Genomic DNA, 96,960 nt, shown 5'->3' on the forward strand with positions numbered 1-96,960 from the left:
CACCGAGGGTGGCCGGGGGATCGAACTCGTCCGTCAGCTCGCCCTCGACTTCGGCGTCATCGTCCGTCGTGGGGCGGGCAAGCGGGTCTGGGCGCGCGTCCTGCTCGACCCGGTCGGCAACCTTCCCTCACCTGGGAGTTGATCTCCATCAAGCTCGCCCCCGCGGCTGCGATCGCCCTCGTCAGCCTCGCCCTCGCCTGCTTCGCCTCGGAGCTCGTCCCCCCGTGCGAGCCGGGCGACACCGCCGACGTCGTCTGGTGGACCACCCTGGCCGCCGCCCTGATGACCGGTATCAACCGCCACAACGACCGCACCGACGACGACGATTGATCTGAGGCCAACCCCCATGCCCGACCTGCACCCCGCCGCCATCGCCTTCCGCGACCCGGCGGCCCTCCTGGACCGCTGCGAGATCGGCGGTGTCCGGCGCGTCTACGGCGAGCCCGGATACGAGTCGGGGGCTGTGCTCCCGGCCGGCGACTGGTCCCCGCTGTCCGACGACCTCCCCGCGCGGTACGCGCCGAACATCTTCACCCGGGACAGCGGCCTGGTGGAGTTCTTCCGGCTTCCCTCCACCGTCACCGACTTGCAGTCGCTCACCGCCCTGGTCGGCGAGTTGGGAGACCCCTTCCCCGTCCCGCTCGCCGCGACCGACGACCCGCCGGGTGAACCCGTCACCCACCGCCTGCCGGAGAGCGGCCTGCGCCCCGGCCTTCACATCGACAACCGTCAGAACCTGTCGTACGCCGACTGTGACGGCGCGCGCCGCCGGCTCTGCGTCAACCTGGGCCCCGGCGGCCGTCATCTCCTGCTCGTGACCACCACTATCAAGTCCGCCTGCCGGGCCGTGCGCGACCGCTACGAGACCCATCACCCACACACCGAGGACTTCTGGCGCTTCCTCGGTGATCGAAAGCGGGTGAGCGTCCTGCGGATTCGCATCGACCCGGGTGAGGGCTGGCTCGCGCCGACCGCGCTGCTCCCGTACGACGAGTCCACGGAGGACGAGGAGCTGCCGTCCGCCACGGCCTCCTGGCTCGGCCACTGGGAGCGCGGCTGCTTCGGGCCGTTGATCTGACCATTAGTTACTCTCCGCGCAGGTCGGCCCGACGGGGCGGCCTCGGAGGAAGCTGGTGCGCGATCTGGAGTGCGCCAGAGCCAAAGGGCGCGGATGCGCCTCCGCGCGCCTCCTTTCGCGCCTTTGACGCAGAGGCGGGCGCAGCCACCTCGGCCCGCGCCCGCCTCCGGCACCCCGCGCCGTCCTGTGGCCTTCGGACATGGTTTCGGCCGGATGAGGAACGGGCGCCGCCTCCGTCTACCGACCCGCCGGGCTGGGCAGGCTCGGGCGGACAGCGTCAGCGAAAGGGGCCCATGATGGCCGCAGTTCACGAATCCGTCCTGGACGCGATCGGCGGGACGCCGCTGTTCCGGCTCACCCGGCTCGGCGCCGGCATCGCCGCGCCGATCTACGCCAAGGCCGAGTTCCTCAACATCGGCGGCAGCGTCAAGGACCGTGCCGCGCTCTCGATGGTGCTGGCCGCCGAGCGGGACGGCCTGCTGAAGCCCGGCGGGACGATCATCGAGGCGACCTCCGGGAACACCGGCATCGGTCTGGCGATCGTCGGCCGGCAGCGCGGGTACCGGGTGATCGCCGGGGTGTCCGACAAGTCCTCGGCCGAGAAGGCGGACATCCTGCGGGCGTACGGCGCGGAGGTCGTCCTCGCGCCGACCGCCGTGCCGGCCGAGGACCCGAGGCACCTGTTCAACGTCGTGCAGCGGCTGACCGAGGAGATCCCCGGGGCCTGGCTCGCCAACCAGTACGACAACCTGGCCAACCCCGATGCCCACGTCCGGTCGACCGGCCCCGAGATCTGGGAGCAGACCGGCGGCAGGGTGACCCACTTCGTCGCGGGGGTCGGCACCGGCGGCACCATCACCGGCACCGGCCGGTACCTCAAGGAGGCCTCCGCCGGTGCCGTGACCGTGGTCGGCGCGGATCCGGAGTCCTCCTCCTACGGGGGCGGCGACGGCAGCCCGTGGTTCGTCGAGAGCATTGGGCACTACCTCCACCCCGACACCGTCGAGGACCGCTGGCCGCAGGCGCTGAGCTCGGAGGTGATCGACTTCTACGAGAGGATCCCGGACCGCGAGTCGCTGCTGACCGCCCGTCGACTCTCGCGGGAGGAGGGCCTCCTGGCCGGCCCGTCCTCCGGTGCGGCCGTCGCGGCGGCGCTGCGGGTGGCGCGGGGGCTCGGGCCGGACGACCTGGTCGTGGTCGTGCTGCCGGATTCCGGGCGCTCCTACCTGTCCAAGGTGCACAGCGACACGTGGATGCGGGAGTGGGGCTTTCTGGAGGAAGGCGATGCCACGCTCCGGGCGCTGCTCGACACCGCAGGCCCGCTGGTCGCGGTCGACGCCGACGCGACCGTCGGCGAGGCAGTGGAGGTGCTGCGCACCGCACCCGGCGGGCTCGCCCCGGCGGTGCTGAAGCGGGCGGCGCGTCCGTACGGGGTGAGCGCGACGGAGGTGGTCGGCTCGGTGTCCCGGGAGGTGCTGGCGGCGGCGCTGGCGGACGGCTCCGCCAAGCCGGGCGACCCGCTGGGCGCGCTGCTCGGAACGGCGCTGCCCACGGTGGGTGTCGGGCAGCCGCCGGCCGAGGCTCGGGCGGCGCTGGCGGACGGACGCCCAGGGGTGCTGGTGTTGGTGGACGGTCGGGTGGCCGGGCTGCTGGCTCGGGAGGTGCTTCTCTAGGTTTCCGGCGTCGGAGCCAGGATGGCGGAAATGATCCGGACCAGGGTGCGGTCGAAGGCCTGGTCCGGGTCGGCGGGCGGGCCTGAGGTGGCGAACGCCTGCGCCAGGTGCGGGAATTCGCCGCTGGCCGCCGCCTGGAAGAGGTAGCTGACCATCTCGGCCTGCCACTTGGCGCCCGCGGCCGCGGTCTGCTCGTACTGCGCGAACTGGGCGATGAAGCCGTTGAACAGGGCCATCGCCTCCATCCGGGCGCCCCCGCCGAGGCCGGTGGGGGCGGTGACGGCGAGGAAGTGGTCGGTGTAGCGCAGGGCGTTGGGGCCGAGGCTGGGGCGGACCAGCAGCAGCGCGGGCAGCCAGGGGTGGCGGCGGAAGATGGCCAGTTGCTGGTGGGCGAGGGCGGTGAGGTCGGCCCGCACGTCGCCGCTCGGCTCGGGCGGCAGTCGGTACTCGCCGCCGGCCGCGTCGAGCATCAGGTCGAGCAGGTGCTCCTTCTTCGGCACGTAGTTGTAGAGCGACATGGTGCCCGCGCCGAGCGCCGCCGCGACCCGCCGCATGGAGACCGCGTCCAGGCCCTCGGCGTCGGCGATCCCGATGGCCGCGGCGGCGATCGAGTCGCGGCTGTGGGCCGGGCGCGGGCCACGGCCGGTGCGCTCCGGGCGCAGCCAGATCAGTTCGGGGGCCTCGAGGGGCGTGGGCCTACCGGGCTGTTCCGGCTGTTCCGGCTGGTCGGGGTCGGTGGGGGACTTGCTGGACGGCACTGGAAGATCACCTCGATTCCCCATCTTAGATACGTACGGCGTACGTAGTACGATGGCGCCCCAGCGCGCTTCTGCGTACGCTGTACCTAGAGAAGGGGCAGAGCCATGTCCGACACCGCCCGGCCCGCCATCGAGATGGCGGGCGTGCAGAAACGCTTCGGCGCCACCGAGGCCCTGCGCGGCCTCGACCTCACCGTCCCGGCCGGCACCGTCTGCGGCCTGCTCGGCCCCAACGGCGCCGGCAAGACCACCGCCGTCCGCGTCCTCGCCACGCTCGTCGCCCCCGACCGCGGCACCGCCCGCGTCGCCGGGCACGACGTCGTCCGCGCCGCCGAGGAGGTCCGGCGCGCCATCGGCCTCGCCGGGCAGCACGCCGCCGTCGACGAGGGCATCACCGGCCGCGACAACCTCCGGCTGCTCGGCCGGCTGCACCACCTCGGCGCCCGCCGGGCCCGGGAGCGCGCCGACGAACTGCTCGCCCGCTTCGACCTCACCGAGGCCGCCGACCGGCTCGTGCGCACCTACTCCGGCGGCATGCGCCGGCGCCTCGACCTCATCGCCAGCCTGGTCACCAGCCCGCCGGTGCTCTTCCTGGACGAGCCCACCACCGGGCTCGACCCGCGCAGCCGGCAGGCGATCTGGGACACCGTCGAGGAGCTGGCGGACGGCGGCACCACCGTGCTGCTCACCACCCAGTACCTGGAGGAGGCCGACCGGCTCGCCGACGACATCGTGGTGGTCGACCACGGTGCCGCCATCGCCACCGGCCCGCCGCACCGGCTCAAGGCCGCGATCGGCAGCCAGGTCTCCGTCACCCTGGCCGACCCCGGGCAACTCGCCGCCACCGCCGTGGTGTTGTCCTCGCTGACCGGCGGCGACGCGCAGGTGGACGTCGCCGAGCGGACCGTCACGGTGCTGACGACGCCGGGCGTGTCCGTCCTGCTGCCCTCGCTGGTCCGGGAGTTGGACGGTGCCGGGGTCGTCGCGCAGGACGTGGCGGTGCGGGCGCCTTCGCTGGACGACGTGTTCCTCGCGCTCACTCAGGAGAGCGCGGACGCGGGGAGGGCCGCCTGATGGCCGTCGCCGTGTACGCCGCCCCGCGACCGTCCGCCGTCGGCCGGCTGCTCTCCGACACCTGGACGTCGGTGATCCGCGTCCTGCTCAACTACCGGCGTTCGCCTGGTCTGCTGGCCGCATCGCTGGGCGTTCCGGTGGTCATGGTGGTGGTCTTCGGGTACGTCTTCGGCAGCGCCATGCAGGTGCCGGGCGGCGGTGACTACCGGGAGTTCCTGATGCCCGGCCTGTTCGCCATGGTGGCCACCAACGGCATCATGCCCACCATGGTCGGCGCCGCCCGCGACGTCGGGCGCGGGGTCACCGACCGGCTGCGCTCCATGCCGGTCTCCCGTACCGGACTGCTGCTCGGGCAGACCCTTGCGGACCTGCTGGTCAGCGTGGTCGTCCTGACGCTTCTGGCCGTGGTCGGGCTCGCCGCCGGGTGGCGCGCCCGGAACGGACTCGCCGACGCGGCAGGGGCGTTCGCACTGCTGCTGCTCTTCCGCTTCGTGATGACCTGGGTCGGCACCCTGCTCGGCCTGGCCGTCGGCAAGGAGGAGGCGGCCGGACAGCTCTCCGTCGCGGTCTTCCCGCTGGCGATGATCACCAACGCCTACGTGCCGACCGGCGGCATGCCCGGCTGGCTGCGGTTGCTCGCGGACTGGAACCCGATCAGCTCCGTCGTCCAGGCCTGCCGGGAGCTGTTCGGCAATCCCTCGGCGGCCGGTTCCGCCTGGCCGACGCAGCACGCCACGCTCGCCGCGCTGCTCTGGAGCGCCGTGCTGCTCACGCTCTGCGTGCCGCTCGCCGTAAGGAAGTTCGCCACGCACGGGCGGTGACCAGGGGATCCGGCACGCCCGTGAAATGTGCTGGACAGCGGGGCCGGTGTGGTCTTGGGTGGGGCGCCATGGAGTACACCCACCTCGGCCGCACCGGCCTGACCGTCTCCCGCCTCTGCCTCGGCACCATGAACTTCGGCCCCCACACCGAGGAAGCCGAGGCCCACCGCCTCATGGACACCGCCCACGAGCGCGGCATCAACTTCTTCGACACCGCCAACAGTTACGGCCGTGACAGCGAGGGCCGGCTGCGGGGCCGTACCGAGGAGATCATCGGCCGCTGGTTCGCCAAGGGCGGCGGCCGCCGCGAGCGCACCGTCCTCGCCACCAAGGCCTATGCCGACATGAGCGACTGGCCCAACGAGGGCAAGCTGTCCGCGCTCGCCATCCGCAAGGCCGTCGAGGCCAGCCTGCGCCGCCTCCAGACCGACCACATCGACCTCTACCAGATGCACCACATCGACCGGGCCACGCCCTGGGAGGAGATCTGGCAGGCGATGGAGGTCCTGGTCGCCCAGGGAAAGATCATCTACGTCGGCTCCAGCAACTTCGCCGGTTGGCACATCGCCCAGGCCCAGGAGACCGCCCGCGCCCGCCACTTCCTCGGCCTGGTCAGCGAGCAGTCCCTCTACAACCTGCTCGACCGTACCGTCGAGCTTGAGGTCATCCCCGCCCTCCAGCACTACGGCCTCGGGCTGATGCCCTGGTCCCCGCTGCGCAGCGGCCTGCTCGGCGGCGTCCTGCGCAAGGAGCGCGAGGGCACCCGCGACCGCAGCGCCATGGCCTACGCGAGCGAACTCCTCGGCCGGCACCGCGACCGCATCCAGGCCTACGAGGACTTCGCCGCCGAGCTCGGCACCGACCCCGCCGAGCTCGCCCTCGCCTGGCTCCTGTCCCGCCCCGCCGTCACCGCCCCCATCATCGGCCCCCGCACCCCGGCCCACCTCGACGCCGCCATCGGCGCGCTCGACGTCAAGCTCGACCAGAAGACCCTCGACCACCTCGACGACCTCTTCCCGGGTCGCCGGCCCGCCCCGGAGGACTACGCCTGGTAGGCCGCCCGCGTCCGGCCCCGGCCCTTGGCGCGGGCCGGGGCCTCGGTGGCTGGTGGGGCGGACGTCGGGCTCGGTTCGGGGGTGTGACGGGGACGGGGGATCGCCCCGCTGTGGTAGCAAGACAGGCATGAGGGAGCGGGAGCAGGCGCGGGAGCGGAGCGGGGGCCGGGGGGCGTACCACCACGGGGCGTTGCCGGAGGCGTTGGTGGCGGCGGCGTTCGAGGTGCTGGACGAGCAGGGCCAGGAGAAGGTGAGCGTGCGGGAGGTGGCGCGGCGGGCCGGGGTGTCGGCGGGGGCGCCGTTCCGGCACTTCGCCGACCGGCAGGCGCTGTTGACCGCGCTGGCGGATCGGATGCTGGCGGACCTCGTGCGGTGGCAGGAGGCGCAGGTCGCGGCGGCCGGGCCGGACGGCGGGTCGGCGATGCGGGCGGTCGGGCTGGGGTTCCGGTTCTGGGCCGTGCACCACTGGGGCCCGGTGATGTTCGCGATGTTCCGGATGCTGTACGAGCTGCGCCGCGGCCCCGAGCGCGGCCTGCGCGGACGCATCCTGCTGACCGCGTCGCCGCGCACCTACTACGTCGTCCAGTACTGGGAGTCGAAGGAGAAGCTGTACGGCTACGCGAGCGCGCCGGACGGCTTCCACCACACCGTGTGGGGCATCGCCAACCGTAAGCTGCGCGCGGGCAAGGCGCGCGGGCACGTCGGGCTCTGGCACGAGACGTACATCGTGCCCGAGGGCGGCTACGAGTCGATCTACTTCGACATGCCGGCGTTCGGCCTGGCCGGCGCCACCGGCCGGCTGCCGGTGGAGGAGCGCGGACGGCACGCCGCGCAGCGCCTGGCCTACCGGTCGAGCGGGACCGGCGGCGCGGGGGAGTCGAGCGGCGCCGGGAAGCGGGACGGCGGGGCCGTGGGGGACGGCGCGGCGGGCGCGTAGGCGGTGGTGGCCGGCGAGTGGGGGTGGTCCGGCTCGTCCATCTCCGTCGTCGGCGTGATCACGCTAGGAGGGCCGGTCGGTCGAGTGCCTGAGTACGGGTACTCAAGGAGTGTCGTGAGTCGTCCGGGCGCCCCGGTGTGGGAGCGTCGGGGGATGGTCGATCAGGGCGGCGCCGCGCGGCCGGCGCGGGTGGTGCACGAGGTGCCGTACCGGGCGCAGTGGGAGTCCGCGGAGCTGGTGCGGGCCATCGTGGACGGCGAACTCGACGCGGCGCGGGACCCGCGCTGGGGGCAGTCGGGGGCGGCCAGCCCGGAGGAGTACGCCTGGTGGTCCTGGCGGCTGTGCGGGGTGGCCTGCCTGCGGATGGCGCTGGAGCACTGGTGGGGGGTGACCCCGACGGCGATGGCGCTCGCGGCCGAATGCGTGGCGGCCGGCGCGTACCTGCGGGACGGCGAGAGCCTGCGCGGGCTGGTCCACGCGCCGTTCGCCGACTACGTCCGGCACCGGTGGGGACTGGCCGCGCAGGCACGGGAGTTGACGGCCGGGGAGGTGTCGGCCGAGGTGACCGGCGGCCGGCTGGTGATGGTCTCGGTGCACCCGTCGATCCGGGAGCCGTGCGGGCCGGAACCGGTGCGGCGCGGCGGTCACCTGGTGCTGGCGGTGGGTGCCACGGACACGGCGCTGCTGATCCACAACCCGTCCGGGTTCCCGGGGGAGTCGCAGGCCTTCGCGCGCGTGCCGTGGCGGTCGTTCGGGCAGTTCTACGCCGGACGGGGGATCGTGCTCGGCCCGCCCGGGGCCTCCTCGCCCTGACGTCGCGGACCGGTCACCGGGTGTCCGGAAGCCCCATCGGGTTGATCGGCAACTGGCTGCGACAGAGCGCCGAGATCGGCTTCAACGCCGCGGCCAGCCGGTCTAGTTCGGCGCGCGGGTAGTCCTCCCAGACCCGGGCGGCGGCCAGGTCGGTGGCCGCCTCCAGGGCCTGGTGGCGGATCCGGCCGAGTTCGGTGACCGTCCCCTCGGCGGTCAGCCAGCCGCGCTCGACCAGGCGTTCGGCGGCCGCCTCCCACTCCGTGTCCGTCCACCCGCGCAGCGGCTGGATCATCTCGCGCCGCATGTCCATCGCGCAGCGGACCACCAGCGCCTCGCAGCCGTCCAGCCCGGCCGCCACCAGGGCGGCCACGTGGCCGTCGCCGCGGTGCTCGCGCATCACGGTGGCGGCCTGCCAGAGCCGTTCGTACAGTCCGCTCGGGCGGGGCAGCGCGGCGTTGGCGGCGGCCAGGACCCGGCCCGCGCAGTCCAGCCGGGCGGCGGCCTGTTCCAGGGTCTCGGCGACCAGCTCGACCTGGTCCTTGTCCACGTGCTCCAGCAGTCGGCCCAGGATCGTCGCCGAGGCCTTCAGCCGGGCGGTCAACGCCTCCTGAGGGCTCGCGTGGTCCCACACCTCCGGCAGGGCGCGCTCGACCATCGCCGGGGCGAAGTTGAAGAACGCGGCGGTCACCGGCGCGGCGTCCACCGCGCCGAGCGGGGCCGAGCGAGTGCCGAAGTAGCCGTGCAGGCGGCCCTGCAGACCCGCCTCCTCGAAGGCGGCGCGGCCCTCGGGCAGGAAGTAGGTGACGGCGTGCACCGGCTCGAAGAGCCACCACAGCGCGCGGGCGGGGTGGACGAGATCGGTCATCGGGAGACCTTCCTCGGACGGAGCTCCGGGCGGGCGCGGGGAGCTCGGCTGGTCGGAGCGGCCCGGCAGGAGCCGCGGCGGGTGCGTGGACCGCACAAGGGCTGATGACCACGGCGACGGCCCCGGTAACCCCGGAAGGGGTGTGATGACGGTCACGTGGAGGCGGTGCCGTGCGGTCGGCGCAGATGCGGCGCGGGATGATGGGATGAGGTGCCCGCTCCGGGGGGCGCCCAGCCCTCGCACAGCCCTCGCACGAAGGTAGTCGGTCATGGCCCAGATCAACCCCAGCATCCTGTCCGCGGACTTCGCCCGGCTCGCCGACGAGGCCGAGGCCGTCCGGGGTTCCGACTGGCTGCACGTGGACGTCATGGACAACCACTTCGTGCCCAACCTGACCCTCGGCGTCCCGGTGGTCGAGTCGCTCGCCCGCGCCACCGACACCCCGCTCGACCTGCACCTGATGATCGAGGACCCGGACCGCTGGGCCCCGCAGTACGTCGAGGCCGGAGCCGGCTCGATCACCTTCCACATCGAGGCCGCCGCCGCGCCCGTCCGGCTCGCCCGCGAGATCCGCGCCAAGGGCGCCCGCGCCTCGATGGCGCTCAAGCCCGGCACCCCGATCGAGCCGTACGAGGACCTGCTGCCCGAGCTCGACATGGTGCTGATCATGACCGTCGAGCCCGGCTTCGGCGGCCAGGCCTTCCTGGACATCATGCTGCCGAAGATCCGCCGTACCCGCGAGCTGATCGCCAAGCACGACCTGGAGATCTGGCTCCAGGTGGACGGCGGCGTCGCGGCGAGCACGATCGAGCGCTGCGCGGAGGCGGGCGCGGACGTGTTCGTGGCCGGCTCGGCGGTGTACGGCGCGGAGGACCCGGCCGAGGCCGTCCGCAACCTGCGCGAGCTGGCCGCCAAGGCGAGCGCGGACGCCTGGTGGGCCTGCGGGCACTGAGCCAGTTGGGCGACAAGCTGGACGTGGACTGAGCACAACCCGTTCAGTGCCCGGGCAGGCTTGTCGTGCTCGGCTCCGCTGCCGTGTCCTGGCGGCGTTCGGTGGTCCAGTAGAGGAGGGCGATCAGGGGCAGGGCGGTGCCGAGGGCGGTGACGCCGGTCCAGCCCCAGGAGTGGTAGGCGACGGAGCCGAGTTGGGATCCGGCGGCTCCGCCGATGAAGAACATGGCGATGAAGGCGCTGTTGAGGCGGGCGCGGGCGGCGGGGTCGAGCTGGTAGACGGTGTGCTGGCCGAGGATGAGGGTGGCCTGGACGGCCATGTCGATGAGGACGGCGGCGAGGGCGAGCAGGATGGCGCTGTGTCCGCCGAGGCCGGCGAGTGCGAAGGAGGCGGCGGCGACGGTGAAGGCGATGCCGGTCATGGGGCGTGTCAGTCCGTGGTCGGCCCAGTGTCCGGCGAACGGGGCGATGGCGGCTCCGGCGGCGCCGACGAGGGCGAACAGGCCGACGCCGACGGGGGAGTAGTGGAAGCCGGGGCCGGTCAGGACGAAGGAGACGGTGGTCCAGAAGGCGCTGAAGGCGGCGAACATCGCGGCCTGGTAGAGGCCGCGGCGCAGCAGTGCGGGGTGGGTGCGCACCAGTCGGGCGGTGGAGCGCAGGACGTGGTGGTAGGGGATGGTGGTGGTCGGGGCGTGTGCGGGCAGGGCGGCGCGCAGGGCGATGCCGAGTACGGCCATCAGTGCGGCGGAGCCGAGGAAGACGGTGCGCCAGCCGGCGAGGTCGGAGACGAGGCTGCTGAGGGTGCGGGAGAGCAGGATGCCGGTGAGCAGGCCGCTCATGACCCGGCCGACGATGCGCCCGCGGGCGTGGTCGGGGGCGAGGCTGGCGGCGAACGGCACCAGGATCTGGGCGACGACGGAGGTGGCGCCGCTGATCAGGGAGGCGATCAGCAGCATCGGGAAGCTGGTGGCGAACCCGGCCGCGAGGAGGGCGAGGGTGGTGGCCGTCAGCAGGGCGGTGATGAGGTTGCGCTTCTCCAGCCGGTCGCCGAGCGGGACGAGGAAGAGCATGCCGATGACGTAGCCGACCTGGGTGAGGGTGATCAGCGCCCCGGTGGTGGCCGTGCTGGTGTGGAAGACCTCGCTGAGGGAGGAGAGCAGGGGCTGGGCGTAGTAGAGGTTGGCGACGGTCATGCCGCAGGCGACGGCCAGGAGCGCTATCAGCCAACCGGGCACGCCGTGGGGGGCCGTTGTGGCTGCGGACCGGCGCGAGGTTCGGGGACTGGGTGATGTGGACATGGGCACCTTCTCGAAGGGGGTGAGCCGGGCTTCCGGCGAGGTCAAGGTCTGTCCCCGCCGCTGCTCGATGAACCTCGGAGCCCGTAGCGGCGCCGGGGGCGGACGGGACGGTTGTCGGGCATCAGCGGGTGAGGCCGTGCAGTTCGGCGGTCCAGTTGATCAGGGTGTCCTCGGAGCCCTGGGGCACCAGCGTGAAGGCCTTGTGGCGGAGCCAGCGGCGGACCTGGTGGGAGGGGAGGTCGATGAGGGTGACGTCGTCGCGGTTGCGGAGCATGATGCGCAGGGACGGGCGGCCGTGGCAGGTGCAGGGTGGCCAGATGCGGACGTCGCCGAGGCCTGCGGGTCTCTGCAGGCCCTCCCACAGGAGGTCGCGGGAGAAGCGCCAGGTGCCCGCTTCCGCTGCGGGGCCGAGGAATTCGAGGGCGACGGCGAGCGGGTCGTCGCTGCGGTAGCCGAAGCGCACCGGGATGTCGACGGACTCGTGCTCGCCGAGGACGAGCCGGGCGTCGAGGGTGAGGTCGGTGCTGGTGGCCTTCGGGCGTGGCTGGGGGCTGGAGACGGTGTGGTGGGCGGGCATGGGTTCTCCTGGGGTGATGTCGGGTGGGCGTCGGCGCCGGGCTTCGCCGGGCTGCGCGAGGTGAAGGGAGGCCGTCCGGGCCGGTGAGGACACGTCGCGCTGGACGATCGGGGCGCCGGTGCGGGTTGCGGCGCCACGGTCTCGCCTCTACCCCGGCGGGCTGCTGGGCGGCCAGGGGCGGATCCGCGGTTCACGCTAGGAAGCGGATCGACCGGGGATGTTCCGGCGGTGCACCGTGATACGACACTCTGCGCACCGCTCGCCGGATGAGCGGGCGGCCCTTGGGCTCGTTTCCGTCTTGCCTGTCCTGTTCGGCGGTGGGGGATCGGCACGTCCAGGGTGCCGTCCCGGTCGTCGTCGCATCACCGCCACGGGAGTTGAACTCCGGTGGTCTGAAAGCTTTTTCGTCATCTTCGGGCTTCCCCTGGGAGTCGTTGTGCGGCTTCCTCCGAAGAGCGGGTGTTGTCCGAGGCGACCGCCGGCTCCAGTCGGGTGGACCCGCTGAATCCTCGATTTGTTGAATGTTGTTCATCCGCTCCGCCCCTTGTATGAATGGCGTGCCAGGGAGGAGTTGATCATGACGATGTGGATCCAGCGCGCACGCTCTGGAGGCGAGGCGCTGCAGGAGTTGGTGGACGGTCTGGCCGAGGAGCTGGGGCGCTCGGTCGTTCTCGACGACCCGTTGGTGCGGATGATCTGCACCAGCCGGCACTTCGGCGACGAGGACCGGGTGCGCATCCGCACGTTGTTGCAGGGCACCGCGGACGACGAGACGATCCGCTACGTGCTGTCGCAGGGCGTCGCCCGGTGGACCCGTCCGGGGGTCCTGCCGGGCCGCGACGACCTGGGGCTGCAGCCGCGCTACTGTGTCCCGATCCGTGAGCGGGGCCACGTGCTGGGCATCCTGATGGTCGTGGCGGTGGGGGAGCCCCTCACGGAGGCCGAGACCGCGGCCATCGACCGGGTCGCCGGCACGTTGGCGGTCGAGATGTACGCCGATCGGCTGGCCTCGGACGTGGACGAGGAGCGCACCCGTCAGCTGTTGGGCCGGCTGGTCGGCCCGGACTCGGCGCTGCGCTGCGCGGCACACCGGCGCCTGGTGGACGACGGCCTCCTTCCGGCGGGCCCCCACGTCGTGGTGACCAGCGCGGCCGTCACCGGACAGCGGGGGCCCTCCGGGCAGGTCGCGGTGGCGCTGCGCGGTGCGCTGGAGCCGTTCCGGCATGCCCGTGCGGCTCGCGGCCTGCTGACGGTCGAGCAGGACCAGGCGGTCCTGGTACAGGTCTTCGAGGGAGGTCGGTTGACCTGCTGTATCGCCGAATCAGGCGGTTACTACAGAGCGATGAAGTTCCGTCAGGCAATCCCTACGTCGGTCGGTGGTCAACGGGTTCACCGCACCGTGAGAATCCTCGGTAGGAGCTACCGCTCTGCCCCTGGCGGCCTGCCGACGTCACATCCTGAAATCCACGAGCTGATACGAACGGACGAGAACGAGCACCATGCACGAACTGATCACGAACGACGGTGTGCGCCTGGCCTACCGCGACAGCGGAGGCGACGGCGTCCCGTTGGTGATGCTCCACGGCTGGGGGCAGACGCAGGAGATGTTCCGCCACCAGGTCGAGGGGCTGGCGTCGGGCCGGCGCGTCGTGACGGTGGACTTCCGCGGCCACGGCCGTTCCGGCAAGCCGCGCCACGGCTACCGCATCGCGCGGCTGGCTCGCGACGTCCTCGGCCTGGTCGACCACCTGGGCCTGGACACCTTCGACGCGCTGGGCTGGTCGATGGGTGCCTCGGTGTGGTGGAGCTTCGTCGACCAGTACGGCACCGGCCGGATCCGCCGGTTCGTGGTGGTCGACCAGCCGGCCGCGGTGGCGGCGGTGCCCTGGATGACGGAGACGGAGCAGCGCGAGTCCGGCGCCCTCTTCGACGTCGCCGGGCTCCTGGAGCTGGGCGCCGCGCTGGCCGGCCCGGACGGCGCCGAGGTCCGCGAGGACTTCGTCCGCTCGATGTTCAGTGGCGACACCGACCCGGACGTGCTCGCCTTCGTGACCGGGCAGATCCGTTCCACCCCGGCGTACGCGGGTGTCCCGCTGCTCTTCGACCACTGCGCCCAGGACTGGCGCGACGTCCTCGACTGCATCGACGTGCCGACCCTGGTGATCGGCTGCGAGGGGAGCCACGTGGACCCTGCGTCCCAGCGGTTCATCGCCGAGCGGATCCCCGGTGCCCGTCTCCACGTGTTCCCGAAGGGCGTGGCGAGCTCGCACTTCCCGTTCCTGGAGAACCCCGGCGAGTTCAACGCCGTCGTGGAGGAGTTCCTCTCCTGAACGCCCCGCCGCCGGCGGTGCCGCCATCGGGCGCCGGGCGGTGGGCGATCCACCCCTTCACCTGTACTGAACGATTCGAAACCGGTCGGAGCCTCCCGTGATCCTGTCGGGTCCCTCACCCATGCCCGAACCCGAGTACCACCAGCTTGGCCAGGCCGTCCGTGACGGCGGCAGCGGCTGCATCGATGTCCTGTCCCCGCCGCCCGGGGCCGATCCCGAGGACTGCCTCTACGTCGCCCTGCACGTCGACGGCGCCGCTTGGGTTCGGCGTCACGGTGTCAGCACCGTGCTGGAGCCCGGGGACCTGTTGATCGGTGCCGACCGGCACCCGTCCGGCCTGTTGCGGGACGCCGAGTGCCGGATGGTCGAGTTCCGTGTCCCCTGCTTCTACCTGGGCGGCGTGCGTCAGGGCGACGTGCGGCGCACGGGCGGTTTGGTGGCGCGGGGGAGCGAGGGCGTCGGTTCGCTCGCCTCGCAGTTCCTGCGGACCCTGGCGGCCCAGGCCCGGGCGCACCGGGCCCGGCCGGGCAACCACCTGGCGCGCAGTGTCTCCGACATCGTCGCGATCCTGGTGAGCGAGCTGCTGGAGCGGGAGGGCCCGGAGCGTGCGGGCGGTTCGGCGGAGCTGCTGGCGCGGATCCGTGCCCACATCGAGGAGAACCTGGCTGATCCGGACCTCGCGCCCGAAGCGATCGCCCGGTCGCAGCACATCTCGGTGCGGTACCTGCACAAGCTCTTCCAGCAGGACGGGACGACGGTGGGCCAGTGGGTGCGGCAGCGACGCCTGGATGCCTGCCGTCGGGAGCTGGAGCGTCCGTCCCGCCGGCAGACCAGTGTCTCCGCCGTCGCGCACCGGTGGGGCTTCGTCAGCCACTCCCACTTCAGCCGGGCGTTCCGCGGCGCCTACGGGGTGTCGCCCCGCGAGTGGCAGGCCTACGCCGCACAGAGCGAGAGCCGCACCCCCTCCTGAACCCGCCTCCTCCGTCCTGTTGCGTCCGGCCGTCCGGCGCCATCCGAAAGGCCGCCATGTCCTGCACCAGGCCCACCGTCGTGCTCGTCCACGACGGCTGCTCCGATGCCAGCACCTGGTTCGGTGTCGTCGCCGAACTCCACTGGCGCGGCCTGACGGTCCTCGCCGTCGCGAACCCGCTGCGCGGACTGGCCCACGACGCCGCCTACCTGGCCTCCGTCGTCGCGGACATCGGCGGCCCCGTCGTCCTGGTCGGCCACTCCTACGGGGGTGCGGTGATCACGGAGGCCGGGGGCGCCCCGAACGTCGTCGCGCTGGTCTACGTGGCCGCCTACCTCCCCGACGTGGGGGAGAGCCACGACGCGCTCGCGAGCCGCTTCGCCCCCTCGCCGCTCATCCCGCGGCTGCGGCGCACGGAGTTCACCACCGGTGGCACCGACCGGGCGACGGAGCTCACCGTGCCCGCGGACTGCTTCCGGCCGCTCGTGGCCGCCGACCTCGACGCGGAGGTGGCGCAGGTGCTGGCAGCGCTCCAACGTCCGGCCGCCGAGCGGGTGTTGACCGACACCCTCACGGCGGCGGCCTGGCGCAGCAAGCCCTCGTGGGCCCTGGTGACCGGTGCCGACCAGGCGCTGCCGCCGTCGATCCAGCGCTTCACGGCCGAGCGGGCCGGCGCCACCGTCCTCGAACTGCCCGACGCCTCCCACAGCGTGGCGGTCTCCCGGCCGACCGCCGTCGCGGAACTCATCCACGATGCCACCAAGTCATGCCTCGTGCGGTCGATGAGTCTCCCGATCTGAGAAACCGCACTGATGAACAACGAGACGGTCATCGTGGGGAGGCCGAGGGTGTCCGGCCGGCACACCGGACCGAGACACCAGGGCAGGCGTCGCGTTGCCGAGCCCTTCCGATCAGGCCAGGAGCGAGGAGTTGTCCGATCCCACCCCCCTGCCCGAGCGGCGTCCGGTGCTCGACCGGGCGCTCCAGGAGTTCCTGGACTCCCGAGCCGGCCGGTCCGCGACGGAACCGCCGGACCTCTCCTTCCTCGCCGACGACGACGCTCCGGACGACGGGTCGAGCGACGGGCCGGCCTGCGGCGAGTTCGAGGAGCACGACGACCCCTGCGGCATCGAGTCGGAGTGGCTCGCCCTGTCCTGCGGACCGACCGAGCGGGTGCACGTCCAGGTGACCAGACCCGTCGGCACCGCCGTGCCCAGCCCCGTGGTGCTGTTCCTGCCCGGCCTCGGCTGGTCGCTCGGCGACGCCGCCTGCTACGCCCGGTTGATCCGGGAGTTCGCGTTGGGCACCGACGCCGCCGTCGTGTACGTGGACTACGCCCGGGCCCCCGGGGCGCGCTACCCGGTGGCCGTCGAGCAGTGCCACGCCGTGGCCCGCTGGATCCATGAGCACGGCCACGAGATCGGACTGGCGGGGGACCGGATCGCCGTCGTCGGCGACTCCGCGGGAGCCAACCTGGTGGCGGCACTGACCCTGCCGGCCCGGGAGCGTGGCGGTGTGCCGCTGGCGCACCAGGTGCTGCTGTACCCGGTCACCGACGCCGACTTCGACACCCCCTCCTACCACCGCTACGCGACCGGCTACTTCCTGCACCGCGAGCACATGCGCCGGTTCTGGGACGACTACCTGCCCGAGTCGAAGCGTCGGAACGAGGCGACGGCCGCGCCGCTGCGCGCCTCGCTGGACCAGCTCGCCGGGCTGCCCCCGGCCCTGGTGGTCACCGCCGAGGCCGACGTGCTGCGGGACGAGGGCGAGGCCTACGCCGCCAGGCTCCGGGCGGCCGGGGTTCCGGTGGTGGCGACGCGTTACCAGGGGGTGATGCACGGCTTCCTGCTCGTCGACGGGCTCCATCCCACGGGCACCACCCGGGCCGCGCTGATCCAGGTCGTGGACACCGTGCACATGGCGCTGCACCGCCGGCCCTGGTGAGGCCGGGCGACGCGGCGCGGGCGTCGATGGAGGTGGAGTTCTCCTGGCCGACGGTGATGAACGGCATGGGATTTCCCTGTCCTCCGGACCGCGCGTGGGCTGCGATGGGCCAACGCCAGGGTCGATCGCTGGTGGCTGATCGTCTGTGAGAGCACCCTGTGTCGTCCGAGAGCGCTACGGATGGGCGCACCTGCGGGGTCTGCGCGAACGGCAGGGGAGCCCTTCCGCTCGGGTGCGCGGACCGACCGCTGGCAGTGCGTCGTCGGAACAGGCCCCGGCTCGTGCGTTCCTAGGCTGGTGACCAGCGCCGGGACACCGGAGCCGAGGGCGATCCCCCAGTCCGAGCAGGCGCATTGCCGCGGTCGGGCCCAAGTCCGCGAACCCGTCGGACCTCCGGCGTGGCGCGGGCGCTCCAACGAACTCAGCAATCCGAAGGACTCAGTGATGACGACGAACGACATGCCCACCGTCGTGCTGGTGCACGGTGCTTTCGCCGATGCCTCCAGCTTCGCCCGGGTCATCCCGGAGCTGCTGGCCGACGGCCTGGAGGTCGTGGCGCCGGCCGTGCCGAACCGCAGCCTGATCGGGGACTCCGCCTACATCGCGTCGGTGGTCCGGCGGATTCCCGGGCCGGTGGTGCTGGTCGGCCACTCGTACGGTGGTGCGGTGATCACCGTGGCGGGCGCCGAGGAGAACGTCAAGGGACTGGTGTACCTGGCGGGTTACGCGCTGGAGGAGGGGGAGAGCCTGGGCGAGCTGCAGGGCGGCTTCCCCGACTCCGACCTCGCCTCCGCCCTGGTGTACAGCCCCTTCCCGCTGGAGGACGGGAGCGGTGAGGGTACCGACGTCTCGGTGGAGGTCGACCGTCTTCCGGCGGTCTTCGCGGCCGACGTCGACCCGGAGCTCGCCCGGGTCCTCGCCGTCACCCAGCGTCCGCTGGCCGCAGCGGCGTTCGGCGAGGCCGCGCCCAGCGCCGCATGGAAGACCAAGCCGTCCTGGGCGATCGTCGCCAGTGCCGACCGGACCCTCAACCCCGACGTCCAGCGGTTCGGCTACCAGCGCGCCGGGGCCACCGCCGTCGAGGTCGACTCCTCGCACCTGGTCATGCTCTCCCACCCGAAGTGCGTCGCCGACGTGATCCGCGAGGCCGTCCGGTCCGTGGCCAACTGACCACCCCCGCAAGGTGACCGCGGGCCGGGCCTGTTTCGTCGGCAGGCCCGGATCCGCTCAGTGCCGGGCCCGTTCGTCGGCGGGCCCGGCACTTTTCGTGTCGCTCACAGGCCCGTCGAGCCGGTGCACAGCTGGCTCCGCGAGCAGAGCTTCGCCCTCATGTCCCTGCGGCGACGAAGCCGAACTGATCGACTGGAACGCCGAACCGCGCAGGTTCGTGCTTCGCTCCCTTCGTCGTCGTCTCATCAACTCCCACCCTGTCCCCAGCACTTCGGACTTCATGGCGCCGAACGGGCTCGGGTCCCTGGAAGGTTTCCCTTCCGGGGACCCGAGCCCGTTGTGTCGTGTCCTGTTTCAGTTGTGGTGCAGGGCGAGGCGGGTGGCGAGGCCGCCGCCCACGCCGGCGACGACGGCCGCGGGCAGCCACCACAGTGGCCACTGCGCCAGCCCGAGGGCCCCGTCGATCGACCACTGTCCGGGGCCGGTGGCGGTGAGTGCCGCGCCGATGACGATCAGGACGAACGGGAACTCGTACCCGTCGTGCTGCACCCACAGCCCGTGCGGCCATTTGACCGTCAGGGCGACGGTCATCACTCCCATGACGCCTGCGCCGGCCAGTGGGGTGAGCAGGCCGGCGGCGAGCATCAGCCCGGCTCCGAGCTGGGTGGTGCCGGCGGCGATTGCGGTGAGTTTGCCGCCGCGGAATCCGTCGCCCCGGAACTCGGCGCTGCCGCCCTCCAGTCCGCCGCCACCGAGGTGGAAGCTGACTTTCTGGACGCCGTGGCCTGCGATCAGCAGGCCGGCGACCAGGCGCAGCAGGAGAAGGCCAGTGTTCATGTCGGGCTCCGTCGGGTCGGTCAGCCGGCGGCGTGCGGGTTGATCATGGACTGGGCGTAGACGAGGCCCATGCCGTAGGCGCCGCCGTGCTCCTTGACGAGCTCGGTGACGGGGACGTAGGTCTCGGTGCGGGCCCAGTCGCGCTGGAGCTCCAGGAGGACCTGGATCCAGGTGACGGGGACGGCGCCGGCGGCGGTCATGCGCTGGAGGGCGTGCTCGTGGGCGGACGGGGTGACGCCGCCGGAGGCGTCGGCGACGACGTAGACCTCGTAGCCCTGGTCGAGTGCGGACAGGGCGGGCAGGACGAGGCAGACCTCGGTCCACAGGCCGGAGAGGATGATCTTCTTGCGGCCGGTGGCCTTGACGGCGGCGACCAGGGCCTCGTCCTCCCAGGCGTTCATCGAGGTGCGGTCGATGATCTCCTGGTCGGGGAAGACGGCCTTCAGCTGGGGCAGGATCGGGCCGGAGAAGGACTCGGCGGCGACGGTGGACAGCACGGTCGGCACGTTGAAGATCTTGGCGGCCTTGGCCAGGCCCTCGGTGGCGTTGATGATGGCGGTGCGGTCGCCGCTGCCGGTGCCGAAGAACATCTGCGGCTGGTGGTCGACGAACAGCATCATCGCGTTGTCGGGGGTGAGCAGGTCCGGGCTCGGGGCGGCGTGGACGTTGGCGAAGTCGACCATGATGGTTCTCTTTCCTGGGAATGCAGGGAACGACACAGGGAAGTGACACTGCGTCAGACGCCCGCCGGATCGGCTCGGCGTCACGTTCGACGACACTAGTCCGCGATGGTCCGACCGTTCTGCCCGCTCTGCGCCCGGGACTGTCCCGACAACGCACGGCCGGCCGGTGGAACCGGGTCGACGGACCGCAGTGCGCTGCGGGGCAACCGGTCATGCGCTGCGAAGTCCTTCGCGCGTCGTCGGCTTCCTAGGTTTCGCTGGGCGGCCCTCCCGGGCCGCGACCAGTCAGCGGAAAGGCGGCAACCCCAAGTGCAGTTCGGGATATTCAGCGTCGGCGACGTGACGGTCGACCCGACCACAGGACGGGCACCGACCGAGGGCGAGCGCATCAAGGCGATCCTGGCCATCGCGCTCAAGGCCGAGGAGGTCGGACTCGATGTCTTCGCCATGGGCGAGCACCACAACCCGCCGTTCGTTCCGTCGTCGCCGACGACGGTGCTCGGTTGGATCGCCGCGCAGACCGAGCGGATCATCCTGTCCACCGCGACCACGCTGATCACCACCAACGACCCGGTGAAGATCGCCGAGGACTACGCGATGTTGCAGCACGTCGCCGACGGTCGCGTCGACCTGATGCTCGGGCGCGGGAACACCGGCCCGGTCTACCCGTGGTTCGGCCAGGACATCCGCCAGGGCATCCCGCTCGCGGTGGAGAACTACGCGCTGCTGCACCGGTTGTGGCGCGAGGACGTGGTCGACTGGGAAGGCCGCTTCCGTACCCCGCTGCAGGCCTTCACCTCCACCCCGCGCCCGCTGGACGGCGTTCCGCCGTTCGTCTGGCACGGCTCGATCCGCAGCCCCGAGATCGCCGAGCAGGCCGCGTACTACGGCGACGGCTTCTTCCACAACAACATCTTCTGGCCCCAGGAGCACACCCGGCGGATGGTCGAGCTCTACCGGAGCCGCTTCGCCCACCACGGCCACGGCACGCCCGAGCAGGCGATCGTCGGCCTCGGCGGACAGGTGTTCATGCGCAGGAACTCCCAGGACGCGGTGCGCGAGTTCCGTCCGTACTTCGACAACGCGCCGGTGTACGGGCACGGGCCCTCGCTGGAGGAGTTCACCGAGCAGACCCCGCTGACCGTGGGCAGCCCGCAGGAGGTCATCGAGCGCACCCTCGGCTTCCGCGAGGCCGTCGGCGACTACCAGCGCCAGCTGTTCCTGATGGACCACGCCGGCCTGCCCCTGAAGACGGTGCTGGAGCAGCTCGACATCCTCGGCGAGGAGGTCGTGCCCGTCCTCCGCAAGGAGTTCGCCGCCGGCCGGCCCGCGACCGTTCCCGACGCCCCCACCCACGCCACCCTCCGGGACCACGTTCCCGCGACCTCCTGACCAGGACGGAGTCCCCCATGGAACCGACCTCACCGATCACGCTCGCCGTGGTCTCGGGCGGGCTCAGCCAGCCCTCGTCCACCCGCCTGCTGGCGGACCGCCTCACCGACGCGGCCTCCGCGCGGCTGGCCCGCGACGGCCGCGACGTCCGGGTGCGCCTGCACGAACTGCGCCCGCTGGCGACCCCCATCTCGCACCACCTGCTCTCCGGCTTCCCGTCGCAGGCGCTGGGCGACGCGCTGGAGGAGGTGACCACGGCGGACGCGCTGATCGCCGTGTCCCCGATCTTCTCCGCCTCCTACAGCGGCCTGTTCAAGTCGTTCTTCGACCTGCTCGACCCCGGCGCCCTGGCGGGCAAGCCGGTGCTGATCGGCGCGACGGGCGGCACCGCACGCCACTCCCTGGCCCTGGAGCACGCGCTCCGCCCGCTCTTCTCGTACCAGCGCGCCCTCGTCGCTCCGACCGCCGTCTTCGCGGCCTCCGAGGACTGGGGCGGCACGGGCGACACGCACACCGACAGCCTGCCGGGGCGGATCGACCGAGCCGGGGGAGAACTCGCGGCGCTGGTCCTCGCGGCCCTGGCGAATCCGCGGCCCGCGGACAGGCCGGCAGTGACTCCCTCCGCGCTCGGCTTCCACTGACCGCGCGCACACCCTCGACCCCTCGCCGAACGCCACCGAACGAAGCGAACTCTGTTGTCCACCATGCCTGTTGCCGGAATCCGCCCCGGCGCCGCCGACCAGCCCGCCGTGCGTATCTCCTCCGCGCGGGCATCTGCCTCACCGGCTCTACCGGAAGTGAGGCCATCACGTCAGCGACGGCGGGAGCGGGGGACGCTCCGAGGCCCTTGGAGCGGCCTGTCCCGGGGCGAGGACGGCGAGACCGCCCTGCCGGGCCCGAGGGGTCCGGCAGCGGCGATGGTCTGACGGAACGGGCCGGCCGGTCCGAGTGGACTGGCCGGCCCGTTCCGCCGGGGCTCTGCTCCCGGGGGCGGTGCTAGTTGTTCCTGAGCAGGCGGGCGGTGAGGAGGTTCGGGTCCTGCTGGGTCAGGTACGCGGCGTCCGCGACCCAGACGCGGTCGCCCCGGACGGCCACGGAGGTGGGGTTCTGCAGTCCGTCCGCGTGGTCGAGCACGATGGTGTGGGTGCCGTTGTCGGCGACCAGGGCGATCTGGTTGCTGCTGTTGAGGGCGGCCAGGACCTGGTTGCCGCGGCCGGTGAAGGCGAAGTCGTCGATGCCGGACAGGCCGGTGGCGGCGACCTGGGTCGGGCCGGCGGTGCCGTCGGGCCGGATCGGGATGCGCAGCAGGGTGCCGTTGTCGAGGTTGCTGACCCAGACCGCCCGGTCGCGGATCTTGATGCCGTTGGCGCCGAGGAAGCCGCCCGGCTGGAGGTCGGCGCCGGTCGCCCACCGGACGGCGGTGCCGCCGCCGGCGGAGATGCGCCAGACGGTCCCGAGGACGGAGTCCGCGGCGTACAGGAAGCCGGTGCGCTCGTCGCGGGCGAGGCCGTTGGGCAGGGCGTCGGCGGGCAGGGCGGCGATGCGCTGGGGCGTGCCGCCGGGGGCCAGCCGCCAGATGCCGGTGAGGTCGGCGGTCCCGGTCGCGTAGGCGAAGTAGAGGACGCCGTTGTCGTCGCGCACGATGCCGCCGAGGAACGGGGACTTCAGCACCGGAGTGGCCGCATCCGCTGCCGGGGCGGGCAGGGTGGCGAGGATGCGGACGGCGCCGTGGCAGTCGATCTCGGCGACCTGGCGGGAGAAGGCGAAGGTCACGACGGTGTTGCCGTTCGGCAGCACGGTGAGGTTCTCCGGCTGCCGGCCCTGGGCGAGGTCGAGGTGTGCGACCACCTGGGGTGCGGCCAGCGGGAGAGTCGAAGCGTGGGCGGGAACGGTGAGGACGCCCGCCGCCACCGCGGTGAGAGCTACCGCGGAGGCCTGGAGCAGGGTGGAGATGCGCATGGTGTCGTTCCTTCAGGAGCGAGAGGTACGGGATCGCGGTCGGGTGTGGCGCGGCGCCGAGCTCGGGATCCCGACCGCGCACGCGGCGCACCTCGCGGACGAGGTCCGCGACCCCGCAGCAGGGGCGGAGGTCGGCCGGGGGCCACGATCCGGCGACACGTCACCCTAAGGACGCGCCACTCCTCGTACTTGCGTCTCAGCGCACGGACCCTGGTCCCGTGGGGAAACGGAGAGCAGGACCGTGCGGCGAGAGGCATGGCGGCAGGCGTTCCCGTCCTCATCCGATGCAACGTCAGACAGCCGGCTGTGGGACGCGTGCGCGGGCAGGGGACGCCGGGTGCGCCGTCGGGAAAGCCGGAACACGTGACGTTCCTAGGCTCGACATCGATTCCGAGACCGACTTCGATGGAGCACGCCGTGATTGACGCAGGCAGGGCCGGTGGACGGCCGGTCCTGGAGCCGGAGGCGCAGGCCTTGGTGGAGGCGACGGCGAACCCGCCGTACCTGTTCGAGCTGGGGCCCGTCGAGGGCCGCAAGGCGGTGGACGAGGTCCAGTCCGGGGAGATCGCCAAGCCGGACGTCGACGAGGAGTGGGTCACCGTCCCCGGCGGTCCCACCGGCGGCGTCAAGGCGCGCATCGTCAAGCCCGTCGGCGCCACCGGCCTCCTGCCCGTCATCGTCTACCTTCACGGCGCCGGCTGGGTGTTCGGCAACGCTCGCACCCACGACCGCCTGGTGCGCGAGCTCGCCGTCGGTACGCGTGCCGCCGTGGTCTTCCCCGAGTACGACCTCTCGCCCGAGGCCCGGTACCCGGTCGCGATCGAGCAGAACTGGACCGTTTCTCGCTGGGTCGTCACCGAAGGTGCGGGCAGGGGCTTGGACGCCACCCGCATTGCCGTCGCGGGTGACAGCGTGGGCGGCAACATGACCGCCGCGCTCACGCTGATGGCCAAGGCGCGCGGAGGCGTCCCGCTGGTGTACCAGGTGCTGTTCTACCCCGTGACGTGCGCCGGCTTCGACACCCCGTCGTACCACCGGTTCGCGGAGGGCTACTTCCTGCGCCGCGACGCCATGCAGTGGTTCTGGGACCAGTACACCACCGACCCCGACCAGCGCGCCGAGATCACCGCCTCTCCGCTGCGCGCGAGCGTCGAGCAGCTGAAGGACCTGCCTCCGGCGCTGGTCGTCACCGGCGAGGCCGACGTCCTGCGCGACGAGGGCGAGGCGTACGCCGACAAGCTCCGCCGTGCGGGGGTTCCGGTCACCGCGGTGCGGTTCCAGGGGATCATCCACGACTTCGTGATGCTCAATGCCCTGCGGTCCACGCAGGCCGCCCAGGAAGCCATCACCCTTGCCGTGCAGACCCTGCGCGAGGCCCTGCATCAGGCCTGAACCCCCGCTGCATCACTGCGGATTCCCGGTGGCCGGCCACCCGTCACGGTGGTGCGCCGCCATGGCGTGGGCGACGGTCGGCTCCCGGGTGAGCAGCTTGCGGGCGTCGGTCTCGAAGGCGTGGTCGGTGCCGGTGTAGCGCCCGTGGTGCTGGGCGCAGTGTTCCGACCAGGACGTCACGGTGAACGTCTCGACGAACTGCTCCGGCCTGGCGGCGTCCCGGTACAGGCCCCAGGTGACGGCGCCCGTCCGGCGCCGGGAGGACTCCACCTTCCGCATCGCCGCGACGAACGCCTGTGCCTGCTCCGCCCGCACCTGGTAGGTCACGGTCACCAGGACCGGCCCGTCCTGCGGCGCGGGCTCGACGGCCAGCCGGGGTTCGGGCCACGCCTCGGAGAGCGTCGGATCGGCCTGGCCGCCGAGCAGGGGCAGCCGTCGCAGCGACAGCACCCCGCCGAGGAGGAACAGCGCCGCCAGGAGCATCGCCACGGACACGCCGGCGTGCTGCGCCACCTGTCCCCACACCAGCGAACCGATGGCGTTGCCGCCCTGGAAGACGAGCAGGTAGAAGGCCGAGCCGCGGGCCCGCACCCAGGCCGGCAGGGCGACTTGCAGGCTGGCGTTCAAGGTGGACAGCGCCGTGATCCACGCCGCTCCTGTCAGGACCAGGGCCAGGAAGGCCGCCGGCACGCTCGTGCTGACGGCCAGGGTCACCAGCGCGCCCGCGAAGACGGCCCCGGCGAGCGCCAGCGCGCCGTCGCCGCCGACCCGTCGCGACAGCACCGGCAGCACCGCCGCTCCCGCGACCGCTCCCAGTCCCACGGCGCCCAGGAGGAGACCGTATCCGGCCGCACCGAGACCGAGGGACTCGTGGGCGGACACCGGCAGCAGCGCCCACAGGGCGGAGGCGCCGGGCACGAACAGGGCGCTGCGCAGCAGGATCCGGCGGATCCGGGGCGCGCTGCGCACGTACCGGCCGCCGGCGCGCAGGGCCGCGATCAGGTGCTCGCGCTCCTGACCCGGCCGCGGAGCTCGCGCCTCGCCGCCCGGCCGCCACGTCGCCAGCACGGCCAGGATCGCGAGGAAGGACGCGGCGTTGACGGCGAAGGTCCAGCCGACCCCGAGGGCGGCGACGAGGGCCCCGCCGAGGGCCGGGCCGACGGCGCGCGCCAGGTTCATGTTCACGGCCCCCAGCGCCGCGGCCTGGCGCAACTCCTCCCGTGGGACGAGCGACGGCTGCACCGCCTGCCAGGCCGGGCCGTTGAGCGCGTTCCCGCAGCCCAGGAGGAGGGTGAGGGCCAGCAGCGTCCAGGGCCCGAGCCGGTCCGCGAAGGCCAGCGCGGCCAGCACCGCGGCCACCAGTGCCATGGCGGCCTGCATCACCAGCAGCAGGCGGCGCCGGTCCACGAGATCCGCGAGGACCCCGGCCGGCAGGGCGAGGAAGAGCACCGGCAGGCCTGCCGCGAGCTGGACCAGGGACACCTGGGCCGCGCCGTGTCCGACCAGCAGCCACTGCGCACCGACGGTCTGCATCCAGCTGCCGACGTTCGAGGTGAACTGGGCCAGCCAGAGGTCGCGGAAGACGCGCCGGCGCAGCGGCGACCAGGCCGAACCGCTCGCGGTGCCGGCCTGCCCGCCGTCGGTCCCGGTCATCGACGCACCACCTGCTCGCCTCATCGCACCTCGTGGACCGGAAGCCCGACGACGCGACGGTACGGGGGGCGGTCGACGTCGTCGGGCGGTCCACAGGAGAGTCCCTCGCTCCCTGCCCCAGGAACGCTAGGACCGAACCGCGCGGCGGGCTTGACCGTCAGCGCCCACCGTTGTGCCGATCCTGCACGCCTGCGGAGGCGCGACGCCGAACGTGCCGGCTCAGGCGCGTCAGTCGGCGTGGCCGGATTCGCCTGTCACTTCCGAGAGGGCGTCCCGGAGCTGGGCCCGGGACTTGACCCCGAGCTTCGGGAAGATCTTGTGGAGGTGGTACCCGACCGTGCGTGGCGAGAGGTAGAGCCGTGAGGCGATGTCCCGGTTGGTGAGTCCCTGTGCCGCCAACTCGGTGATCTGCAGTTCCTGTGGCGTCAGATCGGCCTTCGCCGCCGGCTCGGAGCCCTGGGGGACGGAGGCACCTGCGGCGCGCAGTTCCGCCGTGGCGCGGTCGGCCCACGGGCGGGCGCCGAGGCGCCGGAACGTCTCCAGCGCGGCGCTCAGCAGCCGGCGTGCCTCGGCCGAGCGCCGCCGGCGTCGCAGCCACTCGCCGAAGTCGAGCTGGGCGAGGGCGTGTTCGAAGGGCCACCGGCCACCTGCGGGATCGGCCAGGGCGGAGCGGAAGTGCTGCTCGGCGGCCTCGTCGGTCTCGCTGACCAGGGCCGCGGCGCGACGCACGATGGTGTGCACGCGGGGCGACAGGTCGTCGCCGAGCGTGCGTTGTGTCGCCTCCAGCACGGTGCGGGCGTCGTCGATCCGCCCGGCCCGGACCGCTGCGGCGGCGAGATCGGCCAGGTAGTAGACAGAGGCGTGGTAGTGAACCGGGGTCGGCTGGTAGTCGTGGGTGAACGTGTTGCGGAGCTCCGCATAGGCGCCCTCGTGGTCGCCCTCCACCGTCTTGGCCATGCCCAGCGCGTAGTGGTAGCGGGCCGGCAGATTGCGGACCTTGCGCAGATCCACCCCGCGCAACGCGTCCTGGGCCCGGGCGCAGGCGGCCTCGTAGTCGCCCCGGAAGGCGCCGAGGGTGGCCTGCAGGATGAGGGAACTGAAGGTGACGTTGTCCGCCCCGGCCTCGGTGGCCATCCAGTACGCGTCCTCGGTCGTGGCCAGCGCCGCCGTCCAGGCGCCCGACTCGCAGTGCGCGAAGGCCAGGGCCTGCGCGACGGTGGCGTTCGCGCCGGCGGTGCCCGCACGTCGCAGGAGGTCCATCGTGCGGCCCAGCAGCCGAGCCGCCTCGTCCGTCTCGTCGAGTACCCAGGCCGCGCCGCCGAGCATGGTCAGTTCGGAGAGCGAGTCCGGCGACGCGACCGTCAGAGCCCGGTGGAACAGGTCGAGGGCCTGACGGCGGTTGCCGTGCGGCCGGACGGCCGCCTGGATCCATGCCCGGTCGGTGAGGTCCCCTTCCTCGTCGATCAGATCCCCGATGCGCAGCAGCTCGTCGCCGTAGAACGGGTCGCCCGTGTAGTAGGCGAAGGTCGCGGCGGTGCCGAGGGCGGTGACGGCGAGCGGCGGTGCGACGTCGGCCATGGACTCGCCGACGGACATCAGGGCTGTCAGCGCCTCCTGGTGTCGCAAGGTCAGGCCGAGGGCCCATCCCCCCAGGTACTTGGCCTCGGCCTGGGCGACCGGGTCCTGCGTCAGGCCGTCGATGCGAGTCGTGAGCTCTCCCACCCATTGCGGGTGCCCTGCGTGAAGCCCCGACTTCGCCGCGGCCAGCAGGCGCCGTGCGCGCAGCTCGGGGTCGGAGGTGAGCTCCGCCGCACGTTCCAGGGCGGCCACCGCGGCCGCGTAGCCGCCCCGACTGCGGGCCCGCTCTGCGCTCGCGGCCAGCGCATCGGCCACGGTGTCGTCCTGACCGGTGGTCGCGGCAGCCAGGTGCCAGGCCCGGCGGTCGGGTTCGGCCTCGAACGCCACCGCCAGGGCCAGGTGCGCTTCACGGCGTTCGGCGAAGGCCGCCGCCTGGTAGACGGCGGAACGCACCAGCGGGTGGCGCAGCAACACCTGCCCGCCGTCGATCCGGAGGAGTCCGGCGCGCTCGGCCGGTAGCAGGGCCGCGATCATGTCGCGCCCGGAGGCTGCCCTCAGGATGTCCGCGAGTTGCGTCGTTCCGGCGGCCGCGACCAGGAGCAGCGCGGTGCGGGTGTCCTGCGGCAGGTCCGGGAGCTCGGCGGCGAACAGGTCCTCCAGCCGGCGGGTGAGCGGCAGCGTCTGAGCCGCGCCCAGGTGGCCCGTTCCCTTGGCGACGGCCCGGGACAGCTCGATGAGCGCGAGGGGGTTGCCGGTCGCTTCCTGGAGCACCTGTGCCCGGGCCCGTCCGGTCGGCGGGGCCGGCTGGGCGTCCAGCAGCAGCCCGGCGTCCGCGCGGGCCAGGGGACCGGCGACGAGGTGGGGGAAGTCGCGGTCGAACCGACCGGGCACGGACGCCTCACGGGAGGCCAGCAACATGACGGCGGCCTCCCCGTCGAGCCTGCGGGCGACGAAGGCCAGGATGTCCAGGGATCCGTGGTCCAGCCACTGGATGTCGTCGACCACGAGCAGCAGAGGCTGCCGGGCGGCCGCCTCGGTGATGAGCGTGACCACGCCGACGCACAGGTGCAGCGGATCGGCGGGCGCCTCTTCTCCCTCTTCGCTGTCGAGCGCGAAGGCGGAGCGCAGGGCCGCGCGTTGCCGCTCCGGCAGCTCGTCGAGGCCTGCCAGCAGCGGGCGGAGCAGCTGGTGCAGCCCGGCGAGCGCGAGCCCGCTCTCCCCCTCACTGCCCCGGACGTGCAGGGTGTGCAGTCCCCGGGCGCTGCCTTGCTCGGCGGCCCACTCGATCAGGGTGCTCTTCCCCGCGCCGGGCTCCCCGGTCAGGACCAGCACGTGGGAGCCCTCGCCCTGTACGGCATCGAGAAGGCTGCCGATCCGGGCCAGCTCCGACTCGCGTCCGAAGATCGCCGAGGCGGCCGACCCGCTCGTGCCCGTGTTCACCATTGCTTCCTGTTCTGCCAGGTCAGGGCTTCGTCGCTCCGACGCGGTCAGGCCATCCTGCCAGCCTCCGAGCGTGGCGCTTGGCGGCCGACGCACCGACCCTGACGTCCGCCGGGGCCCGCCCGGCGTCCGCCGTCGAGCGATGACCGGTCATTTGACAGAAGCGTGACGGACCCCGCCCCGAGCAAGATCGACAACGTGGGAGAAGTGCCGCGGTGGCCGCGGCGGGCAGTGTGGAGTGCAACGATGACGATCACGGAGACGGCCTGGGACGCTCCGGAGGAATCCGAGGGGCGAACGGCCTCCGCCCACGGCGCCGGCGCGCTGTTCGGGCGCGGCGCCGACGTGGAGCGCCTGCGTCGCTGCGTACAGCAGGAGCCCGGTACGCCGGGGGCTCTCGTGCTCGTCGGCGAGGAGGGCATCGGAAAGTCGCGGCTCCTGCGTACGGCCTGTGAGCAGGCGGCCGGAGCCGGCGGCCTGGTGCTGACGGCTCAGGGCTGGGCGCCGGAGCGCGAGGTCCCGTACGGGCTGCTCCGCCACCTGCTCGCCCCGTTGACGGACCGGATACCGACGCTGGGCGAGCCTCACCAGCAGGCACTCCTCGCCGCGTTCGCCGCCGGGCCCGGTGCCACCGTGCCGTCCGGGGCGGACGTGTCGGCCGGCACGGCGGCGCTGCTGGACCGCCTGTGCCACCCCGGCAGCGACTCTCCTGCGGGCCGGGTCCTCATCGCGGTCGACGACGCCCACGCCTGCGACCGCCCCACCCTGGAGCTGCTGGGGGCGCTCGTCCGCCGCACGGAGGGCAGCCGGGTGTCGCTCCTGCTCGCCTCGCGGGACTGCGAGGTCCTGCTGGGCCTGCCTGCCGATGCCGAGGTGTGGCACGTCGCGCCGCTTTCGCTGCGTTCGTCGGCGGACCTGCTGGACTCGGTGCCCGGCGCCCCCGTCGGGCGCACCCGCCTGGAGGTGCTGGAGGAAGCCGAGGGCAATCCGTCCGCCCTGCTGGAGCTGTGCCGCCGACGGGCTTCCGGCGCCGATCCGGCCCTGGCCCGTGAGCGCACCCCCCGCCTGCAGAACCTCCGGACCAGGTTCGACGCCCTGATCGGTCCGCTGCCCGCCCGGACGCGCAGGGCCCTCGTGTACGCCGCCGTGGCGCTGCCCGGCGACGACGCGGCTGCCGTGATGGCCGCACTGGACACCTCCGACCTGCGAATCTGGGCCCCCGCCGAAGAGGCCGGAATGGTTGCTCTGATCGACGGCCACATCGTCTTCCGGCACCCGCTGGCCCGGGTCGCCGCGTCCACCGGGCAGCCTGCCGCGCTCCTGACCCGTGCCCACCGGGATCTCGCCGAGCGGGCGAGCGCCCGCCCGCTCGACCGGGCACGGCACCTGGTGGCTGCCGCAGTGGTCCCGGACGCCTCGCTCATCGAGGACCTGCGCGCGGCGGCCGGGCATTCGACGGACGACTTCACGCTCGCGCGGGCCCTGGAGGACGCCGCTCGGGTCAGCACCAGCGTGGACGAGCGGGCGCGTCTGCTCGCCGGGGCCCTGGACGCGGCTGTCGCCGTCGGGGACCTGGACTGGGTCCGCTGCCTCCACGCACGCTTCCTGAGCGTCAACAGCGACCCCCGACTCGCTCGCGAGGCCGCCCTGGCCGCGGCGACCGCCCTGTCGCACTCCTCCCGGCAGAAGGAGGCGTTCGACCTCCTGCTGGACAGCGCGGACCGGCACCCGTCGGTCGGTGCCGCGGTCGACGCAAGGTCGGCGACACTGGCAGCGGCGATCGCCGAGCAGTCCGGCCTGGTGGAGCACCGCGATCGGCTCTCGGAGCTGGTCGCCGGCCTCCGCGAATCCGGCCTCCGCGAATCCGGGCCCGGACCGGACGGCCGGACGGGCACCGGCCCGGCTGGTGCCGACTCGCCCGGACCGACCGGCGTGCTCGCGGGATTCGTGCAGGGCGTGGCGACCCAACCGAGAAGTGCACGGCGAGTCGCCGAAGGCCCCGATGCCCTTGTGGGAAGCGGCCCCCTGGACGGACGTGACCAGCTGACCAGGCGCCTCGCCATCGGTTCGGTCGCCTACCTCTCCGACGAGCCGGACGTCGCCCTGGAGCACTACCGCGCCGCCGACACCTACCTGCGCGGGCGGCGGGCCTTCGGCCTGAGGGCCTGGCACATGGCCCCCCTGCTGGACACACTCCTGGCGACCGGCCAGTGGTCGGAGGTGTCCGCCCGGGTGGAGGAGGCGACGGACAAGGCGGCGGTGCTGCGCCTGACGCGTCCCCAGGCCGACCTGGAAGCCTTCGACCTGTCCCTGCGCGCACTGCGCGGGACCGCACCCGCAAGCCTGCCCGCCTGGCCGGCGGTCCCGTTCGACGGGCACGAGAACGCCGCCACCCGGGCCCGGCTCGTGCGGGCCGGCGCCCTGGTCGCGATGTCCCACGGGGAGTGGGCCGACGCCTACCGCCGGCTCCGGACCCTGTTCGCCGAGGACGGCGCTCCGCTGCACCCGTTCCTCTCCTCGCGCTGCATCGCGGAGCTCGCGCTGGCCGCCCACCGGGCCGGCACGAACGAGGAGGCGGCGGCGGTCCTCGCGCAGGTGCGGTCGGCGCACGGGGAGCGGCCGACGGCCCGGATGACGCTCCTGCTGCACCACGCCACGGCTCTGGTGGAGCCCGGCGCCGATCCCGAGCACCACTTCCGCCTCGCACTGGTGAACGCGGAGGGCGAGCGCTGGCCGGTCGAGCGTGCGCAGGCCCGACTCAGCTACGCGATCTGGCTGCGCCGCGCCAGGCGTCCCTCGGAGGCCCGGCAGCAGCTCGTCGCGGCGCTCGACACCGCCGATGCCCTCGGCTCCCGGCCGCTGGCCTCCGCGATCCGCCAGGAACTGCGCGCCAGCGGTGTGGCGAACAACGCCGGCTCCGCCGCCGACTCCGCCACCCTGGGCCGGTTGACCGCTCAGCAGCAGCAGATCGTCCGCATGGCCGCGCAAGGCCTCTCGAACCGTGAGATCGGTGAACAGCTCTTCCTCTCGCCCCGTACCGTGGGCACGCACCTGTACAACGTCTATCCCAAACTCGGAGTCAGCAGCCGGCACCAACTCCGCGATCTGCTGCAGAGCACGTAGAACGGTGCCCCTGATGGTGCAGTGCTGGTACGTATGCGGTGACGCCGGAATGCAGCAGCCACGGACGAGCCGTGTCGACGGACCCGAGCGAGAGACGAGGCGTCGTGGAGCCTGACGCCTGGCCCGACGAGGGCCTGCTCCCGCCTCCCCCGATCACACTGGATCCGGTCGTGGCGCGGCTGGTCGCGGCTTCGGCCACGCCGCCCGGGCTCGACGACCTCGGTCCGGTCACCGGACGCCAGGCCCTGTCGGAAGCCCAGGGCGACCTGGTCGAGGACTGCGACGTCGAAGCCCACTTCCGGGTGGCGCCGGTGGGGCCCTGCGGGCTCGTCGGATTCTGGACCTTCCGCCCGGTCGGCGTCGAGGTGCCCCTGCCCGCCCTGCTCTACGTCCACGGAGGACGCTGGATGCTCGGCGACGCCCACACCCACGCGCGTCTGATCACCGAACTGGTCAAGGGCGCCGGTGCGGTGGCCGTCGTCCCCGAGTACAGCCGTACGCCCGAGGCGCGCTATCCCGTGGCGCTGGAGGAGTGCTATGCCCTGCTGGGCTGGATGACGGCTCACGCGGAGTCGCTGGGCGTCGTACCGGAGCGCATCGCCGTGGCGGGCGACTGCGCCGGTGCCACCCTCGCCACCGCCGTCACCATGCTCGCCAAGACCCGGGGCGGCCCTTCCATCCGGGCCCAGCTCCTCTACTATCCGCTCGTGGACCCCGTGTGCGACACGGAGTCGCAGCACCGCTTCGGTTCCGGCTACCTGCTCAGCCGGGAGGCCCTGCGGCGGTACTGGCAGGAGTACCTCGGCCCACCCGAGAACTGGGACCAGCCGACCGCCAGTCCGCTGCGAGCCGACTCCGACATGCTCGCCGGGCTGCCGCCGGCGCTGATCGTCACCGCCGAGGCGGACGTCACCCGGGACGAGGCCGAGGAGTACGCGGCCCGACTGCGTGCCGCCGGAGTCCGGGCGACGGCCGTACGGTTCCTCGGCACCGTGCACGACTTCGTGTCGCTGAACGCGCTGCGTGACAGCCCGCCCTCCCGTGCGGCACTGCGGCAGGGCGGCAGCTTCCTGCGGGCACACCTGGCCTGAGCAGGCCGGCGCCGCGTAGGTGGACCAGTCACTCGACTCATGCGCCCGCCCCCACCGCACCGGCATCCTGGCACCATGGCAGCTCGAATCCCCTCACACACGGAGGACGGCAGTCTCTCCCCGGCCTCGACAGCGCACGCTCACCTGGTGACGACCCGTTCGGTCCCGGCGGCCGAGAGCCTGGAGTACTGGCACGACGCGGTGTTCGCCACCCTCGTCGGCATGGACATCCAGACCGGCGGGCCCTCGTATGACGCCGCCCTGCGCAGCCGCGCGGTCGGCGACCTACAGATCACCACCGTCGACAGCGACCCCGGAGAAGTCCACCGCTCTCCGCGGTTCATCGCCCGGGGCGACGGGGGGTGCATCTTCGCCGTGGTGCAGAGCACCGGGGTGTCCCAGGTCGAACAGGACGGCCGCACCACCGAGATGGGGCCCGGCGACATCGCCTTCTTCGAAACGATCCGGCCGTTCCGGACCCGCTTCCCCGGCCGCTTCCAGCTGAAGATCTTCTCGGTGCCGCGGGCCCTGCTCGGCCAGGAGGAAAGCGACCTCCAGCGGCTCACGGCCCGCTCGCTGAAGCCCGGCGACGGCCTCGGCGGGCTGGTCTCCCCGTTCCTGGGACGGCTGGCCGACACCGTCGACGGCTGCGCCGCACCCCTGGCGGAGAAGCTGGCCCGCGGCGCCGTGGACCTGCTGGCCGCCACCGCCGCCGACCAGCTGAGCCGGCCCACCGACGAGCTGCCCGGTGCGAACGACGTCATGCTGCTCCGCGTGCAGCAGTTCGTCCGCTGGCACCTGTCCGACCCCGGGCTCACACCCGAGGTCATCGCCCGAGAACACGGCATCTCCGTGCGGTACCTGCACCGGCTCTTCGAGGGCGAAGGCCGGACGCTGTGCCAGTGGATCCGGGAACAGCGCCTGGAGGAGTGCCGCCGGGCGCTCATGACGACCCCGGCCGACTCGCTCAGTGTGGGACTCATCGCCCGGAGGTGGGGATTCACGAGCGGGGGACAGCTGAGCCGGGCCTTCCGCAGTGCCTACGGCCTGTCACCGACCGACTGGCTCGCGAAGGAACGCGCCCGCCGAGCGGCAGGGGAGAAGCCGTGACCGGCGCATCGCCGAACGCCCCGACGCGGGCGGCCGCGCTCGGCCCGACCGCCATGGCTGCGGCCGACTGGCAGCCGGCCCTGTCGCGGGCCTTCGCCCGGGTCGAGGTGTCCGTACGCGACGCCGCCTGGACCGGGTCCCTGACCACCACACGACTGGGCAGTCTCCAGATCTCCGACCAGACCTCCGGGCCGGTGGCGGTCCTGCGGGACCAGGCGTCCGTCGCGGCCGATCCGTGCCGGAACATCGTCGCCCGGCTGCAACTCGACGGCACCGCGAGGGTTTTCCAGGACGGTCGTTCCGTGGAGCTGCCACCCCACTCACTCACGTTCCTGGACCTGAGCAGGCCCTTCAAGTTCGTCCTCCCGCGACCCCAGCGTGCGCGCACCTTGATGGTCCCCCGGTCCGTCATCGGACTTGAGGAGGGCGCGCTGCGCCGACTCACGGCGACCCTCGTCAGCCCCGAAGACGGGGGCGCGGGCGCACTGCTGCTGCCGCTGCTGGCCGACGCCTGCCTCGATCTCCCGGGAGCGTCGTTCCCGGTCAGGGAGCGAGCCGCGCGCGTCGTCGCCGACCTGCTCGCGACCCTGGCCGCGGACCACGCGACACGAACCGTCCCGGAGGACGGGCGATCGGCCACGCAACCGCTCTTCGACCGCATCACCGCCTCCATCGAGGCCTCCCTCGGAGATCCCGACCTGTCACCCCGGGCGATCGCCGACCAGCACGGCGTCTCCCTGCGCTACCTGCACCAGCTGTTCCAGCGCCAGGGCGACACGGTCGGCGGCTGGATCCGCCGCCGGCGACTGGAAGCGGCGCGCCGGGAGTTGGCGCGCCCCGACGCGACGCGACGCGCGATCTCCGCCGTCGCCACGCAATGGGGATTCGTCAGCGCCTCGCACTTCAGCCGCACGTTCCGGGACGCCTACGGGATGTCCCCCAACCAGTGGCGGGCCGGACAGCTGCCGACGGCCGTGCAGTGCTCCCCGCCGGCAGCCGGGAGTCCGCCACGCAGACGGCCCTGAGATCTGCCCCGGTGGCGGGCCGTGAAGGCTCAGCGCCGGCACTCCGCCCAGACGGTCTTGCCCGGGGCCGCCGGGCGCGGGGAGGTGCCCCAGTGGTCGGCAAGGGCGGCGACGAGGAGCAGGCCGCGCCCGGACTCGGCGTCGGCCGCCGGGGTGGGGAGGTCGGTCGGGGGCATCCGTTCGGTGCGGGTGTCGGACACCTCGATGCGCAGCACGCCGGGGTGCTCGGCGAGCCGGACGGCGAAGTCCCGCCCGGGGACGCGGCCGTGGCGGACGGCGTTGGCGGCGAGTTCGGCGGTGATCAGCGTCAGGGCGTCGTTGAGCGTGGAGTCGTAGCCGTACCCCCAGTCGTCGAGGCGGTGGGAGACGAGCCGGCGGGCGAGCCGGGCGCCGCGCGGGGTGGAGCTGAACCGCATGGCGAACTCCCGGAGGGGAGCGGTTGCTTCGGCGGAGCTCGGGCTGTGCAGGGATGTCATGGGCAGGAGCGTGCCCGCGGTGGAAGGCTGTGACCAGCGGCGACGCGCGTACGGCCAACGCCTGTACGGTGGTGGGGCGGTGGTGTACGCGAGCCTGCGGACGAACGCGGGACGCAGCTCAGAGCGGCGGTGCGCCGCGGGCCAGGAACCGGTCGGAGACCGCAGCGAGCCGGCGTGCTGTTCGTCGGAGAGGACAGTCAGAACGTGCTGCCCGCGCTCTGCGGCTTCGTGAACTCCAGGTACGTCTCGTCGTCCACCCACCGCACCCGCTGGACGCAATGGATGCCGAACGCCCTCAGGACCGGGAGCGCCGAGTGAGGTTGGTCGCCGCGCAACGCACCAGAGGCGATTCCGAATTCGGGGCACGGGAGGTGGTCACCGCGTGCTACCGTCCGGCTACAGGTCAATAGGTGACCCCGGCGGTGCGGCAAACACCCCGGGGTCAGGCACAGGGAGTTGGACCTCCTCATGCACGTGCACTTTATCGCGCCCGAGCGTTATGTACGGGCGTCACACGAGATCGTCCGCCACCCGCGTCTGCGGGCCACGGCGAAGACGCTGCTGCTGTGGGCGCTGTCGCTGCCGCCCGGCAGCCGGGACACCGTCCTCACCATCGGCAAGCGCATGCCCGAGGGGCGCACGGCCGTTGCCGGTGCGCGGGCGCAGCTGATCGAGGAGGGCTTCCTCCACGTCCGGCGCTCCCAGCACCCGACGAAGGGCACGTGGACGACCCGAGTCCTCGTCAGCAGCGTGCCGCTGACGGAGGCGGACGAGATCGAGGCGGCCTGGCGCACTGCGGTCCGAAACCCGGCACTCGGTGAGGGGGAGGGTCGGGAGGTCGGCACTTCCCCCAAGGGGGAGAAGAACGAGGGGAACACCTCCTCCCGCGCGGCGGAGGCGATCGAGGGCGATGACGGCGACGGGGATGCCCGGGCTGCTGCGGCCGGCCTTCTCGGGCGGCTGACCGGCCGGGACCGGCGCTTGCGGTTGGGGGCGGTCGAAGTCCTGGACCTCGCACCGCTGGTGGCGGACTGGCTCGCCCGGGATGCGGATGTGGGGCGGCTGCGGGAGGCGCTGCTGGGTGGTCTGCCCTCGCACGTGCTGGCACCGGCGGGCTTCGTGCGAGCGCGCCTGGAACGGCGGATGCCGGTGGCGGTGGTCGCGGCCGGTGACGCTGCCGGTGGCGTGGGGGAATGCGCGCGCTGTGCGGATCCGGTGGCGGCCGGGGGCGCCATCTGCCGGCGCTGCACGGGAGTTGCACCTCCCGAGGTCGGGCCGGATGTGGCTGCCGTCGAACGGAATCGGCGAGGCGCTGAACGCGCGCGCGGCTTGCTGCGCGGCGCGGTGGTCGCATCTGCGGCGTAGCAGGGGTGAATTCGCTGGATTTCGGACACACCGGCTGGTTGTGGTCCGTACCGTTTCGGTAGCCGATCGTGTGCGGATGTCTGGTGGGGTCCGCGCGGTGGGCGATGCCGTTGAGGGTGGTGGGTCGGAGGTGGCCGAGGTGGCGGAACAGGATGACGGAGCAGGCCTGCTGCGCGCCTTCGGGCGGCAGCTGAAGCTCCTGCGTGAGCGGGAGGGGCTGACCCGGGCGGAGCTGGGTGCGCGGCTGGGGTACGGAGAGGACCAGATCGCCTCGGTGGAGCTCGGTCGGCGGATTCCCCGGCCGGAGCTGATCGACAAGGCGGATCAGGAGCTGAAAGCGGTCGGCGTCCTGATCGCGATGAAGGACGAGGTCGCGCGGGCCCGGTACCCCGCGTTCTTCCGGGATGCCGCCAAGCTGGAGGCGGAGGCGGTGGAGTTGCAGTCCTACGACACGCATGTGGTCAAGGGGCTGCTACAAACTGAGGAGTACATGAGGGCGCTGCTGGCGATGCGCAGACCCCTCCTGGACGAAGCGATCATCGAGCAACGAGTGGCCGCCCGGTTGGCGCGGCAGGAGCGTTTTGCTGCCCGCCCGACGCCTCTCTTCAGCTTCGTCATGGAAGAGTCTGTGCTCCGCCGTCCGCTCGGTGGAAAGGCCGTGATGCGAGGACAGTTGGAGCAGATCCTCCTCATCGGGGACAGGCGGAACGTTGAGATGCAGGTCATGCCTCTCGACCGCGAAGACAACGCCGGCGTCGATGGTGGGTTCACACTCTTCACGCGCAAGGGAGGTGAGCAGGTCGGTTACATGGAGGCCCAGGGACGGAGCACACTTGTCACCGATCGTGAGGAAGTCCGCGCCCTTGCATCGCGCTATGGGATCATCCGAGCGCAGGCCATGACGCCTCGTGAATCGCTGGCCTTCATCGGGAAGCTGCTGGGAGAGCTATGAGTGCCGAAGAGACCACCGCCGGACCGCGAGACCTGAGCTGGCGCAAGAGCAGCTACAGCGGCGCGGAAGGTGGCGACTGCGTCGAGGTGGCTCTGACGGACGTAGCCGTTCACGTCCGCGACTCGAAGGACCCGGCAGGGCCGGTCCTCCGCATCGAGCTGGCCGGGTGGGCGGCGTTCGTCCGGTTTGCTTCCGAGAGCCACGTCTAACTAGGTACGTCGCCGGGACGGCGTGCCGTCCCGGGCGTGTACCCGGGACGGCCGCCTCTCAAGACTCCGCGTCGCTACCGAGCTTGTCGCCGACGTGCCCGAGCCGGAATACCCGCTCTTCGGCGACGAGCCGGAAGTGCAGTCGCCCCTCGAGTGAGGGCGCCGCTGCCGGAGGACGCAGCGTCACGCGAAGCTGCCCGCCGGCCGCCCCCCCCGAGGCCTACCGTGCCCGCTGCTCGTCAGTGGTACGGCCTAGAATTGCGGGGACGCAGGGGGTAGGAGGGGGAGTGGTGTGAAAGACGAACGGTGGACCACTGTCACCGAGTCGCAGTTCGAGCATGAGCGGCGCGGCCTGGAGGCGATCCGGCGTGCCCTGCGGGATCAGGACGGGGAGCCCTGGCGCGCCTGGTCGAACTTCACCTTCACCGCGAACAGCGGCCATGTCCGTGAGGTCGACCTCTTCATGGTTGCCCCGGCCGGCATCTTCCTGATCGAGTTGAAGGACTGGCACGGCTCGGTCGCGGGCGGTGGTCGCGACTGGATCCAGACCACCCCGGGCGGTACGAGTCGACGTCACTCCAATCCGCTGCACCTGTCCAACCAGAAGGCCAAGGAGCTGGCCGGTCTTGTCCAGTCGACCATCGGTGCGCGCCCGCGCATCTGGGTCGGCGAAGCGGTCTGCTTCACCGATGACAGGCTCCGTCTGCATCTGCCGGCCGCCGACCTGAACGGCGTGTTCACGGTCAGGCAGTTGGCCGAGATGCTGGCCACGCCGCCCGGTGACGCCCGTTACGCGGTCACCGCCGAAGTCTCCCGGAAGGTCGCGCAAGGACTTCAGAGCCTGGGGATCGCGCCAATCCGGCGGCAGGAGGAGGTCGGGGGGTACCTGCTCGACTCCGCCTCCTTCGACTCCGGCCAGACCTGGGCCGACTACAGGGGTGAGCACACCCAGCTCCACGACATCGCCCGGGTGAGGGTGTTCCTCAGCGAGCGCGGGGCCTCGAACGCCGAGCGTGCCTCGGTGGAGAAGGCCGCCGCGCGTGAAGCCGCGGTGCTGAACCGGTTCCGGCACCCCGGCGCGGTGTCGGTGAAGAACTACCTGCCGTCCGGGCACCCGGCGGGCCCAGCGATCCTCTTCGACTACCACCCGCACACGATGCGCCTGGACGACTACCTCGTCAGCCACGGCGAGGAGCTCGATCTGCAGGCCCGTCTGGCCCTGGTCCGGCAGCTCGCGGAGACGATCCGCTCCGCGCATTCGCGCCGCATCTACCACCGCGCCCTGTCCGCCCACTGCGTGCACGTCATTCCGCGCAACCGTGGGGCGCGCGGGCATGAGCTCAGCGAGGCCGAGCAGTGGGCACGGCCCCGCCTGGAGATCGCGGACTGGCAGATCGCGGCCGGCAGGCCCGGGACTGGTTCTTCCGGTGGCGGTGCTTCCGGTCGCGGGCGTCGTCTGACGCAGATGATGTCGCCGAGCTCGCTGTCCGCGCTGCACATCGCCGACCAGGCGGACCCGTACCTCGCGCCGGAGCTGACGGCAGCGAAGGCCGATCCGGTGCGCCTGGACGTGTACGGCCTGGGTGTACTCACCTATCTGCTGGTCACGGGGAAGGCCCCGGGGGCGAGCCAGGCGGAGGTGCTGCGCCGGCTGGAAAGCGGTGAGACGCTGCGGCCCAGTGCGCTGGTCGACGGCCTGGACCCGGACATCGACGACCTGGTGGAGGCGGCGACAGCATTCGACCCGGTTCGTCGGCTTGCCGCGCTCGACGACTTCATGGAGATGCTGGAGTTCGTCGAGTCGTCGTTCGCGGCGGTGGCGTCCACTGGGACGGATGCGGAGGACGGTGCCGGCGGGGGTGACGGTGACGAGCCCGGCCCTGTTCCAGAGCCCGAGCCGGAGGGCGATCCCCTGGAGTGTGTCGCGGGTGATGTGCTTGCGGGTCGCTGGGAGGTCGAGCGGCGGCTTGGCACCGGGTCGACCGCGCGGGCCTTCCTCGTGCGTGACCTGGCCGCCGAGCCGCGCCGTAATGGCTCGCGTCCGCCGGTCGTCCTGAAGGTGGCGCTGAGCGAGGCCAAGCATTCGGTCCTGGATCGGGAGGCGGAGGTTCTCGGCCGGATCCACCAGGACTCGCGGATCATCGGGCTCGCCATGCCCGAGCCGCTGACGATCGGCGGCCGCCGGGTCCTCGTCCTTGAGTACGTGGGTGACGCACGCGAGCAGCGCGGCGAGGAAACGGGGCGCTCGGAGCGGCCGCAGCGCCGTGAGGACACCGTCGCACGGCAGCTGCGGGAGGTCGGCCGCCTCGGCATGGACCAGCTGGAGGCGTACGGGCAGTATCTCTTCGGTGCTGTCGAGCACTTGGAGGCCGAGGGCATCTGGCACCGTGACCTGAAACCGGACAACATCGCGATCCGCATCCGGCCGAACGGCACCCGTCAGCTCGTCCTGATCGACTTCTCGCTGGCCGGCTATCCAGCGAAGGAGATCGAGGCAGGCACGGAGGGCTACCTCGACCCGTTCCTCGGCACGCTCCAGCGCGGCGCGTACGACGCGCATGCCGAGCGGTACGCACTCGCCGTGACCCTGCACGAGATGGCCTCGCGCGAGCTGCCGCAGTGGGGCGACGGCTCGGTCACCGCGCGGCAGACGGTCGCGGAGGAGTGGCCGCACCCGGAGATCGCGGCGGATGCGTTCGAGACGCCGGTGCGCGACGGACTGGTGGCGTTCTTCCGTAAGGCGCTCGCGCGGGACGTCAAGGACCGCTTCCCGGATCTGGTTCCGATGGAGCGGGCCTGGAAGCAGATCTTCATCGAGGCGCAGAAGGCGACAGCGCCGTCCACGGGGCACGGATCCGGTGCGGAGCGGGATGCCGAGGCAGGGGCGGGGGATGAGACTCCGCCAGGTGACGAGAGCGAGGCCGCGCTTCAGATCCGTGAGGAGCAGGCCGCGCGGGCGACGCTGAGCACGCATCTGTCGGTGGCGGGCCTGAGCCCGGCCGCGCTCTCCCAGCTGTATGCGATGGGCCTGAGCACGGTCGGCGATGTCGTCACCTACAAGGCGCGCAAGTTCCTCACCGCACCCGGTATGGGTTCGCGTACGCGTGAGGAGATCCAGGGCCGTCAGAAGGAGTGGAACGCGCGGCTGCGCCAGCCGGTCGCGCCGACCAGCCGTGAGGCGCGCAGGGAGGCGGAGCAGGAACTCACCGACCTTGAGGTCAGTCTCGCGGAGGCGGTAGGAGGCGAGACGGCCGCGGAGGCGCACGCCCGGCTCAGCCTGGACGCGCTCGCGGCCCGGCTGGTGCCCAAGCCTGCGACAGGGCGTGGTGGTTCCAACGAGACGACCCGCGAGGGCATCCGACTGCTGCTCGGCCTGCCGGACGAGCAGGGCCAGTACCCCGAGGGTCCGGTGTGGGCGCGGCAGGCGGACGTGGCGAAGGCCCTTGAGGTCACCGCGGGCCGAATCCCGCAGATCGTGAGGAAGGCGCGGGAGCGCTGGCACGAAGACGCGGCGCTGTCGGCCCTGCGCGAGCAGGTGGTGGAGATCCTCGCCGACCGCGGCCGGGTGGCGTCCGTCGTCGAGATCGCCGACGCGCTCATCGCCCGCCGCGGCACCGAGGTCGCCGACCGGCGCGGCCGTCGGACGCTCGCGCTGGCGCTGCTGCGGGCGCTGGTGGAGCGGGAGCAGTTCTACGACGCCGAAAAGAATCAGCAGCCGCCGCTGCTGCACTACTTCCACGCGCCGGCGCCGCGCGGCACGGAGCCTGCGCTCGGCCTGCTCGTCATCGACGTACGGGAGGGCACGGACAGCCCGGACACACCGACCAAGCCTGCGCTGCAGGAGTACGCGGTCAAGCTCGGCGCGAAGGCGGACCGGCTCGCCGGCCTGGAGGCCTTGCCGACCGCCGCTACCGTACTGACCGAGCTGGGCTCTGTCGCACCGCCGCCGGGTGTGCTCGGCTGGAACGAGCAGCGGATCGCGGAGATCGCCGTCGCCGCGTCCACGCGGGCCGCGCTCACGCCGCGCCTGGAGATCTATCCGCGGGATCTGGACCTGGTACGGGCCCTGCGCATCACCCAGGCCGGCATGGTCGCCATCCAGCCGGAGCTGGAGGAGGAGCGGCAGCCGGGCCTGCGCGTGGAGGACGTGCACAAGCTGGTCCACACCCGCTTCCCCCGCCTCGGCGCCGACCCCCTCGTCACGGCCGAACTCCCCTCGGGGTCAGAGTTGGTGACGGCGCTGCGCAAGGCCGGTTTCGACCTGAAGCTGGAGACCCGCTACGACCTCGTGCTGCGACTGCTGCCCAACCGCCCTGCGGGCGCTGGGGCCGGCGGCAGCCAGGTGACGACGTACGGGAGTTCGCGTACGGGGACCGTCCGGTCAGGGGCCGCGTCGTCCGCGGGCCGGCAGGGCGCCGCCCGGTACGACGCCGACCAGGCAGTACGGGCCGCGGCCACCGCCGAGCAGCGGCTTACGCACGATGCGGGCAAGGACGGGCTGCGGGTACTCACCGTGCCGTCGCGCGGTGCACACACCGCGGCACGACTCCTGACGCAGGCACCGTACGGGGCGGAGGCGGTGTCGCTGACCGGGCTGTTCCTCGACGAGCTGCATGCGATGGTCGACGGGCGGCCCCAGCCGACCTGGCAGACAGTCCTGGAAGCGGATGCTGCTGCGCCCGGTTCGCGGGGTCGGCAGAACCTCGGCGTGGTCGCCGGGCGGGCGTGGCACCAGTTGGAGCCGAAGCTGGCGGCCCGGCTTGAGCGGGTGCCGGGGGCGGACGGGGGGCCGCTGTTGCTCACGGAGGCGGCGGTGCTGGCCCGTTACGATGCGCTGGACGTCCTGGACCGGCTTGCGGAGCTGGCGCGGGAGGGGCGGCGGCCGCTGTGGCTGCTCGTCGCCCAGTCCGACCCGTCGGACACGCCACGCCTCGCGGGGAAGGCCGTGCCGTACCAGGCCGCGCGGGGCGAGTGGATCCATGTGCCGGCGGCGTGGGTGAACGCGCATGCCGATGACTGATGACCGCTGACGCCCCACAACCCACACGACCACCGACCGCATTCATCATCCGAACGGGAGCCATCCTTGATCGAGCGCAAGAGCCTCCTCGCTGACCTTCAGCAGCAGGTCAAGGCGGCCGAAACCGACCTGGACGCCCAGGTCAAGGCCGTGCCCGAGGTGAGCGCACGGCTGCGCGGGGAGTACGAGCAGGCGCGCAAGGCGAGCCGGACCGCTGCCACATGGAGCGCGTGGCTCGGGGAGCGGGTCACGCAGGTCGCCGTCGCGTGGGTGCTCGGCACGGTCTTCGTGCGCTTCAGCGAGGACAACGAGCTGATCGCCGAGCCGTACATCACCGCGCCGACGGTCGCGGGGCGCGACGTCGCGCAGGCGCGGTACGAGGAGTACGTCGACAAGGACGACGACCCGACGTACCGCGGCTGGCTGGAGACGGCCTTCGCGGAACTGGGCGCGGGCCCGGCCGGGCAGCTTCTGTTCGACCAGCGGCACAACCCGCTGTTCCAGATCCCGCTGTCGCACGAGGGCGCGGGCGCGCTGCTGGAGTTCTGGCGGCGGGAGAACGGCGGAGACGGGACGCTCGTCCACGACTTCACCGACCCGCTGGAGGAGGGCGGCGACGGTACGAAGGGGTGGGACACGCGGTTCCTCGGCGACCTGTACCAGGACCTGAGCGAGGCGGCCCGGAAGACGTACGCACTGCTGCAGACCCCCGAGTTCGTCGAGGAGTTCATCCTCGACCGGACGATGAAGCCGGCAGTGCGGGAGTTCGGGTTCGAGGGCCTGAAGATGATCGACCCCACGTGCGGGTCCGGGCACTTCGTGCTCGGCGCGTTCCGGCGGCTGGTGCGGCTGTGGGCCGAAGAGCGGCCCGCAGTGGGCCCGTACGAGCGGGTGCGGGCGGCGCTGGAATCGGTGCACGGCGTGGACCTAAACCCGTTCGCGGTGGCCATCGCCCGGTTCCGGCTGCTGCTCGCGGCGATGGCGGCGGGCGAGATGCGGACCTTCGCGGAGGCGTCGGCGTACGACTGGCCGATGAGGCTCGCGGTGGGCGACTCGCTGCTGCCGACGGAGTTCCGGCAGGAGGGGCTGTTCGAGGTCCCCGGCGCTTCGGGGGAGAGCGCTGAGGACCCGTACTACGCGCTGAGCACGGAGGACGTCTTCGAGCACCCGGAGATCCTGCGGAAGGGCCGCTACCACGTGGTGGTCGGGAACCCGCCGTACATCACGGTCAAGGACAAGACGCTCAACGAGCGATACCGGAAGCTGTACGACGCTTGCGCGGGGACGTACGCGCTGTCGGTGCCGTTCGCCCAGCGGTTCTTCGAGCTCGCGGTACGGGGCGACGATCCGAAGAGCGGGCGCGGGTACGGCATGGTCGGCCAGATCACGGCGAACTCATTCATGAAGCGGGAGTTCGGGACGCGGCTGATCGAGGAGTTCTTCGCACACAAGGTGGAACTGACGGAGGTCATCGACACGTCGGGGGCGTACATCCCGGGACACGGGACGCCGACGGTGATCCTGGTCGGCAGGCCGAGGAACGGCTCGGGGCGGCAGGCGACGATCCGTACGGTGCGAAGTGTGCAGGGGGAACCTGCGGCACCTGAGAAGGCGGAGGAGGGGTTCGTCTGGCGGGCGATCGTGGAGCAGATCGACCAGCCGGGGAATGCGGGGCAGTGGGTCTCGGTCGATGACCTGGGGCGGGGGCGGTACTTCGCTAAGCAGCCGTGGATCTTGGCGGCTGGCGGACTGGAGATGGTGGAATCCATCAATCTCGCTGGCAATGTCGGCAAGCTGGAGGCCATCTGCGACAGCATCGGCTTCAACACCGTGACTCGCGAAGACGACGCCTACATGCTCGGCTTCGCATCTGCCAATCGACTTGGCGTCTCACCCGACCGGATTCGCACGTTTCATGGAGGAGGCTCCATCCGGGACTGGACGAAAACTGACGGGGTAGGCACCATCTTCCCCTACACCGACTCCACACATGCTGCTGAAATCGGCGAATCAACCGAGCGGCTCTTGTGGCCGAACCGCACCTTGCTCCGTCGACGAAAAGCCCTCTCGGGCACCCAGGAGGAACAAGGCCTCACCTGGTTCGAATACTCCAGCTTCAACCCTCGGCGCTACTGGTCAACGTTCTTGATCCCCTTCAGCTTCGTAGCCACGCACTGCCATTTCATGCTCAGGCGGGACAACGACGGGTTCATCCGCAGCGCCCCCGTGATCAAGCTGCGGGAGGGTGCAACCGAGGAGGAGCATCTGGCGCTGCTTGGGGTACTCAACAGTTCCACGGCTGGGTTCTGGCTCAAGATGGTGAGCCACGATAAGGGCAGCCAGTCAGGAACCGGCGGGTTCATGCACGACGAATGGGAGCGATTCTACGAGTTCACAGGCACCAAGCTCCAGGAGTTCCCCCTCCCCGCCGCCTACCCCGTGTCCCTCGCCACCGCCCTCGACGCCCTCGCCCAGCAGCTCACCGCCGCCTCTCCCTCCGCCCTCGCCGCCCGCGAGACGCCGACCCCTGCCACCCTTCGCGATGCCCGCACCCGCTACGACGCGATCCGCGCCCGCATGATCGCGTTGCAGGAGGAGTTGGACTGGCAGGTGTACGGGCTGTACCAGTTGCACACCGACGAGCTGTGGATCCCCGAGGCCGCCACCGACCCCGAGACCGCCGCGGTCCCATCCCTCGCCCTCGGTGAGCGCGCGTTTGAGATCGTGCTTGCTCGCCGCGTCGAGACGGGTGAAACCAGCGAGGTCTGGTTCGCGCGCCACGGGTCGACGCCCATCACTACCATCCCCGACCACTGGCCCGCCCCCTACCGCGCCCTCGTGCAGAAGCGCATCGACGCCATCGAGGCGAACCGCGCCCTGAACATGATCGAGCGGCCTGAGTACAAGCGCCGCTGGGCCACCGACGGGTGGGATGCCATGCAGGGCAGGGCGCTCAAGGCGTGGCTGCTCGACCGGGTCGAGGATCGGCGGTACTGGTTCGACCAGGAGGGGAATCCGACCATGGTCTCTCTCTCCCGCCTCACCGAAGACCTCAGCACGGATGCCGAGTTCGTGTCCGTCGCCGAGATCTACGCTCCGCGCCAGGACTTCGCGAAGACGGTGCGCGAGCTGCTCAGCGACGAGCACGTGCCGTTCGTCTCCGCCTTGCGCTACAAGCCGTCCGGCCTGAAGAAGCGCGCCGACTGGGAGCACGTCTGGGACCTCCAGCGCGAGGAGGACGCGGCCCCCGACGAGCCCGCCAGGCGCAAGGTCCGCGAGCGCACGCCCGTGCCGCCGAAGTACACCTCCGCCGACTTCCTCAAGCCCTCCTACTGGCGGGCCCGCGGCAAGCTCGACGTGCCCAAGGAGCGGTTCGTCTCGTACGGGTCGGCCAATGTCCAGCAGCCCGCCCTCTACGGCTGGGCGGGCTGGAACCAGCTTGAGCAGGCGCTCGCGCTCGCCTCGTACGTGCAGGACGCTGGTGCCGGCTTCGAGAGCGCGGACCTCGTTCCGTACCTCGCCGGCCTGCTCGAACTGCAGCCGTGGCTCGACCAGTGGTACGGCGAGTACGACCCGGACTACGGGGCCGCTCCCGCCGCCGAGATCCTCGGATTCAGGCATCTCAAGCAGGGTGAACTCGGCCTTACAGATGAGGACCTGAGGAGCTGGAAGCCGGTCGCGGCCAAACGCGGCGGGCGCACGGCGACCGTGAAGTCGGACAGCTGAGCCGGGACCGGAGAGGCGAGAGAGTCAGACCATGGCATTCATGAGCAAGGGCAAGCCCCGCGCCGAGGACCGGCCGCTGCTGCGCGAGCTGATCGACATCAAGGAAACGGTGTCGACGTCCGACTACGTGCTGCGGCTGAGTGAAGCCGTCACCCCCGAGGGCGCGATGGCGGCGCTGCGCGACTACGTCGTCACGGACCGGCTGAAGAAGAACTTCGAGGAGGCACTGGGCTACATCAAGGCGTCGTTGGACGCACACTCGTCCAAGGCCGTCTATCTGCACGGTTCGTTCGGTTCCGGTAAGTCGCACTTCATGGCGGTGCTGTACGCGCTGCTGTCCGGGCATCAGGCGGTTCGCTCCCATGAGGAGTTCGACACCGTACGCGCCAATCACGCGTGGCTGGACGAGGACGGCCGCAAGTTCCTGCTCGTGCCGTACCACATGCTGTCGGCGAAGTCCCTCGAACAGCGTGTGCTCGGCCGTTACGTCGATCATGTGCGCAAGCTGCACCCCACCGCCCCGCTGCCGCAGGTCTACCGCACCGACGGTCTCTTCGAGGACTTCGCGCAGCAACGTCGACTCAACGGCGATGCAAAGGTCATCGAGCAGCTGTCCCAGGCGGCCTCGCCCGACCTATCACCTGCCGCCGCGCCTGCCGACGCCGACGACGGCTGGGGCGATCTCGTCCCTGCTGGCGACACCTCGTTCCGTTGGACGTCCGGGCTGCTCGACACCGCGGTGTCCGCGCCCGAGGAGCACGAGAACACCAAGCAGCTCGATCTCAAGAACCCCACCACCCCGCAGGAGCTGCGCGCCCGGCTCGTGCAGGATCTCTCGCAGACTCTCTTCCCGGCTTTCGCACGCAACTCCTCGGAGGATGCGGACGCGTTCGTCTCTCTCGACAAGGGGCTCGGGATCATCGCCGAGCACGCCAAGTCACTCGGGTACGACGGCCTGATCCTCTTCATGGACGAGCTGATCCTGTGGCTGGCCGGCCTGATCTCCGATCAGAAGGCGATGTCCCGCGAAGCCGACAAGATCACGAACCTGGTGGAGGGCGCCGACGAGCGGCGGGCCATCCCGATCGTGTCGTTCATCGCGCGCCAGCGTGACCTGCGCGAACTCGTGGGCGAGGAGCTGTCGGGCGCTGCCGAGGTGGCCGTGCAGGAGGGGCTGAAGCTGAGCATCGGCCGCTTCGACAAGATCACGCTGGAGGACCGCAACCTCCCCCAGATCGCCCAGGCCCGGCTCCTCAAGCCGCTCACTCGCCAGGCTGAGGCGCAGATCGACACGGCCTTCGACGAGGCGAAGCGGCTCGGTCCCGATGTGTGGCAGACGCTGCTCGGGGACGACAAGTCCACGACCGGAGCCGACGAGGAATCGTTCCGGCGGACCTACCCCTTCTCTCCCGCCTTCATGGACACCCTCGTCCACATCTCGGGTGCGCTGCAACGCTCCCGCACCGGTCTGAAGCTGATGGGGCAGCTGCTCTCCGACCATCGCGACGACTGGCGGCTCGGGCAGCTCGTCCCGCTCGGCGACCTGTACCCGGCGCTCGTGGGCGGTGGCGACCAGGCGTTCACGGGTGAGGAGGAGGTGCACTTCAAGGCGGCCGACCGGCTGTACCAGGAGAAGCTGCGGCCGTTCCTGCTGCGCACGCACAACCTCGACGAGGACACCGTCGCCGCGTACCAACGCGACCCGAAGTCCGTCGCCGACCCCCAGCTGGTCTCCCGCTGCCGGGACTTCACCGGCGACCTGCGGCTGATGCACACCCTGCTGCTGTCCGCGCTCGCACCGACCGTGCCGGCTCTCGCCGATCTGACGCTGAAGCGCCTCAACGCGCTCAACTACGGGTCGATCATCACGATGATCCCGGGCACGGAGGTGTCGCGGCTGTTCACGAAGGTCGGTGAGTGGGCGGCCGCGATCCCGGAGATCAAGCGGACGGGCACGGAGGCCAGTCCCGCCGTCCGGCTCGAACTCACCGGCATCGACCTGGAAGCGGTCCTCGCCAATGCCCGGGTCCACAACAATCAGGGCGCACGCAAGGCCAAGATGCAGGCCCTGCTGAAGGACGCCCTGGCCATCACCCCGGGCCCGGACGGACTGGGCGGGTACGACCTGCTCAACCTGGTGTGGAAGGGCACCCAGCGGCACGTCGAGGTGGTGTTCGGCAATGTCGCCGACGTCGACTCGCTCAACGAGCTCGACCTCGGTCCCGCCGGCGACGACGCCTGGCGCCTCGTGGTCGATCTGCCGTACGACGAGGGCGAGTTCACACCGGTCGACGACGTGCAGCGGCTGCGCAAGGTGCGCGACAGGACCGGCGGCACGGTGCGCACCCTGGCGTGGCTGCCCAGCCACCTCACCCGCGCCGCGCGCGACGACTTCGAGCTGCTCGTCGTCATCGACAAGCTCCTCGCCGACGACGACCGCTTCGACAACGAGTACGCGCGCCGTCTCAAGCCCGACGACAAGATCCGCGCCAAGAGCATGTTCGCCTCACAGCGCGAGACCCTCGCCGAGGAACTCGGCAAGGCACTGAAGCAGGCGTACGGGCTGGAGCAGAAGAAGGAGGGCAAGGTCGCCCTCGACTTCGACCAGCACCTCGTGTCGCTCCGGAGCGACCTGCCCGAGGACAAGCTGAAGCTGCCGCTCGGCGCCACCCTGCACGGCGCCGCTTGCGAACTCGCGGGCAAACTCCTCGCCGAGCAGTTCCCGGCCCACCCCAACCTCGACCCGGAGAATCGCGGGTTCGCGGTGACCCCTGCCGACCTGCGTACCGTTTTCGGGTACGTGCGTCAGGCGGCGGAGAGCCCGGATGGGCGGGCCGAGGTCGCCGCCAAGGACCGCAAGGTGATGGCGCGGATCGCGGGCGGCCTGCAGCTGGGCACCCAGCAGGAGGCGTACTACAAGCAGTCCTCGTACTGGCCCGACCACTTCCAGCGGCTCGCCCGCCAGGACGGAGTGGCCGAGCCGACCCTCGTGCGGCTCGGCGACTGGATGGACAAGCCCGCACCACGCGGTCTGCCCGAGGCGCTGCAGAAGCTGGTGGCCTCGGCGTACGCGGAGATGACCGACCGGGTGTGGGTACTCGGTGGATCGCTGATCGACCCCGCCCCTGCCGCACCTGCCGACCTCAGGCTCACGTACGGGCTGCGCGAGCAGCCCATGCCCGACGAGACGGACTGGGCGGAGGCGCAGGCCCGCTTCCAGGCGGTGTTCGGCGCGAAGCCGCCGCAGTTGCGGCGTGGGCGGATCGTCAACCAGTTCGCCGGGCAGATCCGGCAGCAGGCGTCCAGCTGCGTCGAGGACGCGGACCGGCTGGTGGCCGCCCTCGAGCGGAACCGGGCGCAGCTCGGGCTGGACGACGCCTCGCCGCGCCTGGATCTCGCGCGGCGGGCCACCGCCCTGGTGCGGACACTGGCCGGGGACCGCACGGTGGCGGGGACCGCTGCCGCTTCGGGCGGGGCGAAGGGTGTCGTGGAGGCACTCGCGCGGTTCGACCTCGGCGGGTTCACGGCGCAGCGGTTCGGCACGTCGCTGAAGACGGCCGGGAAGGTGGTGGACGCGCTGCACCGGGCGGGCTGGGAGGAATTGAAGCTGGCCGACGGCTACGGCGTCGAGGGCCTGACGATCGTCTCCCGCCTGCAGGAGGCTGCTGCGGGCGACCCCGTCGAATTCCCGGACTTTCCTGCGCTGTTGAGCACGGCTGGGAGCAAGGTCATCGCTCTGGTGCAGCGCGAGCGCGCGGCCAGGCAGCAGGCCGAACAGCAGGCCGACAGGCCGGAGCCGGTGGTCGTCGCGAAGCCCGACGACATCGACCTCAACGGCGGTTCCGCACACCCGCCGGTCAGCAGCGGAGAAGCGGCGGGCGGGGAAGAGGCGGGCACCCCGCGCAAGCCTGGTGCGCGCCGCTCCGGCGGCGGCCGTACCACCGCCGCGCAGGCCGTCGCCTCGCTGCGTGCGGAGATCGCCGGGTTGGCCGAGCTGGACCCGAACGCCACCGTCGAGATCACCTGGAAGGTCGTCGACTGATGTCCGAGACCGCCACGTCCGACACGGCCGTCGCCCCCGCAGGACCACCGCGGCTTCCGGCGGCCACCGTCGCTCAGTACGTCGCCTCGCGCAGCGCCCTGAACGACGGGGAGCGCCGTGTCCTCCTGCTGCGGGCCGCCCCGGCGTGGGACGGGCCTGCCGTCTTGCGCGCCCCGAACGGGGTGCGCGCCCGGGTGGCGGCCGTACCTTCGGTGCTCGGTGTGCACGAGCAGATCCTGCTTCACCTGAGTGGTGGCGGCAAAGCAGGCCCTGCCGACCCGCCTGTCCTCGTCGTCCTGACGGACCGGGAGGACACCGAGCTCGACCCTGCGCTCCTGGCACGCACCTACGGGCGGCGGATCCGCGAAGTCGACAACTGGGAGGTCGTACGGGCCGCGTTCGGCGCTCAGGACATCGACGCACGGCTGCGCGCCGAGAAGTGGGCGGCCGAGGCCCTGCTCGGCTCGGCCGGGCGGCTCGACCGAGCCGGGTTGGGCAGGCAGGTGCTCTCACGCGATGAGGCGCTCGGGCTGCTCGCCCGGCGCATCCTCGGCCTCGACGAGGCCGCCGAGGCGGGCCTGGTGGAGCCGTCCGCGGCCGGGGAGCGGATCGACGCGGTACAGCTGCTGCGCTGGACGCTGCTGCCCGGCGGTCCGCAGCGCCTCGCCGGGGCCCGGGCCGCCGAGAGGCGGGGCATCGGACGGTTCCTCGGCGAGCCCGACCAGGCGGGCTCGACGGGGCGTTGCGTCGCCGCGCTGTGCGAGGCGGGCAACGGCGCGGACGCACTCGCCTTCGCCGTGGTGTGCGCCGCCCTGTGGGCGAACGGGAGCGGCGGCGAGGCGGTGTTCCGGGCGCGCGGGCGCGCCGAGCGGTTCTTCGGCGAGCGGCCGCCCGGCAAGGGCGAGGAACTGGACGAGCTCTTCGCCGTGTTCGGCCGGACTGGAGAGGGATATGTGCGCTCCCTGCTCGAGCGCGGCGAGCACCGACTCGCCGACCCGGTGCTCGCGCGAGCCGCGCAACTCACCGCGCAGTTCGGCGCCGAGTCGGTGGCCGGAGCGAGCCTGGTGCTTCAGGGCGGGCTCGACGCCCGGTTCACGGCGGCCGGCCAGGCGCTGGCCACGCAGGATCACGCACAACTGACTCAGGTCCTGGGAGAGTTGTCCGAGCATGCGCTCGCCGGGGAGACGCAGGCTCTGGCCCGTGTCGAGCGGGTGCGGATGGCGGCGCGGCTACGGCGGTGGCTCAGCTCCTCACCCTCCGCGGAGATCCCCACCGTGGCGGCGGGCATAGAGCGGCAGATGGCGGAGTTCGGCTGGGTCGACCGTGCACTGGAGCACCTGGAGGCCGGCGGCGACGAGGATGCCGTCCTCGCGGCCGCGTACGACACCGTCGCCCGTGAGGTACGTACCCGACGCCAGCGCCTGGACCACGAGTTCTCCGAGCGGCTCGCCGTGTGGACCGCAGCGGGCACACCGCCGAAGTCACTGCTGACGGTGGAGACGTTCCTGGAGAGCGTCGTTGCGCCGATAACGTCGACCTCCGTGGGGCGGCGTGTCCTGCTGCTCGTCGTCGACGGCATGAGCGCGGCGATCGCCGCGGAGCTCGGCGAGGAACTGCGGCGCAGCTGGGCCGAGTTCGACCCCCTGGCAGGGACCGCGGGTGAGTCCGGGCCGGTACGGCGGGCGATGGCGGCGGCACTGCCGACGCTGACTGCCGTCAGCCGCACCAGCCTGTTCGCGGGCACGCTGATGAAGGGCGACCAGGGGGACGAGAAGCGGATCTTCCCTCAGCACCGTTTCTGGAAGAACGCCCCTGCCGCCGTGTTCCACAAGGACGACCTGCGGTCCGAGGAGACCGGATCGCCGTTCTCGGGCGCCCTGAGCGCGGCCCTCGCAGACGAGCGCGGGCATGTCGCGGTCGTCCTCAACACCATTGACGACCGGCTCGCCAAGGAACAGAAGCTCGGCGACGGCGCCTGGACGGTCGGTGAGGTCGGCGGGCTCGCCCCGCTGCTTCGCGCCGCGCGTGCGTCGGGCATGACCGTACTGATCACCTCCGACCACGGGCACGTCGTCGACCGGCACGGCGAGCGCGTGGAGGCCGGCAGCGGTGTCATCGGTTCCGCGCGGCACCGTACGCCGGGCGGTCCTGTGGCCGAGTACGAGGTCGAGCTGTCCGGGCCGCGGGTGGTGTGGCCCGAGCCCGACGCGGCGATCGTCGCCCTCCGCGACCATGACAGCCGCTACACCGCCCGCAAGGCCGGCTACCACGGCGGCGCCACCCTTGCCGAGGTCACCATCCCGGTCCTCGCGCTGCTGCCGTTCGGCGCCGAACCACCCAAGGGATGGCGGGAGGTGAGCGATCCGACACCGGCATGGTGGCACCTCGATACCGAGGCCGAGGTCCGCGAACCCGCTATACCGCCAGCCCCGTCCGTTTCCGCGAACAATGCGAAGAAGCCGAGTCGCCGACGTACGCAGCAGCCGGCGGAAGCGACCCTCGGCCTGTTCGACATCGACCAGGTCGTCGTCCCCGAGTCGCAGCCGGAACCGCAGACCGCACCGCAGCCGGAGCAGCCCGCACCGTCCGTAGGACCTGCTTCCGACCTCGTGCGACGGCTGACTGCGAGCGAGCTCTACCAGGCGCAGATCGATCTGCTCGCCCGCAAGCCGCGCGGCGATGCGGTGCCGCGCGCGCTGACCGCGTTGGTCGAAGCGGGCACGCTGTCGATGACCGCGCTCGCCGAGCGCGCCGGGCAGCCCGCTGCGCGTGCGGCGGGTTTCGCGGCGACCCTCGCGCAGCTCCTCAACCACGACGGCGCACCGATCCTGGAGATCCTCCCCGACAACCGCACGCTGCGGCTCAACCGGACGCTCCTGCGCACCCAGTTCGAGCTGTAAGCCCCCTGCATCCCGACTGGAAGGGCAACGTAGGCACGTGAACAACCCTGGAGCGGCAAGCGGTGCTGTGGGCGCGGTGCGGCGGCGGGCCGTACTCGACGCGCTGCGCCGCGGCGCCGTCCCTGACAGCGGCCTGGACCTCCTCGCCACCGGTCTGGACCGGTTCGAGCAGGCCGTGGACGAGGAGCTGCAGACGGCGGCGTCCGGCGGATCGGTGTTCAAGGCGGTACGCGGTGAGTACGGCTCCGGCAAGACGTTCTTCACCCGGTGGCTCGCCGAACGCGCCAAGCGCCGTACGTTCGCCGTCGCCGAAGTGCAGATCTCCGAGACGGAGACGCCGCTGCACAAGTTGGAGACGGTGTACCGTCGGCTCACCGAGCGGCTGACCACGGCGAGTTTCCCGCCCAGTGCGCTGCGGCCGGTCATCGACGCATGGTTCTACGCGCTGGAGGAAGACGCGCTGGACGACGGGGCGAGTGAGGACGAACTGCCCGCCGCCGTCGAGCGGTTGCTCACCGCGCGGCTCGCCGAGGTGTCCCGGCACGCACCCGCCTTCGCGACCGCGCTGCGCGGGTACCGGCAGGCGCTCCAGGCCGGTGACGAGCCGACGGCCTCCGCCGTCCTGTCCTGGCTCGGCGGACAACCGCACGTCGCCGCCTCTGCCCGGAGGACCGCAGGGGTGCGGGGCGACCTGGACCACTTCGGTGCGTTCGGGTTCCTGCAGGGCCTGCTCACTGTGCTGCGCGACAGCGGGCACGCGGGCCTGGTCCTGGTACTCGACGAGGTCGAGACACTGCAGCGGGTACGGTCCGACGCCCGTGACAAGGCCCTCAACGCGCTGCGGCAGTTGATCGACGAGGTGCACTCCGGCCGTTTCCCCGGCCTGTACCTGATCATCACGGGCACTCCAGCCTTCTACGACGGCCAGCAGGGCGTGCAGCGCCTCGCACCGCTCGCGCAGCGCCTGGCCACCGATTTCACCACCGACCCGCGCTTCGACAACCCGCGTGCCGTGCAGGTGCGGCTGCCCGGCTTCACGACCGGCTCGCTCATCACGCTCGGTGCCACCATCCGCGACCTGTACGCGCAGGGGGCCGACTCCCCGGAGCGGATCGGCAAGCTCGCCGACGACACGTACATCGCCGACCTGGCGGGCGCGGTCGGCGGGGCGCTGGGCGGAAAGGCGGGGGTGGCGCCGCGGGTGTTCCTGAAGAAGCTCGTAGGCGATGTCCTGGACCGTGTCGACCAGTTCCCCGAGTTCGATCCGCGCGCCCACTACCGCCTCACCCTGCGTGGTGGTGACCTGACCGACGTGGAGCGCAACGCGGCTGCCCTCACCGGGTCGGCGGACGAGATCGAGCTGGAGCTGTAGCGGTGGGTTCGGAAGCAGTGGGTTCGGACCCGGTGGAGCGGCTCGATCCGGTGATCGTGCACCACATCGTCAATACCTTGGGCTGGCCCGACCTGCGCCCCCTCCAGAAGGCGGCTGTCGGGCCACTTCTCGACGGCGAGGACACCGTGCTGCTCGCCCCGACGGCGGGCGGCAAGACGGAAGCGGCCGTCTTCCCCGTGCTCTCCGCCATGGCCCAGCAGCACTGGACGGGAACGTCAGTGCTGTATCTGGCCCCGCTGAAAGCCCTGTTGAACAACCTCGTCCACCGCGTCGACGGCTATGCGCAGTGGCTCGGGCGCCGCGCCGCGCTCTGGCACGGCGACACCTCGGAGGCCGCGCGGCGCCGGATTCGAGTCGATGCCCCTGACGTGCTGCTGACCACACCTGAGTCGCTCGAGGCGATGCTGATCAGCGTCAAGACGGACCATGCGCTGATGCTCGGCCAGGTGCGGGCCGTCGTCATCGACGAGGTGCACGCCTTCGCCGCCGACGACCGCGGCTGGCATCTGCTCGCCGTACTGGAACGTCTGGAGCGCATGACCGGCAAGCCGATCCAGCGGATCGGCCTCTCCGCGACGGTCGGCAACCCCGACAGGCTGCTCACATGGCTGCAGGGGGCCCGGCCGAACGAGCGGTCGGGTCGGGTCGTCGCACCGGACCTGCCCCCCGCATCCAACGCATCCGATGTCTCCGGCAAGGTAGTTGCGCGTCCGCCAGGCGACGTGGAACTGGACTACGTCGGCTCGCTCGCCAATGCCGCCAAGGTGATCGAGGCCCTGCACCGGGGCGAGAAACGGCTCGTGTTCTGCGACTCGCGCAGGCAGGTCGAGGAACTGGGTGCCGCACTGCGGGAGCGCGAGGTCACGGTCTTCCTCTCGCACGCTTCCTTGTCGGTCCAGGAGCGCGCCCGGTCCGAGGCGGCGTTCGCCGAGGCCCGAGACTGCGTGATCGTGTCCACGTCCACGCTGGAACTCGGCATCGACGTCGGCGACCTGGACCGTGTCATCCAGATCGACTCACCATCCACCGTTGCCTCGTTCCTGCAGCGTATCGGCCGTACCGGGCGACGGGCGGGCTCGTCGCGCAACTGCCTCTTCCTGGCGACCCGCGAGGACACCCTGCTCCAGGCAGCCGGCCTGCTCACGCTGTGGTCGCGCGGCTGGGTCGAGCCCATCACCCCGCCGCCCTCGCCCCGCCACTTGGTCGCCCAGCAGCTCCTCGCGGTGATCCTGCAGCAGCACCAGCTCGGCGACCGGGTGTGGGCCGAGCAGTGGAACGGCCTCGCGCCGTTCGACGCCTCCGCTCAGCCCCTCGTCGACCACCTCACCGCACAGGGCTTCCTGGACCGGGACGGCGGGATGCTGTTCATCGGACCCGAGGCCGAGAAGGCCTTCGGGCGACGGCACTTCATGGAACTCACCGCTTCCTTCACGGCCCCTCCCGAGTTCACCGTGCTCGCCGGACGGGCAGAGATCGGCACCACCGACCCCTCCGTACTCACCGAGGAACGGCCAGGGCCACGGCGACTGTTGCTCGCCGGACGCAGCTGGCAAGTCACCTTCACCGACTGGGCGCGGCGGCGAGTCTTCGTCGAACCGGTCCAGGACGGCGGCGTGGCCAAGTGGCAGGGCAGCGAGTTCCGCGGCCTGTCCTTCGCCCTTTCGCGTGCGATGCGCGACGTGCTCCTCGGCGAAGACCCCGGCGTCCGCCTCACCCGCCGTGCGGAGACCGCCCTCGCGGTGCTGCGTACCGAACGGGCGCCACACGAAGTCCATCCCGCCGGAAGTCTCCTGGTGCGCGACGCCGACGCGGCACGCTGGTGGACCTGGGCCGGCTACCGGGCCAACGCGACCCTCACTGCTTCCCTCGGCAATCTCGCCGACCCCGTCCAACGCCCCACCGACACCCACGTACGCCTCCGCCAGGACCTCTCCCCAGCCGACTGGAAGGCAGCCCGCGCGGAACTGCCCGGCTCCCTCACCCTGCCCTCGGTCGACCCGCGCGCAGTTCGCGGCCTGAAGTTCTCCACCGCGCTCCCCGAGCGCCTTGCCACAGCCACCCTCGCGGAGCGACTGGCCGACCTTGACGGCGCCCTGGCCGCGGCCCGGGAACCGGTGCGCATCGAGTGGGGCGGTTGAAAGCCCGCGAGTGTTCGTGACGGGCCGCACGCGGTTCCCGAGGGGAGCACGAAATCCACCGTCGTCGACGCCGAACCGGGCAGGCCGTCTCCCTGCCGGTCAAGTCCCATCGGTGGCCTCATACCCTGTCAGGTTATTGGTCTTGACCAATTGGCTAGTGTTGACCTGTCCGGGCTGCGGGACTTCTCCGGGCCGCGCAGCCCGATCCACCCCGTGTGCCCCGCGTGGAATCAACGAGTGACCATCAGTCGTGATACTCGCGTTCTATCGTGTCCTGGCCTATCTGATGGCCAGCTACCAGCTCCCGCAGCTTGGCGCGGGGCTGTTGAGCGGCAGGGAGTACTCGAGGAGTACCTCCACCATGCCGAGCCCAGCGTCCAGGAGCGCGTTGGTCAGGACCGGGATGCTCCGTTCCCAGGAACGCACCTCAGATGGGCTGGGCTTGTGGCCGTGCTTGTGGACGAACTGATCGATGAGGCGGCACGAACAGTGATCCGGCCAGGTTCTCGGCGGCGACCGCGGACGCGGAGTCGCGGAACAGCAAGGAATGCTCCCAGGCAGCACGAAGTGACTCGTGCGGGTGGGGGCATGTCCCTGGAGGGAAGCCCGGCGGGCCGCGCTGATGACAGGGCAAAACCCTACCCCCAGTGCACGTCCGAGTGCGTGCCAGTTGAAGGCCCGACCGGTACCGCTGTGCGAAAGCGCCCAGCCTCGTTCGGCTGAACGCCGGCGAACACGAACGAGGAGAAGCTCTTCCTGCCGTTCATCAGCCGAACTGCAGGCCCCTACCGCCCGCAGACCAACGGCAAGGTCGAACCCTTCAACCGCACCCTGCTCGACGAATGGGCCTACGCCAGGCCCTACCGCACCGAACAGGAACGCCGCGACGCCTACCCCGCCTGGCTCCACACCTACGATCACCACCGCGGACACACCGCACTCAAGGGCCGGCCACCCGCCAGCCGCGGGGCCGGGCGCCTGCTTGCCGGACGAGCACGCGCTCGCGCAGGAGGCGAGCATGGCCAGGGGGAGGGCGCCATCTTCGACCGGGCCGGTGCTACGCCCTGGACGTGGACGGTGTCAGCCGGCCAGGTCGTCCAGTTCGGCGGTCCAGTCGATCAGGGCGCCTTCCGACCCCTGGGGCACCAGCGTGAAGGTCTCCCGGCGGAGCCAGCGGCGGACCTGTCGGGACGGGAGGTCGACGAGGACGACGCTGCCGCATCCCCGGAGCATGATGCGCAGGGAGGCGCGGCCGTGGCAGGTGCAGGGCGGCCAGATGCGGACGTTGCCGAGGCCCGCGGGCTTCTGCAGGCCCTCCCACAGGAGGTCGCGGGAGAACTGCCAGGTGCCCGCTTCCGCTGCGGGGCCGAGGAACTCGAGTGCGACGGCGAGCGGGTCGTCGCTGCGGTAGCCGAAGCGCACCGGGATGTCGACGGACTCGTGCTCGCCGAGGACGAGCCGGGCGTCGAGGACGATGTCGGTGCTGGTCACCTCCGGGTGGGGCTGAGGGTTGGAGAGGGAGTGGTGCGCGGGCATGGGTTCTCCTGGGCGGGCGGTGTAGGGGTGGGGCCGAGAGGGGCCGAGTGGGGCCGTCCGATCGGGTCGGGGCGCGCCGGACGGTCGGGGCACCGGTGCCGGTGCCGGTGGCGGCGCGACGCTCTCGCCTCGGGCCCTGGGAGCTGCCGAGGAGCAGGGGGAGGCGGAATCGCTCCTCAGGCTAGGGAGAGGTGCCGGCGGGGATGTTCCGGCCGTGCACCGCGAGGTGACGATCCGCGCACCGTTCGCTCGACGTGCCGGGCGGGGTGTGGGCTCCTCGCCGCCACATCCGCTCGCTCCGGCGGTCGGGGGCCGGCCTGTTGCCGCATTGTCTCGCATGAACTCAACTCCGTTGTGTCGAAGGCTCATTCGCGGATCTCGCTGTCGCGCGCGGAGCCTCTTCCGGGGGTGGGCGCTGCCCCGGGGCGGCCGCCGTCCAACCCGGGCGGAGCCGCCGAATCCTCGATTTGTTGAAGGTTTGTCCATCCCGTTTCGCTCCTTGTATGAATGGCGCCGGGAGGCTTTTGATCATGACGATGTGGATCCAGCGCGCACGCTCGGGAGGCGAGGCGCTGCAGGCGTTGGTGGACGGTCTGGCCGAGGAGCTGGGGCGCTCCGTCGTCCTCGACGACCCGTTGGTGCGGATGATCTGCACCAGTAGGCATTTCGGCGACGAGGACCGGGTGCGGGTGCGCACGTTGTTGCAGGGCATCGCGGACGACGAGACGATCCGCTACGTGCTGTCGCAGGGCGTCGCCCAGTGGACCCGTCCGGGGGTCCTGCCGGGCCGCGACGACCTGGGGATGCAGCCGCGCTACTGCGTCCCGATCCGTGAGCGGGGCCACGTGCTGGGCATCCTGATGGTCGTGGCGGCGGGGGAGCCCCTCACGGAGGCCGAGATCGCGGCCATCGACAAGGCCGCCGGTGCCGTGGCCGTGGAGATGTACGCCGAGCGGCTGGCCTCGGACGACGACGAGGAGCACACCCGTCGGCTGGTGAGCCGGCTGGTCGGCCCGGACTCGGTGCAGCGCTGCGAGGCGCACCGGCGTCTGGTGGACGACGGCCTCCTTCCGGCGGGCCCCCACGTCGTGGTGACCAGCGTGGCCGTCTCGGGGCAGCGGGCGCCTTCCGGGCAGGTCGCGGTGGCGCTGCGCGGCGCGCTGGAGCCGTTCCGGCAGACCCGTACGGCCCGTGGCCTGCCGGCGGTCGAGCAGGACCGGGCGGTCCTGGTGCAGGTCTTCGAGCGGGAACCGGCGGAGGAGGACCTGGAACAGCAGTGCCGCGCCGTCGTCCGCTCCCTGACGACCTTCCTGGGCCCGGGGCCGACCGTCGTGGTGGGCGTGGGCGGCCGTCGCACGGCGCTCGCCGACGCGTGGATCTCCTACGACCAGGCCCGGGTGGCGGCGCGCGCGGCCCGTCGGCTGCCCCGGCTGGAGGGCATCGGCGACTGGGAGCGGCTCGGGGAGTACACCGTGTTCCTCCAGTTGCCCGACAGCGCGCTCAACGAATCCCTCCTGCCGAAGCCGCTGCGGCTTCTGCTGGACGGCGGCGGCAACTCCCGGCTGGAGGAGACCCTGCGCTGCTTCCTGGAGAACGCCGGGTCGGTGCCCAGGACCGCGGAGGTCCTGGAGGTCCACCGCACCTCGCTGTACTACCGCCTGCGCCAGATCCAGGAGATCACGGGCCTGGACCTGGACAACGGTGCGCACCGCCTCGTCCTGCACACGGGGCTGAGACTGTGGGACCTGCTGCAGGTCTCCCCGGAGGTACCGGCCTGACCCGGAGCATCGCCGAAGCGCCGTTGCTACAGAGCGATGAAGCTTCGTCGGGCAATCCCTACGTCGGTCGGTGGTCAACCGGTTCGGTGTCCGGTGAGAATCTTCACTACGAGCTGCCGCTCATCCCCTCTCCTGATCCCTCCGCCGCCGTGACCGCCCAGCGGCGCGGCAGGCCACCCTCCCCAGCACCTGTACTGAACGATTCGAAACCGGTCGGAGCCTCCCGTGATCCTGTCGGGTCCCTCACTCATGCCCGAAACCCAGTACCACCAGCTTGACCAGACCGCCCCTGACGGCGGCAGCGGCTGCATCGACATCCTCTCCCCACCGCCCGGAACCGACCCCGAGGACTGCCTCTACGTCGCCCTGCACGTCCACGGCGCGGCCTCCGTCCGACGCCACGGTGCCAGCACCGTCCTGGCCCCCGGGGACCTGCTGATCGGCACCACCGTGCACCCGGCGGGCCTGCTGAAGGACGCCGAGTGCCGGATGGTCCACTTCCGCGTCCCCTGCTTCTACCTGGGCGTCCGGCACGGCGACGTCCGGCGCACGGGCGGGCTGATGGCGCGGGGGAACGAGGGCATCGGCTCGCTCGCCTCGCAGGTGCTGCGGACGCTCGCCACCCAGGCCCGGGCGCACCGGGCCCGGCCGGGCAACCACCTGGCGCGCAGTGTCTCCGACATCGTCGCCATCCTGGTGACCGACCTACTCGAACGGGAGAACCCGGAGCACCCGACCGGCTCGGCCGAGCTGCTGTCGCGGATCCGTGCCCACATCGAGGAGAACCTGGCCGATCCGGACCTCGCGCCCGAAGCGATCGCCCGGTCGCAGCACATCTCGGTGCGGTACCTGCACAAGCTCTTCCAGCAGGACGGGACGACCGTGGGCCAGTGGGTGCGGCAGCGACGCCTGGACGCCTGCCGCAGGGAACTGGAGCGCCCGTCCCGCCGGCAGACCAGTGTCTCCGCCGTCGCGCACCGGTGGGGCTTCGTCAGCCACTCCCACTTCAGCCGGGCGTTCCGCGACGCCTACGGGGTGTCGCCCCGCGAGTGGCAGGCCTACGCCGCACAGAGCGAGAGCCGCACCCCCTCCTGAACCCGCCTCCTCCGTCCTGTTGCGTCCGGCCGTCCGGCGCCATCCGAAAGGCAGCCATGCAGTCCACCCGGCCCACCGTCGTGCTCGTCCACGACGGCTGCTCCGACGCGACCACCTGGTTCGGCGTCATCGCCGAACTCCACAGACGCGGCCTGACGGTCCTCGCCGTCGCGAACCCGCTGCGCGGACTGGCCCACGACGCCGCCTACCTGGCGTCCGTCGTCGCGGACATCGGCGGCCCCGTCGTCCTGGTCGGCCACTCCTACGGGGGTGCGGTGATCACGGAGGCCGGGGGCGCCCCGAACGTCGTCGCGCTGGTCTTCGTGGCGGCCTACCTCCCCGACGTGGGGGAGAGCCACAACGCGCTCGCGAGCCGCTTCGGCCCGTCGCCGCTCATCCCGCGGCTGCGGCGTACGGAGTTCACCACGGACGGCACCGAGCGGGCGACGGAGCTCAGCGTTCCCCGGGAGTGCTTCCGGCCGTTCGTCGCGGCCGACCTCGGCGAGGAGGTGGCCCAGGTGCTCGCCGCACTCCAACGCCCCGTCGCGGAGCGGGTGCTCACCGACGCGCCGACGGCGGCGGCGTGGCGCACCACGCCCTCGTGGGCCCTGGTGGCGGGGGCCGACCAGGCACTGCCCCCGTCGATCCAGCGCTTCACGGCACGGCGCGCCGGCGCCACCGTCCTCGAACTGCCCGACGCCTCCCACGCGGTGGCCGTCTCCCGGCCGACCGCGGTCGCGGAACTCATCCACGACGCCGCCAGGTCGCCTTCCGTACGACCGGTCACGCCCCCGAGCGCGGGAGCGGCACCCGGCGGGCGGTGAGACGGACAGGCCATCGTGCGGGTGCGGGTGCGGGTGCGGGCCAGAGAGCCGAACGCGCCGGTGGGCGGCCGGGCGACGAGGGGCCTGGCCGCCCACCGGCGAGCGCGTCACGCCGGTCACCGGGCAGTGTGGATCTCCGCGATGTAGCCGCCCGGGAACTCGACCATCGCGCTGTCCCGGCCGTCCGCGCGGACCGGTCCCCACAGCACCGAGGCGCCGGCGGCCTTCGCCCGGTCCAGGGTGGCGCCGAGGTCCGTCACGCCGTAGCCGGTGAGCTCCCGGCCGAACGGGTGGGGCAGGTGGCCGTCCGTCACCGCGACGGTGGTGGTGCCGAACCCGGAGGTGAGGCGGATGAGCCGGTACGTCGTGCCGGGAAGGCCGAGGACGGCGCCGTCGGCCTTCCGGTCGTCGGAGACGATGCGGCCCTTGGTGAAGGCGACGTAGCTGTTGAGGAAGGCGCCGACGGCGTCCGGCGACAGGTAGAGCCGGTTCTCCGGCACGCTGGCCAGGGCCGGGTACGACGTCGGGCCGGTGTGCACGTAGAGCTGGGCGCTGACCCCGCCGGGGAACTGGACGACGGCGTCCCGGCCGATCGGGTCGGCGAACGGTGCCACGGTCACGGTCGCGCCGTCGGCGCGGGCGGCCTTGACCGCCTGGTCGAGGTCGGTGACCAGCCAGCCGGTGCGCTCGGTGCCGAACGGGTACGGGACGGGCGTGGTGTAGTCGAACACCGACAGCGTGCCCACCGGGGACACCACCAGCTCGGACAGCGTCCGACTGGGCGTCGGGGTCACCTGGGTGGAGACCGGTCCGATCGTGGTGCCGCCGAAGGTGGACGTCCAACTGGCCACGAAGGCCTGCTCGGTGCCGGGCGCGACGTAGACGTGGGTGGTGTCGTACTGCGGGCCGACGGCGAACTGCTGGTGGGCGCCCGGCTGCTTCGCCGGGGTGCTCTGGGTTGCCGAGGCGACGGGGACCGCCGTCAGCGCGGCGACCGCCGCCACCAACGGGACCACGCGGCGGGCGAATCGAAGCTTCACGGAGGGACCTCCTGGTCGTGGTGCGCGCCCGGCGCCCGCGTGGAGCGGGCGCCGGGCGCGGGTGTGGCCGGTACCGCCGTCACCGCCGGGCCTGGGGCGGTGACGGCGGTACCGACGATGGGCGGACGGCCGCGGTCGGGGGTGGCGGCCGTCCTGGTCACTTGGCGAGGAAGGCGAGCAGCGCGGTGTTGACTTCCTCGGCGTGGGTCCAGAGCAGGCCGTGCGGCGCGCCCTCGATCTCGACGTAGTCGGCGGTGGGCAGCGCCTTGTGGAAGGGGCGCGCGGTGTTGTCGATCGGCAGGGTGCGGTCGCCGGTGCCGTGCAGGATCAGGGCCGGGACGTCGATGCGGGTGATGTCGGCGCGGAAGTCCGTGTACCAGGTGGACGGCGCGGCCGAGGCGGCGAAGGCACCGCCGGAGGTGGCGACGTTCCAGCTGTTGCGGACGGCCTCCTCGCTGATCCGGGTGCCGAGGTTCTCGTCGAGGTTGTAGAAGTCGTTGAAGAAGCCGGTGTAGAAGGCGAACCGATCGGCCTTCACGGCGGCGACGATGCCGTCGAAGAACTCCTTCGGCGCGGCGCCGTCCGGGTTCTCCTCGGTCTTCAGCAGGAACGGCTCCAGGGAGGCCAGGAAGGCGACCTTGGCGACGCGCTCGGAGCCGTAGGTGCCCACGTAGCGGGCGACCTCGCCGGTGCCCATCGAGAAGCCGACCAGCACGGCGTCGCGGACGTCGAGGGTCTCCAGCACGGTGTTCAGGTCCGCGGCGAAGGTGTCGTAGTCGTAGCCGGTGGTCGGCTGCGAGGACCGGCCGAAGCCGCGGCGGTCGTAGGTGATGACCCGGTAGCCGGCGTCCAGCAGCGCGGCCTCCTGGCGCTCCCAGGAGGCGCCGTTCAGCGGGAAGCCGTGGATGAGGACGACCGGCTGGCCGGTGCCGCGGTCCTCGTAGTGGAGGTCGATGGAGGTGGTGTTCTCCTGGCCAACGGTGATGTACGGCACGGGTTTTCCTTTCCTTACGGCAGCGTGTGGCTGCGACGGGTCACACGCTAGGGTCGTCCGCCGTCGGCCGGTTGCCTCTGAGAGCACCCCGAGTCGTCCGAGAGTGCTGTGGCCGGGAGCACCCGTGGGGACGGACAGGTGACAGCGGCTCGACTCCCGCATCCGGTGCGCGGACCGACCGTCGACAGTGCGCGGTCGGGACAGGCCCTGGGCCCGTGCGTTCCTAGCCTGATGGCCGAAGAAGTCAGTGATCCGTTCCGCGGACGACTGACTACCCCACGCCCGAGAATCCCCAGGAACACCATGACCAGCCAGCAGCCGCGACTCCACCAGCACGGCCCCGAGATCCAGCAGTTCGGCACCGTCACCCAGCTGCCGATCGCGCTCTCCCATGACGCCCGGCAGTACTCGTGCCAGCGGCTCAACCGCGTCCTCGCGGACACCCAGTTCCTGTACGCGCTGTACAAGAAGTACCACTGGGGCATGCGTGGGCCGACCGCCTACCAGCTGCACCTGCTCCTCGACAAGCACGCCCAGGAGCAGTTGGAGCTGGTCGACGCGCTTGCCGAACGGGTGCAGAGCCTCGGCGGCGTCGCGGTGGGCGACCCCCGGCACGCCGCGCAGATCACGGACGTGCCGCGCCCGCCGGACGGCATCGAGAGTGTGCGGTCGATGCTCTCGCGCCTGCTCGACGCGCACGAGACCATCCTCGCCGACGTCCGTGACGCCGCCACCCGCACGGCCGAGCTCGGCGACGACGGCACCCAGGACCTCCTGGTCTCCCAGATCATCCGCACCGGCGAGACCCAGGTCTGGTTCCTCGCCGAGCACCTGGTCGTCACCCCCGAGAACGGGGCGTGACCGCGGGCCGGGCCTGTTCGTCGGCAGGCCCGGCCCGCTCAGTGCCGGGCCCGTTCGTCGGCGGGCCCGGCACTCTTCGCGCCGCTCACCGGATCCGGCGCTACCCGCACGATCGCCGGAGCCGCGCGGCCGACCCGTGGGCGGCTGCACCTGTCCACCCATCGCCCCTGGAGATCCCGTGCCCGGACGCCATCCGTTCCCCGACCAGGGCCCCGCGGCGGGCGCGGACTGCGCCACACTCGACCTGGGCGCACAACTCCAGCTCGGGGAGGGCAGGTTCATCGACCTGCCGGTGCGCTTCGTGTACCGCGGTGACGAGCCGTTCTCGGTGGTCATGGAGTTCCCCGGCTCCGACCCGGCGGTCGGGACGTGGGAGTTCTCCCGCGACCTGCTGTGGAAGGGTTTGCACAGGGCGGCCGGGATGGGTGACGTGCGGGTCCTGCCGCCCTGCCGCTGCCACGGCCGCCGGCAGCTGCGGATCACGCTCAGGGGGGACGACGACACCGCCTCGATCGATGTTCCGTTCGAGCCGGTGCACAGCTGGCTCCGTGATCGGAGCTTCGCCATCGTGCCGCGTGGCAGGGAATCCGAACTGATCGACTGGGACGCCGAACTGAGCCGACTGGTCGGCGGCCGTTGAAACGACCGGTCCGGTCGCCACCCGATGGAGGGGTGACGACCGGACCGGTGGGCTGTGCGATGGTCAGGCGAGCTTCTGGCAGAGCAGCGCGTACGGCCGCGCCGCCCACAGCTGCCACCAGGGCTGGCTGTAGGCCATGCCCGCGACGACCTCGTCGTCCGCGCACTGGCCCTTGGCGAAGCCGTACGAGAAGTCACCGCCCTTGGCCGCGGTGGGGCGGTTGTCACCCTTGTCGAACCAGAGCGTGCGGGTCGAAGCCCCCAGCGCAGTCGCGGACTTGGCGCACAGCGCGCCCATCGTCCGGCCGTTGCGGCTGTATCCGGTCATGACGGAGCCGGCGGGGCACTGGGCCTTGGAGTAGCCCGGCGCCCAGTCGGTGGTCACGTAGGTGCCGCCGTGGTCGACGACGAACGAGTGGCCGGCCTCCCACAGGTTCGCCTTCGTGACGTCCGTGCACAGGCCGTTGTCACCGCCGAAGCTGAGCCCGATCAGCCGGCTGCCGTCCGGGCAGGAGGCCTTGAGGGCCCACGGGTCCCAGTCCGGCCGGGTCTTCAGGTACGCGGACTGGTTGTCGTCGAACAGGCCGGCGCTGAGCGAACTCCAGTTCACCAGGGGCACCGGGGGCTGCCCGACGCTCACCGAGGCGAGCGGCCATTCGCGGTGGAAGGCGAGGAAGGGCAGGTCCGCCGACAGGATCGGGGTGCCGAGGATGGCGAGCCGCGCCATCAGGGCCCCGTTGATGTCGAGTCCGCCGTAGAGGGCCGCCGCACCGTTGACGGCCGGCGTGGTGCCGGCGCCGTCGAGGACGATGGAGCCGTTGACCGTGGCCCGCAGGTACGGCTCGATGGACGCCTTCACGCCGACCGTGTCGTACAGGGCGATCGAACCTTCGGCGAGCAGGCCGGCCTTCGCCGAGGCGGCGCCCTTGAGGTTGAGGCGCAGCGGGGAGACGGTGGAGTTCCCGGGGTCGGTGGTGGTGGTCCAGCCCGAGTCCTTGACGTAGTCGGAGTGGACGCCCCACTGGCCGTCGTACGCCTGCTCGGCGTCGAGGGTGACGGTGCCGTCGGCGCTGATGTCGGCGGAGAGGGTGAAGTTCAGGTTGATGACGACGGGCAGGGGGCCCACCATCAGCACGGGGCTGGCGCTGTACTTGGCCAGCGGTATCCGGATGGGCGTGGTGCTCGCGCTGAGGTTCGCGCTGACGCGCCAGTCCGCGTGCGCGCCCAGGGTGAAGCCGACCCGGGCCTGCTGGGGGGCGAGGAGGCCGAGGCCGCCCTGGTAGGAGAAGTCGATGGCCGGGTGGATGGAGGCAGAGCCGGAGAGCGTCGCCGAACTGCCGTCGGGCAGCGGGACGGTGGCGTTGGCGGTCAGCCCCAGGCTGCCGGACACGGAGCCCTGGCCGGAGGTCGCGCCGAAGTCGGTGGTGACCTGCACGCCGCCGATCTGGGGCTCGACCTGGAAGGTGCTCGGGCTGACGGCGCTTCGCAGGCTGGTGCTGGTTCCGCCGAGCAGCTCGGGGAGGGTGGCCGGGCGGGTGGTGACGGCCACCTTCCCGTCGGCCGTCGGCTGCACGCCGGTGACGGCGACCAGCGCGCCGTGCGGGGCCGCCGGGGTGGGCGGGCTGTCGATCAGCTGCCCGGGCTGGAGGGCGGCTGCGGCGGTCTCGGGGGCCGCGGCCAGGGCGGACGGCGACTGCGGACCGGTCGTGGCCGGTGCGAGTACGGCGGTGCCGGTGTTCGCGTCGTAGGAGGAGAGCGCGAGGGCCGGGGCGGTGGTGGCGGTGGCCGGCGCGCTGCCCTGCGCCGGCGTCGCCACCGTGGCCGCGGCCGTGCCGGACGTCGGGGGCGCCAGCGTCGCCGACGTGGTGGGGTCGGCGGGCGAAGCCGACGGGTCGGGCGACGCGGTCGGGGTGGCTGCCGCTGTCGCGGCCGGTGTGGTGGTCGCAGCGGCCGGTGATGCCGCTGCTCCGTTCAGGATGGCGCCGCAGAGGATGAGCACGGTGGTTGTCGCGGCGGCTGACAACGTCAGCTTGCGCACGGTCACGTGGAGGGTCCCTTCGTGTCAACGGTGCTGGAGCGGTGGTGACTTGTGGTGGGCACACTGCCCGGAGCAGTCGCACTGGCCCTGACCGACGGGTAACTTAGCAGTCACCGGCAGCCTTGTTGACACTTTTGTCAGGTTCGCGGATCGCGATCACGAGATTTCATGGCCCAGGAGCCGGGCTTTTCCCTTCGGTTAATGCGGAGCTCGGCAGTCCGGCGCGAGGTGGTTCGGCGAGCCGGATCCGGAAACGGCCCGATCGGCCGTCACATTCGGCAGAAACCGGGCGAATTGGCGCCGGGTTCGAGGCGTCGCACGGCCGTCGTTCGCGAAGTGCCCGGCCGGGCCGACCCGGCCGGTGTCATCGAGTGCGTACTTCCGGAACCCTTCGGTCCCTACTGTTCTTCGTCCGTGGCTGGATCACCAAGCGCCTCGAATGCGCCGAACGGGATCGGGCCCCTGGAAGGTTTCCCGTCCGGGGGCCCGATCCCGTTGTGTCGTGTCCTGCCTCAGCTGCGGTGCAGGGCGAGGCGGGTGACCAGCCCGCCGCCCACGCCGGCGACGACGGCCGCGGGCAGGCACCACAGGGGCCACTGCGCCAGCCCGAGGGCCCCGTCGATCGACCACTGTCCGGGGCCGGTGGCGGTGAGTGCCGCGCCGATGACGATCAGGACGAACGGGAACTCGTACCCGTCGTGCTGCACCCACAGCCCGTGCGGCCACTTGACCGTCAGGGCGACGGTCATCACCCCCATGACACCCGCGCTGGCCAGCGGGGTGAGCAGGCCGAGAGCCAGCATCAGCCCGGCCCCGAGCTGGGTGCCGCCGGCGGCGATCGCGGTGAGCTTGCCGCCGCGGAATCCGTCGCCCCGGAACTCGGCGCTGCCGCCCTCCAGTCCACCCCCTCCGAGGTGGAAGCTGACCTTCTGGACGCCGTGGCCCGCGATCAGCAGACCGGCGACCAGGCGCAGCAGGAGAAGGCCAGTGTTCATGTCGGACTCCGTCGGATCGAGGGGGTCCGTCAGCCGGCGGCGTGCGGGTTGATCATCGACTGGGCGTAGACGAGGCCCATGCCGTAGGCGCCGCCGTGCTCCTTGACCAGGTCCGTGACCGCGACGTAGGTCTCGGTGCGGGCCCAGTCGCGCTGGAGCTCCAGGAGGACCTGGATCCAGGTGACGGGGACGGCGCCGGCGGCGGTCATGCGCTGGAGGGCGTGCTCGTGGGCCAGCGGGCTGACGCCACCGGAGGCGTCGGCGACGACGTAGACCTCGTAGCCCTGGTCGAGTGCGGACAGGGCGGGCAGGACGAGGCAGACCTCGGTCCACAGGCCGGACAGGATGATCTTCTTGCGGCCGGTGGCCTTGACGGCCTCGACCAGGGCCTCGTCCTCCCAGGCGTTCATCGAGGTGCGGTCGATGATCTCCTGGTCGGGGAAGACGGCCTTCAGCTGCGGCAGGATCGGGCCGGAGAAGGACTCGGCGGCGACGGTGGACAGCACGGTCGGCACGTTGAAGATCTTGGCGGCCTTGGCCAGGCCCTCGGTGGCGTTGATGATGGCGGTGCGGTCGCCGCTGCCGGTGCCGAAGAACATCTGCGGCTGGTGGTCGACGAACAGCATCATCGCGTTGTCCGGGGTGAGCAGGTCCGGGCTCGGGGCGGCGTGGACGTTGGCGAAGTCGACCATGGTTCTTCTCTTTCCTTGGAAATGCAGGGAATTGACACTGCGTCGGACGCTGCCGGATCGGCTCGGCGTCACATTCAACAACGCTAGTCCGCGATGGTCCGACCGTTCTGCTCGCTCTGCGCCCGGGACTGTTCCGACAACGCACGACCACGGGCACCGGGCCGGCCGACCGCCGAAGTGCGCTGCTGGGCAACTGCCGATGCGCTGCGGAGAACCTCGCCCGCCGTCGGCTGCCTAGGTTCGCTGGGCGGCCCCGCGCCGAAGCGCCACCGAACGAAGGGAACTCCGTTGTCCACCATGCCCGTCGCCGGAATCCGTCCCGGCACCCCCGACCAGCCCGCCGACCTCGTCGTGCGCAACGCGAAGGTGTTCACCAACGACCCGCGCCGCCCGCAGGCGACCGCCGTGGCCATCCGGGACGGACGGATCCAGGCCGTCGGTGACGACGCGGACGTCGTCCCGCTGGTCGGCCCCGGCACCCGGGTGGTCGACGCGCTCGGCCGCCGGGCCATTCCCGGCCTCAACGACGCGCACCTGCACGTCATCCGCGGCGGCCTCAACTACGTGATGGAGCTGCGCTGGGACGGCGTCCCGACGCTGCGCGAGGCCCTGACCATGCTCCGGCGGCAGGCCGAGCGCACCCCGCCCGGCCAGTGGGTGCGGGTGGTCGGCGGCTGGTCGGCCGACCAGTTCGCCGAGCGGCGCCTGCCCACCCTGGCGGAGCTCAACGCCGCGGCCCCCGACACCCCCGTCTTCGTGCTGCACCTCTACCAGTCGGCGCTGCTCAACAAGGCCGCCCTGCGCGCCGCGGGCTTCACCAAGGACACCCCCGACCCGGTCGGCGGCCAGATCGTGCGCGGCCACGACGGCGAGCCGACCGGCCTGCTGATCGCCGCCCCCGGCGCCCTGCTGCTCTACTCCACCCTGGCCAAGGCGCCGATGCTGGACGAGGCCGACCGGATCGGCTCCACCCGGCACTTCCTGCGCGAGCTGAACCGTTTCGGCCTCACCTCCGCGATCGACGCCGCCGGTGGCTTCCAGGCCTTCCCCGAGAACTACGGCACCGTGATGGAGCTGGCCCGCCGCGGCGAGCTGAGCCTGCGCATCTCCTACCACCTCTTCCCGCAGACCGCCGGGCAGGAACTGGACGACCTCACCCGCTGGGTGAACACCGTGCGCCCCGGCGAGGGTGACGAGTGGCTGCGCCTCAACGGTGCGGGGGAGAACCTCACCTGGGCCGCCGCCGACTTCGAGAACTTCACCGAGCCGCGGCCGCAACTGGGCGGCTACGAGACGGAGTTCGAGAAGGCCGTCCGGCTGCTGATGGAGAACGGCTGGGGCTTCCGGCTGCACGCCACCTACGACGAGACGATCCGCCGTGACCTGGCCGTCTTCGAGAAGCTCGCCGCCGAGGGCCTCTTCCCGCAGGGCAACCGCTGGCTCTTCGACCACGCGGAGACCGTCAGCAAGGAGAGCCTCGACCGGATAGCCGCCCTGGGCGGCGCCGTCTCCGTGCAGAACCGCCTCTCCTTCCAGGGCGAGGCCTTCGTCAACCGCTACGGCGCCCCGGCCGCCGCCGAGGCCCCGCCGCTGCGCGCGATGCTGGACCGCGGCCTGACCGTCGCGGCGGGCACCGACGCCACCCGGGTCTCCTCCTACAACCCCTGGGTCGCCCTGCACTGGCTGGTCTCCGGCCGGGCCGTCTCCGGCCGCCGCCTGGCCGCCGAGCACAACCGGCTCGACCGCGCCCAGGCCCTGGAGCTCTACACCCTGGGCGGCGCCCGCCTCACCGGCGAGGAGGACGTCAAGGGCCGTCTGACGGTCGGCAGTTACGCGGACCTCGCGCTGCTCAGCGCCGACTACTTCACGGTGCCCGAGGCCGACATCCCGCACATCGAGGCCGTCCTCACCGTGGTCGGCGGGCGCATCGTGCACGCCGCCCAGGAGCACGAGGGCCTCGCGCCCGAGCTGCCCGAGGTGTCGCCGTCCTGGAGCCCGGTCGCCGAGTTCGGCGGCTACCAGGCCACCCCCGCCCCCAGCCTGGCCGCCGGCGTCCGCCAGGCCGAGGGCGTGCTGGAGGCCGTGGCGGCCTCCGGCGAGCAGCACGCCTGGCGGGCCGCCCGCGGCCTCGCCCTGCCGGGGCAGCCCCAGCTGCCGATGGACCCCTGCTTCTTCTGACGAATCGTCACATGCGTCCGGGGGCACCGCCGAATCCAGGCGGTGCCCCTCCTTCATTCCTCTCTTCAGGAGCCGTCGTGACCACGCCCGCAGCCGTACCCCGGAGCACTCCCGGACCGCAGATCCACGACCGCCACCCGCTCGCCCTGGCGCTCTTCGGCCTCACCCTGGTCAGCGGCCTGATCGACGCGGTCAGCTACCTCGGCCTCGGCCACGTCTTCACCGCGAACATGACCGGCAACGTCGTCGTCATCGCCTTCGCCCTCGCCGGAGCGCCCGGCTTCTCCGTCGTCGGCTCGCTGACCTCCCTCGCCGCCTTCCTGCTCGGCGCCCTCCTGGCCGGCCGCCTCGCCGTCCGCGACACCGGCTCCCGGCGGGCCGCACAACTGCGGACGGCCTTCGTCCTGGAGGTCGCGCTGTACGGGGCCGCCGCCGCGGTCGTCTTCGCCTGGGGTGCGGAGGGCTCCGCGCAGTACGCGGTGATCGCGCTGCTCGCCCTGGCGATGGGTCTGCGCAACGGCACCGTCCGCGGCCTCGGCGTGCCGGACCTCACCACCACCGTGCTCACCCTGACCCTGACCGGTCTGGCCGCCGACTCCCGTCTGGCCGGCGGCACCGCGCCGCGCCGGCGCCGGAAGATCCTCTCGGTGGTCACCATGCTGGCCGGCGCCTACCCCGGAGCCGTCCTGGTGCTGCACGGGCAGACCGCCTGGGCGCTGGTCCTCAGCGCGGCCCTGGCGGGTGCCACCGTCCTGCTCTACCGCGAGTGAGGCCGCGGGCCGCGCATCCGACGCCGAGACGGCGGGGGCGTCCCTTCGGACGTCCCCGCCGTCTCGGCTTCTCGGTGTCCCGGCTTCAGGTGATGTGCCGCAGCAGCGCGGCGACGGCCGGTGGCGGCTCGCCGGGAGGCCGTACCACCATCACCTTCCAGTGCGGGGCGTGGTGGTCGAAGCGGTACTGGGGCAGCTCGGGGAAGCGGTCCGCGATCGACCGGGGCATGATGCAGACGCCCAGGTCGTTGCGGACCAGTTCGGCCGCCGCGACGATGTCGTTCACCTCGAACGTCGTGCTCCGGTCGACGCCCGCGGCCCGGAAGGACCGGTCGACCGCGTGGCGGATGGCCCAGCCGGGCGGGAAGTCCACCAGGGGCAGTTCGGCGACGTCGGCGAGCCGGACCTCGCCGTCCGGGGTCGCCCCGACCAGCACCCGCCGGGGCGCCGCCAGCAGCACCATGTCCTCGCGGGACAGCAGCCGGGTCGTGAGCCCGCGCTGCTGCTGACGGTCGAGCGCCACCACGGCCAGGTCCACCGTGCCCTCGCGCAGCGCCTGCCGGATGTCGGCGACGGCCGCCTGCCGCAGCTGCACCACCACGCCCGGGTGCTCGGCGCGCAGCGCGGCCAGGGCGTGGTGGAGTCCGGCCCACACCCCCTGCATGGTGCCGACGGTGACCCGCCCGCACAGCTTGCCCTGGACAGCGTTGACCGCCTCCCGGGCCAGCTCGGCGGAGCGGAGCGTCGCCCGGGCGGCGGGGACGAACGCCTCGCCGGCCCGGGTCAGGGCGACCCGGTGGGTGGTGCGGTCGAACAGCGCGGTGCCCAGCTCGCGTTCCAGGGCGCGGACGGTGCTGGACACGGCGGACTGCACCACGTGCAGCCGCCGGGCCGCCGCCGTGAAGCCGCCGGTCTCGGCCACCGCGACCACGACCTCCATCTGCCGAAGATCCATCATCACTCCCGTTGAGCCGCGCTCCGTCCGGCGCCCAGCGTGCGGGCCCGGACGGAGCGCGGCTTCGATCGTTACGGCATCGTATGCGGACGGGTCACGCCTCGGCGGTGACGGTGGCCGCCTGCCGGCGTTCGGTGGTCCAGTAGAGGAGGGCGATCAGGGGCAGGGCGGTGCCGAGGGCGGTGACGCCGGTCCAGCCCCAGGAGTGGTAGGCGACGGAGCCGAGTTGGGATCCGGCGGCTCCTCCGATGAAGAACATGGCGATGAAGGCGCTGTTGAGGCGGGCGCGGGCGGCGGGGTCGAGCTGGTAGACGGTGTGCTGGCCGAGGATGAGGGTGGCCTGGACGGCCATGTCGATGAGGACGGCGGCGAGGGCGAGCAGGATGGCGCTGTGTCCGCCGAGGCCGGCGAGTGTGAAGGAGGCGGCGGCGACGGCGAGGGCGATGCCGGTCATGGGGCGTGTCAGCCCGTGGTCGGCCCAGTGTCCGGCGAACGGGGCGACGGCCGCTCCGGCGGCGCCGACGAGGGCGAACAGGCCGACGCCGACGGGGGAGTAGTGGAAGCCGGGGCCGGTCAGACCGTCCGCCAGCAGGGCGAGCCGGTCTCTCGGCCTGTCGTCGTACCTGTCAGTGGCAGGCCTTGTCGTGCGTGCAGGATCTTCGAGAACGATGGGTGGGAGCGGGCCGCGGGGGACGAGTACCAGGAGTTCAAACCGCGGCTGCACTCTGACAGGGGGTTGTCACCTGCTTGACTGGTGACGGCGAGGATTGTCATCATTGCATCACTGCTTCGACCGGTGATGCGAGTTCAGCGGCTTCTGCACACATCGCCGGTCGGGGCGGGGGACAGTCCACTCGACCCAGATGGGGAGCACCAGTCATGGCAGTCAGCTACACCGCCGTTGTCGACGTCGACGGTGAGGGCCGCAACGGCGGCCGGGTCCGTTCCTCCGACGGTCTGCTGGAGACCGGTCTCGCCATTCCGAAGGAGCTCGGAGGCGGCGGCACCGCGACCAACCCGGAGCAGCTCCTCGCGGCCGGCTGGGCCGCCTGCTTCCTCGGAGCCCTCCGCCGGGCGGCCGGGGACCGCGGGATCCGGCTCACCAGCACCACCATCACCGCCGAGATCACGCTGACCCACGGCGATGACGACGAGTTCTCGCTCTCCGCGGTCCTGCGCCCCGTGCTCGGCGGAGTGGACCAGGCCACCGCCGAGGAGCTGGCGCGCGCCGCGCACCGGATCTGCCCGTACTCCAAGGCCACGCGCGACAACATCCCGGTCGTCATCCACGCCGGCGTTGCGGCCTGACCCACCCCCCAGACGGCGGGTCCCGTGCCTGTTCCCCCGTCCCGCACGGGACCCGCCCGCACTGACACACCCACACCACCGGCCGGAGGACGGGTGCGGCACATGGCTTCGTCGACGCACACGTATCCATCGCTGGCCGGACGCCTTCGTCACACCCCTGACCGGTGTTCCACCGTCACCGAGGAGGGGCGGTTCCGGGGGGAGAGGCCGTGGCCGGTCGGTGGGTCAGCCGGCGTCGCCCGGGCCCGGCTGCAGCAGGGTGTACATGACGGAGCGCTGCTGCTTGTGGCGCCGGACGCGCCCCTTGGCGACGAGGGATTCCAGGGTGTTCCGTACGACCTGGGGCGTCGGATTGCGCTTCGGGTAATTCGCCATGAGCTCGACCCGAAGGTCCTTCGCCGGGCGCGGCTCGTCGTGCCGGCCCAGGAGTTCCACGAGCAGGTCACCGAGCAGAGGCCGGTGCGAGGCCGCCTTCGCACCGGTCTTCGTCGTGCCGGTCCTCGTCGTGCGGGCCGCCGGGGCGGGGGACTCGTCCCGTGGCTGCTCGGGAGGAAGTGCCTGGTCGGTGGGCCCCTCGTACCGCTCGGCGAGACTCAGGATGTCGGCCAGGAGGGCCTCCTCCTGCTTCAGCACCCTGAGCTCCTCCGCCAGCTCCCGCTGTCGCTGGTGGTTCTTCTCCAGGTCCGACGCGGCTTGTTCCACGTACCGGGACCGGAGCGTGGAGGCTGGATGGCGGGTCACAACCGTTCACTCCCTAGGCATGGTGGTGTTGCATGGTACCCATGCCGGGGCCCGCGCGCCGACGCGTGTGGTTGCGGAGGGGGCTATCGAGGGTCCGTGGCGGACGGTGTCTTCTTCCGCGCGCGGTAGGCGGCGGCCTTGATCTTGTTGCCGCAGGACTCCATGCCGCACCACTGGCGGCGCATGCCCCGGGAGCGGTCGATGTAGACCCGGGTGCACTCCGGGTTGCCGCACTCCTTCATCAGGGGGACGTCCGGGCCGCTGAGGAGTTCGACCGCCTGGCGCGCGACGGTCGCCAGCGCCTGCTCGGGGGTCGCCTCGTTGTGCCGCCCGGTCATGGTGAGCTGCGGTGTCACGGGCGGCTTGCGTGCGGCGCCGTTGAGCACGGCGAGCGCCTCGCGGTCGAACGCCTCGCCGAGCCGTCGGTTGGTGACGAGCCGGTAGATGGCCTCGCGGACGGTCGTCGCCTCGCGGACGTCCTGTTCGTCACCGGGCGTGATCGTGTCCACCAGCCCACAGTCCAGGTACCAGGCGTTCAACCGCTCCGGCGTCACGAACATCTCGAACCGGATCGTGCGCCGTGCACGGAGCGTGGCCGCGAAGTCCAGGGCCGGGTGCCCGCAGACGAAGACATGGTCAAGGTTCACATCACCATGCTGACAGGTGACTACGCAGGGGGGCAACAACGCCCGGCCCCGGCAGGGTCGAGCCGCAGCTCGCGGCCCTGCCAGCGCCGGCGCAGCCAGCGGTCGTGGCTCGCGAGGACGATCGCGCCGGGACCGGTGCCGAGGGCCTCCTCCAGTTCGTCGCACAGGCGGGGGGAGAGGTGGTTGGTGGGTTCGTCGAGCAGCAGCAGCTGGGGCGGTTCGGCCACCAGGAGCGCCAGCGCGAGCCGTCGGCGCTGTCCGACGGACAGCCGGCCGACCGGCCTGTCCAGGTCCGCCGTGTGCAGCAGACCGAGCGACCCCAGCGGCACCTCCTCGGCCCGAGCCGGGCCCAGTGCCAGCGCGTAGGTGTCGCGGACGGTGCGGTCGGGCCGGTCGAACGCGGTGTCCTGGGTGAGCAGCCCCACCGTCAGCCCGGGGCGCCGGCGCACCGCGCCCCCGGCGGCGAGGTGCCCGGCGAGCACGGCGAGCAGCGTCGACTTGCCCGTCCCGTTGCCGCCCGTGACCAGCAGCCGGTCGGCCGCCGGCACCTCCAGAGCGTCCAGCGCGAGCCGTCCGGGCACCCGGACGTCCCGGAGCGAGACCAGGGGCCGCCGGTCCTCCCCGGCGTCCGCGGCCAGAGCGACGGTGCCCGGGGCCAAGGCGCCGACATCCACGGCCCCGGCATCCACGGCCCCGGCATCCACGGCCCCGACATCCGAGGCCCCGACGCCCAAGGCCCCGGCCCCTGCCCCGGCCTCCGTGCCCAGGGCGTCGGCGTCCGTGGCCAGGGCGGCGACGGCGAACCGCAGCGGGCGCGGCGGCTCGGGGACCTGCGCGCGCTCCAGTTCCTCCAGCCGGCGGGCCGCGTTGCGCACCCGGCGGGAGACCTGGCTCTGTACCCGGCCCGCCCGGTGGCCGTAACCCATCTTCTCGTTGTCGCGCGGCCCCCGGTCCGGTGCGACCAGGTGCGCGGTCACGCCGGCCGAGTGGCGCAGCTGTGCCAGCTCCTGCTGCTCCTCGGCGTACCGCCGCTCCCAGCGCTCCCGCTCGGCGCGCCGCTCGCCCAGGTACGCGCTGTAGTTGCCGCCGTAGCGGACCGGTCCGTCCACCGCCGGGTCGAGGTCGACCAGATGGGTGCAGACGGCGTCCAGGAACGCCCGGTCGTGGGCGGCGACGACCACGGTGCCGGGCAGTTCGCGGATCTGCTCCTCCAAGAAGGCGGCGGCGCCGTCGTCGAGGTGGTTGGTCGGCTCGTCCAGCAGCAGCGCGGACGGCCGTCGGACGAGCAGCGCGGCCAGGGCCAGCCGGCCGCGCTGCCCGCCGGACAGCGAGCCGAGCGTGCGGTCGTGCCCGAGCGCGCCGAGGCCCAGCCCGTCGAGGACCAGGGCGGCGCGGCGGTCGGCGTCCCAGGACTCCCGGTACCGGGCCTGCTCCAGCCGCCTGCCGTAGGCGTCCAGGAGCTCCGCTTGGCCGGGGGCGGTCTCCGGGACACGGGCGATCTCCGCGCCGAGCCGGTCCAGTTCCGCGAGGTCCTCGCGGGCCTCGCGCAGCGCGTCGTCCAGGACGGCGGCGACGGTCGCGTCGGTCTCGAAGGGCATCTCCTGGTGCAGGAAGCCGAGGTCCGCGGGACGCGAGACGCTTCCCGCGTCGGGTTCGTCCACGCCGGCGAGCACCCGCAGCAGGGTGGACTTGCCGGCGCCGTTCTCCCCGATCAGGCCGATCCGGTGGCCGGGGGCGGCGCTCAGGCCGACCCCGTCGAGGACGCGCCGGCCGCCGAGGTTGCGGACGACGTCATGGGCGAGCAGGGCGTGCTGGAGCACGGGGATCCTTGGTCCTTCCGACGTGAGGGGTGGTGGGCCCGCCGGGCACGGAGCCTCGGGCGCGGGCCCGGTCACACGTCGGCGGCTCACACCGCGGGCGCCCCGGTCTCCTTCAGCGTGCCGTCGGCCAGCCGGAGCCAGCGGTTGACCCCGATCTCGGCGAGGAACCGCTCGTCGTGACTGACCACCAGGAAGGCTCCCTGGTAGGCGTTCAGGGCGCTCTCCAGCTGGCCGGCGCTGACCAGGTCGAGGTTGTTGGTCGGCTCGTCGAGCAGCAGCAGGTGCGGGGCCGGCTCCGCACACAGCACGCAGGCCAGAGTGGCGCGCAGCCGCTCGCCTCCGGAGAGCACCCCGACCGGCAGGTGGGCCCGGGCGCCGCGGAAGAGGAAGCGGGCGAGCAGGTTCATCCGTTCCGTCTCGGGCCGCTCGGGGGCGAACGCGGCGAAGTTCTCCGCCACGGTGCGGTCGAGGTCGAGCAGGTCCAGACGCTGCGAGAGGTAGGCGATCCGCCCGTCGTTGCGCTTGATCTCCCCGCTGTCCGGGGTGAGTTCGCCGGTGACCAGACGCAGCAGGGTGCTCTTCCCCGCGCCGTTGGGACCGGTCAGTGCGATGCGCTCGGGGCCGCGGACGCTCAGGTCGACGCCGCCGTCCGCGAACACCGGCCGGCCGGCGTGGTGGACCTGCAGGCCCTCGCCGAGGAAGAGGTTGCGTCCGGCGGGTACCTGGGTGTCGGGCAGGTCCAGGGAGAGACGCTGCTCCTCGCGCAGGGCGCGTCCGGCCTCGTCGAGCCGGGCCTTGGCCTCGCTGACCCGGGCCGCGTGCATCTGGCCGGCCCGGCCCGCGGACTCCTGGGCGCCGCGCTTCATGTTCCCGGCGAAGATGCGGGGCAGGCCGGCGTTCTTGAGGTTGCGGGCGGCGTTGCTCTGGCGGCGCTCGGCGCGTTCGCGGGCCTGCTGCATCTCCCGCTTCTCCCGCTTCAGTTCCTGCTCGGCGTTGCGGACGTTCTTCTCGGCGACCTCCTGCTCGGCCCGGACGGCCTCCTCGTACGCGGTGAAGTTTCCGCCGTAGAAGCGCAGTTCGCCGTTGCCGAGTTCGGCGATGTGCTGCATCCGGTCGAGCAGCGCGCGGTCGTGGCTGACCAGCAGCAGGCAGCCGTTGAAGTCCGCCAGCACGTCGTAGAGCTTGTGCCGGGCCTGCGCGTCGAGGTTGTTGGTCGGCTCGTCGAGCAGCAGCACGTCGGGGCGCTTGAGCAGCTGGGCGGCGAGGCCGAGGGAGACGATCTGGCCGCCGCTGAGGGTGCTCAGACTGCGGTCCAGGGTGAGGTCGGTCAGGCCGAGGCGGTCGAGCTGGGCGCGGGTGCGCTCCTCGATGTCCCAGTCGTCGCCGATGGTGGTGAAGTGCCGCTCGTCGACGTCCCCGGACTCCACGGCGTCGATGGCCCGGATGATCTCGGCGATGTCGAGCACCTGGGCGACGGTGAGGTCGGAGGTCAGGGGGAGGCTCTGGCGGAGGTAGCCGAGCCGTCCGGTGACCGACACCGAGCCGGTGGCGGGCCTGAGTTCGCCGGCGATCAGCTTGAGCAGGGTGCTCTTGCCGGCACCGTTGGGGGCGACCAGTCCGGTCCGGCCGGCGGGCACGGTGAAGGACAGGTCGTGGAAGACCGGGGTGTCGTCGGGCCAGGCGAAGGAGACGTTGGAGCAGACGACGGCAGCGTCGGACATGGAAGTGACCTCGAAGGAAATGAGGGCAGGGATGGACCTCTGCCCCGGGCAGACATGCGGAAAGTGGGTACGACGAAACGGACCACTCCGGCGGCGGCGCTGCTGAAGCACCGGCCGGTGGCCGTCAGATCCGGATCTCACCCGGAGATGTCGTCGTCACCCGCCACGTCTGCCACTCCTCGATCACACGACTACAGATTGCGGCCACTTTAGCAGGCCTTCCGTGAGCGGCAACTTTCTTTTCCCGCGCCCTCGTTCGCCTCGGCCCGAGCCGCCGGCCGTCTCGTTGACAGGCCGGGCGCGGCCGTGCCAGCGTCGTCATCAGTTGAACCGGTGACGAGGTCGAGAGCAACTCGACCGCGTTCACACGTGTGAAGCCGCCCGCGACCGGGCCGGCCGTGGGGCGGCCGCTCGCCGGGATCGTCGCCACCTCGAAGGAGCGCACTGGCCATGGCGGGAAAGTCGAAGCGGAGCGCCGAGGGCGCGCCCGTGGGGCGGCGCGCGGTGCTCGGCATGCTCGGCGCGGGTGCCGCGGGGCTCGCCGCGGCGCCGTACCTCCAGCGCGGCTGGGAGAGGGCGCTGGCCGCCGCCTCCGAGAAGGACGCGACCGGCCTGACCGGGCTGCTGCCCAACCCGGGCGGCTTCCGGCACTTCAGCGTCGTCGGCTCGGTGCCGCACAAGGACGAGACCGACTACGAGCTGCGGGTCGACGGACTGGTCGAACGTCAGAAGACGTACACGCTGGCGGAGCTGCGCGCACTGCCGCAGACCAGGGTGGTCCACGACGTGCTCTGCACGGACGGCTGGCGGGTGGACGGGACGCCCTTCGAGGGGGTGCGACTGGCGGACATCCTCGATGCCGCCGGAGTGCGTTCCCCGGGCGCGGCGGTCCGGTTCACCTGCTTCGACGGCGAGTACTCCGAGAGCCTCACCCTGGAGCAGGCCCGTCGCCCGGACGTCCTGGTGGCGCTGAACATGCAGGACGAGCCCATCACCCACGCGCACGGCGGACCGGTCCGCCTCTACGTGGCCCCCATGTACTTCTACAAGTCAGCCAAGTGGCTGTCCGGCATCTCGGTCACCGACAGGGTCGTCCCCGGCTACTGGGAGGAGCGCGGCTATGCCGTCGACGGCTGGCTCGACGACGCCGACCGGCATGGCGGCGCGGCCTGAACAGCCGGACTGGGTCCGGCGCTTCAGTGCCGCCGAGCGCCTGGTCCACCGGGCCACCGGCGTCCGGCCAGACCTCGGCGCGGGAGGGGCTGAAGTCGGTCAGCACCGAAACGATGTCCTCGGTGCCGAGCGTGGAGACGAGATGGAACCGTACGACTGCCACAGTGGATGTCCTCATCGGAAAGTAACTGCCCTGACCGGTGACGGTAGATTTCCACAAGCGTGCGTCACTCGTCAAGATGGTGACGCCTGGCAGGTGTGCGCATCGATCGGAGAGCGGTCGTGAGGCATGTGTGCCCGGTGCGGCCGCCGTACGGTGGGGTCGCGCGTCCGTCGCGCAGGGTGGCCCGGGAGGTGCCGCTACGCCGGGACCACCCGGTAACTCAGGGCCGCCAGCGGAAGGTTGGACTGCGCCAGCGAGCCGGTGGCCCACGCATGGCCACCAGTGCAGTCGGCGCCGGGGTACAGCACCACGGATGCGGCCCCGTTGGCGACCTGTACCGAGCGGGCGGGAGTCGACAGCGTGTGGCAGGTGCCGAGGTCGGTCAGGTCGACGGTGGTCACCGCCCCCTGCCCGCCGGTGGCCGAGTAGAGGCGCGCGCCCGGCTCCAACGGCGGCCAGCCGGTGGCGCCGGCCGCCCCGGTGCCGAGGGCGATCAGGGCGGCGGCCATGGCCGTGGTCACCGCTGCGCTGCGGAGCTTCACCTGGGGTGTGAACATGCAACCCACCTTTTCGTGTGTGGCGGAACTGCCGGAGGAATCGGCGCGTCACTCATCGTTCGAGTCCGGGCCGGGGCAGATCCTTGCATCTTCAACAATGCGCCCGGGAGTGCAGAACCGGCCAAACACGTGTGAGCTGCGAACGGTGCATGTGTTTCCGCCATCTTCCGTCACCATCTTGACGGGTGACGATCCGGGGTGCACCCTGAAGCCGTCGCCGGCGCCACGAAGGCGCCGTCCGTGATCGCCGATCTGGAGAGTGGCCATGACCGAGCAGCCCGCGGGCGACCACGCCGCCGATTCGCGACACGCACGCTACGGCACGCTTCCCGAGCGCATCCGCTTCGAGGACATGACCGAGGACGCGGCCACCGGCCCGGGCGGCGCGGCCAACGCCTCCTACAACCCCGAGAGCGCCTGGAACTTCTACTCGTGCCTGGCCGTCGACCTGGGCCTGTAGCCCCGACACCCGCCGCGCCGGCGACTCCTTGTGAGACTTCGCAGAGAGCTGTCGGCATCTCAGATCATGTGCCAGGAGGGCCGATGCGGACCTCAGTCCGACGAAGTGGCGGCGTTCAACCGGTCGGTGGAGGGCCTGCGTCGGATGTCGGGCGAGGCCGGGGTCTTGCCGGTGGTGGTCCGGGCAGGCGGCAACAGGGGTCAGGCCTGCTTGACCGAGATGCGTCCGTTGCTGGTGCTCAGGTCGAGCTGGTACCGGCCGGACGGGTCGTCGGGGAATGCGATGTCCTTTTGGCCGTTGCCGGTCTTCGCGGACACCTTGTACTTGGCGGGCGGCACGGCCAGGGTGATGGCGCCGTTGGAGGTCGACGCGCTGATGTCCTGCGGCTTGGTCGAGGTGATGTCGATCGCGCCGTTGTGGGCCTCGGCCCGGATGTGGTCGCCGTTCAGCCCGCGCCCGGTGATGGCGCCGTTGGTGGTGTTCACCTCCGTGGTGCCGTTCACCCCGTCGAGGTTGACCGCCCCGGAGTTGGTGGTGACCTGCACGTTGCCCACGTGGGAGAGGCTGACCGCGCCGGAGGAGGTCTGGCCGCTGATCGGCAGCCCCGCGGGGACGTCGACGGTGTAGGTGACCGCGCAGTGCTGACCGCAGCCGCCGAGCACCAGGACGCCGTTCTCGACCCGGCTCGTCGCGCCGGGCTTGGCGTCCTGGTAGCTGACCGACCGGTGCAGGGAGACCTTGTCGAGGCCCTCCTTGCCGCGCAGGGTCACGCCGCCGGCGGTGGTGTCGAGCCTCACCGCGGTGATCTTCTCGCCCACCGTGGTGTCGTCGTCGAACGTGTTGTCGGAAGCCAGCCCGCAGGCGCTGAGACCGCCCATGGCCGCCGCGAGGGCGACGAAGGACGCGAGACGGCCGGACTGCTTGCGCATGTCTTTCCCCAAATCTGAAAGGCGTTCCTGGATGGGCCCCGCCGCGGGGCGGACTCCACGAAGCTATCGCGGCGGAGAAGTCGCGGGCCATGGGGCTAACCCCCCTGTGGGGGTGAAGAGTTCTGCAGGTGGTGGACGTCAGGGGAGGTCGCGGAGGCGAAGTCGGCGTCCTCCGGCTTCGCCCCGGGGTTCCGTCGGGCCGGTCGATGCAGGTGGCGAGGCCGCCCTGGTCCGGTGTCGCCGGGTGAGGGTGGTGGGTGCGACGGGTGATGATCTGGATCCAGGAGGTCTTCTCGGTCGTTCTGACGGGCAACTGGCGTGGAACCGGCGGTCGTTGATCGTCTTGACAGTGCATGTTCACGCCTGTCAGTCTCACCTTTCAGGTGGGAGGAAGAGGGTAGGGGTGCTGACGAGCGCGGAACTGCTGGCCCTGCTGGCCGCCGTCGGGCACACCCAACGCCTGCGGATCATCGGCGAACTCGCGCAGGGTCGGGTCCACGTCAGCGAACTGGCCCGACGGCTCGGCATGTCCAGGTCACTGCTCTACATGCACCTGGAGCGGCTCGAACACGCCGGCCTGGTCGCCGGTGCGCTGGAGCTCTCCGATGGCGGCAAGGCCATGAAGTTCTTCGAACTCGCTCCGTTCGACATCCGCGTCACGGTCGACAGCGTCATCGCCGCCCTCCGGGAGGACCGGGCGCAGGCCGAGCGGGTGGAGCGCGACGCCTGACGCGAGCGCGATGCTCGAACGAGCGGAAGAGGCCATCCGGGCGACCGCCCCGTGCATGACAATGGGAGGGGGCGCCGGATCGACGGGGGAGCGATCCGGCGCCCGGCTCGGAGGCGGGGGCGCGGCCCTGCCGTGCCACCCGGTGCGGGTCGAACGGGGATGCGCCGTCGCGGCGGGTCCGGAACTGTCGACCTGTCAGAATGATGCTACAGGTGGCGTGTTGATATGTCCATGGGGAGTCGAGGGTGCCACCGCGGGGCCCTGCCCCCGGCTCCGCCCGCTGGTGCGCGGCATCATCGATGCGGGTCCGTGGTCGGCGCCGCAGCCGTGCGTGAGAAGTCGGCCCCACCGACTTCTCACGCGAGATCCGGCAGGACCATGCCCTACCATGGCCCCGTGTTCCTCTCTCGTGACTAGGACCCCGGTCAGCGACCGCACCCGAGTGGTGCGGCCCTTCGGCGTCCCGGTACACCGGCGCGCAGCGCGCGCCTGCTCTTCGAGGAACCCCTCCATGTCTTCGTCCTATGCGACGGTCCTGCGCACCCCAGGCGCGGTCCGGCTCTTCGGCGCGGCCCTGATCGGCCGCCTCTCCTACGGCATCGTCCCGCTCGCGCTCCTGCTGGCCGTCACCGGTACGACCGGCTCGTACGCCCGGGCCGGCTGGTTGACGGCCCTGTTCGCCGCCTCCAACGTGCTGCTCTCACCCGTCCGGGCCGGGCTGGTCGACCGCCACGGTCCACGCCGGGCGCTGCCGCCGATGGCGGCCGGGTACGCGCTGGTGCTGCTCGGCCTGGCCGCTGCCACTTGGCGGCCCGGCGTCCCGTTCCCGGCTCTGCTCGCCCTCGCCATGGCGGCCGGGGTGCTCGCGCCACCCCTCGGGCCGGTCACCCGGGCGCGGTGGAGCGCCCTGCTGCCCGATCCCGAGCTGCGCCGGCGGGCCTACAGCCTGGACACCGTCGCCGAGGAACTCCTGCACGTCACCGGCCCGTTGCTGGCCGGCCTGATCGCGGCGGCGACGGACCGCCCGGCTCTCGGACTGGTGCTGGGTGCCGCCCTCGTGCTCACCGGCACCCTCGCCCTGGCCGCCTCGGTGCGCAGTGAGCCAGCCCCCGCCCAAGTGAACTCCCTTGTGGCCGACGGCGGTTCGCGCCCCTGGCGGCTGCTGGCCCGAACCCGCCAGCCGCTCGCCGCTGCCGCGGGGGCAGGGGCCGGGCTCGGCGCGTTCGTCCTGCTGGCGGTGGTCTTCGCCGAGCGGCACGGGCAGGCGGCCGACGCCGCGTGGGTGGAGGGGATGCTCGCCGCGGGGAGCGCGGTCGGCGGTCTCGCCCTCGGCGCCCTTGACTGGCAGGCTCCGGCCCGGGTCCGGCTCGCCGTCCTGACCGCGGCCTTCGGTGGCGCGCTGGCCCTGACCGCCCTCGCCCCGACACTCCCGCTCCTGGCGGCCGTCGCCGCCCTGGCTGGCCTGGCCGTGGCCCCGACCCTCACCACCGCCTACCTGCTCACCGACGAACTCGCCGGGCCCGGGCGGCGCACCCGAGCCGGCGCCTGGGTCAACGCCGCGTTCAACGCGGGCAGTTCGGCCGGCACCGCGCTGGCCGGTCTCCTCGCCGACCACCTGCCACTACCGCTCTGCCTCGTGCTCGCCGCCACCCCGGCCCTGGCCGCCCTCACCGCCGCCCGACCCCGGACCACCACCCCACCCGCCGGCGGGCCGCCCGAGAGTCTGCCCACCCGCACGGCCGCCCGGACGAACGAGCCCGAGGGGGAGCGTTCCTAGGCGGTCGGCGAGCGACGCCGCGCGACTTCGCGGTGTGGACCGCCCGGTGGACGGTGATGGGTGACTCCGCCGAGGCGGTCGCACGGGCCACTCGCTCGGCCCGGCTGCCGCGCCTGACCCGGCGGAAGGTGCGGCCCCGGCGGAAGGTGCGGCAGCCGGTGGGGGCTACTCGGAGTCCGGAGCGGCGGCGGCCGGGGCGGCCTCCAGCGCGGTCATCCGCGGGAGCAGGAACAGCACCGCGACCAGCAGGGCCAGCAGCAGGCCGCCGCCGAGGAGGAGCGGGGTGCGGATGCTGACGACGGAGGCGATCCAGCCGCTGAGGGCGGCGCCGGCCATGATGCCGAGGCGGCTCAGCAGCATGTAGCAGCTGTTGACCCGGCCGAGCAGTTCCTTCGGTACGGCCTGCTGGCGCAGCGAGATCGCCTGGATGTTCCAGGTGACGATCCCGAAGCCGACCACGCCGTACAGCGCGGCGACCTCGGCCACCGAGGTGCTCAGGCCCATCAGGATCAGCGAGACGCCCATCAGCAGGAAGGCGAGGGCGATCCGGGTGCCGCGGCCGAGCAGGCGGCTGAGCCGGCCGGCCAGGGTGCTGGCGGCGGTGCCGCCGATGGCGCCGGCCGCGAGCACGATGCCGTAGGAGGCGGCGGGCGCGTGGATGACCTTGGTGACCATCAGGACCATCATGGTGGTGCCCATGAAGCAGGCCAGCGCGCCCAGGGTGGAGAGCACGGCGAGCATCCGCACGTCGCGGTGGTGGAACAGCCAGTCGACGCCCTCGCGGATCTCGGTGAGCACCGGGCGGCGGTCGGCCCGGGCACGCGGGGCGGTGGAGCGGCCGGTGGCGGCGACCAGGACGGCGGCGAGCGCGAAGGAGACGCCGTCCACCGTGAACGGGTAGGCAGCGGCCACGGCGAACAGCACCGAGCCGAGCAGCGGGCCGATCAGGTTGCCGCCGATCAGCATGTTGGCCTGCATCCGGCCGTTGGCGGCGTCGAGTTGGTCGGGGCGGACCAGCTCGGGGACGGCCGAGGTGGCGGCGTTGGAGAAGACCGTCTCGCCGCAGCCGAGCAGGAAGGCCAGCGCGGCGAGGGCGACCAGCGGCGGGTCGGCGAGGAAGACCCAGGCGGCGAAGCCCAGGACGACGGCGGCGCGCGCGCCGTCGATCGTCCACATCAGCCGCCGCCGGTCGGCCCGGTCGGCGAGTACTCCGCCGTACAGCGACATCACCAGGAAGGGCAGTGACGCGGCGACGGAGACCACGGAGACCGCGCTGGGCGAGTCGGAGACGGCCACCGCCAGCAGCGGCAGGGCGGAGTCCCGCATGCCGTCGCCGACCGAGGAGATCGCCGACGCGGACCACAGCAGGTTGAACTTCCGGCCCAGGTGGGGACGGCTTTTGAACGGCTTCGCGGCCAGGTCAGCTGAGGTCACCGACGCAGTATGTCATGTCCGCGGAGGGCTGTTCGGGTGGTTTCCGAACTGCCGAGGGTATCCCGAACTATCCGTGTCGGTAAGGGTGTCGGGCTCATCCGGAGTTGTCCGGAGTATCCGGTGGGTGGGTTTCGGCTGTTCCGGCCGGGCCTCCGGACGGCGATGCCCGGCCGGGCGCGCTCAGCCGAGCCCCCAGACGCCCTTGGCGAGGGTGGTCAGCCCGCCCGCCAGGGCCAGGCCCAGCACCACCATCCGGGCGCGGCCCTCCGGCACCCGCCCGGCGAGCAGCCGGCCGATCGCCGCGCCGCCCGCGAGCGCGACGGCGACCAGCCACCAGGCGGGCCCGGACAGCGCCGGCACGCCCTTGCCGGCCAGCGAGAAGGCGTTCACCACCACGCCGTAGAACTGGGCGTTGGGCAGGAACTCCCGGGCCGTCCAGCCGGTGTTGACGGCGTACAGGGAGACGGCCGGGCCGCCCACCCCGGCGGCCGCGTTCATGAACCCGCTGGTGGCGCCCGCGACCAGGGCGCCACCGACCCCGCGCAGCGCGGCCGCCCGTACCCCGCGCAGCACCAGCAGGGCGGCCAGGGTGACCAGCGCCCCGATGCCGATGAGCAGCCCCGGTGTCGGGATCCTCGCCGCCGCCCAGGCCCCGGCCGGCACCGTGCAGGCCGCGGCGAGGATCAGCGGCAGCATCGCCGGCAGCCGCACCTGCCGCCAGCTGCCCAGCAGGCCGACGGCGCTGATGACGCCGGCGGCGAGGTTCGACAGCGTGACGCCGTCGCGCGGGCCGAGCAACAGGACCAGGACGGGCGCGGCGACCAGGGCGAAGCCGATGCCGGCCAGCCGCTGGACGGAGGCGCCCAGCAGGACGGCGCAGCCCAGGACGAGGTCGGCGGTCCAGCCGTCGGGCATCGGGTGGTCCCCTCTCGGCGCCGGACGTCGGATCGTCCGACGGTCGCACCGATCATGCCGCACAGCCGAGTTGCCGGGCCCGCCCGCCCGCCCCGCCCAGCCAGGGCGGGCGGGGCGGGGCACCGGTGACGCCCGTCGGGCGGGCGTGGGCGCGGGCCCGGACGGGGGTCAGTGCTTCAGGACGGCGTCCGCGGACTCCGGCAGCGGGTAGGCGCCCGGGTCGACCGGGCCCGGGAGGTCGGTCGCCGGGCGGCCGGGCGCGGTCGGGTCCGGCAGCGAGGGCTGGGCGGGCGGGGCCGGTACCTGGCTGAACGGGATGCCGGGCGGCGCCTGGACCGGGCTGGTGCGGCCGAAGGGCGGGGCGGTCCGGCCCTGGACGGCGCAGCCCGTCAGCGTCTCCAGGCCGTCCGGGCTCTGGACGGCCGGCTGGTTGCCGGTGAAGCAGTTGCCCGGGTCGGCGGAGGCCAGCACCAGGTCGGTGCCGTTGCCGGTGGCCCGGTTGCCCTCGATCCGGTTGCCGCTCGCCGGGTGCCCGGGCGGGTCGGTGATGACGATGCCGGCCGCGCGGTTGCCCTGGACCAGGTTGCGCTGCACCTGGTTCCCCGTGCCGCCGCCGATCCCGATGCCGATGCCGTAGGCGCCGTCGGCCTGCTGGGGGGTGTCGGTGGCGTTGTTGTCGGTGACGACGTTGCCCACGATCACCGCGCCGTGCTGGGGGGCGAGGGCTTCGAGGTCGTTGGAGTTGGCGGTGACCCCGACCCGGTTGCCGGTGATCCGGTTGCCGACCACGGTGAGCCCGTCGGAGGCGTTGGTGATCTCGACGCCGACGGCGTTGCGCTCGACGGTGTTGCCCCGCACGAGGGTGTCGCAGGGCTTGCACTGGCCGACGTAGATGCCGGAGTCGGCGCCCCCGGAGGCGTACGAGTCCTCGATGACGCCGCCGCGGGCGTCGAAGGCGTAGATGCCGTACAGGCCGTTGTTGTACGCGGTGACGTTGCTGGCGCGGAAGCCCTGGAGGGCCGGGAAGCGGACGGTGTCCAGCGGGTTGTAGGCGGAGCCGCCGGCGCCGTGCTGCTGGAGCTTCTCGTCGGTGACGCCGGTGAACAGCACGCCGTTGGCGAGGTAGCCGTGGACGGTGAGGTTCTCCACCACCGAGCCGGGGCCGGAGGCCGTGATGCCGTTGATCAGCCGCAGGCCGCCGTCCAGGACCACGGTGTTGCGGTCGGTGCCGCGCAGCACGATCTTGGGCTTGGTGAGGCGCACGCTCTCCCGGTAGGTGCCCGGGTCGACCAGGACGGTGTCCCCCTCGCGGGCGACGTCCACGGCCTGCTGGATGGTCGGGAAGTGCTGCGGGACGCGGATGACCGTGCCGTCCGGGTGCTTGGCGTCGGAGGAGGACGAGCCGCCCGAGGAACAGCCGGAGAGGGCGAGGACGGCGGCGGCGAGCAGGGCGGGCAGCCGCTTGACGGCCAGGGCGCCGGGTGAGGGCGTTGTGGCGGAGCGAACGTGACGTGTGGTCAAAATTTGCATACGGCGTGTTCTATCGTCTCCAATGTCGCTCATGCATGCCGAAACCGGAAAGGCGCAGGACCAGCCACCGACTGTCAGAAGCGGTGTGGATCGAAGGGCCCTGATCGCGGGCGGGGCGGTGGTGGCCGCCGGGCTCGGCGCGGGGGCCGCGGCGCTGGCCCTGGGTGGCGGGAACGGCCGGGCGAGCGACCACGGCCGGGCGGCGCCGCCGCCGGAGCAGTCGGCCGTGCCCTTCCACGGCGAACGGCAGGCCGGGGTGACGGCCCCGCAGCAGCCGGCCACCCAGCTGCTGGCCCTCGACCTGGCGCCCGCCGCGACCTCGGACGGGCGGGCCGCCCTGCGCGGCCTGCTGGGCGAGCTGACCCGGGTGCTGGCCGAGGCGGCGGGCGGCAGCCCGACGGACGCGCGGCTGCAGGAAGGCCGACCGGCCGGACTCAGCAGCCTGGTGGGGGTCGGGCCGGGCCTCGCCGCCCGGCTGGGGCTGAACGTTCCGCCGGCCCTGCTGACCGAGCTGCCCGAGTTCCCCGGGGACCGGCTCGACCCGGCGCGCGGTGGCGGCGACCTGGTGATCCAGCTGTGCGCGGCGGACCGCTGGCCGCTGTCCGTGGTCGCCGAGCAGGTGGGCGCGGCGGCCCGGGCGGCGGGCGCGACGGTGCGGTGGACGCAGTCCGGCTTCCTGGCCCGGACGGCCGGGGGCGCCACGCCGCGCAACCTGTTCGGCTTCAAGGACGGCACGGCGAACCCGAACGGCCCGGAGGGCGGGCAGTGGGTCTGGGGCCCGCCGGGGCCGCACGAGCACGGGACGGTGCTGGTTTACCGCCGGATCCGGATGGACACCGCCGCCTTCGCCGCCCTCCCCGCGGACCGTCAGGAGCAGGTGATGGGCCGTCGGGCCGGCGACGGTGCGCCGCTCACCGGCGCGGCGGAGCACGACGAGCCGGACATCTACGCCAAGAACCCGGACGGCTCGTACGTCATCCCGGCCACCGCGCACGTCCGCCTCTCCAGCCCCCGCCTGGACGGCGGCGCCCGGATGCTGCGGCGGGGCTACAGCTACGACGACGGCCCGGGCGACCGCGGCCTGCTGTTCTGCGCCTTCATGCGCGACCCGGCCCAGTTCACCCGCGTCCAGAACCGGCTGGCTGCGCGCGACGCCCTCAACGCCTTCGTCGAGCACACGGCTTCGGCGGTGGCCTACGTGCTGCCGGGCGCGCCGGCGGGCGGGACGCTGGGGGAGGGGCTGTTCGGATGAGCCGCGAGGAGGAACAGCCGCTGTCCGGCGGGAACACGAGTGCCGGCGTGGTCCGCGTCGGGGAGACCGTACGGCGCCCGGCCGGGCCGTGGACGCCCGCGGTGCACGCGCTGCTGGAGCATCTGCACGCGGCGGGGTTCCGGGCGGCGCCGCGCCCGCTCGGCCTCGACGGGCAGGGGCGCGAGGTGCTGACGTACCAGCCGGGCCGGGTGGTCTGGCCCGACCGCTTCGACCTGCTGGACCCCGCCGAGCGGCTGGCCCGGGTCGCGCGCCTGATCCGGGAGTTCCACGACGCCGTCCGGGACTTCACGCCCCCGCCGGACGCCCGCTGGCAGGTGCTGATGCCGCCCGACGGCGCCGACATCATCGCCCACAACGACCTGGCCCCGTGGAACCTCGTGGTCGGTGCCGAGCAGCAGTGGTCCTTCATCGACTGGGACGCGGCCGCCCCGGGGACCCGGCTCTGGGACCTCGCCTACGCGCTGCACGGCTTCCTGCCGTTGTCGGCGCAGCCGGACCGGCGGCTCGCCGACACCGACGCGGCGGCCCGGCTGCGGGTCTTCGCCGACGCCTACGGGCTGGACGAGGGCGAACGGCGCGCTCTGGTACCCCTGTTGGGGCCGCGGACCCGGGCCATGCACGACTTCCTGCGGGACCGGGCGGGCCGTGGCGTCCAGCCCTGGGCGAGGCTCTGGGCGGAGGGCCACGGGGAGGTCTGGCGCAGCGACGCCGAGTACATCGAGCGGCGCCGGGAGCGGTGGCTGGTCGCCCTGCTCGACGGCTGACGTCGAGCAGGGCGGCGCGCTGACCGCGCTCTCGGGGGCGGCTACCAGTCCACCGGGAGGCGGGCGGGGCTCCGGGTGGTGCTGCCGAGCTGCCAGGCGAGCTCCGTGAGCGGGGTGGTCAGGCGCAGGCCCGGGAGGGCGGTGGCGAGGCGGTGCAGGGACTCGCGCATCTCCAGGCGGACCCGCCAGGCGCCGATGCAGTAGTGCGGGCCGGCGCTGAAGGCGAGGGTGGGGGCCAGGAGCGGGAGGCCGAGGTCGGCGTCGAGGCCCTCGGGGTAGACGGCCGGGTCGCGGTTGGCGCTGCCGAGGCTGACGGCGACGACCGCGTCGGCCGGGACGGTGACGTCGCCGACCTCGATCGGTGCGGTGGTGCGGCGGATGGTGGCTTCGTCGTCGCCGAGCGGGATGTAGTGCAGCAGCCGTTCGGCGGTGTGCTCGGCGATGTCCGGGTCGGCGAGGTGCGGCCAGTGCTCGGGGCGTTCGCCGAGCACGTAGACCACGGCGTTGGCGAGGGCTCCGGCGACGCTCTCGTTGCCGCTGGCGGTGAGCCCGGCGACCAGGAAGACGAGTGACTCCTCGGGGACGCCGCCGTCCTGGTCGGCGGCCCGGACCAGTCGGCTGACCAGGTCGTCGCCGGGCGCGCGGCGCCGTCGGGCGACCAACTCCTCGGTGAACGCGCCGAATTCGGCCAGGGTGTCGTCCTGGTCGGCCGTCCGTGTCCCGCCCTGCCCGCCGCCCTGGGCGAGCAGGGCGAGGGTCCAGCGGTGCAGCCGCGCCTCGTCCAGGTGGTCCGGCCCGTCCCCGTCGAGCCCCATCAGCCGGGCGGTGACGGCGAACGGCACCGGCCGGGCGAACGCCTGCACGAGGTCGGCCGGCGGGCCGGCGGCGACCAGCCGGTCCACGGACTGCTGGACGGCGGCCGCGACCCACGGCTGCCAGCCGGCGATGGCCCGCGGGGTGAAGGCCCGTTGGGCGGTACCGCGCAGTCGGCGGTGGGCGGGTCCGTTCTGGTTGAACAGGGAGGCCGGGTTGGCGGCCACGTCCGCGGTGCCGCCCGCGGTGCCGACGTCATGCAGGTCGGCCCGGGTGACCCGGGGGTCGCCGAGGACCTGCCGGACGTCGTGGTAGCGGGTGATCAGCCACGCGGGGGTGCCGTCCGGGAGGGTGGTGGGGTGGGGCGGCTGGGCGGGGGTCGTGGGGAGCCGGTGGAGTGGGGGGAGGATGGTCCGGGGGTCGGCTGCGGCGGAGTCCATGGGGCCCTTCACGGGGTCGGAGGTCCGGCTGGTCGAGGGGAGTCCGAGCATTCAATTGTCTTATTTTCACGAGGAATTGGATGCTTGTGATGCTTCTCCCGTTACGCCCCGATGGTATGCCCTCGGCGCCCCCAGCCGGGTGCAGGATCGGTCGGCAGCAGCGGCCGGAGCGCGCCCAGAACGGCGCCGATGCAGGCGTCCCGCAGCTCGGTGCGGGTGCAGGTCTCCTCGGTCAGCCAGTCGATGACCAGGACCCGGACGAACACCAGCCAGTTGCGCAGGATCTGCGACACCGCCTGCCGCGCCCGCTCGTCCGCGAGCGGGAGGACGCCGAGCAGCCGGCCGCGCAGGGCGTCGAGCTCCCCGGTGATGATGGTCTGGATCACCTGGTCCCCGGCCAGCACGCGGTTGGCCGCGAGCACGGCGTGCCGGTTGGCGATGAAGTAGTCCAGGTGGGCGTCCATGCCTTCGACCAGCTGCTCGACCAGGGTGTCGGCCGGATCGAACCGGCTCCTGGCGAGCAGGTCGTCGGCGGCCTCCCGGTAGACCGCCGCGAAGAGTTCGTGCTTGCTCGCGAAGTGCCGGTAGAGCAGGGCGCGGGAGACCCCGGCCTGCTCGGCGACCTCCTCCATCAGCACCTCCTCGTACGGCCGTTCGGCGAACAGCCGGGCGCCGACGGAGAGCAGCTGGGCACGTCGCTCGGCCGGGGGGAGCCGGCGGCGTCGTTCGTGGGCTGGCATGCCCGCCAGGTTACTTGACACGCGTCTACTTGTTGGCGCTAGCTTGGTAGACACGTGTCAACCAGATCGGTCTCCGTGATGGGCGGGTGGGTCATGGCCAGGGCGTTACGGGTGCTCGCGTGGACGATGGGGGTCGCCTGTGTGGCGATCGGATTCCTCCACCTCCTGCTGGGGAACGCCGCGATGCCGGGGATCGCGGACGCCGGCCCCACGGTCGGCAGCTTCGGCCGCTTCATGGGGGCGGTCTTCGCCGGGTACGGCGCGGCCTGGATCCAGGCCGCCCGGCAGTCGCCGGTGCCCGCCCGGGTGGTGCGGTGGCTGGCGGCGGTGTTCCTGCTGGGCGGCCTCGGGCGGGTGCTGTCGATCGCGGTGGACGGCCGGCCGCACCGGTTCCAGCTGGTGCTGATGGCCATCGAACTCGGGCTCGCACCGGTGTACTTGTGGCTCGCCGACGCGGACGAGCGGGCGCACGCACAGGGCTGACGGTGCGGGGTGGCTATGCTTCTACGTCGATCGAACATGCGTCCGCAAGGAGGGGCCCGAGCATGAGCGGCACCGTGGTGGCAGTCAGCAGCAACGCCGAGTACTCGTTCACCAAGCCGAACCGGGACGGCATCACGCTGCTCGCCGGGCTGGGCGTCGAAGGGGACGTGCACGCCGGGGTGACGGTCAGGCACCGCTCCCGGGTCGCCCAGGACCCGAGTCAGCCGAACCTGCGCCAGGTCCACCTGATCCACCGCGAACTGCTCACCGAACTCGGCGAGTCCGGCTTCGACGTGGCGCCGGGCGCGCTCGGCGAGAACATCACCACCGAGGGCGTGGACCTGCTCGGCCTGCCGGTCGGCGCCGTGCTGCGGATCGGCCCGGAGGCCGAGGTGGAGATCACCGGCCTGCGCAACCCGTGCGCCCAGATCGACACCTACCGGCCCGGCCTGCTCAAGCAGGTCGTCGGCCGCGCCGAGGACGGCACGATCGTGCGCCGCGCCGGAATCATGGGGATCGTCCGCGCCGGCGGCCCGGTCCGGCCCGGCGACGCCATCGCCGTCGAGCTGCCGGACGGCCCGCACCGCCCGCTCGACCGGGTCTGAGGCGCCTCAGCGGGTGTCCCCGTCGACGCGACGCAGGTCGTAGCGGTACGACTTCCCGGCCTTCCAGCTGCGCCACGGCCCGGTCGGCGGATGCTCCCGGCGTCGGCTCCCGCCCGGCAGCGGGCCGGAGTCGGGCACTCCCTCGGCTGGCATACCCCCTCCCGGTACGCTCCGGCAGATGCCGCCGGCCTGGCTCACCGGTCGGCCGAAGGGCCGAGGGATACCCCCGCCCCGTAACGGGGACGGCTCCCGGTGCGTGAGCTGCCGGGAGCCGGGGCGGAGCCTTCGCTGCTGGAGCGCGGTCAGGACCTGACGAGGCGGGCGATGGCCTGGTTGGCCTCGCGGATCTTGGTGCTCGCCTCCTGGCCGCCCTCGGCGATGGCGTCGCGGACGCAGCATTCGATGTGCTCGTCCAGGAGTTGGAGGGCGAAGGACTGGAGGGCACGGCTGGCGGCGGAGACCTGGGTCAGGACGTCGATGCAGTAGGTGTCCTGTTCGACCATGCGCTGGAGGCCACGGATCTGGCCCTCGATGCGGCGGAGCCGCTTGAGGAAGTCGTCCTTGTGGGAGCTGTAGCTGGCCATGGCCGTCTCCGGTTCCTGTGCGGTGAGGCGTGCTCACACTCTACCGGGGGTGCGGCAGGGGGGGGTGGGGGGGGGGGGGGGGGGGGGGGGGGGGGGGGGGGGGGGGGGGGGGGGGGGGGGGGGGGGGGGGGGGGGGGGGGGCCCCCCCCCCCCCCCCCCCCCCACGTCGGTGGTCAGCCGTCGGCGCGGCCGACCAGCTCGTAGCCGGCCTCGTCGATGGCGGCGGCCACGTCGGAGTCGGCGAGCGGCCGGGTGCTGCCGACGGTGACCTTGCCGGTGGCGAGGTCCACGGCGACGTCGGTGACGCCGTCGAGCTTCTTCAGCTCGGCGGTCACCGAGGTGACGCAGTGGCCGCAGGTCATGCCCTTCACCTGGAAGGCCGAGGTCAGGGCGGACTCGGCGGCGGGGGTCGCGCCGGTGTTGGTGCCGCACGAGCCGCAGCAGGAGGAGGCCTCGGTGGCGGCGGACTCGACGGTGACGGTGGTCTCGCTCATGGGTGTGCTCCTGTCGTGGGTGTCCGGCGCCGGCCGGACTGTCCGGGCGGCTGCTTCGCTTCTGAACATACCATACCCCCCTAGGGTAATGAAGAGGCTTCCAGGCCGCCTGGATGCCGTCGTCAACGCCGCACTGTGAAAGCCCTGTTGTGGGTGGCCGGGCGGGTGAAGGCGCTCCCGTGCATCCCGCGGTCGACCGGCACCCACCATGCGAGGTGAACCCCGTGGGCAGCCCCACCCCATGTGGTCGCTGCATTGAACGGCGAAGCCGAAGGGGGGCCTGGAAGCACACGTCCCGCGGCTGCTACTCGGTCGGTGACGACACACTGTGGGGCGTCAACCGCCGCCGCAAGGGAGCCGCGAGCACCCCGGCCGCACTCGAACCGCACTCCTGCCCGGTGTGGCGCGACGCCAACGCCCGCCATCCCGACGTCCCCGCCGCTCAGTGCAGGGAGTGCGCACGCATCCGCAGCGAGAAAGGCCTTCGACGGGGGCCGGCCTGCCCTCGCCGCCCGATCGGGCAACCCGGTGAACCCTGCCGGTCGCAGCTAGGGTGCGTATCGGGTTGTGATCAATCTGTGGGATTCGCCCTCGCGACAGTTCCTGATCCGGTAGACCGTACTGTGTGACGCGAGCGCAACTT

Annotated in this window: 80 protein-coding genes and 3 pseudogenes (1 of these 83 only partly in view); 50 read left to right on the forward strand and 33 right to left on the reverse strand. The window is 72.3% G+C overall.

Going from position 1 to position 96,960, the window contains the following annotated elements:
• The 4 genes from ACIRRH_RS15010 to ACIRRH_RS15025 all read left to right on the forward strand — a co-directional run.
• Window positions 1-142 carry the 3' end of an ATP-binding protein gene (locus ACIRRH_RS15010; protein WP_403066666.1) on the forward strand. The gene continues 302 nt to the left of window position 1, outside the view, so 142 of the gene's 444 nt are visible here — the last part of the coding sequence; its start codon lies off the left edge, out of view; it ends in the stop codon at window positions 140-142.
• On the forward strand, window positions 139-330 hold the full coding sequence (locus ACIRRH_RS15015) for a hypothetical protein (RefSeq protein ID WP_403066668.1): 192 nt from the start codon (window positions 139-141) through the stop codon (window positions 328-330). The genes ACIRRH_RS15010 and ACIRRH_RS15015 overlap by 4 nt, the downstream gene beginning before the upstream one ends.
• Before the next feature lie 16 nt (window positions 331-346).
• Window positions 347-1,078 carry a hypothetical protein gene (locus ACIRRH_RS15020; protein WP_403066670.1) on the forward strand — a complete coding sequence of 244 codons (732 nt, stop codon included), beginning with the start codon at window positions 347-349 and terminating at the stop codon, window positions 1,076-1,078.
• Between the two features lie 296 nt (window positions 1,079-1,374).
• The gene (locus ACIRRH_RS15025) at window positions 1,375-2,751 is read left to right on the forward strand and encodes a pyridoxal-phosphate dependent enzyme (RefSeq protein WP_403066672.1); all 1,377 of its coding nucleotides are present in this window, start codon (window positions 1,375-1,377) and stop codon (window positions 2,749-2,751) included.
• On the opposite strand, the gene ACIRRH_RS15030 is transcribed toward ACIRRH_RS15025, so the two are convergent.
• Window positions 2,748-3,509, reverse strand: coding sequence for a TetR/AcrR family transcriptional regulator (locus ACIRRH_RS15030; RefSeq protein ID WP_403066674.1), 762 nt, complete (start codon window positions 3,507-3,509; stop codon window positions 2,748-2,750). The genes ACIRRH_RS15025 and ACIRRH_RS15030 overlap by 4 nt on opposite strands.
• Before the next feature lie 105 nt (window positions 3,510-3,614).
• On the opposite strand from ACIRRH_RS15030, the gene ACIRRH_RS15035 reads away from it, so the two are divergent.
• The 6 genes and pseudogenes from ACIRRH_RS15035 to ACIRRH_RS15060 all read left to right on the forward strand — a co-directional run bounded on the left by ACIRRH_RS15035 (window position 3,615) and on the right by ACIRRH_RS15060 (window position 8,209).
• Window positions 3,615-4,583: an ATP-binding cassette domain-containing protein gene (locus ACIRRH_RS15035; RefSeq protein ID WP_403066676.1), complete on the forward strand. Its 969-nt coding sequence runs from the start codon at window positions 3,615-3,617 to the stop codon at window positions 4,581-4,583.
• On the forward strand, window positions 4,583-5,404 hold the full coding sequence (locus ACIRRH_RS15040; protein WP_403066678.1) for an ABC transporter permease: 822 nt from the start codon (window positions 4,583-4,585) through the stop codon (window positions 5,402-5,404). Before ACIRRH_RS15035 ends, ACIRRH_RS15040 begins: the two co-directional genes overlap by 1 nt.
• Window positions 5,405-5,472: 68 nt before the next feature.
• Window positions 5,473-6,459 (forward strand): aldo/keto reductase, encoded by a 987-nt coding sequence (locus tag ACIRRH_RS15045; RefSeq protein ID WP_403066680.1) that lies wholly within the window; start codon window positions 5,473-5,475, stop codon window positions 6,457-6,459.
• Window positions 6,460-6,586: 127 nt separating this feature from the next.
• A pseudogene (locus tag ACIRRH_RS15050) lies at window positions 6,587-6,790 on the forward strand (helix-turn-helix domain-containing protein); the annotation flags it as partial.
• A 90-nt stretch (window positions 6,791-6,880) separates the two neighbouring features.
• The gene (locus ACIRRH_RS15055; protein WP_403066841.1) at window positions 6,881-7,396 is read left to right on the forward strand and encodes a monooxygenase family protein; all 516 of its coding nucleotides are present in this window, start codon (window positions 6,881-6,883) and stop codon (window positions 7,394-7,396) included.
• A 153-nt stretch (window positions 7,397-7,549) separates the two neighbouring features.
• Window positions 7,550-8,209, forward strand: a complete 660-nt coding sequence (locus ACIRRH_RS15060) for a C39 family peptidase (RefSeq protein ID WP_403066682.1) — start codon at window positions 7,550-7,552, stop codon at window positions 8,207-8,209.
• A 13-nt stretch (window positions 8,210-8,222) separates the two neighbouring features.
• Here ACIRRH_RS15060 and ACIRRH_RS15065 read toward each other — a convergent pair whose 3' ends face one another.
• On the reverse strand, window positions 8,223-9,074 hold the full coding sequence (locus ACIRRH_RS15065; protein WP_403066684.1) for a hypothetical protein: 852 nt from the start codon (window positions 9,072-9,074) through the stop codon (window positions 8,223-8,225).
• A gap of 268 nt (window positions 9,075-9,342) precedes the next feature.
• On the opposite strand from ACIRRH_RS15065, the gene rpe reads away from it, so the two are divergent.
• Window positions 9,343-10,026: a ribulose-phosphate 3-epimerase gene (gene rpe, locus ACIRRH_RS15070; protein ID WP_403066686.1), complete on the forward strand. Its 684-nt coding sequence runs from the start codon at window positions 9,343-9,345 to the stop codon at window positions 10,024-10,026.
• A 43-nt stretch (window positions 10,027-10,069) separates the two neighbouring features.
• On the opposite strand, the gene ACIRRH_RS15075 is transcribed toward rpe, so the two are convergent.
• Together ACIRRH_RS15075 and ACIRRH_RS15080 are read right to left on the reverse strand one after the other, a co-directional pair.
• Window positions 10,070-11,260, reverse strand: coding sequence for an MFS transporter (locus ACIRRH_RS15075; protein WP_403066688.1), 1,191 nt, complete (start codon window positions 11,258-11,260; stop codon window positions 10,070-10,072).
• 184 nt (window positions 11,261-11,444) lie between these two features.
• Complete coding sequence (locus tag ACIRRH_RS15080) at window positions 11,445-11,900, reverse strand: SsgA family sporulation/cell division regulator (protein ID WP_403066690.1); 456 nt, start codon at window positions 11,898-11,900, stop codon at window positions 11,445-11,447.
• A 1,499-nt stretch (window positions 11,901-13,399) separates the two neighbouring features.
• Between ACIRRH_RS15080 and ACIRRH_RS15085 the strand changes: the two genes are divergently transcribed.
• The 5 genes from ACIRRH_RS15085 to ACIRRH_RS15105 all read left to right on the forward strand — a co-directional run bounded on the left by ACIRRH_RS15085 (window position 13,400) and on the right by ACIRRH_RS15105 (window position 18,317).
• Window positions 13,400-14,230: an alpha/beta fold hydrolase gene (locus ACIRRH_RS15085; RefSeq protein ID WP_403066692.1), complete on the forward strand. Its 831-nt coding sequence runs from the start codon at window positions 13,400-13,402 to the stop codon at window positions 14,228-14,230.
• A gap of 121 nt (window positions 14,231-14,351) precedes the next feature.
• On the forward strand, window positions 14,352-15,200 hold the full coding sequence (locus tag ACIRRH_RS15090) for a helix-turn-helix domain-containing protein (RefSeq protein ID WP_403066694.1): 849 nt from the start codon (window positions 14,352-14,354) through the stop codon (window positions 15,198-15,200).
• 56 nt (window positions 15,201-15,256) lie between these two features.
• Entirely contained in the window at window positions 15,257-16,000 is a 744-nt protein-coding gene (locus ACIRRH_RS15095; protein ID WP_403066696.1) for an alpha/beta fold hydrolase, read from the forward strand.
• A gap of 130 nt (window positions 16,001-16,130) precedes the next feature.
• Window positions 16,131-17,147, forward strand: a complete 1,017-nt coding sequence (locus tag ACIRRH_RS15100; RefSeq protein ID WP_403066698.1) for an alpha/beta hydrolase — start codon at window positions 16,131-16,133, stop codon at window positions 17,145-17,147.
• A 444-nt stretch (window positions 17,148-17,591) separates the two neighbouring features.
• A complete protein-coding gene (locus tag ACIRRH_RS15105; RefSeq protein ID WP_403066700.1) occupies window positions 17,592-18,317 on the forward strand; it encodes an alpha/beta fold hydrolase in 726 nt (241 codons plus the stop codon).
• Between the two features lie 354 nt (window positions 18,318-18,671).
• On the opposite strand, the gene ACIRRH_RS15110 is transcribed toward ACIRRH_RS15105, so the two are convergent.
• Both ACIRRH_RS15110 and ACIRRH_RS15115 read right to left on the reverse strand, forming a co-directional pair.
• A complete protein-coding gene (locus tag ACIRRH_RS15110) occupies window positions 18,672-19,154 on the reverse strand; it encodes a DoxX family protein (protein ID WP_403066702.1) in 483 nt (160 codons plus the stop codon).
• A gap of 20 nt (window positions 19,155-19,174) precedes the next feature.
• Window positions 19,175-19,837 carry a hydrolase gene (locus ACIRRH_RS15115; RefSeq protein WP_403066704.1) on the reverse strand — a complete coding sequence of 221 codons (663 nt, stop codon included), beginning with the start codon at window positions 19,835-19,837 and terminating at the stop codon, window positions 19,175-19,177.
• 309 nt (window positions 19,838-20,146) lie between these two features.
• On the opposite strand from ACIRRH_RS15115, the gene ACIRRH_RS15120 reads away from it, so the two are divergent.
• A complete protein-coding gene (locus tag ACIRRH_RS15120) occupies window positions 20,147-21,229 on the forward strand; it encodes an LLM class flavin-dependent oxidoreductase (RefSeq protein ID WP_403066706.1) in 1,083 nt (360 codons plus the stop codon).
• A gap of 17 nt (window positions 21,230-21,246) precedes the next feature.
• A complete protein-coding gene (locus ACIRRH_RS15125; protein ID WP_403066708.1) occupies window positions 21,247-21,870 on the forward strand; it encodes an FMN reductase in 624 nt (207 codons plus the stop codon).
• 355 nt (window positions 21,871-22,225) lie between these two features.
• On the opposite strand, the gene ACIRRH_RS15130 is transcribed toward ACIRRH_RS15125, so the two are convergent.
• Window positions 22,226-23,188 carry a hypothetical protein gene (locus ACIRRH_RS15130; protein WP_403066710.1) on the reverse strand — a complete coding sequence of 321 codons (963 nt, stop codon included), beginning with the start codon at window positions 23,186-23,188 and terminating at the stop codon, window positions 22,226-22,228.
• Window positions 23,189-23,608: 420 nt separating this feature from the next.
• On the opposite strand from ACIRRH_RS15130, the gene ACIRRH_RS15135 reads away from it, so the two are divergent.
• Complete coding sequence (locus tag ACIRRH_RS15135) at window positions 23,609-24,580, forward strand: alpha/beta hydrolase (protein WP_403066843.1); 972 nt, start codon at window positions 23,609-23,611, stop codon at window positions 24,578-24,580.
• 12 nt (window positions 24,581-24,592) lie between these two features.
• Here the strand turns inward: ACIRRH_RS15135 and ACIRRH_RS15140 are convergent, their stop codons facing one another.
• Together ACIRRH_RS15140 and ACIRRH_RS15145 are read right to left on the reverse strand one after the other, a co-directional pair.
• Window positions 24,593-26,233 carry an MFS transporter gene (locus ACIRRH_RS15140; protein WP_403066712.1) on the reverse strand — a complete coding sequence of 547 codons (1,641 nt, stop codon included), beginning with the start codon at window positions 26,231-26,233 and terminating at the stop codon, window positions 24,593-24,595.
• A 228-nt stretch (window positions 26,234-26,461) separates the two neighbouring features.
• Window positions 26,462-29,254: an ATP-binding protein gene (locus ACIRRH_RS15145; RefSeq protein ID WP_403066714.1), complete on the reverse strand. Its 2,793-nt coding sequence runs from the start codon at window positions 29,252-29,254 to the stop codon at window positions 26,462-26,464.
• A 243-nt stretch (window positions 29,255-29,497) separates the two neighbouring features.
• Here ACIRRH_RS15145 and ACIRRH_RS15150 point away from each other — a divergent pair, with 243 nt between their 5' ends.
• From ACIRRH_RS15150 to ACIRRH_RS15165, 4 genes are all read left to right on the forward strand, one after another.
• Window positions 29,498-32,374 (forward strand): AAA family ATPase, encoded by a 2,877-nt coding sequence (locus tag ACIRRH_RS15150; RefSeq protein ID WP_403066716.1) that lies wholly within the window; start codon window positions 29,498-29,500, stop codon window positions 32,372-32,374.
• 104 nt (window positions 32,375-32,478) lie between these two features.
• Window positions 32,479-33,465 carry an alpha/beta hydrolase gene (locus tag ACIRRH_RS15155; RefSeq protein ID WP_403066718.1) on the forward strand — a complete coding sequence of 329 codons (987 nt, stop codon included), beginning with the start codon at window positions 32,479-32,481 and terminating at the stop codon, window positions 33,463-33,465.
• 147 nt (window positions 33,466-33,612) lie between these two features.
• Window positions 33,613-34,575, forward strand: coding sequence for a helix-turn-helix domain-containing protein (locus ACIRRH_RS15160; RefSeq protein ID WP_403066720.1), 963 nt, complete (start codon window positions 33,613-33,615; stop codon window positions 34,573-34,575).
• Window positions 34,572-35,600 carry a helix-turn-helix domain-containing protein gene (locus ACIRRH_RS15165; protein ID WP_403066722.1) on the forward strand — a complete coding sequence of 343 codons (1,029 nt, stop codon included), beginning with the start codon at window positions 34,572-34,574 and terminating at the stop codon, window positions 35,598-35,600. Before ACIRRH_RS15160 ends, ACIRRH_RS15165 begins: the two co-directional genes overlap by 4 nt.
• Window positions 35,601-35,629: 29 nt before the next feature.
• On the opposite strand, the gene ACIRRH_RS15170 is transcribed toward ACIRRH_RS15165, so the two are convergent.
• Window positions 35,630-36,076 (reverse strand): ATP-binding protein, encoded by a 447-nt coding sequence (locus ACIRRH_RS15170; RefSeq protein ID WP_403066724.1) that lies wholly within the window; start codon window positions 36,074-36,076, stop codon window positions 35,630-35,632.
• Between the two features lie 174 nt (window positions 36,077-36,250).
• On the opposite strand from ACIRRH_RS15170, the gene ACIRRH_RS15175 reads away from it, so the two are divergent.
• The 10 genes from ACIRRH_RS15175 to ACIRRH_RS15220 all read left to right on the forward strand — a co-directional run bounded on the left by ACIRRH_RS15175 (window position 36,251) and on the right by ACIRRH_RS15220 (window position 57,821).
• Window positions 36,251-36,394 carry a hypothetical protein gene (locus tag ACIRRH_RS15175; RefSeq protein WP_403066726.1) on the forward strand — a complete coding sequence of 48 codons (144 nt, stop codon included), beginning with the start codon at window positions 36,251-36,253 and terminating at the stop codon, window positions 36,392-36,394.
• Window positions 36,395-36,544: 150 nt separating this feature from the next.
• On the forward strand, window positions 36,545-37,441 hold the full coding sequence (locus tag ACIRRH_RS15180; RefSeq protein ID WP_403066728.1) for a hypothetical protein: 897 nt from the start codon (window positions 36,545-36,547) through the stop codon (window positions 37,439-37,441).
• A gap of 76 nt (window positions 37,442-37,517) precedes the next feature.
• The gene (locus ACIRRH_RS15185) at window positions 37,518-38,393 is read left to right on the forward strand and encodes a Scr1 family TA system antitoxin-like transcriptional regulator (protein ID WP_403066730.1); all 876 of its coding nucleotides are present in this window, start codon (window positions 37,518-37,520) and stop codon (window positions 38,391-38,393) included.
• On the forward strand, window positions 38,390-38,602 hold the full coding sequence (locus ACIRRH_RS15190) for a DUF397 domain-containing protein (RefSeq protein ID WP_403066732.1): 213 nt from the start codon (window positions 38,390-38,392) through the stop codon (window positions 38,600-38,602). Before ACIRRH_RS15185 ends, ACIRRH_RS15190 begins: the two co-directional genes overlap by 4 nt.
• A 292-nt stretch (window positions 38,603-38,894) precedes the next feature.
• The gene (gene pglW, locus ACIRRH_RS15195) at window positions 38,895-43,622 is read left to right on the forward strand and encodes a BREX system serine/threonine kinase PglW (RefSeq protein ID WP_403066734.1); all 4,728 of its coding nucleotides are present in this window, start codon (window positions 38,895-38,897) and stop codon (window positions 43,620-43,622) included.
• Window positions 43,623-43,688: 66 nt separating this feature from the next.
• Window positions 43,689-47,348, forward strand: coding sequence for a BREX-2 system adenine-specific DNA-methyltransferase PglX (gene pglX, locus ACIRRH_RS15200; protein WP_403066736.1), 3,660 nt, complete (start codon window positions 43,689-43,691; stop codon window positions 47,346-47,348).
• 31 nt (window positions 47,349-47,379) lie between these two features.
• Window positions 47,380-51,390, forward strand: coding sequence for a DUF6079 family protein (locus ACIRRH_RS15205; protein WP_403066738.1), 4,011 nt, complete (start codon window positions 47,380-47,382; stop codon window positions 51,388-51,390).
• Window positions 51,390-54,290 carry a BREX-2 system phosphatase PglZ gene (pglZ, locus tag ACIRRH_RS15210; protein WP_403066740.1) on the forward strand — a complete coding sequence of 967 codons (2,901 nt, stop codon included), beginning with the start codon at window positions 51,390-51,392 and terminating at the stop codon, window positions 54,288-54,290. The genes ACIRRH_RS15205 and pglZ overlap by 1 nt, the downstream gene beginning before the upstream one ends.
• Before the next feature lie 37 nt (window positions 54,291-54,327).
• Window positions 54,328-55,662 (forward strand): BREX system ATP-binding protein BrxD, encoded by a 1,335-nt coding sequence (brxD, locus tag ACIRRH_RS15215; RefSeq protein ID WP_403066742.1) that lies wholly within the window; start codon window positions 54,328-54,330, stop codon window positions 55,660-55,662.
• 2 nt (window positions 55,663-55,664) lie between these two features.
• Window positions 55,665-57,821, forward strand: a complete 2,157-nt coding sequence (locus tag ACIRRH_RS15220; protein ID WP_403066744.1) for a DEAD/DEAH box helicase — start codon at window positions 55,665-55,667, stop codon at window positions 57,819-57,821.
• Window positions 57,822-58,142: 321 nt separating this feature from the next.
• Here ACIRRH_RS15220 and ACIRRH_RS15225 read toward each other — a convergent pair.
• A pseudogene (locus ACIRRH_RS15225) lies at window positions 58,143-58,365 on the reverse strand (ATP-binding protein); the annotation flags it as partial.
• Between the two features lie 227 nt (window positions 58,366-58,592).
• On the opposite strand from ACIRRH_RS15225, the pseudogene ACIRRH_RS15230 reads away from it, so the two are divergent.
• A pseudogene (locus ACIRRH_RS15230) lies at window positions 58,593-58,787 on the forward strand (integrase core domain-containing protein); the annotation flags it as partial.
• A gap of 114 nt (window positions 58,788-58,901) precedes the next feature.
• Here the strand turns inward: ACIRRH_RS15230 and ACIRRH_RS15235 are convergent.
• Window positions 58,902-59,357 (reverse strand): SsgA family sporulation/cell division regulator, encoded by a 456-nt coding sequence (locus ACIRRH_RS15235; protein ID WP_403066746.1) that lies wholly within the window; start codon window positions 59,355-59,357, stop codon window positions 58,902-58,904.
• Window positions 59,358-59,887: 530 nt separating this feature from the next.
• Between ACIRRH_RS15235 and ACIRRH_RS15240 the strand changes: the two genes are divergently transcribed.
• From ACIRRH_RS15240 to ACIRRH_RS15250, 3 genes are all read left to right on the forward strand, one after another.
• The gene (locus ACIRRH_RS15240; protein ID WP_403066748.1) at window positions 59,888-61,135 is read left to right on the forward strand and encodes a PucR family transcriptional regulator; all 1,248 of its coding nucleotides are present in this window, start codon (window positions 59,888-59,890) and stop codon (window positions 61,133-61,135) included.
• Between the two features lie 249 nt (window positions 61,136-61,384).
• The gene (locus tag ACIRRH_RS15245; RefSeq protein WP_403066750.1) at window positions 61,385-62,230 is read left to right on the forward strand and encodes a helix-turn-helix domain-containing protein; all 846 of its coding nucleotides are present in this window, start codon (window positions 61,385-61,387) and stop codon (window positions 62,228-62,230) included.
• 56 nt (window positions 62,231-62,286) lie between these two features.
• On the forward strand, window positions 62,287-63,054 hold the full coding sequence (locus tag ACIRRH_RS15250) for an alpha/beta fold hydrolase (RefSeq protein ID WP_403066752.1): 768 nt from the start codon (window positions 62,287-62,289) through the stop codon (window positions 63,052-63,054).
• 116 nt (window positions 63,055-63,170) lie between these two features.
• Here the strand turns inward: ACIRRH_RS15250 and ACIRRH_RS15255 are convergent, their stop codons facing one another.
• Entirely contained in the window at window positions 63,171-64,094 is a 924-nt protein-coding gene (locus tag ACIRRH_RS15255) for a VOC family protein (protein WP_403066754.1), read from the reverse strand.
• A 157-nt stretch (window positions 64,095-64,251) separates the two neighbouring features.
• Window positions 64,252-65,088: an alpha/beta fold hydrolase gene (locus tag ACIRRH_RS15260; RefSeq protein ID WP_403066756.1), complete on the reverse strand. Its 837-nt coding sequence runs from the start codon at window positions 65,086-65,088 to the stop codon at window positions 64,252-64,254.
• 303 nt (window positions 65,089-65,391) lie between these two features.
• Here ACIRRH_RS15260 and ACIRRH_RS15265 point away from each other — a divergent pair, with 303 nt between their 5' ends.
• Window positions 65,392-65,949 (forward strand): Dps family protein, encoded by a 558-nt coding sequence (locus tag ACIRRH_RS15265; RefSeq protein WP_403066758.1) that lies wholly within the window; start codon window positions 65,392-65,394, stop codon window positions 65,947-65,949.
• A 178-nt stretch (window positions 65,950-66,127) separates the two neighbouring features.
• The gene (locus ACIRRH_RS15270; RefSeq protein ID WP_403066760.1) at window positions 66,128-66,589 is read left to right on the forward strand and encodes an SsgA family sporulation/cell division regulator; all 462 of its coding nucleotides are present in this window, start codon (window positions 66,128-66,130) and stop codon (window positions 66,587-66,589) included.
• Window positions 66,590-66,652: 63 nt separating this feature from the next.
• Here the strand turns inward: ACIRRH_RS15270 and ACIRRH_RS15275 are convergent, their stop codons facing one another.
• From ACIRRH_RS15275 to ACIRRH_RS15285, 3 genes are all read right to left on the reverse strand, one after another.
• Window positions 66,653-68,632: a hypothetical protein gene (locus ACIRRH_RS15275; RefSeq protein ID WP_403066762.1), complete on the reverse strand. Its 1,980-nt coding sequence runs from the start codon at window positions 68,630-68,632 to the stop codon at window positions 66,653-66,655.
• A gap of 506 nt (window positions 68,633-69,138) precedes the next feature.
• Window positions 69,139-69,621 (reverse strand): DoxX family protein, encoded by a 483-nt coding sequence (locus ACIRRH_RS15280; protein ID WP_403066764.1) that lies wholly within the window; start codon window positions 69,619-69,621, stop codon window positions 69,139-69,141.
• A 29-nt stretch (window positions 69,622-69,650) separates the two neighbouring features.
• Complete coding sequence (locus ACIRRH_RS15285; RefSeq protein ID WP_403066766.1) at window positions 69,651-70,313, reverse strand: hydrolase; 663 nt, start codon at window positions 70,311-70,313, stop codon at window positions 69,651-69,653.
• A gap of 297 nt (window positions 70,314-70,610) precedes the next feature.
• On the opposite strand from ACIRRH_RS15285, the gene ACIRRH_RS15290 reads away from it, so the two are divergent.
• Both ACIRRH_RS15290 and ACIRRH_RS15295 read left to right on the forward strand, forming a co-directional pair.
• Window positions 70,611-72,491 carry an amidohydrolase gene (locus tag ACIRRH_RS15290; RefSeq protein ID WP_403066845.1) on the forward strand — a complete coding sequence of 627 codons (1,881 nt, stop codon included), beginning with the start codon at window positions 70,611-70,613 and terminating at the stop codon, window positions 72,489-72,491.
• Window positions 72,492-72,568: 77 nt separating this feature from the next.
• Window positions 72,569-73,261 carry a YoaK family protein gene (locus tag ACIRRH_RS15295; RefSeq protein WP_403066768.1) on the forward strand — a complete coding sequence of 231 codons (693 nt, stop codon included), beginning with the start codon at window positions 72,569-72,571 and terminating at the stop codon, window positions 73,259-73,261.
• An 85-nt stretch (window positions 73,262-73,346) separates the two neighbouring features.
• Here the strand turns inward: ACIRRH_RS15295 and ACIRRH_RS15300 are convergent, their stop codons facing one another.
• Both ACIRRH_RS15300 and ACIRRH_RS15305 read right to left on the reverse strand, forming a co-directional pair.
• Window positions 73,347-74,216: a LysR family transcriptional regulator gene (locus ACIRRH_RS15300; protein ID WP_403066770.1), complete on the reverse strand. Its 870-nt coding sequence runs from the start codon at window positions 74,214-74,216 to the stop codon at window positions 73,347-73,349.
• Window positions 74,217-74,310: 94 nt separating this feature from the next.
• Entirely contained in the window at window positions 74,311-74,940 is a 630-nt protein-coding gene (locus ACIRRH_RS15305; RefSeq protein ID WP_403066772.1) for an MFS transporter, read from the reverse strand.
• Window positions 74,941-75,095: 155 nt separating this feature from the next.
• Between ACIRRH_RS15305 and ACIRRH_RS15310 the strand changes: the two genes are divergently transcribed.
• On the forward strand, window positions 75,096-75,524 hold the full coding sequence (locus tag ACIRRH_RS15310) for an Ohr family peroxiredoxin (RefSeq protein WP_403066774.1): 429 nt from the start codon (window positions 75,096-75,098) through the stop codon (window positions 75,522-75,524).
• A 225-nt stretch (window positions 75,525-75,749) separates the two neighbouring features.
• Here the strand turns inward: ACIRRH_RS15310 and ACIRRH_RS15315 are convergent, their stop codons facing one another.
• From ACIRRH_RS15315 to abc-f, 4 genes are all read right to left on the reverse strand, one after another.
• The gene (locus tag ACIRRH_RS15315; RefSeq protein ID WP_403066776.1) at window positions 75,750-76,265 is read right to left on the reverse strand and encodes a hypothetical protein; all 516 of its coding nucleotides are present in this window, start codon (window positions 76,263-76,265) and stop codon (window positions 75,750-75,752) included.
• Between the two features lie 83 nt (window positions 76,266-76,348).
• On the reverse strand, window positions 76,349-76,912 hold the full coding sequence (locus tag ACIRRH_RS15320; protein ID WP_403066778.1) for a CGNR zinc finger domain-containing protein: 564 nt from the start codon (window positions 76,910-76,912) through the stop codon (window positions 76,349-76,351).
• Between the two features lie 20 nt (window positions 76,913-76,932).
• Window positions 76,933-78,732, reverse strand: a complete 1,800-nt coding sequence (locus tag ACIRRH_RS15325) for an ABC-F family ATP-binding cassette domain-containing protein (RefSeq protein ID WP_403066780.1) — start codon at window positions 78,730-78,732, stop codon at window positions 76,933-76,935.
• An 86-nt stretch (window positions 78,733-78,818) separates the two neighbouring features.
• Window positions 78,819-80,453: a ribosomal protection-like ABC-F family protein gene (gene abc-f, locus ACIRRH_RS15330; RefSeq protein WP_403066782.1), complete on the reverse strand. Its 1,635-nt coding sequence runs from the start codon at window positions 80,451-80,453 to the stop codon at window positions 78,819-78,821.
• Window positions 80,454-80,903: 450 nt separating this feature from the next.
• Between abc-f and ACIRRH_RS15335 the strand changes: the two genes are divergently transcribed.
• Window positions 80,904-81,626, forward strand: coding sequence for a molybdopterin-dependent oxidoreductase (locus ACIRRH_RS15335; RefSeq protein ID WP_403066784.1), 723 nt, complete (start codon window positions 80,904-80,906; stop codon window positions 81,624-81,626).
• Between the two features lie 360 nt (window positions 81,627-81,986).
• Here the strand turns inward: ACIRRH_RS15335 and ACIRRH_RS15340 are convergent, their stop codons facing one another.
• Window positions 81,987-82,346, reverse strand: a complete 360-nt coding sequence (locus ACIRRH_RS15340) for a hypothetical protein (protein WP_403066786.1) — start codon at window positions 82,344-82,346, stop codon at window positions 81,987-81,989.
• A gap of 265 nt (window positions 82,347-82,611) precedes the next feature.
• Between ACIRRH_RS15340 and ACIRRH_RS15345 the strand changes: the two genes are divergently transcribed.
• Complete coding sequence (locus ACIRRH_RS15345; protein ID WP_403066788.1) at window positions 82,612-82,806, forward strand: hypothetical protein; 195 nt, start codon at window positions 82,612-82,614, stop codon at window positions 82,804-82,806.
• 200 nt (window positions 82,807-83,006) lie between these two features.
• Here ACIRRH_RS15345 and ACIRRH_RS15350 read toward each other — a convergent pair whose 3' ends face one another.
• Window positions 83,007-83,735, reverse strand: coding sequence for a DUF4097 family beta strand repeat-containing protein (locus ACIRRH_RS15350; protein ID WP_403066790.1), 729 nt, complete (start codon window positions 83,733-83,735; stop codon window positions 83,007-83,009).
• A 403-nt stretch (window positions 83,736-84,138) separates the two neighbouring features.
• Here ACIRRH_RS15350 and ACIRRH_RS15355 point away from each other — a divergent pair, with 403 nt between their 5' ends.
• Window positions 84,139-84,465, forward strand: a complete 327-nt coding sequence (locus ACIRRH_RS15355; RefSeq protein ID WP_403066792.1) for an ArsR/SmtB family transcription factor — start codon at window positions 84,139-84,141, stop codon at window positions 84,463-84,465.
• 511 nt (window positions 84,466-84,976) lie between these two features.
• On the forward strand, window positions 84,977-86,242 hold the full coding sequence (locus ACIRRH_RS15360) for an MFS transporter (RefSeq protein ID WP_403066794.1): 1,266 nt from the start codon (window positions 84,977-84,979) through the stop codon (window positions 86,240-86,242).
• A 165-nt stretch (window positions 86,243-86,407) separates the two neighbouring features.
• Here the strand turns inward: ACIRRH_RS15360 and ACIRRH_RS15365 are convergent, their stop codons facing one another.
• The 3 genes from ACIRRH_RS15365 to ACIRRH_RS15375 all read right to left on the reverse strand — a co-directional run bounded on the left by ACIRRH_RS15365 (window position 86,408) and on the right by ACIRRH_RS15375 (window position 90,112).
• A complete protein-coding gene (locus tag ACIRRH_RS15365; RefSeq protein WP_403066796.1) occupies window positions 86,408-87,676 on the reverse strand; it encodes an MFS transporter in 1,269 nt (422 codons plus the stop codon).
• A gap of 180 nt (window positions 87,677-87,856) precedes the next feature.
• A complete protein-coding gene (locus ACIRRH_RS15370) occupies window positions 87,857-88,591 on the reverse strand; it encodes a TSUP family transporter (RefSeq protein ID WP_403066798.1) in 735 nt (244 codons plus the stop codon).
• Window positions 88,592-88,759: 168 nt separating this feature from the next.
• Window positions 88,760-90,112: a right-handed parallel beta-helix repeat-containing protein gene (locus ACIRRH_RS15375; RefSeq protein WP_403066800.1), complete on the reverse strand. Its 1,353-nt coding sequence runs from the start codon at window positions 90,110-90,112 to the stop codon at window positions 88,760-88,762.
• A gap of 94 nt (window positions 90,113-90,206) precedes the next feature.
• Between ACIRRH_RS15375 and ACIRRH_RS15380 the strand changes: the two genes are divergently transcribed.
• Complete coding sequence (locus tag ACIRRH_RS15380; protein WP_403066802.1) at window positions 90,207-91,373, forward strand: Dyp-type peroxidase; 1,167 nt, start codon at window positions 90,207-90,209, stop codon at window positions 91,371-91,373.
• A complete protein-coding gene (locus tag ACIRRH_RS15385; RefSeq protein ID WP_403066804.1) occupies window positions 91,370-92,158 on the forward strand; it encodes a phosphotransferase enzyme family protein in 789 nt (262 codons plus the stop codon). The genes ACIRRH_RS15380 and ACIRRH_RS15385 overlap by 4 nt, the downstream gene beginning before the upstream one ends.
• Before the next feature lie 41 nt (window positions 92,159-92,199).
• Here ACIRRH_RS15385 and ACIRRH_RS15390 read toward each other — a convergent pair whose 3' ends face one another.
• The gene (locus ACIRRH_RS15390; protein ID WP_403066806.1) at window positions 92,200-93,411 is read right to left on the reverse strand and encodes a cytochrome P450; all 1,212 of its coding nucleotides are present in this window, start codon (window positions 93,409-93,411) and stop codon (window positions 92,200-92,202) included.
• A gap of 101 nt (window positions 93,412-93,512) precedes the next feature.
• Entirely contained in the window at window positions 93,513-94,151 is a 639-nt protein-coding gene (locus tag ACIRRH_RS15395) for a TetR/AcrR family transcriptional regulator (RefSeq protein WP_403066808.1), read from the reverse strand.
• A 93-nt stretch (window positions 94,152-94,244) separates the two neighbouring features.
• Between ACIRRH_RS15395 and ACIRRH_RS15400 the strand changes: the two genes are divergently transcribed.
• Together ACIRRH_RS15400 and ACIRRH_RS15405 are read left to right on the forward strand one after the other, a co-directional pair.
• A complete protein-coding gene (locus ACIRRH_RS15400) occupies window positions 94,245-94,634 on the forward strand; it encodes a DUF4345 domain-containing protein (protein WP_403066847.1) in 390 nt (129 codons plus the stop codon).
• Between the two features lie 62 nt (window positions 94,635-94,696).
• Window positions 94,697-95,239 carry an MOSC domain-containing protein gene (locus tag ACIRRH_RS15405; RefSeq protein ID WP_403066810.1) on the forward strand — a complete coding sequence of 181 codons (543 nt, stop codon included), beginning with the start codon at window positions 94,697-94,699 and terminating at the stop codon, window positions 95,237-95,239.
• Between the two features lie 6 nt (window positions 95,240-95,245).
• Here the strand turns inward: ACIRRH_RS15405 and ACIRRH_RS15410 are convergent, their stop codons facing one another.
• The 3 genes from ACIRRH_RS15410 to ACIRRH_RS15420 form a co-directional block, all read right to left on the reverse strand.
• Window positions 95,246-95,392 carry a hypothetical protein gene (locus ACIRRH_RS15410; protein ID WP_403066812.1) on the reverse strand — a complete coding sequence of 49 codons (147 nt, stop codon included), beginning with the start codon at window positions 95,390-95,392 and terminating at the stop codon, window positions 95,246-95,248.
• Window positions 95,393-95,541: 149 nt separating this feature from the next.
• Window positions 95,542-95,823: a metal-sensitive transcriptional regulator gene (locus tag ACIRRH_RS15415; RefSeq protein WP_224282060.1), complete on the reverse strand. Its 282-nt coding sequence runs from the start codon at window positions 95,821-95,823 to the stop codon at window positions 95,542-95,544.
• Window positions 95,824-95,996: 173 nt separating this feature from the next.
• Window positions 95,997-96,317 carry a heavy-metal-associated domain-containing protein gene (locus tag ACIRRH_RS15420; RefSeq protein WP_403066813.1) on the reverse strand — a complete coding sequence of 107 codons (321 nt, stop codon included), beginning with the start codon at window positions 96,315-96,317 and terminating at the stop codon, window positions 95,997-95,999.
• Window positions 96,318-96,960 lie beyond the last annotated feature (643 nt).

It is taken from the genome of Kitasatospora sp. NPDC101235, assembly GCF_044767505.1.
In the GTDB taxonomy this organism is placed as follows: Bacteria; Actinomycetota; Actinomycetes; order Streptomycetales; family Streptomycetaceae; genus Kitasatospora.

Coding starts and splice junctions, on each gene's coding strand:
- ACIRRH_RS15300 (WP_403066770.1), bottom strand. CDS start 74,216: ATGGATCTTCGGCAGATGGAGGTCGTGGTCGCGGTGGCCGAGACCGGC.
- ACIRRH_RS15245 (WP_403066750.1), top strand. CDS start 61,385: ATGCCCGAAACCCAGTACCACCAGCTTGACCAGACCGCCCCTGACGGC.
- ACIRRH_RS15370 (WP_403066798.1), bottom strand. CDS start 88,591: ATGCCCGACGGCTGGACCGCCGACCTCGTCCTGGGCTGCGCCGTCCTG.
- ACIRRH_RS15020 (WP_403066670.1), top strand. CDS start 347: ATGCCCGACCTGCACCCCGCCGCCATCGCCTTCCGCGACCCGGCGGCC.
- ACIRRH_RS15045 (WP_403066680.1), top strand. CDS start 5,473: ATGGAGTACACCCACCTCGGCCGCACCGGCCTGACCGTCTCCCGCCTC.
- ACIRRH_RS15140 (WP_403066712.1), bottom strand. CDS start 26,233: ATGACCGGGACCGACGGCGGGCAGGCCGGCACCGCGAGCGGTTCGGCC.
- ACIRRH_RS15285 (WP_403066766.1), bottom strand. CDS start 70,313: ATGGTCGACTTCGCCAACGTCCACGCCGCCCCGAGCCCGGACCTGCTC.
- ACIRRH_RS15145 (WP_403066714.1), bottom strand. CDS start 29,254: ATGGTGAACACGGGCACGAGCGGGTCGGCCGCCTCGGCGATCTTCGGA.
- pglZ (WP_403066740.1), top strand. CDS start 51,390: ATGTCCGAGACCGCCACGTCCGACACGGCCGTCGCCCCCGCAGGACCA.
- ACIRRH_RS15360 (WP_403066794.1), top strand. CDS start 84,977: ATGTCTTCGTCCTATGCGACGGTCCTGCGCACCCCAGGCGCGGTCCGG.
- rpe (WP_403066686.1), top strand. CDS start 9,343: ATGGCCCAGATCAACCCCAGCATCCTGTCCGCGGACTTCGCCCGGCTC.
- ACIRRH_RS15400 (WP_403066847.1), top strand. CDS start 94,245: ATGGCCAGGGCGTTACGGGTGCTCGCGTGGACGATGGGGGTCGCCTGT.
- ACIRRH_RS15060 (WP_403066682.1), top strand. CDS start 7,550: ATGGTCGATCAGGGCGGCGCCGCGCGGCCGGCGCGGGTGGTGCACGAG.
- ACIRRH_RS15240 (WP_403066748.1), top strand. CDS start 59,888: ATGACGATGTGGATCCAGCGCGCACGCTCGGGAGGCGAGGCGCTGCAG.
- ACIRRH_RS15025 (WP_403066672.1), top strand. CDS start 1,375: ATGGCCGCAGTTCACGAATCCGTCCTGGACGCGATCGGCGGGACGCCG.
- ACIRRH_RS15310 (WP_403066774.1), top strand. CDS start 75,096: ATGGCAGTCAGCTACACCGCCGTTGTCGACGTCGACGGTGAGGGCCGC.
- ACIRRH_RS15205 (WP_403066738.1), top strand. CDS start 47,380: ATGGCATTCATGAGCAAGGGCAAGCCCCGCGCCGAGGACCGGCCGCTG.
- ACIRRH_RS15035 (WP_403066676.1), top strand. CDS start 3,615: ATGTCCGACACCGCCCGGCCCGCCATCGAGATGGCGGGCGTGCAGAAA.
- ACIRRH_RS15095 (WP_403066696.1), top strand. CDS start 15,257: ATGTCCTGCACCAGGCCCACCGTCGTGCTCGTCCACGACGGCTGCTCC.
- ACIRRH_RS15150 (WP_403066716.1), top strand. CDS start 29,498: ATGACGATCACGGAGACGGCCTGGGACGCTCCGGAGGAATCCGAGGGG.
- ACIRRH_RS15185 (WP_403066730.1), top strand. CDS start 37,518: ATGTCTGGTGGGGTCCGCGCGGTGGGCGATGCCGTTGAGGGTGGTGGG.
- ACIRRH_RS15415 (WP_224282060.1), bottom strand. CDS start 95,823: ATGGCCAGCTACAGCTCCCACAAGGACGACTTCCTCAAGCGGCTCCGC.
- ACIRRH_RS15090 (WP_403066694.1), top strand. CDS start 14,352: ATGCCCGAACCCGAGTACCACCAGCTTGGCCAGGCCGTCCGTGACGGC.
- ACIRRH_RS15410 (WP_403066812.1), bottom strand. CDS start 95,392: ATGCCAGCCGAGGGAGTGCCCGACTCCGGCCCGCTGCCGGGCGGGAGC.
- ACIRRH_RS15085 (WP_403066692.1), top strand. CDS start 13,400: ATGCACGAACTGATCACGAACGACGGTGTGCGCCTGGCCTACCGCGAC.
- ACIRRH_RS15395 (WP_403066808.1), bottom strand. CDS start 94,151: ATGCCAGCCCACGAACGACGCCGCCGGCTCCCCCCGGCCGAGCGACGT.
- ACIRRH_RS15170 (WP_403066724.1), bottom strand. CDS start 36,076: ATGACATCCCTGCACAGCCCGAGCTCCGCCGAAGCAACCGCTCCCCTC.
- ACIRRH_RS15250 (WP_403066752.1), top strand. CDS start 62,287: ATGCAGTCCACCCGGCCCACCGTCGTGCTCGTCCACGACGGCTGCTCC.
- ACIRRH_RS15080 (WP_403066690.1), bottom strand. CDS start 11,900: ATGCCCGCCCACCACACCGTCTCCAGCCCCCAGCCACGCCCGAAGGCC.
- ACIRRH_RS15385 (WP_403066804.1), top strand. CDS start 91,370: ATGAGCCGCGAGGAGGAACAGCCGCTGTCCGGCGGGAACACGAGTGCC.
- ACIRRH_RS15345 (WP_403066788.1), top strand. CDS start 82,612: ATGACCGAGCAGCCCGCGGGCGACCACGCCGCCGATTCGCGACACGCA.
- ACIRRH_RS15130 (WP_403066710.1), bottom strand. CDS start 23,188: ATGCGCATCTCCACCCTGCTCCAGGCCTCCGCGGTAGCTCTCACCGCG.
- ACIRRH_RS15235 (WP_403066746.1), bottom strand. CDS start 59,357: ATGCCCGCGCACCACTCCCTCTCCAACCCTCAGCCCCACCCGGAGGTG.
- ACIRRH_RS15350 (WP_403066790.1), bottom strand. CDS start 83,735: ATGCGCAAGCAGTCCGGCCGTCTCGCGTCCTTCGTCGCCCTCGCGGCG.
- ACIRRH_RS15265 (WP_403066758.1), top strand. CDS start 65,392: ATGACCAGCCAGCAGCCGCGACTCCACCAGCACGGCCCCGAGATCCAG.
- ACIRRH_RS15405 (WP_403066810.1), top strand. CDS start 94,697: ATGAGCGGCACCGTGGTGGCAGTCAGCAGCAACGCCGAGTACTCGTTC.
- ACIRRH_RS15125 (WP_403066708.1), top strand. CDS start 21,247: ATGGAACCGACCTCACCGATCACGCTCGCCGTGGTCTCGGGCGGGCTC.
- ACIRRH_RS15115 (WP_403066704.1), bottom strand. CDS start 19,837: ATGGTCGACTTCGCCAACGTCCACGCCGCCCCGAGCCCGGACCTGCTC.
- ACIRRH_RS15065 (WP_403066684.1), bottom strand. CDS start 9,074: ATGACCGATCTCGTCCACCCCGCCCGCGCGCTGTGGTGGCTCTTCGAG.
- ACIRRH_RS15055 (WP_403066841.1), top strand. CDS start 6,881: ATGCGGGCGGTCGGGCTGGGGTTCCGGTTCTGGGCCGTGCACCACTGG.
- ACIRRH_RS15280 (WP_403066764.1), bottom strand. CDS start 69,621: ATGAACACTGGCCTTCTCCTGCTGCGCCTGGTCGCCGGTCTGCTGATC.
- ACIRRH_RS15335 (WP_403066784.1), top strand. CDS start 80,904: ATGGCGGGAAAGTCGAAGCGGAGCGCCGAGGGCGCGCCCGTGGGGCGG.
- ACIRRH_RS15110 (WP_403066702.1), bottom strand. CDS start 19,154: ATGAACACTGGCCTTCTCCTGCTGCGCCTGGTCGCCGGCCTGCTGATC.
- ACIRRH_RS15190 (WP_403066732.1), top strand. CDS start 38,390: ATGAGTGCCGAAGAGACCACCGCCGGACCGCGAGACCTGAGCTGGCGC.
- ACIRRH_RS15390 (WP_403066806.1), bottom strand. CDS start 93,411: ATGGACTCCGCCGCAGCCGACCCCCGGACCATCCTCCCCCCACTCCAC.
- ACIRRH_RS15420 (WP_403066813.1), bottom strand. CDS start 96,317: ATGAGCGAGACCACCGTCACCGTCGAGTCCGCCGCCACCGAGGCCTCC.
- ACIRRH_RS15290 (WP_403066845.1), top strand. CDS start 70,611: ATGCCCGTCGCCGGAATCCGTCCCGGCACCCCCGACCAGCCCGCCGAC.
- abc-f (WP_403066782.1), bottom strand. CDS start 80,453: ATGTCCGACGCTGCCGTCGTCTGCTCCAACGTCTCCTTCGCCTGGCCC.
- ACIRRH_RS15040 (WP_403066678.1), top strand. CDS start 4,583: ATGGCCGTCGCCGTGTACGCCGCCCCGCGACCGTCCGCCGTCGGCCGG.
- ACIRRH_RS15180 (WP_403066728.1), top strand. CDS start 36,545: ATGCACGTGCACTTTATCGCGCCCGAGCGTTATGTACGGGCGTCACAC.
- ACIRRH_RS15340 (WP_403066786.1), bottom strand. CDS start 82,346: ATGTTCACACCCCAGGTGAAGCTCCGCAGCGCAGCGGTGACCACGGCC.
- ACIRRH_RS15105 (WP_403066700.1), top strand. CDS start 17,592: ATGACGACGAACGACATGCCCACCGTCGTGCTGGTGCACGGTGCTTTC.